At 30.5% G+C, this 113,286-nt stretch carries 136 protein-coding genes, 3 tRNA genes and 2 pseudogenes (1 of these 141 only partly in view); 79 read left to right on the forward strand and 62 right to left on the reverse strand.

Going from position 1 to position 113,286, the window contains the following annotated elements; translation table 11 throughout:
* From HA149_RS06240 to HA149_RS06255, 4 genes are all read left to right on the forward strand, one after another.
* Positions 1-445 (forward strand): hypothetical protein (locus HA149_RS06240; RefSeq protein ID WP_209114067.1); only part of this gene is annotated, 445 nt, incomplete at its 5' end.
* A gap of 56 nt (positions 446-501) precedes the next feature.
* Positions 502-562 (forward strand) — tRNA-Leu (locus tag HA149_RS06245).
* A gap of 360 nt (positions 563-922) precedes the next feature.
* On the forward strand, positions 923-2,716 hold the full coding sequence (locus tag HA149_RS06250) for a tetratricopeptide repeat protein (RefSeq protein ID WP_209114069.1): 1,794 nt from the start codon (positions 923-925) through the stop codon (positions 2,714-2,716).
* Positions 2,717-2,718: 2 nt separating this feature from the next.
* Positions 2,719-3,120 (forward strand): DUF6165 family protein, encoded by a 402-nt coding sequence (locus HA149_RS06255; protein WP_209114071.1) that lies wholly within the window; start codon positions 2,719-2,721, stop codon positions 3,118-3,120.
* A gap of 27 nt (positions 3,121-3,147) precedes the next feature.
* Here the strand turns inward: HA149_RS06255 and HA149_RS06260 are convergent, their stop codons facing one another.
* Positions 3,148-3,948: a sulfotransferase domain-containing protein gene (locus HA149_RS06260; protein WP_209114073.1), complete on the reverse strand. Its 801-nt coding sequence runs from the start codon at positions 3,946-3,948 to the stop codon at positions 3,148-3,150.
* Positions 3,949-4,222: 274 nt separating this feature from the next.
* Between HA149_RS06260 and HA149_RS06265 the strand changes: the two genes are divergently transcribed.
* Positions 4,223-4,477 (forward strand): high light inducible protein, encoded by a 255-nt coding sequence (locus tag HA149_RS06265; RefSeq protein WP_209114076.1) that lies wholly within the window; start codon positions 4,223-4,225, stop codon positions 4,475-4,477.
* Positions 4,478-4,705, forward strand: coding sequence for a hypothetical protein (locus HA149_RS06270; protein WP_209114078.1), 228 nt, complete (start codon positions 4,478-4,480; stop codon positions 4,703-4,705).
* 439 nt (positions 4,706-5,144) lie between these two features.
* Here HA149_RS06270 and rluF read toward each other — a convergent pair whose 3' ends face one another.
* The 3 genes from rluF to HA149_RS06285 all read right to left on the reverse strand — a co-directional run bounded on the left by rluF (position 5,145) and on the right by HA149_RS06285 (position 6,935).
* Positions 5,145-5,867: a 23S rRNA pseudouridine(2604) synthase RluF gene (gene rluF, locus HA149_RS06275; protein WP_209114080.1), complete on the reverse strand. Its 723-nt coding sequence runs from the start codon at positions 5,865-5,867 to the stop codon at positions 5,145-5,147.
* Between the two features lie 151 nt (positions 5,868-6,018).
* Entirely contained in the window at positions 6,019-6,264 is a 246-nt protein-coding gene (locus HA149_RS06280; protein WP_209114083.1) for a DUF1651 domain-containing protein, read from the reverse strand.
* Between the two features lie 32 nt (positions 6,265-6,296).
* Complete coding sequence (locus tag HA149_RS06285) at positions 6,297-6,935, reverse strand: SOS response-associated peptidase (RefSeq protein WP_209114085.1); 639 nt, start codon at positions 6,933-6,935, stop codon at positions 6,297-6,299.
* Between the two features lie 191 nt (positions 6,936-7,126).
* Here HA149_RS06285 and HA149_RS06290 point away from each other — a divergent pair, with 191 nt between their 5' ends.
* The 3 genes from HA149_RS06290 (at position 7,127) to HA149_RS06300 (ending at position 7,884) form a co-directional block, all read left to right on the forward strand.
* Positions 7,127-7,273 carry a hypothetical protein gene (locus HA149_RS06290; protein ID WP_209114087.1) on the forward strand — a complete coding sequence of 49 codons (147 nt, stop codon included), beginning with the start codon at positions 7,127-7,129 and terminating at the stop codon, positions 7,271-7,273.
* A gap of 249 nt (positions 7,274-7,522) precedes the next feature.
* Complete coding sequence (locus HA149_RS06295) at positions 7,523-7,708, forward strand: hypothetical protein (protein WP_209114089.1); 186 nt, start codon at positions 7,523-7,525, stop codon at positions 7,706-7,708.
* An 11-nt stretch (positions 7,709-7,719) separates the two neighbouring features.
* Positions 7,720-7,884 (forward strand): hypothetical protein, encoded by a 165-nt coding sequence (locus HA149_RS06300; RefSeq protein ID WP_209114091.1) that lies wholly within the window; start codon positions 7,720-7,722, stop codon positions 7,882-7,884.
* 89 nt (positions 7,885-7,973) lie between these two features.
* Here HA149_RS06300 and HA149_RS06305 read toward each other — a convergent pair whose 3' ends face one another.
* Both HA149_RS06305 and HA149_RS06310 read right to left on the reverse strand, forming a co-directional pair.
* The gene (locus tag HA149_RS06305) at positions 7,974-8,117 is read right to left on the reverse strand and encodes a chorismate-binding protein (protein WP_245154705.1); all 144 of its coding nucleotides are present in this window, start codon (positions 8,115-8,117) and stop codon (positions 7,974-7,976) included.
* A 60-nt stretch (positions 8,118-8,177) separates the two neighbouring features.
* A complete protein-coding gene (locus HA149_RS06310; RefSeq protein ID WP_209114093.1) occupies positions 8,178-8,489 on the reverse strand; it encodes a DUF3303 domain-containing protein in 312 nt (103 codons plus the stop codon).
* 1,490 nt (positions 8,490-9,979) lie between these two features.
* Between HA149_RS06310 and HA149_RS06320 the strand changes: the two genes are divergently transcribed.
* The 6 genes from HA149_RS06320 to HA149_RS06345 all read left to right on the forward strand — a co-directional run bounded on the left by HA149_RS06320 (position 9,980) and on the right by HA149_RS06345 (position 12,006).
* Entirely contained in the window at positions 9,980-10,123 is a 144-nt protein-coding gene (locus HA149_RS06320; RefSeq protein ID WP_209114095.1) for a hypothetical protein, read from the forward strand.
* A 112-nt stretch (positions 10,124-10,235) separates the two neighbouring features.
* Positions 10,236-10,466, forward strand: a complete 231-nt coding sequence (locus HA149_RS06325) for a hypothetical protein (RefSeq protein WP_209114097.1) — start codon at positions 10,236-10,238, stop codon at positions 10,464-10,466.
* 2 nt (positions 10,467-10,468) lie between these two features.
* Entirely contained in the window at positions 10,469-10,921 is a 453-nt protein-coding gene (locus HA149_RS06330; RefSeq protein ID WP_209114099.1) for a MauE/DoxX family redox-associated membrane protein, read from the forward strand.
* A 61-nt stretch (positions 10,922-10,982) separates the two neighbouring features.
* The gene (locus HA149_RS06335; RefSeq protein ID WP_209114101.1) at positions 10,983-11,501 is read left to right on the forward strand and encodes a DUF411 domain-containing protein; all 519 of its coding nucleotides are present in this window, start codon (positions 10,983-10,985) and stop codon (positions 11,499-11,501) included.
* A 22-nt stretch (positions 11,502-11,523) separates the two neighbouring features.
* On the forward strand, positions 11,524-11,745 hold the full coding sequence (locus tag HA149_RS09545) for a DUF3721 domain-containing protein (RefSeq protein WP_245154706.1): 222 nt from the start codon (positions 11,524-11,526) through the stop codon (positions 11,743-11,745).
* A complete protein-coding gene (locus HA149_RS06345; RefSeq protein ID WP_209114103.1) occupies positions 11,746-12,006 on the forward strand; it encodes a hypothetical protein in 261 nt (86 codons plus the stop codon).
* 29 nt (positions 12,007-12,035) lie between these two features.
* Here HA149_RS06345 and HA149_RS06350 read toward each other — a convergent pair whose 3' ends face one another.
* The 8 genes from HA149_RS06350 to HA149_RS06375 form a co-directional block, all read right to left on the reverse strand.
* Positions 12,036-12,236 (reverse strand): DUF2839 family protein, encoded by a 201-nt coding sequence (locus tag HA149_RS06350; protein WP_209114105.1) that lies wholly within the window; start codon positions 12,234-12,236, stop codon positions 12,036-12,038.
* Between the two features lie 104 nt (positions 12,237-12,340).
* Entirely contained in the window at positions 12,341-12,487 is a 147-nt protein-coding gene (locus tag HA149_RS06355; RefSeq protein WP_187146050.1) for a hypothetical protein, read from the reverse strand.
* A 154-nt stretch (positions 12,488-12,641) separates the two neighbouring features.
* Positions 12,642-12,932 (reverse strand): hypothetical protein, encoded by a 291-nt coding sequence (locus tag HA149_RS06360; protein ID WP_209114107.1) that lies wholly within the window; start codon positions 12,930-12,932, stop codon positions 12,642-12,644.
* A gap of 219 nt (positions 12,933-13,151) precedes the next feature.
* Positions 13,152-13,283: a hypothetical protein gene (locus tag HA149_RS09595; RefSeq protein ID WP_280634147.1), complete on the reverse strand. Its 132-nt coding sequence runs from the start codon at positions 13,281-13,283 to the stop codon at positions 13,152-13,154.
* Positions 13,284-13,473: 190 nt separating this feature from the next.
* Positions 13,474-13,749, reverse strand: a complete 276-nt coding sequence (locus HA149_RS06365) for a hypothetical protein (protein ID WP_209114109.1) — start codon at positions 13,747-13,749, stop codon at positions 13,474-13,476.
* A gap of 366 nt (positions 13,750-14,115) precedes the next feature.
* Positions 14,116-14,250 (reverse strand): hypothetical protein, encoded by a 135-nt coding sequence (locus tag HA149_RS09600; RefSeq protein ID WP_280634149.1) that lies wholly within the window; start codon positions 14,248-14,250, stop codon positions 14,116-14,118.
* A 182-nt stretch (positions 14,251-14,432) separates the two neighbouring features.
* Positions 14,433-14,675, reverse strand: coding sequence for a hypothetical protein (locus HA149_RS06370; RefSeq protein ID WP_432421770.1), 243 nt, complete (start codon positions 14,673-14,675; stop codon positions 14,433-14,435).
* Positions 14,651-14,881, reverse strand: coding sequence for a hypothetical protein (locus HA149_RS06375; protein WP_209114111.1), 231 nt, complete (start codon positions 14,879-14,881; stop codon positions 14,651-14,653). Before HA149_RS06375 ends, HA149_RS06370 begins: the two co-directional genes overlap by 25 nt.
* Positions 14,882-14,962: 81 nt before the next feature.
* Here HA149_RS06375 and HA149_RS06380 point away from each other — a divergent pair, with 81 nt between their 5' ends.
* Positions 14,963-15,160 carry a hypothetical protein gene (locus HA149_RS06380; protein ID WP_209114113.1) on the forward strand — a complete coding sequence of 66 codons (198 nt, stop codon included), beginning with the start codon at positions 14,963-14,965 and terminating at the stop codon, positions 15,158-15,160.
* Positions 15,161-15,400: 240 nt separating this feature from the next.
* Here the strand turns inward: HA149_RS06380 and HA149_RS06385 are convergent, their stop codons facing one another.
* The 4 genes and pseudogenes from HA149_RS06385 to HA149_RS06400 form a co-directional block, all read right to left on the reverse strand.
* Positions 15,401-16,705, reverse strand: a complete 1,305-nt coding sequence (locus HA149_RS06385) for an NRAMP family divalent metal transporter (RefSeq protein ID WP_209114115.1) — start codon at positions 16,703-16,705, stop codon at positions 15,401-15,403.
* Positions 16,706-17,074: 369 nt separating this feature from the next.
* A complete protein-coding gene (locus HA149_RS06390) occupies positions 17,075-17,431 on the reverse strand; it encodes a hypothetical protein (protein ID WP_209114117.1) in 357 nt (118 codons plus the stop codon).
* Positions 17,432-17,509: 78 nt separating this feature from the next.
* Positions 17,510-17,809, reverse strand: coding sequence for a hypothetical protein (locus HA149_RS06395; RefSeq protein WP_209114119.1), 300 nt, complete (start codon positions 17,807-17,809; stop codon positions 17,510-17,512).
* A 15-nt stretch (positions 17,810-17,824) separates the two neighbouring features.
* Positions 17,825-18,106: pseudogene (locus tag HA149_RS06400) on the reverse strand (DUF3764 family protein).
* A gap of 134 nt (positions 18,107-18,240) precedes the next feature.
* Between HA149_RS06400 and HA149_RS06405 the strand changes: the two are divergent.
* Together HA149_RS06405 and HA149_RS06410 are read left to right on the forward strand one after the other, a co-directional pair.
* On the forward strand, positions 18,241-19,584 hold the full coding sequence (locus HA149_RS06405; RefSeq protein ID WP_209114121.1) for a sodium-dependent transporter: 1,344 nt from the start codon (positions 18,241-18,243) through the stop codon (positions 19,582-19,584).
* Between the two features lie 150 nt (positions 19,585-19,734).
* A complete protein-coding gene (locus tag HA149_RS06410; protein WP_209114122.1) occupies positions 19,735-21,438 on the forward strand; it encodes a protein adenylyltransferase SelO family protein in 1,704 nt (567 codons plus the stop codon).
* A 42-nt stretch (positions 21,439-21,480) separates the two neighbouring features.
* Here the strand turns inward: HA149_RS06410 and HA149_RS06415 are convergent, their stop codons facing one another.
* From HA149_RS06415 to HA149_RS06425, 3 genes are all read right to left on the reverse strand, one after another.
* A complete protein-coding gene (locus HA149_RS06415) occupies positions 21,481-21,903 on the reverse strand; it encodes a cupin domain-containing protein (RefSeq protein ID WP_209114125.1) in 423 nt (140 codons plus the stop codon).
* A gap of 53 nt (positions 21,904-21,956) precedes the next feature.
* Positions 21,957-22,118, reverse strand: coding sequence for a hypothetical protein (locus HA149_RS06420; RefSeq protein WP_187151046.1), 162 nt, complete (start codon positions 22,116-22,118; stop codon positions 21,957-21,959).
* A 74-nt stretch (positions 22,119-22,192) separates the two neighbouring features.
* A complete protein-coding gene (locus HA149_RS06425; RefSeq protein ID WP_209114127.1) occupies positions 22,193-22,375 on the reverse strand; it encodes a hypothetical protein in 183 nt (60 codons plus the stop codon).
* 149 nt (positions 22,376-22,524) lie between these two features.
* Between HA149_RS06425 and HA149_RS06430 the strand changes: the two genes are divergently transcribed.
* The 5 genes from HA149_RS06430 (at position 22,525) to HA149_RS06450 (ending at position 24,835) form a co-directional block, all read left to right on the forward strand.
* Complete coding sequence (locus HA149_RS06430) at positions 22,525-22,794, forward strand: DUF1651 domain-containing protein (protein WP_209114129.1); 270 nt, start codon at positions 22,525-22,527, stop codon at positions 22,792-22,794.
* Positions 22,795-23,249: 455 nt separating this feature from the next.
* Positions 23,250-23,387, forward strand: a complete 138-nt coding sequence (locus HA149_RS06435) for a hypothetical protein (RefSeq protein ID WP_209114131.1) — start codon at positions 23,250-23,252, stop codon at positions 23,385-23,387.
* Positions 23,388-23,501: 114 nt separating this feature from the next.
* Complete coding sequence (locus HA149_RS06440) at positions 23,502-23,792, forward strand: hypothetical protein (RefSeq protein ID WP_025893452.1); 291 nt, start codon at positions 23,502-23,504, stop codon at positions 23,790-23,792.
* Positions 23,793-23,804: 12 nt separating this feature from the next.
* Positions 23,805-24,101 carry a heat-labile enterotoxin alpha chain gene (locus tag HA149_RS06445; protein WP_209114133.1) on the forward strand — a complete coding sequence of 99 codons (297 nt, stop codon included), beginning with the start codon at positions 23,805-23,807 and terminating at the stop codon, positions 24,099-24,101.
* A complete protein-coding gene (locus HA149_RS06450; protein WP_209114135.1) occupies positions 24,098-24,835 on the forward strand; it encodes a type 1 glutamine amidotransferase in 738 nt (245 codons plus the stop codon). Before HA149_RS06445 ends, HA149_RS06450 begins: the two co-directional genes overlap by 4 nt.
* 68 nt (positions 24,836-24,903) lie before the next feature.
* Here the strand turns inward: HA149_RS06450 and HA149_RS06455 are convergent, their stop codons facing one another.
* Positions 24,904-25,032, reverse strand: a complete 129-nt coding sequence (locus HA149_RS06455; protein ID WP_011863249.1) for a high light inducible protein — start codon at positions 25,030-25,032, stop codon at positions 24,904-24,906.
* Positions 25,033-25,336: 304 nt separating this feature from the next.
* On the opposite strand from HA149_RS06455, the gene HA149_RS06460 reads away from it, so the two are divergent.
* The 4 genes and pseudogenes from HA149_RS06460 to HA149_RS06475 all read left to right on the forward strand — a co-directional run bounded on the left by HA149_RS06460 (position 25,337) and on the right by HA149_RS06475 (position 26,150).
* The gene (locus tag HA149_RS06460; protein WP_011376777.1) at positions 25,337-25,543 is read left to right on the forward strand and encodes a high light inducible protein; all 207 of its coding nucleotides are present in this window, start codon (positions 25,337-25,339) and stop codon (positions 25,541-25,543) included.
* A complete protein-coding gene (locus tag HA149_RS06465; RefSeq protein WP_209114137.1) occupies positions 25,543-25,803 on the forward strand; it encodes a chlorophyll a/b-binding protein in 261 nt (86 codons plus the stop codon). Before HA149_RS06460 ends, HA149_RS06465 begins: the two co-directional genes overlap by 1 nt.
* Positions 25,804-25,857: 54 nt before the next feature.
* Positions 25,858-25,968 (forward strand): annotated as a pseudogene (locus HA149_RS06470) (high light inducible protein); the annotation flags it as partial.
* A 2-nt stretch (positions 25,969-25,970) separates the two neighbouring features.
* Entirely contained in the window at positions 25,971-26,150 is a 180-nt protein-coding gene (locus HA149_RS06475; protein WP_209115326.1) for a hypothetical protein, read from the forward strand.
* Positions 26,151-26,359: 209 nt separating this feature from the next.
* Here the strand turns inward: HA149_RS06475 and HA149_RS06480 are convergent, their stop codons facing one another.
* Both HA149_RS06480 and HA149_RS06485 read right to left on the reverse strand, forming a co-directional pair.
* The gene (locus HA149_RS06480; protein ID WP_209114141.1) at positions 26,360-26,575 is read right to left on the reverse strand and encodes a hypothetical protein; all 216 of its coding nucleotides are present in this window, start codon (positions 26,573-26,575) and stop codon (positions 26,360-26,362) included.
* A gap of 364 nt (positions 26,576-26,939) precedes the next feature.
* Complete coding sequence (locus HA149_RS06485; protein ID WP_209114143.1) at positions 26,940-27,239, reverse strand: cytochrome B; 300 nt, start codon at positions 27,237-27,239, stop codon at positions 26,940-26,942.
* 144 nt (positions 27,240-27,383) lie between these two features.
* On the opposite strand from HA149_RS06485, the gene HA149_RS06490 reads away from it, so the two are divergent.
* Positions 27,384-27,545, forward strand: a complete 162-nt coding sequence (locus tag HA149_RS06490) for a hypothetical protein (RefSeq protein ID WP_011818736.1) — start codon at positions 27,384-27,386, stop codon at positions 27,543-27,545.
* A gap of 166 nt (positions 27,546-27,711) precedes the next feature.
* Here the strand turns inward: HA149_RS06490 and ychF are convergent, their stop codons facing one another.
* The gene (gene ychF / locus HA149_RS06495) at positions 27,712-28,803 is read right to left on the reverse strand and encodes a redox-regulated ATPase YchF (protein WP_209114145.1); all 1,092 of its coding nucleotides are present in this window, start codon (positions 28,801-28,803) and stop codon (positions 27,712-27,714) included.
* A gap of 143 nt (positions 28,804-28,946) precedes the next feature.
* Between ychF and HA149_RS06500 the strand changes: the two genes are divergently transcribed.
* From HA149_RS06500 to HA149_RS06515, 4 genes are all read left to right on the forward strand, one after another.
* Positions 28,947-30,005: an efflux RND transporter periplasmic adaptor subunit gene (locus tag HA149_RS06500; RefSeq protein ID WP_209114148.1), complete on the forward strand. Its 1,059-nt coding sequence runs from the start codon at positions 28,947-28,949 to the stop codon at positions 30,003-30,005.
* Entirely contained in the window at positions 30,005-32,935 is a 2,931-nt protein-coding gene (gene polA, locus HA149_RS06505) for a DNA polymerase I (RefSeq protein ID WP_209114150.1), read from the forward strand. The genes HA149_RS06500 and polA overlap by 1 nt, the downstream gene beginning before the upstream one ends.
* Before the next feature lie 24 nt (positions 32,936-32,959).
* Positions 32,960-34,429: a cysteine--tRNA ligase gene (gene cysS / locus HA149_RS06510; protein ID WP_209114152.1), complete on the forward strand. Its 1,470-nt coding sequence runs from the start codon at positions 32,960-32,962 to the stop codon at positions 34,427-34,429.
* A gap of 82 nt (positions 34,430-34,511) precedes the next feature.
* Positions 34,512-35,741, forward strand: a complete 1,230-nt coding sequence (locus HA149_RS06515; RefSeq protein WP_209114154.1) for a 1-deoxy-D-xylulose-5-phosphate reductoisomerase — start codon at positions 34,512-34,514, stop codon at positions 35,739-35,741.
* Between the two features lie 85 nt (positions 35,742-35,826).
* Here the strand turns inward: HA149_RS06515 and HA149_RS06520 are convergent, their stop codons facing one another.
* The 4 genes from HA149_RS06520 to HA149_RS06535 all read right to left on the reverse strand — a co-directional run bounded on the left by HA149_RS06520 (position 35,827) and on the right by HA149_RS06535 (position 41,015).
* Complete coding sequence (locus HA149_RS06520) at positions 35,827-36,513, reverse strand: DUF1028 domain-containing protein (protein ID WP_209114157.1); 687 nt, start codon at positions 36,511-36,513, stop codon at positions 35,827-35,829.
* Positions 36,514-37,791 (reverse strand): Zn-dependent hydrolase, encoded by a 1,278-nt coding sequence (locus tag HA149_RS06525; RefSeq protein WP_209114160.1) that lies wholly within the window; start codon positions 37,789-37,791, stop codon positions 36,514-36,516.
* A 94-nt stretch (positions 37,792-37,885) separates the two neighbouring features.
* Positions 37,886-39,898 (reverse strand): asparagine synthase (glutamine-hydrolyzing), encoded by a 2,013-nt coding sequence (gene asnB, locus HA149_RS06530; protein WP_209114162.1) that lies wholly within the window; start codon positions 39,896-39,898, stop codon positions 37,886-37,888.
* A gap of 4 nt (positions 39,899-39,902) precedes the next feature.
* Entirely contained in the window at positions 39,903-41,015 is a 1,113-nt protein-coding gene (locus HA149_RS06535) for an aspartate/ornithine carbamoyltransferase family protein (protein ID WP_245154708.1), read from the reverse strand.
* Positions 41,016-41,275: 260 nt separating this feature from the next.
* Between HA149_RS06535 and HA149_RS06540 the strand changes: the two genes are divergently transcribed.
* Positions 41,276-41,623, forward strand: coding sequence for a (2Fe-2S) ferredoxin domain-containing protein (locus tag HA149_RS06540; RefSeq protein ID WP_209114164.1), 348 nt, complete (start codon positions 41,276-41,278; stop codon positions 41,621-41,623).
* On the opposite strand, the gene HA149_RS06545 is transcribed toward HA149_RS06540, so the two are convergent.
* Genes HA149_RS06545 through HA149_RS06560 form a run of 4 tightly spaced genes read right to left on the reverse strand, consistent with a single transcriptional unit; the run spans position 41,613 to position 45,563 of the window.
* On the reverse strand, positions 41,613-42,698 hold the full coding sequence (locus tag HA149_RS06545; protein ID WP_209114167.1) for an alpha/beta fold hydrolase: 1,086 nt from the start codon (positions 42,696-42,698) through the stop codon (positions 41,613-41,615). The genes HA149_RS06540 and HA149_RS06545 overlap by 11 nt on opposite strands.
* Positions 42,679-44,118: an NAD(P)(+) transhydrogenase (Re/Si-specific) subunit beta gene (locus tag HA149_RS06550; RefSeq protein ID WP_209114169.1), complete on the reverse strand. Its 1,440-nt coding sequence runs from the start codon at positions 44,116-44,118 to the stop codon at positions 42,679-42,681. Before HA149_RS06550 ends, HA149_RS06545 begins: the two co-directional genes overlap by 20 nt.
* Positions 44,119-44,126: 8 nt before the next feature.
* Positions 44,127-44,420 carry an NAD(P) transhydrogenase subunit alpha gene (locus tag HA149_RS06555; RefSeq protein ID WP_209114171.1) on the reverse strand — a complete coding sequence of 98 codons (294 nt, stop codon included), beginning with the start codon at positions 44,418-44,420 and terminating at the stop codon, positions 44,127-44,129.
* A gap of 12 nt (positions 44,421-44,432) precedes the next feature.
* Positions 44,433-45,563: a Re/Si-specific NAD(P)(+) transhydrogenase subunit alpha gene (locus HA149_RS06560; RefSeq protein ID WP_209114173.1), complete on the reverse strand. Its 1,131-nt coding sequence runs from the start codon at positions 45,561-45,563 to the stop codon at positions 44,433-44,435.
* A 127-nt stretch (positions 45,564-45,690) separates the two neighbouring features.
* On the opposite strand from HA149_RS06560, the gene HA149_RS06565 reads away from it, so the two are divergent.
* From HA149_RS06565 to trxB, 3 genes are all read left to right on the forward strand, one after another.
* Positions 45,691-46,269: an EF-1 guanine nucleotide exchange domain-containing protein gene (locus HA149_RS06565; protein WP_209114175.1), complete on the forward strand. Its 579-nt coding sequence runs from the start codon at positions 45,691-45,693 to the stop codon at positions 46,267-46,269.
* Between the two features lie 155 nt (positions 46,270-46,424).
* Positions 46,425-46,649, forward strand: coding sequence for a hypothetical protein (locus HA149_RS06570; protein ID WP_209114177.1), 225 nt, complete (start codon positions 46,425-46,427; stop codon positions 46,647-46,649).
* A 79-nt stretch (positions 46,650-46,728) separates the two neighbouring features.
* Entirely contained in the window at positions 46,729-48,105 is a 1,377-nt protein-coding gene (gene trxB, locus HA149_RS06575; RefSeq protein WP_209114179.1) for a thioredoxin-disulfide reductase, read from the forward strand.
* 9 nt (positions 48,106-48,114) lie between these two features.
* Here trxB and infA read toward each other — a convergent pair whose 3' ends face one another.
* From infA to petM, 4 genes are all read right to left on the reverse strand, one after another.
* Positions 48,115-48,381 (reverse strand): translation initiation factor IF-1, encoded by a 267-nt coding sequence (infA, locus tag HA149_RS06580; protein ID WP_025906690.1) that lies wholly within the window; start codon positions 48,379-48,381, stop codon positions 48,115-48,117.
* 93 nt (positions 48,382-48,474) lie between these two features.
* Positions 48,475-48,687, reverse strand: coding sequence for a hypothetical protein (locus HA149_RS06585; protein ID WP_002807551.1), 213 nt, complete (start codon positions 48,685-48,687; stop codon positions 48,475-48,477).
* A gap of 54 nt (positions 48,688-48,741) precedes the next feature.
* Positions 48,742-49,704: an NAD(P)H-binding protein gene (locus HA149_RS06590; protein ID WP_209114181.1), complete on the reverse strand. Its 963-nt coding sequence runs from the start codon at positions 49,702-49,704 to the stop codon at positions 48,742-48,744.
* A gap of 57 nt (positions 49,705-49,761) precedes the next feature.
* Positions 49,762-49,860 carry a cytochrome b6-f complex subunit PetM gene (gene petM / locus HA149_RS06595; protein WP_011132786.1) on the reverse strand — a complete coding sequence of 33 codons (99 nt, stop codon included), beginning with the start codon at positions 49,858-49,860 and terminating at the stop codon, positions 49,762-49,764.
* A 93-nt stretch (positions 49,861-49,953) separates the two neighbouring features.
* Between petM and HA149_RS06600 the strand changes: the two genes are divergently transcribed.
* Positions 49,954-50,883 (forward strand): alpha/beta fold hydrolase, encoded by a 930-nt coding sequence (locus HA149_RS06600; protein WP_209114183.1) that lies wholly within the window; start codon positions 49,954-49,956, stop codon positions 50,881-50,883.
* 15 nt (positions 50,884-50,898) lie between these two features.
* Positions 50,899-51,423 carry an acetolactate synthase small subunit gene (gene ilvN / locus HA149_RS06605; protein WP_011818754.1) on the forward strand — a complete coding sequence of 175 codons (525 nt, stop codon included), beginning with the start codon at positions 50,899-50,901 and terminating at the stop codon, positions 51,421-51,423.
* Here ilvN and HA149_RS06610 read toward each other — a convergent pair.
* Together HA149_RS06610 and HA149_RS06615 are read right to left on the reverse strand one after the other, a co-directional pair.
* Positions 51,420-52,025, reverse strand: coding sequence for a peptidylprolyl isomerase (locus HA149_RS06610; RefSeq protein WP_209115334.1), 606 nt, complete (start codon positions 52,023-52,025; stop codon positions 51,420-51,422). The two genes, ilvN and HA149_RS06610, sit on opposite strands and share 4 nt — an antisense overlap.
* A gap of 47 nt (positions 52,026-52,072) precedes the next feature.
* Complete coding sequence (locus HA149_RS06615) at positions 52,073-52,630, reverse strand: photosystem I assembly protein Ycf4 (RefSeq protein ID WP_025906695.1); 558 nt, start codon at positions 52,628-52,630, stop codon at positions 52,073-52,075.
* A 181-nt stretch (positions 52,631-52,811) separates the two neighbouring features.
* Here HA149_RS06615 and psbD point away from each other — a divergent pair, with 181 nt between their 5' ends.
* Both psbD and psbC read left to right on the forward strand, forming a co-directional pair.
* Positions 52,812-53,888, forward strand: coding sequence for a photosystem II D2 protein (photosystem q(a) protein) (gene psbD, locus HA149_RS06620; protein ID WP_002807316.1), 1,077 nt, complete (start codon positions 52,812-52,814; stop codon positions 53,886-53,888).
* On the forward strand, positions 53,872-55,254 hold the full coding sequence (gene psbC, locus HA149_RS06625) for a photosystem II reaction center protein CP43 (protein ID WP_011818757.1): 1,383 nt from the start codon (positions 53,872-53,874) through the stop codon (positions 55,252-55,254). Before psbD ends, psbC begins: the two co-directional genes overlap by 17 nt.
* 59 nt (positions 55,255-55,313) lie before the next feature.
* Here psbC and HA149_RS06630 read toward each other — a convergent pair whose 3' ends face one another.
* A complete protein-coding gene (locus HA149_RS06630) occupies positions 55,314-55,925 on the reverse strand; it encodes a nucleoside triphosphate pyrophosphatase (protein WP_209114185.1) in 612 nt (203 codons plus the stop codon).
* A 66-nt stretch (positions 55,926-55,991) separates the two neighbouring features.
* On the opposite strand from HA149_RS06630, the gene HA149_RS06635 reads away from it, so the two are divergent.
* Complete coding sequence (locus HA149_RS06635; protein ID WP_209114187.1) at positions 55,992-57,521, forward strand: cobyric acid synthase; 1,530 nt, start codon at positions 55,992-55,994, stop codon at positions 57,519-57,521.
* Positions 57,518-57,769 (forward strand): 2Fe-2S iron-sulfur cluster-binding protein, encoded by a 252-nt coding sequence (locus HA149_RS06640; RefSeq protein ID WP_209114189.1) that lies wholly within the window; start codon positions 57,518-57,520, stop codon positions 57,767-57,769. The genes HA149_RS06635 and HA149_RS06640 overlap by 4 nt, the downstream gene beginning before the upstream one ends.
* A gap of 554 nt (positions 57,770-58,323) precedes the next feature.
* Here the strand turns inward: HA149_RS06640 and HA149_RS06645 are convergent.
* The 3 genes from HA149_RS06645 to HA149_RS06655 form a co-directional block, all read right to left on the reverse strand.
* A complete protein-coding gene (locus tag HA149_RS06645; RefSeq protein ID WP_209114191.1) occupies positions 58,324-58,518 on the reverse strand; it encodes a hypothetical protein in 195 nt (64 codons plus the stop codon).
* A 263-nt stretch (positions 58,519-58,781) separates the two neighbouring features.
* Entirely contained in the window at positions 58,782-59,351 is a 570-nt protein-coding gene (locus tag HA149_RS06650; protein WP_245154709.1) for a rhomboid family intramembrane serine protease, read from the reverse strand.
* A 118-nt stretch (positions 59,352-59,469) separates the two neighbouring features.
* A complete protein-coding gene (locus tag HA149_RS06655; protein WP_209114193.1) occupies positions 59,470-59,628 on the reverse strand; it encodes a hypothetical protein in 159 nt (52 codons plus the stop codon).
* Between the two features lie 341 nt (positions 59,629-59,969).
* On the opposite strand from HA149_RS06655, the gene HA149_RS06660 reads away from it, so the two are divergent.
* The 5 genes from HA149_RS06660 to HA149_RS06680 all read left to right on the forward strand — a co-directional run bounded on the left by HA149_RS06660 (position 59,970) and on the right by HA149_RS06680 (position 64,127).
* Positions 59,970-60,155: a hypothetical protein gene (locus HA149_RS06660; protein WP_209114195.1), complete on the forward strand. Its 186-nt coding sequence runs from the start codon at positions 59,970-59,972 to the stop codon at positions 60,153-60,155.
* 95 nt (positions 60,156-60,250) lie between these two features.
* Positions 60,251-60,382 (forward strand): hypothetical protein, encoded by a 132-nt coding sequence (locus HA149_RS09605; protein ID WP_280634153.1) that lies wholly within the window; start codon positions 60,251-60,253, stop codon positions 60,380-60,382.
* A 609-nt stretch (positions 60,383-60,991) separates the two neighbouring features.
* Positions 60,992-61,144 carry a hypothetical protein gene (locus HA149_RS06670; protein ID WP_209114197.1) on the forward strand — a complete coding sequence of 51 codons (153 nt, stop codon included), beginning with the start codon at positions 60,992-60,994 and terminating at the stop codon, positions 61,142-61,144.
* 74 nt (positions 61,145-61,218) lie between these two features.
* Positions 61,219-63,510, forward strand: a complete 2,292-nt coding sequence (locus HA149_RS09660) for a tetratricopeptide repeat protein (RefSeq protein ID WP_209114199.1) — start codon at positions 61,219-61,221, stop codon at positions 63,508-63,510.
* Positions 63,507-64,127, forward strand: coding sequence for a hypothetical protein (locus HA149_RS06680; protein ID WP_209114201.1), 621 nt, complete (start codon positions 63,507-63,509; stop codon positions 64,125-64,127). The genes HA149_RS09660 and HA149_RS06680 overlap by 4 nt, the downstream gene beginning before the upstream one ends.
* A gap of 259 nt (positions 64,128-64,386) precedes the next feature.
* On the opposite strand, the gene HA149_RS06685 is transcribed toward HA149_RS06680, so the two are convergent.
* Positions 64,387-64,471: transfer RNA gene (locus HA149_RS06685), tRNA-Ser, on the reverse strand.
* 62 nt (positions 64,472-64,533) lie between these two features.
* The gene (locus HA149_RS06690; RefSeq protein ID WP_209114203.1) at positions 64,534-65,556 is read right to left on the reverse strand and encodes an extracellular solute-binding protein; all 1,023 of its coding nucleotides are present in this window, start codon (positions 65,554-65,556) and stop codon (positions 64,534-64,536) included.
* Between the two features lie 102 nt (positions 65,557-65,658).
* Here HA149_RS06690 and HA149_RS06695 point away from each other — a divergent pair, with 102 nt between their 5' ends.
* Entirely contained in the window at positions 65,659-66,324 is a 666-nt protein-coding gene (locus HA149_RS06695) for a Fe2+-dependent dioxygenase (RefSeq protein ID WP_209114205.1), read from the forward strand.
* Positions 66,325-66,410: 86 nt separating this feature from the next.
* Complete coding sequence (locus tag HA149_RS06700; protein ID WP_209114207.1) at positions 66,411-66,650, forward strand: hypothetical protein; 240 nt, start codon at positions 66,411-66,413, stop codon at positions 66,648-66,650.
* A gap of 88 nt (positions 66,651-66,738) precedes the next feature.
* Here the strand turns inward: HA149_RS06700 and HA149_RS06705 are convergent, their stop codons facing one another.
* From HA149_RS06705 to HA149_RS06725, 5 genes are all read right to left on the reverse strand, one after another.
* A complete protein-coding gene (locus HA149_RS06705; protein WP_209114209.1) occupies positions 66,739-68,064 on the reverse strand; it encodes a carbohydrate porin in 1,326 nt (441 codons plus the stop codon).
* Between the two features lie 126 nt (positions 68,065-68,190).
* Positions 68,191-69,069: a glycine--tRNA ligase subunit alpha gene (glyQ, locus tag HA149_RS06710; RefSeq protein WP_209114212.1), complete on the reverse strand. Its 879-nt coding sequence runs from the start codon at positions 69,067-69,069 to the stop codon at positions 68,191-68,193.
* Positions 69,070-69,225: 156 nt separating this feature from the next.
* Positions 69,226-69,612: a DUF1824 family protein gene (locus HA149_RS06715; RefSeq protein WP_209115337.1), complete on the reverse strand. Its 387-nt coding sequence runs from the start codon at positions 69,610-69,612 to the stop codon at positions 69,226-69,228.
* A gap of 22 nt (positions 69,613-69,634) precedes the next feature.
* Entirely contained in the window at positions 69,635-69,967 is a 333-nt protein-coding gene (locus HA149_RS06720) for a phenylpyruvate tautomerase MIF-related protein (protein WP_209114214.1), read from the reverse strand.
* Between the two features lie 2 nt (positions 69,968-69,969).
* Positions 69,970-70,140: a hypothetical protein gene (locus HA149_RS06725; protein WP_209115409.1), complete on the reverse strand. Its 171-nt coding sequence runs from the start codon at positions 70,138-70,140 to the stop codon at positions 69,970-69,972.
* Between the two features lie 153 nt (positions 70,141-70,293).
* On the opposite strand from HA149_RS06725, the gene HA149_RS06730 reads away from it, so the two are divergent.
* Together HA149_RS06730 and HA149_RS06735 are read left to right on the forward strand one after the other, a co-directional pair.
* Positions 70,294-70,932, forward strand: coding sequence for a methyltransferase domain-containing protein (locus HA149_RS06730; RefSeq protein ID WP_209114216.1), 639 nt, complete (start codon positions 70,294-70,296; stop codon positions 70,930-70,932).
* A 104-nt stretch (positions 70,933-71,036) separates the two neighbouring features.
* The gene (locus tag HA149_RS06735; RefSeq protein ID WP_002807817.1) at positions 71,037-71,282 is read left to right on the forward strand and encodes a hypothetical protein; all 246 of its coding nucleotides are present in this window, start codon (positions 71,037-71,039) and stop codon (positions 71,280-71,282) included.
* A 6-nt stretch (positions 71,283-71,288) separates the two neighbouring features.
* Here the strand turns inward: HA149_RS06735 and HA149_RS06740 are convergent, their stop codons facing one another.
* The 3 genes from HA149_RS06740 to fldA all read right to left on the reverse strand — a co-directional run bounded on the left by HA149_RS06740 (position 71,289) and on the right by fldA (position 73,745).
* Entirely contained in the window at positions 71,289-71,942 is a 654-nt protein-coding gene (locus tag HA149_RS06740) for a DUF3386 domain-containing protein (protein ID WP_209114219.1), read from the reverse strand.
* A 76-nt stretch (positions 71,943-72,018) separates the two neighbouring features.
* Positions 72,019-73,077 carry a chlorophyll a/b binding light-harvesting protein gene (locus HA149_RS06745; protein ID WP_209114221.1) on the reverse strand — a complete coding sequence of 353 codons (1,059 nt, stop codon included), beginning with the start codon at positions 73,075-73,077 and terminating at the stop codon, positions 72,019-72,021.
* A 143-nt stretch (positions 73,078-73,220) separates the two neighbouring features.
* On the reverse strand, positions 73,221-73,745 hold the full coding sequence (gene fldA / locus HA149_RS06750) for a flavodoxin FldA (protein WP_209114223.1): 525 nt from the start codon (positions 73,743-73,745) through the stop codon (positions 73,221-73,223).
* A gap of 141 nt (positions 73,746-73,886) precedes the next feature.
* Between fldA and HA149_RS06755 the strand changes: the two genes are divergently transcribed.
* From HA149_RS06755 to HA149_RS06775, 5 genes are all read left to right on the forward strand, one after another.
* Positions 73,887-74,621, forward strand: a complete 735-nt coding sequence (locus HA149_RS06755; protein ID WP_209114225.1) for an AhpC/TSA family protein — start codon at positions 73,887-73,889, stop codon at positions 74,619-74,621.
* An 18-nt stretch (positions 74,622-74,639) separates the two neighbouring features.
* Positions 74,640-74,903, forward strand: a complete 264-nt coding sequence (locus HA149_RS06760) for a SemiSWEET family sugar transporter (RefSeq protein WP_209114227.1) — start codon at positions 74,640-74,642, stop codon at positions 74,901-74,903.
* Between the two features lie 75 nt (positions 74,904-74,978).
* Positions 74,979-75,203 (forward strand): hypothetical protein, encoded by a 225-nt coding sequence (locus HA149_RS06765; RefSeq protein WP_209114229.1) that lies wholly within the window; start codon positions 74,979-74,981, stop codon positions 75,201-75,203.
* Between the two features lie 205 nt (positions 75,204-75,408).
* Positions 75,409-76,194 (forward strand): AEC family transporter, encoded by a 786-nt coding sequence (locus HA149_RS06770; protein ID WP_209114231.1) that lies wholly within the window; start codon positions 75,409-75,411, stop codon positions 76,192-76,194.
* Positions 76,195-76,288: 94 nt separating this feature from the next.
* On the forward strand, positions 76,289-76,540 hold the full coding sequence (locus HA149_RS06775; RefSeq protein WP_209114233.1) for a CopG family transcriptional regulator: 252 nt from the start codon (positions 76,289-76,291) through the stop codon (positions 76,538-76,540).
* Here the strand turns inward: HA149_RS06775 and HA149_RS06780 are convergent.
* The 3 genes from HA149_RS06780 to HA149_RS06790 are packed head-to-tail and all read right to left on the reverse strand — an operon-like array spanning position 76,537 to position 80,403.
* Complete coding sequence (locus HA149_RS06780; RefSeq protein WP_209114235.1) at positions 76,537-78,342, reverse strand: ArnT family glycosyltransferase; 1,806 nt, start codon at positions 78,340-78,342, stop codon at positions 76,537-76,539. The genes HA149_RS06775 and HA149_RS06780 overlap by 4 nt on opposite strands.
* Positions 78,343-78,359: 17 nt before the next feature.
* Positions 78,360-79,433 carry a glycosyltransferase family 4 protein gene (locus HA149_RS06785; RefSeq protein WP_209114237.1) on the reverse strand — a complete coding sequence of 358 codons (1,074 nt, stop codon included), beginning with the start codon at positions 79,431-79,433 and terminating at the stop codon, positions 78,360-78,362.
* 28 nt (positions 79,434-79,461) lie between these two features.
* Complete coding sequence (locus tag HA149_RS06790; RefSeq protein WP_209114239.1) at positions 79,462-80,403, reverse strand: DMT family transporter; 942 nt, start codon at positions 80,401-80,403, stop codon at positions 79,462-79,464.
* 52 nt (positions 80,404-80,455) lie between these two features.
* On the opposite strand from HA149_RS06790, the gene sppA reads away from it, so the two are divergent.
* From sppA to HA149_RS06850, 12 genes are all read left to right on the forward strand, one after another.
* Positions 80,456-81,265: a signal peptide peptidase SppA gene (sppA, locus tag HA149_RS06795; protein WP_209114241.1), complete on the forward strand. Its 810-nt coding sequence runs from the start codon at positions 80,456-80,458 to the stop codon at positions 81,263-81,265.
* Between the two features lie 6 nt (positions 81,266-81,271).
* Positions 81,272-81,655, forward strand: coding sequence for a chorismate mutase (aroH, locus tag HA149_RS06800; RefSeq protein ID WP_209114243.1), 384 nt, complete (start codon positions 81,272-81,274; stop codon positions 81,653-81,655).
* 70 nt (positions 81,656-81,725) lie between these two features.
* The gene (locus tag HA149_RS06805; RefSeq protein ID WP_209114245.1) at positions 81,726-82,304 is read left to right on the forward strand and encodes a DUF2808 domain-containing protein; all 579 of its coding nucleotides are present in this window, start codon (positions 81,726-81,728) and stop codon (positions 82,302-82,304) included.
* A 30-nt stretch (positions 82,305-82,334) separates the two neighbouring features.
* Positions 82,335-82,472: a 50S ribosomal protein L34 gene (gene rpmH, locus HA149_RS06810; protein WP_002808184.1), complete on the forward strand. Its 138-nt coding sequence runs from the start codon at positions 82,335-82,337 to the stop codon at positions 82,470-82,472.
* Positions 82,473-82,484: 12 nt separating this feature from the next.
* Positions 82,485-82,871 (forward strand): ribonuclease P protein component, encoded by a 387-nt coding sequence (rnpA, locus tag HA149_RS06815; protein WP_209114247.1) that lies wholly within the window; start codon positions 82,485-82,487, stop codon positions 82,869-82,871.
* Complete coding sequence (locus HA149_RS06820) at positions 82,868-83,281, forward strand: PH domain-containing protein (RefSeq protein WP_209114249.1); 414 nt, start codon at positions 82,868-82,870, stop codon at positions 83,279-83,281. The genes rnpA and HA149_RS06820 overlap by 4 nt, the downstream gene beginning before the upstream one ends.
* 72 nt (positions 83,282-83,353) lie before the next feature.
* Positions 83,354-84,496: a membrane protein insertase YidC gene (gene yidC / locus HA149_RS06825; RefSeq protein ID WP_209114251.1), complete on the forward strand. Its 1,143-nt coding sequence runs from the start codon at positions 83,354-83,356 to the stop codon at positions 84,494-84,496.
* A 15-nt stretch (positions 84,497-84,511) separates the two neighbouring features.
* Entirely contained in the window at positions 84,512-85,978 is a 1,467-nt protein-coding gene (locus HA149_RS06830; RefSeq protein ID WP_209114253.1) for an AAA family ATPase, read from the forward strand.
* A 121-nt stretch (positions 85,979-86,099) separates the two neighbouring features.
* Positions 86,100-87,377: a serine--tRNA ligase gene (gene serS, locus HA149_RS06835; protein ID WP_209114256.1), complete on the forward strand. Its 1,278-nt coding sequence runs from the start codon at positions 86,100-86,102 to the stop codon at positions 87,375-87,377.
* 9 nt (positions 87,378-87,386) lie between these two features.
* Positions 87,387-88,466, forward strand: a complete 1,080-nt coding sequence (gene rseP, locus HA149_RS06840) for an RIP metalloprotease RseP (RefSeq protein ID WP_209114258.1) — start codon at positions 87,387-87,389, stop codon at positions 88,464-88,466.
* A 62-nt stretch (positions 88,467-88,528) separates the two neighbouring features.
* The gene (gene rpsN, locus HA149_RS06845; RefSeq protein ID WP_012008067.1) at positions 88,529-88,831 is read left to right on the forward strand and encodes a 30S ribosomal protein S14; all 303 of its coding nucleotides are present in this window, start codon (positions 88,529-88,531) and stop codon (positions 88,829-88,831) included.
* A gap of 170 nt (positions 88,832-89,001) precedes the next feature.
* Complete coding sequence (locus HA149_RS06850) at positions 89,002-91,167, forward strand: polyribonucleotide nucleotidyltransferase (protein WP_209114260.1); 2,166 nt, start codon at positions 89,002-89,004, stop codon at positions 91,165-91,167.
* 3 nt (positions 91,168-91,170) lie between these two features.
* On the opposite strand, the gene HA149_RS06855 is transcribed toward HA149_RS06850, so the two are convergent.
* On the reverse strand, positions 91,171-92,073 hold the full coding sequence (locus tag HA149_RS06855; protein ID WP_209114263.1) for a 3'(2'),5'-bisphosphate nucleotidase CysQ: 903 nt from the start codon (positions 92,071-92,073) through the stop codon (positions 91,171-91,173).
* 3 nt (positions 92,074-92,076) lie between these two features.
* On the opposite strand from HA149_RS06855, the gene rsmI reads away from it, so the two are divergent.
* Entirely contained in the window at positions 92,077-92,937 is an 861-nt protein-coding gene (gene rsmI, locus HA149_RS06860; protein ID WP_209114265.1) for a 16S rRNA (cytidine(1402)-2'-O)-methyltransferase, read from the forward strand.
* A gap of 250 nt (positions 92,938-93,187) precedes the next feature.
* Here the strand turns inward: rsmI and HA149_RS06865 are convergent, their stop codons facing one another.
* On the reverse strand, positions 93,188-93,868 hold the full coding sequence (locus tag HA149_RS06865; RefSeq protein ID WP_209114267.1) for a hypothetical protein: 681 nt from the start codon (positions 93,866-93,868) through the stop codon (positions 93,188-93,190).
* Between the two features lie 609 nt (positions 93,869-94,477).
* Here HA149_RS06865 and HA149_RS06870 point away from each other — a divergent pair.
* Positions 94,478-94,551 (forward strand) — tRNA-Arg (locus tag HA149_RS06870).
* A gap of 24 nt (positions 94,552-94,575) precedes the next feature.
* Here HA149_RS06870 and HA149_RS06875 read toward each other — a convergent pair.
* Positions 94,576-95,733: a hypothetical protein gene (locus HA149_RS06875; RefSeq protein ID WP_209114269.1), complete on the reverse strand. Its 1,158-nt coding sequence runs from the start codon at positions 95,731-95,733 to the stop codon at positions 94,576-94,578.
* 113 nt (positions 95,734-95,846) lie between these two features.
* On the opposite strand from HA149_RS06875, the gene HA149_RS06880 reads away from it, so the two are divergent.
* From HA149_RS06880 to HA149_RS06905, 6 genes are all read left to right on the forward strand, one after another.
* Positions 95,847-97,229, forward strand: coding sequence for a glycosyltransferase (locus HA149_RS06880; RefSeq protein ID WP_209114271.1), 1,383 nt, complete (start codon positions 95,847-95,849; stop codon positions 97,227-97,229).
* Between the two features lie 79 nt (positions 97,230-97,308).
* The gene (locus tag HA149_RS06885) at positions 97,309-99,129 is read left to right on the forward strand and encodes an ATP-binding cassette domain-containing protein (RefSeq protein WP_209114273.1); all 1,821 of its coding nucleotides are present in this window, start codon (positions 97,309-97,311) and stop codon (positions 99,127-99,129) included.
* A gap of 287 nt (positions 99,130-99,416) precedes the next feature.
* Complete coding sequence (locus HA149_RS06890) at positions 99,417-100,472, forward strand: O-antigen ligase family protein (RefSeq protein ID WP_209114275.1); 1,056 nt, start codon at positions 99,417-99,419, stop codon at positions 100,470-100,472.
* A gap of 1 nt (position 100,473) precedes the next feature.
* Positions 100,474-102,864 (forward strand): ArnT family glycosyltransferase, encoded by a 2,391-nt coding sequence (locus HA149_RS06895; RefSeq protein WP_209114277.1) that lies wholly within the window; start codon positions 100,474-100,476, stop codon positions 102,862-102,864.
* Between the two features lie 67 nt (positions 102,865-102,931).
* Entirely contained in the window at positions 102,932-104,095 is a 1,164-nt protein-coding gene (locus tag HA149_RS06900) for a glycosyltransferase (protein WP_209114279.1), read from the forward strand.
* An 86-nt stretch (positions 104,096-104,181) separates the two neighbouring features.
* Complete coding sequence (locus tag HA149_RS06905) at positions 104,182-104,802, forward strand: sugar transferase (protein WP_245154712.1); 621 nt, start codon at positions 104,182-104,184, stop codon at positions 104,800-104,802.
* A 171-nt stretch (positions 104,803-104,973) separates the two neighbouring features.
* Here HA149_RS06905 and HA149_RS06910 read toward each other — a convergent pair whose 3' ends face one another.
* On the reverse strand, positions 104,974-106,428 hold the full coding sequence (locus tag HA149_RS06910) for a mannose-1-phosphate guanylyltransferase/mannose-6-phosphate isomerase (protein WP_209114283.1): 1,455 nt from the start codon (positions 106,426-106,428) through the stop codon (positions 104,974-104,976).
* A 309-nt stretch (positions 106,429-106,737) separates the two neighbouring features.
* Here HA149_RS06910 and HA149_RS06915 point away from each other — a divergent pair, with 309 nt between their 5' ends.
* From HA149_RS06915 to HA149_RS06925, 3 genes are all read left to right on the forward strand, one after another.
* On the forward strand, positions 106,738-107,763 hold the full coding sequence (locus tag HA149_RS06915) for an NAD-dependent epimerase/dehydratase family protein (protein ID WP_209114285.1): 1,026 nt from the start codon (positions 106,738-106,740) through the stop codon (positions 107,761-107,763).
* Between the two features lie 136 nt (positions 107,764-107,899).
* Positions 107,900-108,835, forward strand: coding sequence for a UDP-glucuronic acid decarboxylase family protein (locus HA149_RS06920; protein WP_209115339.1), 936 nt, complete (start codon positions 107,900-107,902; stop codon positions 108,833-108,835).
* On the forward strand, positions 108,825-110,243 hold the full coding sequence (locus HA149_RS06925) for a nucleotide sugar dehydrogenase (protein WP_209114287.1): 1,419 nt from the start codon (positions 108,825-108,827) through the stop codon (positions 110,241-110,243). The genes HA149_RS06920 and HA149_RS06925 overlap by 11 nt, the downstream gene beginning before the upstream one ends.
* 59 nt (positions 110,244-110,302) lie before the next feature.
* On the opposite strand, the gene HA149_RS06930 is transcribed toward HA149_RS06925, so the two are convergent.
* Positions 110,303-110,965: a VTC domain-containing protein gene (locus tag HA149_RS06930; protein WP_209114289.1), complete on the reverse strand. Its 663-nt coding sequence runs from the start codon at positions 110,963-110,965 to the stop codon at positions 110,303-110,305.
* Positions 110,962-113,286: the 3' portion of a CotH kinase family protein gene (locus HA149_RS06935; protein WP_209114291.1), read on the reverse strand. The gene runs 255 nt beyond the window's last position; 2,325 of the gene's 2,580 nt are visible here — the last part of the coding sequence; the start codon falls outside the window, past its right edge; its stop codon occupies positions 110,962-110,964. The genes HA149_RS06930 and HA149_RS06935 overlap by 4 nt, the downstream gene beginning before the upstream one ends.

Genomic DNA, 113,286 nt, shown 5'->3' on the forward strand with positions numbered 1-113,286 from the left:
AAATGAAGTTTGGACTACAAATGCTAATGGTATTCATACCTCTCATACAGGCTGGATTACAGATGCGCAAGCAGTAGCAGAAGGTTATGAAAATACTTTTACCAAAGACTTCAATAATGATGGATTGATTTCTGGGGGTTCTTATTATCAATTACTCGGAGATAATGGAGCTGTAACTCTTAAATATAGAAGTAGTCATAGTGGTTGGAATGATGATACTAGTAATCATTGGAATGTTATCGCAGCTAAAAATAATTCATCATCCTTCCAGGTTTTATTTGACGGCACCGCTAAAAATGAGGGGTTAAATGAAGTTTGGACTACAAATGCTAATGGTATTCATACCTCTCATACAGGCTGGATGACAGATGCGCAAGCAGTAGCAGAAGGTTATGAATCCATATTTAACTTAGATATTAATAATAATGGCTCAATAGGTATTTGATATTTTTATAGAATAATTGGATTTTTGCAGAAAATCAAATTGAAACCCTATTTATGCAGATAGGTTGTAAGGTGTTTTGGGAGCACTAGGACGCAGGTTCAAATCCTGTCGCCCTGACTCAATCAAATCCAAGTCAAGCTAGAGAGTTTTCCAGACTCTCTCTCTTTTTTATTGTCTGCTACTCTCATAAGCCAAAAGATGCTTAATTGCACTATCCGAATAAAGAACTAAAAGTATCCTTAATTAGTGGTTTTAATGCTTAAAGGAAAGCTTTTTTTCATTATTTATTGAAAAGTTTGTATCTTTATTCAAAAGATTCTTTGCTGACGTTTAATTTGATTGATGTTTTAGTAATTTGTAAATCTTCAGAACTCAAACCTTCTTTATAGATAGATGAATTATGAATTTATTATTTAATAAATGTCCTCATTTACTATCATTTAGTTATATCCAAAGTAAATTTCGCAAATATATTAGATGGAGGAAAAAAGTAAAAAAGAGACCCTAGCATTTAAAGCCTTGAAAAAAGGCAACTATCTGGAGGCAGAGAATTTACTTAGAGAAATTGTTTCAAGTGGAACTAATAATTATTCCGTTTATGGAAGTTTGGCAGTTTTAAGTGGAAAAAAAGGAAATATAGAAAAAATGCTCGAATACTTAACGCACTCAACCAAGCTAAACCCAAAATATGCTGAAGGACATTTTAATTTAGGCATTATTTATTTAAAAAAAGGGGATTTTGATAATGCTGTAAATTCCTTTTTAAACACAATAAGAATAAGGCCTGAGGACTCAAATGCTCTAAATATGATTGGAGTAGCTTTTTTTAAAAAAGGAAATATAAAATCATCAATTAGTTATTATTCAAAGGCAATAGAATTAAATCCCCAGAACGACAAAATCTATAGCAACCTTGCAATTGCATATTCAAAGTCAGGTAATCTTGAAGCTGCTTTATCAACTTACTTAAAGGCCTTAAAAATAGATTCAAATAGTTTTTCTACACTTTTTAATTTAGGAAAAATTTATCAACAAAAAGGTGATTTAGAAAAAGCTTTGGAAACTTTCGAAACAATATTAAAGCTCAAAAATGTTAATTCCCTTGATTTGGTGTTCAATGAAATTGGAATTACCCTACAAAAAAAAGAAGATTTTGATTCAGCTATTAAATCTTACTTAAAAGCAATTAAGCTCAATAAAAATTTAATCCAGGCATACAATAATTTGGGTTATGCTCAATTTGAAATTGAGGATTTTGATTCCGCTACCTCCAGTTTTTTAAAGGCAATAAAACTCAATCCCAAAAATGCAATAGCTAGAAAAAATTTAAGTAAAATCTTTTTACTCAACGGAAATTACAAAGAAGGATTTAAAAATTATGAATACAGGTATAAGCATTCAAACATAAGGATCCTTCCACACGCATCTCCTAACATTCCTATTTGGAGTGGGAAGGATTCAGAAAGGCCTGATAAGTTATTAATTGTTTCAGAACAAGGTTTAGGAGATACCCTTCAGTTCATGAGATTTTTACCTTTATTAAGAAAAAAAGATAAAAAGGTTTATTTTTGTGCTCAAGAAAAGCTTCACGGTTTAATCAGAAATTCAAAAATAGACTTGGATCCATTATCGCCAAATAAAGCAAATAAATTTTCAGAAGGTAAATGGATTCCTTTATTATCACTTCCAAAAATACTTAATTTTCGTCCAAACAATCAACTTATAAAAGCTCCATATATCTATTCTGATGATTATTTAATTAATAAATGGAAATTATTATTTTCTAAATATGAAGAAAAAATAATTGGCATTCATTGGCAAGGGAACCCAGAAACTGAGCAAGGAATTCATAAAGGAAGATCTTTATTACTTAACGAATTTTCAACACTAGCTGAAAATAGTAAATGCAAATTTTTATCATTGCAAAAAGGTTATGGAGAGGAACAATTAAAAGATTGCTTATTTAAGGATAAATTTGTTGATTTTCAAAAAGAGGTCAATGAGATCTGGGATTTTGTTGAAACATCATCAATAATTGAAAATTGTGATTTAATTATTACTTCAGACTCTGCAGTTGCTCACTTAGCTGCTGGCATGGGAAAAAAAACATGGCTACTACTTCAGAAAATCCCTGATTGGAGGTGGGGTTTAAAAGGAAGCGATACCTTCTGGTACGAAAACATGGAAATATTTCGCCAAGTTGAAAGAAATAATTGGCGGGAAGTAATGATAAGGGTTTCAATAAGACTAAATAATTTTTTAAATAATTAAATATGAAAAATTACTCTATTAAAAAAAAAATTATTAATGCCCCAATCTCAATTGGAGAGCTCGTAGACAAAATTACCATCCTTGAAATAAAAAAAAATAAATTACAAAACTCTAAATTGGAAAATGTATTGAAAGAACTTTCTTTTTTGAGAAAATTGATGGAAAAACATCAAATAGAAATAACTGAAGATTTATTTGCCCAGCTTAAAGAAATAAACCTAACATTATGGAACATTGAGGACCAAATAAGAATAAAAGAGAAAAACAAAGAATTCGACAATATTTTTATTGAATTAGCCAGATCTGTTTATTTTAAAAATGATAAACGTGCAGAAATAAAAAAAAGAATAAATCGATTATCTAATTCAGAAATTACTGAAGAAAAGTCATATGCAGAGTACTAAATCCTGAAACCTATATGGTTTGCAATCTTAAAACAAATTTAATAAATCGCTTGGTAAATTAGGAAATTTTTTAATTTCTTCTTTAATAAAATTCTTCATTAATATTTTTTCTTCATCACAAATCTCCATTGCTTTTCCGTAAATAAATTTTTCTTTATTTGGTTTTGTTGGTTGCTGGAACATATTGATCTTAAGTTTATGGCATATATATTCAATGGTTTTTTCAAAGTTATTTTTCAATTCCGAATAATTTACTAAAACTATATTCGATGAATTTCTTGCTGCGTTTTTCGCATCAATTATGTGTGATGCCCATCTCTCAAAATAATTCGTATAATTTTCTATTTGATATCTTTGCGACTGTCCTTTTGGATTAGTTTTAATAAGTTCTAAAGGTGAACTTAACTTAGGGCCTTCCAACCAATTCCATCTATGCAAAAACTTCCAATAAGAAATAAAAACCTCGTCAGGATTCCTATAAATGTATATAACCCTTAATAAATTCTTTTTATGGTCTAAAAGACTTAATGGGAAATGGGACTTAATAATACTGTTAACACAGTGAGCACTATATTCATTTTTACTAATATCCTGTAGAGAAAACAGAAATTTATTCATACTTTCCTTTGAAAAAAAATTAACAACAGAACCCAAAGGCATATAGTCAAAGTTTAAGAATGGATTAACGGTGTATTCAGTACATTCTGAAATTGAGTTCATCATGAAATGAGTCCCGCTTCTTTCATGAGAACATACCATTAATGGGATCTTTACTTTCTCAGAACAAGATAATACAAAGCTTGGACCATTGATCTTGTAATTTACCATTTCAAAAAAAATTCTTTTGCTATAAAAGCAATATTTTGACTATATATTCATCATATTTAAACTATTTCATTCCAACTTTAGGCGGAGCTCACAGGAAGTACTTTGATGTATTTAGTGCCTATTCTTAAAGGGAGGGAAATACTTATATATTGTTGATTAGAAGTAGCTATATTTTTTTCCCTTGCAATTGTTTAGCGATTAAATAATAAAATGCTTATTTAACCTATTTGGCCTTTTTATTTTTTAATATATACAATATTGATTTCTAATATTAATGATTAAGTTTAAAGATAACTTTTCAAGCGAAAGTTTTTACCCAGATAGTAATTATTATCTTGACCAAGATAATACTCCTAAAGAGGACTTAATTTCAGAAGATCAAAAATCCAATATGGGTAAAATTTTTGAATGGCCAAATACCTATTGGTTCATTGCTGAAAGAACAAATGGGAGGCTTGCAATGATAGGTTTCATGGCTGTCATCATTAACTACACCTTATTTGGTTGGATAGCTTATCCAATCCTTTAAATGAGTAATTCTAATTTTGACAAAAATGGTGTAGATAAGTCTGGAACACATTGGCTTCAATATGCTGCTTTTGTTGTAACAGCATTTGCTATTTTTTTTGGCTGGGCATTTTTCAATGATGCCAATTTCCATCAATTCTCTGTAAAAATATTCAAGTTCTGGAATTGTAATGGATATAACCCATTAAGTTATTGCATGATGCGTTGGAAAGTAAACTTTTATCCTTAAAAAAGTAGTGGCTACTAGGTCTTATTGTTTGGTTAATTCAAATAGATAAAGGTTAAAAAAGTTTATCTAAAATACAAATCACAAAGATCAATTTTTAAATATATGTTTATTGATTCTGGGAAGGTTACTTTTAGATGGGGCAAAGAACCACCTTTGATAACAACAAAAAAGAATTAAAGAAAGATGCAGCTAGAGAAGAATAGAAAAATTTAATTGCTCAGGCTTGGAGAAGAACTGAGGAAGATTGGAACAAAAAAAAGCAAGGGCTGCTAATCTCTTAATCGGTGGTCAAATAATACTCAATTACTAACTAATGGCGGCGCAAGTATTAAATGTTTCATACTATTTAAGTTATTTCTGCCGAAGTCGAAGAGTATAAATCTTGCATTTTTGCAACCCAATTTACTTTAAATTCCCAATTATTTTTATTGGTTTTTGATTAGTCATATGTTTTTGAGGAGTTTTCGAGTAATTCATTTAATTCCAGGATTTCTTCTTTACTAAGTTCTCTATATTCTCCTGTTGGAACATCTAACTTAATATTCATAATTCTTACACGCTTTAATGATCGTACTCTATACCCTAAAGCCTCACACATTCTTCTAATCTGGCGGTTAAGTCCCTGTGTGAGTATTATTTTAAAATTTCTTGGACCCAATTGTTTTACGAAACAACTTTTAGTTATTGTGTCTAATATTTCAACTCCATTACTCATGCTTTTAATAAAGTCGTTATTAATAGGACGATTAACTTTTACAATATATTCTTTTTCATGATTATTTCTTGCTCTCAGTATTTTATTTACGATATCTCCATCATTAGTTAAAAAAATCAATCCCTCACTGAGCTTATCTAATCTTCCGATGGGGAAAATTCTTTTAGGATATTTAATGAAATCTATGACATTATTGGGTTCTACTTTTCTATCTGTTGTGCAAACAATTCCTACAGGTTTATTAAAAGCTAAGTATATATTTTTTTGTCTCTTTGATTTTTCTATTCTTTGACCTTTAACTTCGACTTGATCACTTTCTTCTACCTTGGTTCCAATTTCTGGAATTTTACCATTAATGGTTACCTTTCCCTCTAGGATTAATCTATCTGCTTCTCTTCTAGAACAATAACCGACTTCACTTAAATATTTATTTATTCTGGTAGACATTTTGGATGTTTCATTTTTATCTGCACTAAATAAAATAATTTACTAATCTCCTCATATTTTAGATCGGCTGTCAATTTTAGTTAATATTCTCATTATTGAATTTCAAATTATTTTCATCAAAAATTTCTACCGCACAGATTTAACTCTCTTTTTAATTCCAATTTTTTTCAATTTTCCTCCATCCTTTAGAAAGTAATCTTTCATAAATTTCTCTAGCTAAATCTATTTCAACAGAAACTGTATTTGTCATTACTGGTGGTATATTTCCTAATCCCCCCACTATTTTTCCAGTATCTATAAACATATACTCAAAAACTCCATCAATACTCTTATCGTTTTTCATAAATCTTTTAACTTCTGACCTATTTGAATTAATCAACCAATAAGATTTAGCCATTAATCTAACCTTGGGATAAGTAAGCGTTCCATTTAAAACAAACTCATTTGAACAGTATCTTTTTTCTTTAGAACATCTACTAGCCACCCATCAGGGGACCAACTCATCATGATTGCAAATAATCCTTTTAATTCATCTGCATCTTTAACTTGCTCTGTCCATTGTTCCTCATATCCATTAGGAACGATAACAGGCATGCGGTGATGTATAGGTTTAATTAAATCATTTGGATCAGTAGTTAAAACGCAGCAACTCTCAAGTTCTGCTCCATCTGGTGAGGTCCACTTACTCCAAATTCCTCCCAACCAAAAAGTCTCATAATTCGCTTTTCGAACGCGATATTTTTTTTCAAAAAAACCGCTCGCAGGTATTAGGCACCTTTTATGTTTCCAACTTCCACTAAATAATTTTTTTTCTTCTACAGTTTCTGATCTTGCATTAAATGGCCTTGGTCTGCCCTTATCAAATGGGTCTCTCGCCCAAGGAGAAATAAAGCCCCAAGTCATAAAAGTAGTTTTAATTCTTCCTTCGTTTTTAATTACAAGAACAGGATCATTAGGTCTTATTAGATTTTGAGTCTCATATTTAGAATCAAGTCCACTTGGATAGTCTTGTTTCATAACCGTTGGCAAATTCTCAAATTTAGTTTTAAGCTCAAATCTTCCGCACATTGATTTTTAAAATATTTTTAAAACTCACTTAAAAAAAACAGCAAATTTACCTTATTTTAGATCTACTTTCAGTTTTCTCAAATAAAAAACAATTTTTTGATCGTAGAAAGTTTTTTATCTAAATAATTAAAAGAAAATATAGATATTGAAAAGCTTCCTCGAATTTAATTTGAATGTTTCACACTTGAATTATGACAGATCCTATTCTTTATTTATCTATGTTATTGGGACTTGGAGGAGTTTATGTATTAATCACTTCCTTCCATGATGATGACGATGGTGATGATGATGGAGAAAAATATATTTATAATCTCGAATACACTAATTTAGTAAAATAGTTTATGTGTTTATAAAGTCACATTATCTACAAAAAGTTAATTTCAAAAACAGGCTCTATTGAAAATTGTTTTATAGAAGTGACAGAAATATTATGCCTCCTCTACTTAATTCAATAAAACATTATATTCATTTTTAAATTTAGTTGTTGGTCCTCTTTCCGTATATGCTTGTGCCTTAAACCGTACATTTTTATAAGTCGGTTGATGAGCATGCCTAGTTAGAACTTAGTAGTAACAGAAATAAATTAAATGCCTTCAACACCGATCAAATCTTGTAATAAATATGTGTTGAGTTACAAAGATTCATCAAATAAGACACATGAAGTTGGCTTCTACGCACTCGATGCATACGATTGCCTAATGCTTGCGAGAGAATTCAACTCTTACGTACATGAGAATCCAGGATCTGTAATCAGAATCCAACAAAAATTTTGAGGGAATTAATTATGAATTTAAAAAGATCACCATTCGCAATTGAAGATAAAAATGCAAGAGATCTTGATAATGCAAAAGATTATCCAACAATTGCAGATTTAATTAGAGAACAGAAAGTTCCACAAGATGACAGAAATACAGTTCACCATCGTAGAGATTTAGACTCACTCGGTTAGTTACGAGAATGTCTATTTACTAATTTATAAAAATTAACGATCATGATAAATGGCATTTGCGATTCATTCACAAGATAATGTTTTCTTCATCAAGTTTTTTTTAGCTCTATAGGCATATATGCATTATCTCTCTTTATTGCATTAATAGCATATCTATACTTTTCAGATTCATCTAACAGGATTTTTATTAAATTGTATTGACTTTCAATTTCTTCAGAAGAAAATTTTCCCATAAAAAATTTCTACTACGCTTTTATTTTAGATCAACAGTCAAACATTCAAAAGATTAACTATTAGCTAGACACTGCTGCGATTTCTTTATGGACGGAAAGAAATTCTTTATCCGTTAGAACTGGTGTAACTTCAATTTCTACGCCAAAATTATCGACCCAGATACTACTCCATTTCCAAATGTTCTGATGGTTTGAAGATTCAACTATTGCCCAACCATTAGCTCCCTCAGGATTTACTACTCGATTAAGAACTTTAAACCCATCAAATTCATCACCTTCGCACCCTCCTTCAACAAAACCTGCAAAAGCTTCAGCCCCTTGCATATGACTTTCTTGATCTGGAAATTGCCAATGTACGATGTAAGTTTGCATAAATAACATTATTTTTTTAATTATTAATTATCGAATTTAAAAATTAAATAAAAAGTCTTTAAACACTAATTTTAAAGGACTTAAGCCTAGAAGGGAAAAATAGCAAAAAAAAAGGACTCTTACGAGCCTAGGTGATGGGGACTCCTATAATGACAAATTAAACAGACACAAACAACCCCATCAATAGGTAATTTTAAATACTTACAAACACCATATGTAGTGCTAAGATTTTAAAAAGGTTGGGTGATGGGGATTATCCTGCTTTTTGATTGGGGCGAAGCTAACGCCCTTTTTTTATGGAAAAATTTACTTTAATCAATAAATCAAGATCGAGGATTAAAGTATTTGAACCTTTTTAAGATAGTTCTAAGAACTCTTCTATGATTAATGCAATTTTAATCTCTTATGATTGTGTTTATAAGCGATCAAGTAAGCCAGTTATGAAAGGCTCTAGGGTAGAATCTATCGAAGAAGCGATAAACTAATAAAAAAGCTATTAGAGTAAGGGTGGAAAAACATATAGATTCAATAGTTTTTAAAAAAATGGTGAATAGGTACTTTACCTAAAATTTGACATTATTAAAAATTAATTACTAGATAGGCTTCAGAATGAAAGATTGAACATAAAAAAAGATATTTATTCAAATATTAAAGATTCAGATGCTTTGCAAAGTTTTTTTGAATGTATAACTTCTTGTAGCATCAATAGTGAGGGAGTAGATTGCAGAACAGCATGTTATTTAAAACATTTAGAACCAAACAATATCAATTACCCTTTAAAATTTTCATAAGCAAAGCTTATTTATAATTGTTAAATTTCATTGATGTTATTTCCACCTCCTCAAGTTATTTTTGGTCTATTGCTTTTATCTATAGCAGTAGTTCTCATCTGGGATATTAGATACAATCCTTTTGGAGAAGACGAAGACGGGATTTAACCTTCAACTAGGAAGCTGATTTGTAGGTGGTGCGTGAAATTGTCGTTTCTTTCTTTTGAGTCTTTTGTAAGCGACTAAAGAGCCTAATAATAACAATGTAATAGCTATTGAGTTAATCATATAAAGTAGTTTTATACATATAAAAACAAATATGTTCTAAATATCAATGATGAAAGTTATTTTTTCAAAAAGAAACTAATCATAGACTCATTTTTAATATTTAGCTTTGACATTAGGTACCCAAAACAACCAAGAGAAAATGCTTATCTAACCAAAAGTAATTTCTATGCAATGAGAATAAATCACTTTTTCTTATTTCTCATTTGATATTGCAGAACAGCTTTTAGGTGTTGTACTTCTTTTTCTAAAGTCTCAATTCTTTTTTCTAATTCTTCATTAGTTGCCATATTTTCATGAGATAAATTCTTTGATATTTATACCATTAAAAAAGTGACTCGTTATTCATGGCAAACGTCAAATAAGTATTAGAGCCTATTGATTGGAATAATTTCTGTAGATAAATTATGCAGAGTATAAATTTAGGGGTAATTTATGAGCGGAGATTATGAGACACTAGAAATCAATCAACCTAAAATTAGATATTTTCAGAAAAAATCCGAAAATAATACAGAATGGTTAGATGAATTAATCAACCAAATTGAAGATATGAAAAATAATATATCCAAATCTGCTTAATGACAGAAAAAGAATTGAAGGAATTTGAAAAATTTGTAAAAGAAAATGGATACAATGAAGAGCTAAAAGATATATATTTAAGGGAAGTTATAGGCAGAAATAAAGTATACGAATGAGATCAAATTTTCTACCAAACATTCGACTAGCTACAAACATTCTTGTAGTTATTGATACTTTTGCTATTGCTTTAAAGATTGCTCCAATCGCAGAGGTATATCAGAAAAAAAATCTATGTATTAAATATTTGAAAAATCAAATAGCTAAAGACGAACTTATAAAAAGACTAAAAATAATTAAACAAGCAAATTTATCTAGTATTTGTGATTCTATCCTCAAAAGTTAAGAATGAAGATCAAGTCATTTACACCTTTAATTGCAGTCTTTGGTACTTCATTTCTGATAACCATTACATTGCTTAAAAGTTTCCAAATTTTTATGGGAATATCAATTTGTCTTTTAGCGATGCTCAAGCTTATGGATATTGAAGCTTTTGGAACAAGTTATAAGAAATATGATTTAATATCTTCTAAATTTGATAGCTGGATATATATTTATCCTTTTTGCGAATTATTAATTGGAATAAGTTTTCTTAATTCTTCTCCACCCTCTTTAATTGTTTTTATTGCCCTAATTTTAGGAATTTCTGGAATGATTTCAGTATTTAAGGCTGTTTATTTGGATAAATTAAAATTAAATTGTGCATGTATCGGTGGATATGCAAAAACTCCTTTGGGAATTATTAGTTTTATTGAAAATCTTTTAATGGCAATTATGAGTGTCTTAATTTTGATTAAATAGCGATTTAAGAAATTTTCATTTATGGTTAATTTAAATATTAAATTTAATCGTCGTAATTAGTATGACACTTAATAAAATATTGATTAAAAGGGGATTTTTAAATTATCTAATTTTTTCTGGAATTCTTTTTGCAAATACTATTAACGTTCATAGGATTAGTGCAAAAACTCAAGAAAATAAAGATATCCCAAAAGTTGTTTCTTACAGATCATCATCATGTGGTTGTTGCAAAAAATGGATCAATCATTTAAGAGATAATGGATTAGAAGTTGTTGATAATATAGTTGAAGATATCTCAGTAATAAAAAACCAATATCAAATTCCCAATAATTTGAGGTCATGTCACTCAGCTCAAATAGCTAACTATACTATTGAAGGACATGTCCCGATTGAATCAATCAACAAACTTTTTAGAGAAAAACCAAATATCAATGGGATAGCTGTACGTGGCATGCCACTTGGCTCTCCAGGCATGGAAATGCATTCTCACGAATCTCACTCTCATGATTATGAGAACTACAAAGTGGTTTCATTTAATAAAACTGGCAAAACAAAAATATTTGATGAAATCTCTCCTTAAAACAAATACTTAATTTGAAATAATGCATATTTTTCTTAGAAATTTTAAATTTTTTATTTTTTTATTTTCCTTATCTCTTAATTTCAATAGTTATTTGCATGCACATTTGAGGGGTACATTTCTTTCTGAAGAGGACGCCGAAAATAGATCTTTAGAACTTGGTTGCGAAGGAATACATAAGAACCAAGATAAATGGATGCCATGCAAAAACGAAAAAGAATTACATATTTATTTGAGAAAATAAATGGGGAAATTAAAAACCGATAAAAGAAAAATTCACAGAAAAATAACGGCACTTTCAGCAATCCCTTTATTAATTACTATTTTATCTGGGACTATTTATAGTATCCTGCAGCCATTAGGAGTAGATGCTTTTTGGTTAATCAAATGGCATACAGGCAATTTTGGCATTATTAATTTGCAACCTTTCTACTCGATATTTCTTGGTGTGGCATCAATAATCTCTATAATATCTGGCCTAGGACTATTACAAAAAAGTACTTAGATAGATTCTAAGTAAGGCCAAAAATCTAATTAATTAATACTATTTGCTCCGCCACTTACTAAGAAAATTATCGCTCCTAGCGCCATTGTTGCCACACCCATATAAGGGTATTTCTTAATCCTTGATTTGGTAATAGGAAGCCATGAAATGTATCTATCAGATTTATTTAATTCAACTTTTTTTTGTCTAGGTGGCAATCCTAATTCCTCTCTTCTTTTAGCTTCGCCCATAATCTTAAATTTATTTATATCTCAATATTAAAAATTATGTTCTGCACCTGCGAGTTAATTTTATTTAAAAAATAGGCCTTTTAATAAGGATAAATTATTTAAGTTTATTTAGCCTTCTTTAAATATAGATTCTTTGTATTTGCCTGATCTGATGTAAATAACAAAATTAATATAGTTCCAACTAGAAATGAAAAAATCATTGTTAAACCAACAACTTCAACCATCTCACTAGGCAGATAATTTAGAAACATAATGAATAGATCTCTTATTTTAAACTTAGCAATTGTATTTTTTATGTAAAGTAAGTATTGTTTCTTAAATTTCGAAATGAGCTGATTGAAACTTGATACTCTTTACTTATCTCTATGTTCAGGATAAATCTTTTCTGAGTCGATAAAAATTTTCTTACTTAGCTATACCTATTTTCTTAAGCAATTTCAGGTAAGGCAAGGCCCAATTACCAAAGGTAAAAGAAATTGTTGTATTTTTTGTATTTGGTAATAATGTTTTAGAACGAATAGAGGCTAATTTAGAGAATTTCTTAATAGTCTCTGCTTCTAGATTATCCATATACAATTTTTTTTGAACACCTCGATCTTTCTTCTGTGGCAAATAATTTTCTATAAACCATAAGACCTGATCTAACTTTGATTTATTGGTTGAGTTATTAAATTTGTTATATTTCTTTTTAAACATCTTTATTTACCTTTTTATTCCTAAATTAAATTTGCCATTTATATATTTTTAAATCAATAGTAAAAGCATCAAAATAATTTTCTTTTAATAATCGAGAATTGGCAAAAGAAATATATTTTATTTCTTGATTAAAAAAAGAGGAATTAATCCCTCTTTTTTTAATCAGTTCCAAATAAGAATTTAAATTTTTTAGTCTTTCAATTTCATTCCTTTTTGTGTTTACCTGATTCTTTCTTCAAAGACGGATCTTCTGTATGGAATTACTTCTCCATTTTTATTTGCCAAAAGTTGGACTTTGTGAAGCCTATTGGCTCTTTTGATTTTTTCTCTTATTTGTAAGAGGTTATTCATGGTCTTGTGCAGTTAATGAGAATCCTGTTCCCTATTCCCATGACTTGTGTCCAGAATTATAAACTTGGATGAAGGGAAATGAACAATAACACCTCCTAAAAAATAACGCGAGAGTAATTTTTACTAATTATTTTCTCAAAAATAAAGAATATATAAATTGAAAAAAAATATTTTAATTTTAAGTACATTATTAGGATAAGAAAATAGTCTGAGAACCATCATTTTTATTCTGAATAACTATTTTTTTATTTGGGAATATATCTGATAATATTTTCTTCAAATTTGAATTATCTGAAGAAATTTCATTTTCCATATTTTTTGAATTAATTTTCCAATTTTCATCTACGAATAGTTCTTTATCATCACTTTTGTTTATCTCAACTGATGTCTTATTTATAATCTTAAGCAACAATTCGGAATCATAATCTTTAAATTCTTCATTGCTCTCTTTGAAATTCTCAATCATTATTTAAAAATCTAATGTTTCTAAATCTTGCATGAGAAATTTCAAGAATACAAGGTATTAATTACCTAAAAATTTCTTTTAAAATAAAAAATTTGGATGAAATTAAAATATTTTTCTTTAAAGAATTTAATTTCAAAATAGTTAAAGAATGATATTTAAAAAGATTAATTAACCATTTACACCATTTATTTACTTGTTAATTTGCAAATAAGAGATTCAGGAAAAATGGCAAGAATAATTAACAAAAGAATTAGACTTTTTAGATGGTTAAACTCAGGCATGATACTACCATTTATCTTTATGGCTGCATCCTCATCTATTATTCTTTATGGTGTTTTATTTATCCTAATAAAATAGATTTCTAATTTAAGCAGCTAAGTTTTCCTCTGATTCAGACTTAATCATTGCAGCTTTTTTTAATAAACTAACTACTTCTTTTCTTCCAACCGCATTATCAGCTTGGTGCATTATTTCAGCATATTTTTTATTTATGTTTTTCATAAATAGTTTTAATTTTAATCCAAAATTACAGCACAATAAGATGGTGTCAATCGTAAATAAGTCTCATATATTATTTATTTGATTTTTTTTGCAGAATAAAAATTTCTGATTTATTGTCCTTAAAGTTTTTTTAATTGATGATCCAAAAGATTCATAAATATCAAAATTAAGAACCATCATAATTAAGCAATATTAAAAGATTTGAAAACATAAAATAAACCTCCAATTAAGATCAATATTGCAGCTCCATAAAAAAGAAAAGGAATAATTGGATATTTATATAATGTAGACCTAACTTTTTGTTGTATGTCTTTTTTATCAAGTTGAGGCAACTTTATATCTTCAGTTTTTTCTCTAGGCGGAATACCTAAATTTTTTCTTCTCTTTGCCTCTCCCATAATTAATCCTGAGGAATTCCCATACATTTTAAATAATTGTTATCAGCTAAATCTAAAATCTGATTCCATTCTTCATGAGATGTTTCCAAATTATTTTTAAAATCTTTTTCAAATTTAAGAATACATCTTTTTTCTATATTTTCTGGTGAATTATAGTTTCTTAAAAAAGTAAAACTCAAATACGATAATGATGAAAAAACTATAATTACTTTAGCAATTCTAAAAATATTCATATCTTAGATGATATTTCCCTATTAATAAATAAGTTACTTTTTGGTTTTATAATTAAATTAATTTATTTAGAACAATTATAAATGATAAATTCGGTAAATTTTAACCATTTGCCTATTCAAGATTTGGTTGTTTCAGGGTTAATAATCTTTATAATGTCGACGATTATTGCCAATATTTATAACCCATTATTAGCAATACTTTATGCATTTGGAAATATACTTACTCTTACTTTTTTGAGTTGGTTATACCAAGAAACCTGGAGTGATCCAAGCAAATAAAAGCAATTAAGAAAAAAAGATTAATATATATATATTTATATTTATTCTACTTTTGTATTTTTAACTTTGAAGAATACTTTAAATTCACAATGTATGTAGCAACAAGAGAAAGTATTAAGAAAAATAATAAGCTCTCTAAAGTAGATTGAGGCATAACCATAATTAGTAGCAAAAATAATACATTTCTAGAAAAACGAATTCTGAAGAAAAATCAACCCTTTAATTATTTTTATTTTCAAATTAATAAATCCCAATCCCAAAGAATGAATTTGCAATAAATAACAAACTAAATAATGTTAAGAAAATTAATCCTATCCAACTTATTGTTTTTAAAAATATTCCATATCTATTTTTAATTGGGACTAATTTGCTATTTATAGTATCCATTGCCATCCATGCAAATAAAGGTGCGGTTAGAAAACTTCCCGTCATTGCAGCAAATACAAAATCTTTTACCCCTATACCTCCAGACCTTGCAATCAGCAAAGCTATTAATGATGCAAATATATGTACAATCATCCACAGTTGAAATCTATTTCGTTCTGCCTTGGAATCCATATGTCCAAAATCAGTTCCTCTCAATAAACCTTGAATAGCAGAAATACTTCTTGGATATGCATCTAGACAAGTAATTGTGGTACTAAACATTGCGGCAAATGCTGCAGGTATAATGATCCATTTAGCCCAATTGCCAATGGATTTAGTGTAAAGGAGTATTAATTTTTGAGCAAAGGAGACTCCACTTCCGGAAAGCATTCCATCGCCGGTACCATACATTGTTATGGCTCCAAGAGTAAGGAAGAAAATAGCAGTAACAACAGTTATTACGTAACCGAGATTAAAATCAAATTCTGCTTCACTAATATTTGGTTTATAATTTGAATCTTTAGCTCGAGAAAACATCCATAAAGAAGGCCAAACACATAACTCTACTGGACAAGGCATCCATCCCATTAGGGGGATCAAAAAAGCTAAATTTGTTAACTTCCATGGGCTGATTTCTGGTTCAAAAAAACTCATATTTAGAGACTCATTTATTGAACCTTTTAATAAAAGCGATAAAACTGCAAATAATGTTAAAAAAGTTAGGCCAGATACTAAAATTTTTGAAATCCTATCAAGGGCTTTATATTTACCAAGAATTAATATCATTCCAGAAACAATTAGGATTCCTATAGACAAATCCATGGCTGGGAAAGCTGAGAAAAAGGGAATATTAGTTAAAAGGACACCAGAGACAAAACTTACAGCCGCTATTGTGAAAGTACCTGTAATTAGACTAACTATTAGAAATAAAGGAAGATATAAAGAATTCTGCTCTTTGAAACCTTCTAATAATGATTTACCAGTAGATGCTGTAAATCTAGTCCCAACTAACAAGAATGGATATTTTAAAAGATTAGTAAGAAGGATTAGGCCAACTAATGAAAATCCAAACCTTGCACCAGCAGTAGTTGATGACAATAAATGAGAACCCCCAATAGCCGCTCCAGCTAGCAAAATTCCTGGACCTAAACTTTTTTGTATTCCTTTTGTTAAATTCATGTCTTTAATCAAATGATTTAATTTAATTTTTGAGCCCTTCTAAACTTATTTTTTAATACTCTTTTTTTAAACGCAAAATGAGATAATGCGTTAAAAATAAACAGAATAATTAGTAATCCTATTCGAACTTTCATAAGATTTTTCCTTCAAATATGCTTTAATCAGATATTTATTTTGTATTCAACCTCTTTTCTCCATAAGATCCTCAAAAACCTATCTAAAACATCTAATTCCTTTTTATCAAAACTTTTTATTTTCTTTTTATTTTGTTTTTGCATAAATTATTACTTAAGCATTTCAACTTTAAACTGAGCTAAAAAAAACACAATAAGCAAAACTTCTTAAAACTCAAGGTAGTTTGGATTGTTTTTAATTTGATATATATTTTTCTGCCCTTCTTAATGCTTTTATTGCGCCTCTATAATCAAGATTTTTTAATTTTTCCTGACTTTTACGTTCCAACATTTGAACTATTTCATTTATCTTTATTTCATTAATTTTCAGTTTATGATCGAATATAAGATCAAATTTTGAGCAATACAAATTAGATAATTCTTTTCTATATTCTTGAATCATTTTTTCATCACAAAATTTAGATTTCAATATTGCATTAGCTTTAATTTTGTCGTCTAAAGCGCCTTTAAAATTTCCTCGTTTAAATTTATTTTCACTTGATCTAGTTAGCTTAATAAGATTTTCCAATATCACTCGCCCAGAATCTTCCATTTTTTTTGCTGACCTAAAACCAATCCTATCAGCATAAAGAAAAAAAAATTCATTTTTAATAATCAAAAAAATAATTATTTAGCCAATAACAAGTCCTTTTTCAAGAAGTAAATCGAAAACCTCCACACTTTTCGTTTTCCCAAATTGTGGGGGCTTATTTAAATCTAATATTTCAGCAAGGCACATTATCCAATAAGTATCTTTTTTTAAATTAAGACCTTCGCAAATATGAGAGGGAGCAGATTTTAAAAATCCAAATTCTGTTGATATATTAATGTTCATGATTTGAGTTTCAAGTTCCAGACTTAAGAGTTCTATTTCTTGCTCAGAAAGGCATGACCCAAGAGAATATGATTCAATTAAAAGTTGGTAATTCATAAAAAGAATTATTTTTTAAGAAATCCAGCGAGTGATTTTTGTCCCCGCGGAAATATGTCCTGAAGCTTCAACTATAGGTTTTGTTTCAGGATTCATAAAAATATCATATAAAACATTTTCTGGTCCTTGAAAAATTACAGTCGCCCTTTGAGGATCATCTAATGATTTACCAATATAAAATGTTTTAACTCCCATTTCTTTAAACATTGTCTTCTGTTTTTTTGTATTCATATGTGATTCATACTCCTCATAGGTATTACTTAGTTAAAAATCTAAAATAGTCGTTTCAGTATTGATAAGAATAATTAAAGTTTTTTAATTCTAAATCTTTATCAAAAAAATTAATCTAAAAAAATTAGTTTTTATTAAGCAAAGTGTTAACTAATTTTTATTTATGAGTTATAAATCAACTATAAAAAACGATTTTAATTTTGGACTCAAAAATTTCTCAGAGAGAAGAATGGACTAGTAAGCTAGGATTCATTCTCGCAGCTGCTGGTAGTGCAGTAGGTCTAGGCAACCTTTGGGGTTTTGCTTACAGAGCATCTCAAGGTGGAGGTGCGGCGTTTGTACTTTTATATATATTAATCGTTTTAATTGTATGTCTTCCGGTATTTGTTGCTGAAATGGCTCTAGGAAGAAACGCAATGTCAAGCACATTGCTTGCTCCTGTTAAGCTGGCTGGTAAGAATTGGTATCCATTAGGAATTCTTTTCTTCATAGCTCCTCTAGGAATAGCATCATATTATTCAGTGATAATGGGATGGACTGCAGATACCTTGTTCCATTCTTTATTTTTTGGATTACCAAAGAATTTAACTGAAGCAGAAACCTTCTTTGGCTCAATTAGTAGTGGCAGCAGTGTCTTGTTGGGCCACCTATTAAGTCTTGTACTTACAGCAATAATAGTTTCATCAGGCATAAAAAAGGGGATAGAAAAGGTTACTAGATATTTCATGCCAATCCTATTCATAATTATTGTGATTCTTGCTATTTGGGCTACTTCACTTTCAGGTGCATGGGAAGGATATAAAACATTTCTACTTAAGTTTGATTTTAATGAATTGAGAAATCCTCAAACAATAAGAAACGCTTTTACACAAGCATTCTTTTCACTAAGCTTAGGGATTGGAATTATGGTTACCTACGCATCCTATTTAAATAAAAAAAGTAATCTTCCAAAACTAAGTGTTGGAGTTGCATCATTAGATACTTTGGTTGGACTAATGGCTGGATTTATAACTTTCCCAATAGTTTTAACATTCGGTTTAAGTGACGCTATTTCTGAATCCACTGTTGGTGCTTTATTTATCTCAATTCCAACAGGTCTAGGTTCATATGGTGCAGCAGGAAGAATTGTAGCTGTTGCATTTTTTGCACTAGCTTATATCGCAGCCATAACTTCATCTGTTTCATTATTGGAGGTTCCAGTTTCCTCATTAATGGATAAATTCGGCTTTAAAAGAGAAAAATCGGTTTGGTTGATAACTCTTTTCCTATTCTTAACAGGTATCCCTTCTGCATTAAATTTAAATATTCTTGGAACAGTTGATTCGATTTTTGGTGGCGTATTACTGATCTTTGGTGGATTCTTGGTTACTTTCTTTATGGGATGGGTAGTCCCTGGAAAATTTAATGAAGAACTTAGTGATTCAAAAGTTGGAATCAAAACGACACGTTATTTGAAATTCATGACAAGATGGGTTGCGCCCCCAATTATTGGTTTTGGACTATTTATTAGTGTTTTTGATTTGCTAAAAGGCTGGGTAAGTTAGATAATATTTTACGGCGGAACCTTTTTTTAAGTAAATATTAAATTTTAAAAGTAACAGCAGAAACCATCCCTGATAAGAAAATATATAAGATATATCTAGATGTTGAATTTAAAGAAATTACAACGCAATCAAAAATAGATTACAAATTTAATGCCAACCAAGTCTAATTCATTAAAAGAAAAGCTTACGGAAAATTTTTCTGAATTTTCTCAATTATCTGACTATTCTTTTATGAATTGTCTTAAAGCAGATCCTCAATCAACAAAAGATGGAAATGATCATAAGCCGCGTTCAGTTTATTCAGGCCATTACGTACCAGTTCTCCCAACTGCTATTCCAGACCCAGAATATATCTCCCATAGCAAGAAACTTTTTAAAGAATTAGGACTAAGCTCAGATCTTACTAGAGACAAGAATTTTTGTCGTTTTTTCTCAGGTGATATTTCTGTTGCTGATTATCCAATGAGTCCTGTTGGTTGGGCAACAGGTTATGCATTATCAATTTACGGTACTGAATATACCCAACAATGTCCCTTTGGCACCGGCAATGGTTATGGCGATGGCAGAGCAATTTCTGTTTTTGAAGGTTTATTCATTGGGAAAAGAATGGAAATGCAACTTAAAGGAGGAGGTCCCACTCCCTACTGTCGTGGAGCAGATGGTAGAGCTGTCTTAAGGTCTAGCGTACGAGAATTTCTAGCACAGGAATTAATGGATGCCTTGGGAATCCCTACCTCAAGATCTTTAACACTTTATGTCTCACGTTCAGAAATAGTTAGAAGACCGTGGTATTCCAAAGGGTCCAAGTATTTTGAACCTGACATCATGATTGATAATCAAGCGGCTATTACAACGAGGGTCGCTCCATCTTTTTTACGAGTTGGACAGCTTGAACTTTTTGCAAGACGAGTTCGCAATAATGCTCATGATGAAGCTCTTAGTGAACTAAAGATGATAGTTCAACATCTTATTGATAGAAACTATAAAGATGAAATTGAAAATGAGATTTCACTTGAAAGTAAGGTAATAAAACTTTCTTGTTTATATAGATCGAGACTTATATCTCTTGTAACTAACTGGATGCGAGTTGGTTATTGCCAGGGTAATTTCAATAGTGATAATTGTGCTGCTGGAGGTTATACCTTGGACTATGGACCCTTTGGATTCTGCGAATTATTTGATCCAAGATTTCAACCATGGACAGGTGGAGGTGAGCATTTTTCATTTTTTAACCAACCTTCTGCTGCGGGAATCAACTTTAAAACATTTTGTTCCTCTCTTAGTCCGTTACTCTCAAAAAGCAAACATGATTTTGAAAAGCTAGAGCAAATCGAAAAAGACTTTTCTGAATTAATGAATAAGGAATTGATGAAAATGTGGGCAAACAAGCTTGGTTTAGAACATTACAACGAAACTCTAATAAATGAATTTTTTAATCTCATGGTCATTTCAAAAGCAGACTATACAATTTTGTTTCGTAAACTCTCTGAAATACCTGATAACTTAGATTCTTTAATAGACAGTTTCTATTTTCCAATTGATGATGAGCTCAATAATAGGTGGGAAGTATGGCTTGAAAACTGGCAATCAGTCTTGAAGAAAGAGGGAAATATTAAAGCAAAATCGACATCAATGAAATCCCTTAATCCAGTCTATACTTGGCGCGAATGGATGGTCGTTCCCGCATATGAAGAAGCTGAAAAAGGAAATTACAAAAAAATAAAAGAGTTACAGGATGTCTTTAGCAATCCATATATAGAACAACCCTCAGAAATAGATCAAAAATATAATCGACTAAAGCCAAGCCAGTATTTTAACTATGGAGGCGTATCTCACTACAGCTGTTCTTCATAAAAGTTTAATCTTCATACTGATAGAACAACTTTGAGAAAAATCTTATTTATTTATGGCCGTAGGCATTCCAACTACTGATACAACTCCCACATGAAGTATGGCCGGCTTCTTTCCAACATTTTTCACATAGTGGGGGCCCCCATTATTACTCTCTATAAATGCATCACCCGCTTTAAAGAAATTAATTTCTTCACCCCTCACATGCTTTAATCTTCCTCTGGTGACATGAATCAACATTGGGGAAGGATGAGTATGAATTGGAGTTTTCAAGCCAACTGGAATTTTTACTTTTAAGAGTCTTAATTCAGGCTTACCCTCGAGATAATTAAAATTTTTACCACTTAGTCCTTTTGAACTTTGAATAATAGTTATAACTTCAACCTTTTCTTCAGCTAGAGAAGGTTGGAGTAAAGCTAAAGTCCCAATAAAAAGGAAGCAAAATGGAATAAATTTTCTTAATTTCATTAGATATTTGAGTTTCACTAATAATAGATAGTTTGCAAAAATAATAAACTAATTTATTTTTTGTATAACTTTTCTAATTGCTTAATTTCCTCTCTTAAATCCTTACCTCTATTATTTAATTTATTATTCTTAATAACTATAGGGATAATCCACCAGGCTTGAAGACCTAAAAAGATAAATACTAGGATCAATAATTCAAAAGTACCAGGCTGCATTTGATAAATAACCCTTCTTTGTTAATAACTTTATTCTAAAAGTTATTAAACATTCATGAGATATTCAAATTTTTCTAGGCTGCCTCTAATTCAATGTTAAGTTCAATTCCCTTTGAAATGATTGCTTTTTTAAATTCAATAAGTTTGGAAATTATTCTTTGCTTCTCAGGATCAGTTTTATGGATATCATCTACAACTTCCTGCATTGCAAGTGTTACTTTTTGTAGTTTGATTTCTAGATCTTCCCTGTAATTCATAAGCTTAAAGAAATTATCTTATTTATTAAAAAACAAAATAATTATTAGTAAATAAGTACTTAACCTTAAAAGGATTGACAGCAAAACAAGGAGGATATAATTTATAGTACAAATGTATTAATCATCAACCAGTCAATTAAAGGTAAAGTATGGAGCCTAAGTACTCATTTGGTAGTAGCACGAGCAAACCTAACGGATGCCTACTAAATCCCGAAGGCAGCAGAATTATCTTTTTCGAAGAATGCAAAAATACTCCTAAACCTAATTTAAAAATTCATACTCATCTTTTCTACACAAATCACCTTGGAGAACCTGGAGGGTACAAATCCTCTGAAAAACTCAACATAGATTCAGCCTGGGAAAAGTGGCACGAACTTCACCAAAAAGGATGGACAGAAGTATCTCATAATTACGGATAAGTGATCCGGCCAAGAAAAAGCCTTTATGTTTTATGAGCTTAAGAGTTTCCTAAAATATGGAATTCGGTGTCAAAATAAATAATCAATATTTATTGACAATTTTATATGAGGAAACTTTAAATTGTCTAAAATCTCATAAGAATAAAAGAATAAAAATTATTATGCAATATTATTTAAATGATAAAAAATTAAATAAGATTGAAAAGCAAAAGGCGGAGAATGATGGTCTGAAAATTTTCAATCCCATTCATGAATAGCTATAAATTAAATCAGGGTTTGATGACAATGTAATCGTAGATACCAACAGCTTTTTTATTAATTGATTATAAATAAAAACACGAGTTAACCCGTTCCAATTTGTTGACTCTGAGGTTTTAACCGTTGATTCCTTATCTACTACTAGTTGTGACTCGCTAGTTGAAAGATTCAAAAACGGTATTTAAATACTCTAAATCATGGAAAAAAAAATCTCAAAGAAATACGCAGATCTTTTAATACAGGCTAACAATACAACTGGCAGAAAAGAAGCTTTGTCATTAATCAAACAAGCAACAAAATTAAAAACCAAACTTGATCAATACGAAATGATGTAGTTTCTTAACTATCTATAGGCGATTCAAGATGAGGTACAAACTAGTTCCTTTTTTTTTTATCTTGCTATACAAATACTAAGAGATGATTTAACTTCTTCTGTTTCAATAAAATTTGTGGAATTAACTGAGCTAATTAAGGATTACGTTGCTACAGAATTATTATCAAGTATTGAAATTGATTTTCTCGAAGGAGAATTATGGGAAACTACTCAACATATCGCAGAAATAAATACAGTTATCAAAGCTCCAAAAAATATATGCAAGAAATTAGGACTAGATGAAAAATCTTGTTGGCAATTATGTTGTGCAGCCGTTCTTGACTCCTCAAGACCATTAAAAAATGGACAAAATAGAGTTGATGATTTTAAAAAATTAATTAATCGATATGAAATTAGCTACATATAAAATAAAGACTCAATGATACGTTTACTTATTGCATCAATTCTTTTTTTTTCCCCATTAGGAGGTTTTGCTGATGAAAAGCAAAGAGAAATTGAGAATGAAGCTATAAATCTTGTTATTAAAAAATATGGAAAAGGCTTAGAAAATAGATTAAAAGGAACGGGAGTAACTCCTAGTTATCGAAGTTGGTATGAAAATGATTGTTTCGTAAGTATTGCAGCAGGTACATACCAAGAAGATACTTGGTCGGCAATGAAGTGGTTTAGCGTTAATGTCTGTTCTGAATCAGCTGAAATAATGGAAAGTGAATGAAGGGAATAAGACGCGTATTAGTTTTGCAGCATTTAGAAATAGAGGGGCCAGGTCTTTTTGAACAATTTGCTAAAGAAAGAGATTTGAAAATCGAAATTATTCGTTTAGATAATAAAAATGCTCTGCCGCAAACAAAAAAAGGCGACTTGATTTTAATTATGGGTGGACCAATGGGAGTTAAAGATATTGGTAGCGAAAGATATCCCTGGCTCAAGTTAGAAAGAGATTTTATAAAAAAAGAATTAGAAAATGAAAGACCTATAATCGGTGTTTGCTTAGGGGCTCAGTTGCTTGCGAGTGCTGCTGGAGGAGATGTAGAAATTCTTAAATATGGATCACCTCCAAAAGCATTACCAGAAATTGGATGGTCTCAAATTTTTATTAATAATTCAAATAAAGACTTTAAAGCACTGTTTGAAGACCCTTTTCATGTACTGCATTGGCATGGAGATAGGATTTTATTACCTAATAAAGCATTACTCATTGCTAGTAGTGCACGTTGTAAGGAACAGTTTTTTAGGATTGGTAATTTTGCTTACGGATTACAATTCCATATCGAGACAACGGGAGGAATGATAAATAAGTGGATTAAAGAAGATAAAGAATTTGTCTTTAAAGGATTAGGCTCAAATGGTCAGGAAATTTTAAAAGAAGAGAATAAAAAATATATTGATAAAACTTTTTTTAAAAGAAAGCTTCTAATAAGTAAATTATTTGAATTATTAGATAATTAAAAAGAGAATACTCATACAGTAAAAAAGGGCTTGATAAAGCCCTGAAAAAAATTTAAAAAGGATTTCTACTAGAAAATTCCTGGAAGAATTTGACCAGTAAAATAATAAGCTCCTACAAGAGCAAACATTCCAAGCATTGCGGCTTTACCATTAAGCTTTTCAGCTTTTTCGGTCATGATTTTTTTTGCGAATTCCATAATAAAGTGAAATATAATATATCTAAAAACTAATTATTAAGATTTCAGAATGATGTAGTTTTTTCTACCAAATTGATATCTTTCTAAGGATTAAAAAAAAAATACTTAATTAACTAATTGAACTCTTAATAGAGCGCCAGCCAATCTGTAAAGCGTAGCAAGCCTAAAAAACAACTATTTAAAAGTTTATGTCACGGTTATGCTACATTTATGTAGTAAATATCTTGAAAATAACTTAATTTCCGCCCAATACTTTACATTTGTTAATAGTAGTGTTACATTAATTAACAATTACATAACTTCAATGGCTAATTCAAACGTTACTACTGAATCAGGCGGCAGACAGAACATGTTCCCAACTGAAACACGTCCTTACATAGATGAGTCTGTTTCATACGATAGCTACCCACAAAATGCAGAAAAAGTTAATGGTCGTTGGGCAATGATTGGCCTTGTTGCATTAGTTGGTGCCTATGTTTCAACTGGACAAATTATTCCTGGCATTTTTTAATGAGTCCACTTTCAGGTTTTTTAGCCGTAATTGTATTCTTTACAGCCACTCTCGTTGCTTATCTAACCAAGCAATTTCAAAATGAAAATTTAAACTATTTATCTTCTAATCAAATGAAAAACACAAACACAAAAGTCAAAACAATCGAAAAAGAAAAAGTTGTTGCTGAAACTCTCAACGGCAGATTCGCAATGCTTGGATTAATTGCCGCTGTTGGAGCATACCTAACAACAGGTCAAATAATTCCTGGTTTCGTTTAAAAACTTACTATTTAACAATTTTACAAATTAGAAGAAATGGAAAATTCAAAACCAACTTATTGGCAATATGCCGAAAGAACTAATGGAAGAATGGCAATGATGGGCTTATTTGCATTAGTTGTAAATTATGGCTTATTCGGCTGGATAATCCCAGGAATTTTTTAAAAATAAACTTAGGCTTACTTTTTCTTAAAGTAAATACTTTGGGAGTTATAACTCTTTCTGAACTTGATTGGATAACCAACCATCAATCCGATTTTTCAAGGCTAGATATGGCTTTAGTTATTAAAATCGGCCGTCTTATGGATTCAGGAGTAGTGGAAATTGATAATAGATTGTCTGTTTAATTTTTTAAAAATTGATCGTCATGAGTGTTTGTCAATAGGGATACTGACAAGCACTTTTTTATGAGAAAAAATAATTATAAAAAAAAGAGATTGTTTCTTAGCTAAAAACAATCTCTCAATCACCTAATTCTTACATGAAAATTTCAAGTAAGCTCACAGATTTTAACTGATTTGTTTTTATAGTAAATACATAAAAATGCTTTTGTTATTTATCTTTTTAAACCACCTCTTTTTATCCATAGGAACCATGTAACCCAAACAGGAGGGAGGAATCTGATTAAAAAAGAAATTTTATATATATAAAATGGAGCATTTTCACTTTGAAATAAATTTATCAAAAAGGAAGATATAGTTACCCAAAGTAAAATTATTAATATATTTGCTCCCAACAAAGCGAACTTATTTTGTTTGAATATTTTTGGCATAAGGTAAATATTTATCTTATTTATTTTAAATAACCTCCGTATATAAATTATAAATCTTCAAAAAAACTTTAAATTTAAAATCCATATCCAAATAAAAAAAATGCTAAATTTCAATCCCTCTCCAAATAATATTCCAAAAGCAATAGGAGGAGAAAATATTAAAAAAAGAATAGAGAATAAACTAAATAAAGCAAATGATCCTCTTAAAAAAAAATTCTTTCTTTTTGTTCTTCTTAGATTTTTTAAGGTATTCCGCTCCCATTCAATAAACCTGTAGAATTTTTCTGATAATAAAAATAAATACTTCATTTAAAATTATTAATTTCTATCGGGCTTTTCCTATTTATAAAATTAATTTTTCCTGTTAGCAATAAACTTTATCCCCTTCTTCAGAAAGATAGTAAATTCTATTTTCTGAACTTACAAAGAAAGTTAATCCCTTATATTGTGATCTTCTAAATTTATCTAATCTAAGTTTGTGTAAATCCCAATTATCTGTACTTATATCAGGATTAAATTCTTGTTCTTTTAAGAAAGGAACATAAGTTGGACTAATTGCTTTTTTTTTGGCTGACTTATTATTTCGTTTTGAATCAACAAATAATAGAAATAAAAGTAGAAAAAAAACAATCAGCAAAAAAAGAATTAGCAATATATTTGTCATTGTCAATTTTTCTAATTTGAAAAAACTTTATTTTGGAGAATCAAGAACTTTTCACAATAAATTTCTTAGTAAGTAAAAAATCCTATTTTTATATTCTTGTATTTTTGAATACTTATCAAGGGTTTACCTAAATCAGATTATAAAATGAGTCGCATTTTTAACATGACTCAAAATTCCATGAATACTCCTTATGCAAAAAGGGTAGCTGAAAAATTTAGAGAGGCTCAAAACTATTTAAAAACTAATGGTTTTAGTAGATCAACTAAACATTTACTGGAAGATATTGAAAATTCTGTTGAAAAATAATGCCAATACCCCCTCACTTACCACAATTACAATATGGCTACGATGATGGCTTTACAACCATTGTTTTTGGGTTAATAGGAAGTTGCTTAGGATGTATCTTAATTTTATTAATTTCATTTTTTGAATTTAAATTCAAAAAGCAAAATAGTAAGCCTTAAGAGACTTACTAAACATTAAATAAGAATTCCATTACATCACCTTCGTTAACAATATATTCCTTACCTTCACTTCTTAAAAGACCTTTAGTTTTTGCATTGGCAATTGAACCTGAATCAATTAAATTTTGATACGAAATAGTCTGAGCTCTTATAAATCCTTTTTCAAAATCAGTATGAATTACTCCTGCTGCCTGTGGCGCAGTCATCCCATCTTTTATTGTCCATGCTTTTGTCTCCTTTTCTCCGGTGGTGAAATAAGTTTTTAATCCCAATAATTTATATGTTGATCTAATTAAGGAACTTAAACCCCCTTCTTTTACTCCTAAACCAATAAGGTAGTCTTTTTTATCTTCTGGTTCTAACTCTATTAATTCAGATTCGACTTGCGCTGATATTTTTATACATTCTGTATTTTTATTGCTTGCAAAACTCTGAACTTTTGATGAGAAATCATTACCTTCAGCTAAATCATTTTCATTCAAATTTGTTGCGTAAATAATTGGTTTTGCAGTAAGGAAGCCAAGTTGCTTAATTATTAAATTTTCTTCTTCACTCAAAGATATTGATCTAACTGAAAGTCCTTTCTGTAGCTCTTCTTCAATTTTTTCTAGTAAGGTGTCTTCTTTTGCTGCCTCTTTACTAGTTCTAACCTGTTTTTTAATTCTTTCTCTTCTTTTTTGGAGTTGAGATAAATCAGCTAAATTCAATTCCAGATTAATTATCTCAATGTCATCTAAGGGATCTACCTTGCCAGAAACATGAATTACATCACTATCTTCAAAGCACCTTACAACATGAACTATTGCATCAACCTCCCTAATATTTGATAAAAATTTATTTCCCAAACCTTCGCCTTTACTAGCTCCTTTTACTAGTCCTGCGATATCTACAAATTCAATTTTTGTTGGGATAATATTTTGGCTAGAACTTAAATTACCTAACTCTTGCAACCTTTGATCTGGGACTGAAACTATGCCTTTATTAGGTTCTATAGTACAAAAGGGGAAATTAGCCGCTTGGGCCTTAGCATTTTCTACAAGTGCATTAAATAGAGTTGATTTTCCAACATTTGGTAATCCAATAATACCTGCTTTTAACATTTGAAAAAACTTATGGAAAAATTATCAAGAAACATCTTCTAGTAATATAGTATTTACTTAACCAATCTTGGATAAGTTAATTATAATCGTCTTGATTATTTATTTAGTTCCTAAATATTCTCTAATTCTGCTTTTAAAAAGAAATGTTTGATTTAATAAAAAAAAATATAAATCTAAGAAGTGGAATTATATTGCTTTCTCTAGCTATATTTTTCGTTTTTATAACCAATTCCTTCAAGAAAAATAAGTCAAAAGATATTTCTGATTTTGTAGTTCAAGTGGAAAAAGGTATCCTCTCAGATTCAATTAATACTAGTGGTGAAGTAAAAGCAATAAGGACAAGCAATATTGGGCCTCGGAAGCAAGGCGTAATAAAAGAAATCAAAGTAGATGAGGGCGATCTTGTAAAAAAAGATCAGGTTTTAGCTTCTCTTGATGATGAAGACTTTATCTATAAAATTGAAGAACTTGAACTAAATGTAGAAAAACAAAAATCTGAATTTTTAAGAAGGGAATATTTATATCAAGAAGGTGCGGTAAGTAAAGAAGACTATGAAAGTTATAAAAATAACTTCAACATTAGTAGCGCCAAACTTAATGATGCAAAAGCTGAAAAAAGTTTCTATATAATTAAAGCTCCTTATGGAGGAAAGATAACTGCAAAATATGCTGAGATAGGATCTTATGTCACACCAAGTACAAACTTAAGTTCAGACCCTAAAACCAAAAACTTTATTTTTGAACTATCAGAGGGCATAGAAATTGTTGCGAAAGTTCCTGAGAGTGACATTGGCAGAATAAAAATAGGTCAAGAAGCCTCAGTAAGAATAGAGGCTTATCCCTCAAAAAAATATAGTGCCATAGTTAAAAAAATAGCTACAAGAGCTGTAAAAGATAATAATGTAACCTCATTCGAAGTAACTTTAAATTTTAAAGATATTTCTGAAGAAATCAAAATTGGAATGACTGCAGATCTTGAATTTAGAGTCGAAGGTAATGAAGAAAAAATCTTAGTGCCAACAGTTTCTATTGTCACAGAAAATGGTGAAAAAGGAATTTTGAAAGTTGATAAAAACAATTCTCCCAAATTTGAAAAAATTGAAATTGGTATTAGTAGTGGCAATAAAACTTCAGTCATTGATGGATTAGAACCTGGAGAGCAAATCTTTATTGATATTCCACCTTGGGCTAAGAAGAGATAATGAGTTTAAAATCTGAGAACTCTAAAAAACCAATTTTACTTTTAGTCGATGGCCACTCACTTGCTTTTAGAAGCTTCTATGCATTTAGCAAAGGGATTGATGGAGGTTTAACCACCAAAGAGGGATTTCCAACAAGTGTCACTTATGGATTTCTAAAAAGTCTTCTGGATAATTGCAAAAATATTAGTCCTGAGGGTGTTTGTATTACGTTTGATACCGAAAAACCAACTTTCAGACATGAATTAGATCCAAATTATAAGGCCAATAGAGATGTAGCACCAGATGTTTTTTTTCAGGATATTGAACAACTAGAAATCATTTTAGAAGAAAGCCTTAACTTACCAATTTTTAAATCTCCAGGATACGAAGCAGATGATCTCCTAGGCACAATTGCAAATGATGCTTCTTCTAAAGGATGGTGCGTGAATATTCTTTCTGGAGATAGGGACTTATTTCAATTAGTAGATGATCAAAAAGATATTTATGTACTTTATATGGGTGGTGGTCCATATGCGAAAAGTGGTAATCCAACTCTTATGAATGAAAATGGAGTAAAAGAAAAATTAGGTGTTGCGCCAGAAAGAGTGGTTGATCTTAAAGCCCTAACTGGTGATAGTTCTGATAATATTCCGGGTATTAAAGGGGTAGGTCCAAAAACTGCAATAAATCTACTAAAAGAGAACGACACTCTTGATGGAATCTATCAGGCTTTGGACAAGATTCAACAGAACAACGATAAGAAATATAAAGGATTCATCAAAGGTTCAGTTATAGAAAAGCTCAGAAACGATAAACATAATGCTTTTCTTTCCAGGGATTTAGCAAAAATAAATACTGAGGTGCCTTTAATTTTAGGTAACGGTTATGAATTAAAAAATATAAATCAAGAACTACTTTCAGAGTCACTGCAAAAACTTGAATTATCTACACTACTTAGACAAATTGATATTTTTAATTCAACTTTCAGCAAAGGTGGTTTTGCCAAAAATAATGTAGCTAAAGAAGAGGAGAAGGCACCAAAAGTCTCAAGTAATAATGAATTAGAAAATAGTGAAAATAAAATCCCTAAAATCAAAGTAATTGTTGTAAATGATTTCGAATTACTTGATAAATTAATTCAAAGATTAGACAAGACCAATCAAATAGTTTCTTTAGATACAGAGACCAATAATTTGAATCCAATCGATGCAGAACTTGTTGGGATAGGGTTATGTCTTGGAGAAGAAAATGATGATTTATTTTATATACCTCTTGGTCATCAAACAAAAAAAGAGACCTCAAATCAATTATTAATTGAAGATGTTTTCTCAAAGCTAAGAAATTGGATAGAAGATCCAAACAAAGAAAAGGCACTCCAAAATTCTAAATTTGATAGGCAAATATTTTTTAATCATGGAATTGATCTTAAAGGCGTAACCTTTGACACTTTGTTAGCAGACTACCTTCTTAATAATCAGGAGAAACATGGGTTAAGTGAAATTAGTTTTAGATTATTTGGATTTAAGCCCCCTTCATTTAAAGAAACAGTTGGGAAGAATAAAGACTTTTCATTTGTTGATATTGATGAAGCAAGTATTTACTGCGGTTATGATGTTTTTCTAACTTTTAAGATTGTAAAAATTTTCAAAGAAAGATTTTCAAAGGAAAAAGATGAATTAATCAAATTGTTCAAAGAAATCGAGCTGCCTTTAGAGCCGGTATTGTCCCAAATGGAAATGAATGGCATAACCATAGACATCCCTTATTTGGATAAACTCTCAAAAGAACTAAAAAGTACCTTAGAAGATATTGAAAATAAAGTTTATGAATTAGCAGAGGAGACTTTTAATCTATCTTCACCAAAACAACTTGGTGAGATCTTGTTTGAAAAATTAAATTTGGATAAGAAAAAATCACGGAAAACAAAAACAGGATGGAGTACAGATGCAGTAGTTCTTGAAAGATTAGTCGACGAACATGAAATAATCCAACATTTAATAAAACACAGAACTCTTAGCAAATTACTTAGCACCTATATTGATGCTCTTCCAAATCTTATTAACAAAAAGACAGGAAGAGTTCATACAAACTTTAATCAAGCTGCTACAGCAACTGGGAGACTAAGTAGTAGCAATCCTAATCTTCAAAATATCCCAGTTAGGACTGAATTTAGTAGGAGAATCAGAAAAGCATTCTTGCCTGAAAAAAATTGGAAACTTTTATCAGCTGATTATTCTCAGATTGAATTAAGAATACTCGCTCACTTAGCGGATGAAGAAATACTAATAAATGCGTTTCATAAAAATGATGACATTCATTCTTTGACTGCAAGATTAATTTTTGAGAAAGAAGAAATATCTTCTGATGAGAGGAGAGTTGGAAAAACAATAAATTTTGGAGTTATCTATGGTATGGGAATAAAAAAGTTTGCACGTTCAACAGGAGTAAGTACTCCAGAAGCAAAAGAATTCCTAATAAAATACAAAGAAAGATATTCAAAAATTTTCAAATTTCTTGAACTCCAAGAAAGGCTTGCCCTATCAAAAGGTTATGTTAAAACAATTTTTGGTCGAAAGAGAGAATTTAAGTTTGATAAAAATGGACTTGGAAGACTAATGGGGAAGGATCCTTATGCAATTGACTTGCAATCTGCAAGAAGGGCAGGCATGGAGGCACAGTCATTGAGAGCTGCAGCTAATGCACCAATTCAGGGTTCAAGTGCAGACATTATCAAAATTGCAATGGTTCAACTAAATAAAAAATTTATAGAAATGAATGTTCCCGCAAAAATGCTTTTACAAGTACATGATGAATTATTGTTTGAAGTTGAACCAGATTCTTTGGAACTTACTACGAAATTAGTGAAGAAGACTATGGAAGATTGTGTAAAATTAAATGTGCCTCTTTTAGTTGATATTGGTATTGGAGATAATTGGATGGAGACAAAATAAACCTTATGAAATACTTAATTTAAGATGATCAAACTTTTTAATACTTTAAGCAAAAGGGTTGAGGTTTTTAAACCTATTGATGATGTAGTAAAAATTTATTGTTGTGGAGTAACTGTTTATGATTTATGTCATCTTGGTCATGCCAGAAGTTATATAGCTTGGGATGTATTGCGAAGATTTTTAATATACAGTGATTACAAAGTGAAGTATGTTCAAAATTTTACAGATATTGATGACAAGATCTTAAAAAGAGCGAAAGAAGAAAGCAGTTCAATGAAGGAAGTATCTGAAAAGAATATTATTGAATTTCATAAAGATATGGATTCTTTAGGGATAATGCGTCCGGATAGTATGCCAAGAGCAACGAATCATATATGCAATATCTGCTCCTTCATTACAATCCTTGAGGACAAAGGTTATGCATACTCTAGGGATGGAGATGTTTATTATTCTGTTTTTAAAAATAAAAATTATGGAAAGCTTAGTAAGCAAAATATACAAGAACAAAATATCAATCAGCAAGGAAGAATGGCTAATGAGGAAAATAGTAAAAAACTAAATCCGCAAGATTTTGCACTATGGAAAAAAGCCAAAGATGATGAACCATTTTTTGATTCGCCATGGGGTAAAGGTAGGCCAGGATGGCACATTGAATGTTCGGCAATGGTTAAAGATGAATTAGGAGATACTATTGATATCCATTTAGGTGGTTCTGATTTGATTTTTCCACATCATGAGAATGAAATCGCTCAATCAGAAGCAGCCAATGGCAAAAAGCTAGCAAACTATTGGTTACACAATGGGATGGTCAATGTAAATGGACAAAAGATGAGTAAATCACTTAAAAATTTTAAAACTATCAGAGAGCTAATTAAGTCAGGCATAAGCCCTATGACTTTGCGATATTTTGTTATGACTGTGAATTATAGAAAACCACTTGATTTTACGGAAGAAGCTTTAAGGAGTGCTTCAGAAGCTTGGAAAAATATTAATGTAGCCCTTTCTTTTATGGACCTTACAAAAGGTGATTTTAGATCTATTGATAAAAATGAATCTCTCGCAGAAGAATATAAAGAGAAAATAAGTTTTGAATTATCTCAAAAAAAGCTTAAATTTTCTGAGGCTCTTGGAAATGACCTTAATACAGCAGGTGCTATTGCAATTATTTACGATTTAGCGAAACCATTAAAAAACTTTTTAAACCAATTTCAAAGGGTTGAAGGTTTTACAATAGACCTAAATGAAAAATTGTTTCTACTTGAGAATTTTAAAACTCTTGAAAAGTTGACTGAGGTACTTGGTCTTAAAAAAGAGGTTTTAGTAAAAGAAAGTAAAATAAAAGAGGAAGAAATATCATCACTTATTAATGAAAGATTGAAAGCAAAAATGGAAAAGAATTATGCGAAGGCGGATGAAATCAGGAGTTTGTTAAAAGAAAAAGGTATTGAACTTATTGATCAATCAAAGGAAATAACAAAATGGATAAGGGTCTAAATTTTAAGAAAAAAACAAATTTGAAATTTTTGTTTTTTAAATACACCTTTAAATGGGAAGATATTAGAAATATCAGAGAAAATTGAAATACATTACTGTGCTCGGTTCTACAGGTTCAATTGGGACTCAAACTCTCGAAATAGCTAGTGAGCAGCCTTATAAGTTTAAAGCCGTAGCTCTTTCGGCAGGAAGAAATATTAATTTATTAACCGAACAAGTTAAAACACATAAACCAGAAGTAGTCGCGATTGAGGATGAAAATCTTATAGAAGATTTAAAAGATAATATTAATAACTTAGATTTGGATAGTCCTCCCTTGGTTTTGAGTGGGAAGGAGGGGATTAACGCAGTTGCAGCATGGGATAAGGCAGATACTGTGGTTACAGGGATAGTAGGCTGTGCTGGCTTAATTCCAACAATGTCAGCAATTAATGCGGGGAAAAATATTGCACTTGCTAACAAAGAAACTTTAATCGCGGCAGGGCCAATTGTTATTCCTGCATTAAAGAAAAATAATAGTAGGCTTTTACCTGCAGATTCAGAACACTCTGCTATCTTTCAATGTTTACAAGGATTACCCAATTATGAAAATGCAGATTTTTCAACAGGAGAGATACCTAAAGGTTTAAAAGCAATACATTTAACAGCTTCTGGTGGTGCTTTCAGAGATTGGGCCGTTGAGGATTTAAAGCATGTCACAGTGGAAGATGCAACTTCACATCCTAATTGGGATATGGGAAAAAAAATAACTGTAGATTCTGCAACTCTTATGAATAAAGGATTAGAAGTTATAGAAGCTCATTATTTATTTGGTACCTCTTACGAAAATATCGAAATAGTTATCCACCCTCAAAGTATTATTCATTCAATGATTGAGATGGAAGATTCTTCAGTATTAGCTCAATTAGGTTGGCCAGATATGAAACTACCTATTTTATATGCGATGAGTTGGCCTGAAAGATTTAAAACAAATTGGAAAAGATTAAACCTAAGTGAAATTGGAAAATTAACTTTTAAAGAGCCAGACGAGTTTAAATATCCATGCATGGGACTAGCCTACGCCGCAGGAAAATCTTCTGGGACTATGCCTGCAGTCTTAAATGCTGCTAATGAAATGGCTGTTGAACAATTCCTTAAAGAAAAAATTTCTTTTCAAGAAATTCCAACATTTATAAGTAAAGCTTGTGAATCACATATGGAGAATTTGAATTTGAGTCCCGAATTGGAGGATATTCTTGAAGTCGACAATTGGGCCAGACTTTTTGTTGAGCAAGAAATTAAAAAAGGAAAAAAATACGTAAGTATTGGATAAAAGTGAATATTAAAAGTCACCTAACTAACCATTTCTTACGACTATTGGATGTTGAACTTATAAGCAAAGTTTTTATCTTTAAACTTTATGCCACTCTGAATTCTCGTTTCATGTTCATTTCAGGCAAGTCATTCATTGAATCTCTCCATTCCTGGGCCCATTCACTTTGACTATGTCTATAAATTCTAATTAGTTCATCTACAGAAGAATCATGATAATCAACTCTAAGGTCTAAAAGGGGAAAGCCTAGTTCTCCGCTTACCTTTAGGGCGCTTGAGGTTGAACGGGGGCTTCGTCTATCTCCACCTATATTTTCTCCTGCATTAAGAGCATCAATTAGTCTTTTCCCTAATTTAATATTTGGATCACTTTGTTTAAAAACATCAGCCATCACCTCAAGAACTTCAATATTCTCTAGAAAATTGCCAGCAACAGAAAAGTTTTCTCCACTTATATGTCCGCTTATCTGAAAACATTCTTGACCTGTCCAGCATGCGCTTCTCCCATACTTATCAATTAAGTGAACCTGTCTTTTATTCCTGCCAAAATCTTCTTTAATTAAATCTTCCAAAACAATTTTTGAATCAGAGCAGCATTGGAGTGACTCAAGACTTCTTAACCCTAAATAAGGATTAGTTTGCCCTTGAGTTGCAACAGCACCAACCTGTGATCTAACGAATGAAACTGTTGAGCCAACAGCTATATGACAAGAAGAAACTGCAACACCAAATCTATTTTTTAAAGGATCAAAACCAATAATTGAAAATGTCATTTATATCATTAGAGGCTTGTCTAAAAAATTCTTATCAATAGAAAATATTGTATTTAATAAAACCTCAATACCATTAGCACATTGATCAAGAGAAGTATATTCCTTATAGGAATGACTCAGACCATTCCTGCTTGGGACAAAGATCATAACCATAGGACAAATCCTTCCTATTTCTTGTGAGTCATGACTTGCTTTGCTTGGTAAGATTCCAGTTTTAAATCCCAACTTTTCAGATTCATGAAATGAAGAGCTCACTAATTTAGGGCATGACTTAGTGGGAATCACTTCAAATTGAGCTTCTATCTGTACTACGCATCCAGTAACTTCTTGAATTTCTGAGCATAGATTCTCAATTCTTAAACTCATTTTCCCAATTACATCTTCATCCAAATCTCTCATATCTATAGTGAATACTGCCTCTCCTGGAATAACATTTGCCGCATTTGGATGTAATTTCAATTTACCAACTGTTGCGACTGCACTTTCAGAAGTAGTTTTAGCAATCTGTTCAATGCCAACAATAATTTTAGAGGCGGCCAAAAGTGCATCATTTCTATTTGACATCGGTGTAGTTCCTGCATGATTTGCCTGGCCTGTAACCTTAACGGTTATTCTTTTTTGACCTACTATTCCATTAACAATTCCGATATCCAAACCACCATCTTCTAGAACCTTTCCCTGTTCAACATGTAATTCAAGAAAAGCGAATATATCTTTTTTACTTCTTGCCGCACTTCTAATCTCAAGCCAATTTCCACCAATCAGAGAAAGATTATCAATTATTGAACAAGAATTACTAGTAATAAAATCTTCTTCGTTTACAGATAAATTACCTGTAAAGCCTTTACAACCAATCATTGTCGATTCTTCATCAGCAAAGACAATTATTTCAAATGGTCTATTTAATTTAATGTCATTTTCCTGAAGGAAAAAAGCAATTTCGATTCCTGCAATTACTCCTAAAGTTCCGTCGTACTTACCTCCCTTTGGAACAGTGTCGAGATGAGATCCAGTAACAATAGGAGGTAAATTATTATCATGACCATCTAATCTTGCAATAATATTTCCTGCAGTATCTATCCTTATTTTTAAACCTAAGTCCTCAAGGGTTTTCATAAAAAAATTTCTTGCATATATATCTTCATCAGAAAACCCTCTTCTTGAAACAGAACCATTCTCAGAAGCTCCGATTGAAGAAAAAGAATTTATCAATTCTTGGATTCTCTCCCTATTTATTACCTGTGGCTCTAGGATATTTAACCCAGCGCTATAGCTCATACTTCTATTACTTAAACCTACTTAAGGTCTCTTATTTTTCAAATAAAACCTGTATTGGTTTACACCTTTTCAGAAATTAATTTAAGGAACGAATTCAAACTTTCCAACCTAAATTATCAGCCATCTTTTGAGCCTTATCTGGGATATCCTCAATTATAAAAATCTTATATAAGATCTGAACGCTTAAAAGATGATTGATTATTGCATCCAATTGTACTTTTTCTGAGGCATCAAGCTCTGAACTAAAAAATTTATTCAGCAAATTATTTACTTCTGTTTCATCCAAGATTCCAAATTCTCTTATCCTCTCTGGACTTAAAAACTCACCCACAATTTCCTGCATAGAACTTAAATTATCTTTATCTGCATGAGAAGGGGGAGCCATAAAAGGAAATTTTTCACGTTTATATAATGATTCAGGCAGTAATCCTGACATGGCTTCTCTTAAAACATACTTCTCGACATTGTCTTTAATCCTTAATTCAGGGGGAACAGCAACAGCAGCTTCAGCTAGGTAATGATCTAAAAATGCAGGTCTGGCTTCCATTGAATTTGACATATCCACTCTATCTCCTCCCCATGTGAGAATTTGGCCCTCAAGCATAGTCTTCATCCAAACGTACTGAGCCTGATCAATTGCGTATCTATCCTCTAACTGTTCAAGATCAAGTTCTCCAAAAATTGCCGCTCCAGGATCATAATCTTCCGTTAACTCTTTATATTTACTTGAGACTAGACTTTTGGCATAAGTTTCACATGCAAGCCAAGGTTGAAGGCAACTTGGCGTAAATCCTAAAAATTCCTTGAAAGATTGATTACTTATCTCTTCATTAGCTAGCATCGCGCCTTTAAAAATATCATTTGAATTTTCTAGATTTTCTTTAAGATTCCTAGATTCTGCATTAGAAATTCCTACCCCATAGGTATACATATCTTTTCTAAAAGCGGGATAGCCACCAAACAATTCATCTGAACCCTCTCCTGTCATAACGACCTTATAATCGAGCTCATTCACTCTTTTACTCATAAGGTATTTTGCAATTGCAAGGGTGTTATAAATAGATCTTTCAGTAAACCATAGAACCTTTTCAAAATTCCCATACAGATCATCCCCATTTATTTTTAAAATCTCATGATCTGCATTTGTGGCGACAGCCATCTCTTTTGCTATCGAAGTTTCATCATATCTTTCATCACTGAAACCAATCGTGAATGCCTTTACTGATTTTTGACTTATTGCAGAAGCCAATCCCAAAATTGAGCAACTATCAATTCCACCGGATAAATAACAGCCGACCGGAACATCAGCAACCATTCTTAATTCGACAGCTCTCAACAATTCTTTTCTAATATTTTCAATAAAATATTCTTCACTTTTTTCTCTTTCATAATTGTTTTTCTTTGGGAAATTTATATCCCAGAACTTTTCCTCTGTTATCTGAAATTGATTATTTAATCTTTTGACCTTAAGAATATATCCAGGCTTAACTTGTTTAACACCTGCAAATGCTGTAGAGCCAGGGACCATAACCTGCATCAACTGATGAACCAGTCCTTCTCCCGTAAATTTTCTTTCAACTGATGGATGGGCAAATAATACTTTTAATTCAGAGCCAAATATTATAGAATCATCGGTCTCAATCCAGTATTGAGGTTTAATCCCAAATCGATCTCTTACAAGATAAAGACAATCCTTTTCTGCATCAAACAATGAAAAGGCAAATTCTCCTCTCAGATAAGATAATGACTCATCAATGCCATATTTCTCATAAAGTCTAAGCAATATTTCCGAATCACTTTTTGAAGAAAAGTTTACGCCCTGAGCAACAAGATCAGCCCTGATTCTTTGAAAGTCATAAAATTCACCGTTATGTGCCATCAAAATATGATTTTTGTCACCTCCAATAAAAGGCTGTCTAGCTCGATTTTCATTTAAATCTATTATTGATAGTCGCGCATGACAGAATCCTACAGAAGCATCATCTGATAATTTATACCCAAAACCGTCCGGTCCACGATGGCTTTGAATAGCAGCCATATTTACAAGAATCTGAGGTTCAACAGATTTATCTTTTGATTTATTAAAAACCCCCCCTATTCCACACATCTAGTTAAATGACATCCATTACTCTTGTTGTTCTATCCATCAGACAGGTAAGTAATGCCATTCTTACAAATACTGCGCCTCTTGACTGAGCAAAATACCAATTTTTTGAGGTCTGATCCAGTGATGTTGACAATTCAGGGCCACGCGCAAGTGGATGCAATATTATTGAATCTTTTTTAAATGGCAACTCACTGTGCAATCTAAATGCACTTCCATGAACCTCATAATTTTCTCCCACCCATGCAATTGCATTTATATAGGTAACGTCCAAGGAAGGTAATACTTTTTGCATATCCGTCTCCAGCTGAATCTTTAGACCAGATTCAATAAGTTGTTCCAGCTGACCTTCATCAAATAGATCGTTCTGATCGATGGATTTGTCATCGTAAATGACAATAATTTTTTTTATGAAATATGAAAACTTGCAGAATAATTTCAGAAGAGATCTGACCGTTCTCATACGTGATGGAACTCCGATGATACCAATGGTTATTTTTTCACTATCATCAATTGATTTGTTAACCAGATGCGGTCTCCATTTAAAAATCGTATAAAGATCAGACATCGCCTGAGTGGGATGTTCATCGATTCCATTACCGGCATTGATTATTGGAATTCTCAATGATTTTGTCATTTCAAAAATCGCCTTATTGTCACTTTCTCTGAGGACAATGCAGTCACCGTAATTATTAAACATATGAGCAATATCCAGATGGGTTTCTCCCTTGGCAATTCCAGTGGAACTTTTATCGGTGATATTTATTGAATCGCCACCCAGCCTGTGCCATGCGCTGTCAAACGATAATCTTGTTCTGGTGCTTGGTTCATAAAAGGCATTTATGAGTATCTTTCCCTTGAGGGGACTGTTATGGGAAATATATCTGTTTGGATTACTTTCAAATTTTGCCGCCAGCCTAAAAAGTTGTAGGAGACAATCATTACTAAAGGGGTCTATAGAAATTACATGCCTGTCCAATAACTGATATAAAAATTCAGCTCTTTCCTTGATTTCAGATAATAAATTCTGAGGATGAGTGGAGCCGTAAATATCAGGTCCGATTCTTGAAAAAGAAAATGATTTTTCCTTATGTAAGGTTTTTACTTTATATGATCCCAAAATATTAAAGTTCAAAAATTGTGCCGATAACTACATTTTTATAAAAAAAAATAAATAAAGACAAGTAATTTCAAAGAAAAATCTCAGAAAATGTCTAATTATTATCAGTTTCTGTATAGAACTAATACAGGAAATATTTAATTCAGCTCATAATTTAACAGCAATACTAGTTGCTTTACCCTTTGAAAAAGAAGTTTTAACGGGTGATTGTATCATGCCCTAGAATTAGCTTAATGGGAGTATGGCAGAGGGATTTAAAAATGACAAAATGGGTAAATAAACACCTTCTGCTATGCGCAACACCCACAAAACAGAAATGCTTTAAAGGAAATGAAGGTCAAAAAACATGGGAATATCTGAAAAAGACTTTAAAAAAATTTGAGAATGATCCCTGTACAAAAAACGTTCATATATTAAGATCAAAAGCTGACTGTTTAAGAATATGTAAGAACGGCCCAATTCTTCTTGTTTGGCCTGATGGTATTTGGTATGAGAAAGTTTCTCCAGAAAAAATTTCAGAAATTTTTACCTCACATATTATTAACGGTAAGCCAATAGAAAAATGGATTTTTAAAAAAACACCATTTTTAAATAGTCCTAGATACTAATAAACCAGTTCTTTACAACTTCGTCTGACCAGCAGCCATTAATCGAATGAAAACCATTATGACCTCCTTTTTCAGTTATAAAAATAGTAAATTTATCAATAAATTTTCCTCTTAAATTCAAAGTTGCATTATATGGAACCCAAGGATCATCTTTGGCATGAATAAAAAGCATTTGAGGTAATTTTTTTATTGAGTTTTGGATTCTAAATATTGGAGAAGCTTTAACATAATAATCTTCTAAAGAATTAAATCCCCAACTAGGAGCTGTAAATTTCTGATCAAATTCCCTTATACTTTTTAAACTTCTAATTTTTTTTCTTAATTTCTCATTATTAAGAATTTTGCCTTCATCATTATATCCCTCCCATAACTGATTTTTTAAGCGGTTAAGTAACCATTTTTGGTATATATAATTTCTAGATTTTTCAATACAGAGACTGCATGATGATAAATCTAAAGGGCTACTCACACAGGCTAGGCCATCTAAAAGTTTTTCTCCTTTGTTTTCATCGTAATCTAAGCAGGAATTTAAAAGAATTGTTCCGCCTAAAGATAATCCAACTCCATAAATTGGAAGATTATTCATCTTAATCAGATCTTTAAACTCTAAATTAATGAATTTTTTAAAATGATTAATTGCTGAAATAACATCACTGGAGCATCTAGCACAATAATTTCCTTTAGCTAAATATCTCGCAGATCCAGATCCTCTTAGATTTAATTTAAGAACTCCAAAACCATTATTTACTAATTTCCTAGAAATTCTTCTTAAACCAAACCGTTTAGTTGAGCCCCCTAAACCATGTGTAACGATTACAAAACCTCTAAGAGAGTTTAAGTTTTCAGGTAATTCTAAAAACCCTAGAAGATAATCACATTCAAATTTTTTAGAAAGAATTTTATGAATCGGAAAGAATATTTTTTTATTTTTTTTTGATTTACCAAAATCAATAACAAAAGTATCTCTCAAAGTTTGTAAGTCACCACCTATCCAAGGTAAGACTTCTCGAAATGGCTTATTTTTTAAGTAATCTGAAAAGCTAGAAGATATACTATTATTTCTCCCCAACTCCAAGATCCTTTAATTCTCCAATCAAATCATTCAGTACCTTTTTTGCATCACCAAAGACCATAGAGGTATTTGGAAGATCAAATAAATCATTTTTTATTCCGGAGTAGCCTGCACTCATGCCTCGTTTAATTACAAATACCGTTCTTGCTTCCTGCACATCAAGAACTGGCATACCATATAAAGGAGAAGAGCTATCATTTTTAGCCTGAGGATTAACCACATCATTTGCTCCTAAAACTAAAACAACATCCGTTGCTGGAAAATCAGGATTTACAACGTCCATCTCTTTAAGTTGTTCATAAGGAACATCTGCTTCTGCTAAAAGTACATTCATATGTCCAGGCATCCTCCCTGCTACAGGATGTATTGCATAAACAACTTCAATACCATTTTGCTCAAGTTTTTTTGTAACTTCCCTTAAAGTATGTTGGGCTTGAGCTACTGCTAAACCATAACCAGGAACAATTATTACCTTGTTAGCTGCCTCTAAAGTCAATGCACATTCTTCAACGCTGCAAGAAGTTATATTTGTATATTCTCCTGAACCAGAAGAGGCTGTACTTTGCGCAGATAAAGATCCTCCAAAAAGAACTGATACCAATGATCTATTCATACCTTTGCACATTACTTGAGTAAGTATTAGACCTGCAGCTCCAACCATTGCGCCTGCTACTATCAAAAGCTGACTATCTACAACGAAACCTGCTGCTGCTGCTGCAATCCCTGAATAGCTATTTAATAAAGATATAACAACTGGCATATCAGCTCCACCAATTGGTAAAGTAACTCCTATACCTAATAAAGAAGAAACTATAACTAAAAGCCAAATAGAACTTGTATTACCGTTTATCAAATCAAAAAAGGCTATCAAGGAAGCAACTGCAAAAACAATATTTACAAAATGTCTAACTTTGCTCTGAGTCCATCCTGGAGTTGACAGCCAACCCTGTAACTTTGCCATTGCCACAATTGAACCTGTGAAAGTTATGGCACCAACAAATATAGAAACAGAGATTGAAACTTCGTTAATCAGTGACTTAAAAAAATCAAGATTTTCTTGGCCACCAGATATAGGAAAAATAGCCACTCCTAAGGCCACTAAAAGTGATGACATTCCTCCACAACCATTGAACAACGCCACTGTCTCAGGCATGGAGGTCATAGGTACTTTTTTTGCAAGTATTGCTCCGAACAAACTACCTATGATCGATCCAATTATTATCCAAACCCAAGACTGAATAGAAATTCCAGAAGAACCCAAATAATAAGAAAGTAATCCTATTACTGATAACGACATTGCAAATGCAGCTAATCTATTGGCATCCCTTGCTGATTTTACTTTTGACAATCCTTTAATTCCCAAAGCCAGTAAAAGTACAGCTAGAAGGTCAATAACGAATTTAATAATTACAGGTAGATTCATGTTAAAAATTACTTCTTATTTGATGGTTTACGACTAAACATCGCGAGCATTCGATCAGTTACAAAGAAACCGCCTACGACGTTGAAAAGAGCAAATCCAAGAGAAACTGAACCAATTATTAAAAGAGGTACGTTACCTTCTGCTTTTACAATTAAAGTTAATGCTGCCAGCATTGTTATTCCTGAAATTGCATTTGCTCCGCTCATTAGAGGTGTGTGAAGAGTAGGAGGAACTTTTCCAATTAACTCGAGACCCAATAAACTGCCAAGTAAAAGAACCCAAAGAAGACTTACAAAAGACATAATTTTAAAACCTCAATTTTCAAAAACTTTATTTTGAAGAACAACTCCTTCATCGCTTAATAAACATCCAGAAATGAGTTCATCCTCTTTATCTAATTTAATTACACCATCTTTTATAAAAGGCGTAATCAAAGATGTTAAGTTCTTAGCATAAAGTGAACTTGCATCATAAGGAACTGATGAGGGTAATTCTCCCGCTCCTATAAGTTTTACCCCATCTTTGATAATAGTTTCATTTGATTTTGTTCCTTCACAATTACCTCCCTGAGAAACTGCCAAATCAATCACTACTGCACCAGGCCGCATTTTTTCGATCATCGGAGAGTCTATTAAAACAGGAGCCTTTTTACCTAAAACTTGCGCGGTACATATAGCAACATCAGCTTCAGATAAATATTTAGTTAAAGTAGCCTTCTGTTTTGAAAGAAATTCAGGAGTTACAGCTTTTGCATAACCTCCTGCCTCTCCTGGTTTTTCGTCAACTTCAGGAAGTTCTATAAACCTTGCTCCAAGAGACTCTACTTGTTCTTTAACAGCAGGTCTTATATCGGATACAAATACTATTGCTCCAAGTCTTTTTGCTGTAGCGACTGCCTGCAATCCTGCAACGCCTCCTCCAAGAACCACTACTTTGGCAGGTTGAACAGTTCCTGCTGCAGTCATAAGCATTGGGAAATATCTATCTAACTCACTTGCAGCTAAAAGAACTGCTTTGTATCCGGCGATATTGGCCTGAGAAGAAAGGACATCAGAAGATTGAGCTCTACTAATCCTCGGAAGCAACTCTAGTGATAAAGCTGAAATCTTATTACTATCAATAATCCTGAGAAGCTGCTTATTACCGTATGGGTTCAGAAGACCAAGAAGAACAGCGCCTTCCTTTAATTTAGTTAAATTCTCCTCAGATGGAGTTTGAACACAAAATATTAAGTCCGCTTCACCCCAAATTTTATGATCTAAGTTATTTATTATTATTCCGCCCGATTCTTCATATGATAAGTCACTAAATCCTGATAATTTTCCAGCTGAACTTTCAATATAAACATCACATCCAAGGCCTTTTAATTTCTTTACCGCTTCTGGTGTAGCTGAAACTCTCCTTTCACCAGAGCTTTTTTCGGAAGGAATAAGTATCTTTGTCAATTTATTGATTTTTTTAACATACTAAATATAAATTGAAGAAAGTCAAAAGTCTTGGATTTTTGTTAAAAATATATTTTCTTTTCTATAAAAAATAGCTATCTAGAATATATAGGTACTAAATAATCCAATGAGTATAAAAGCAATCGAATGTCCTGATGGAGTATGTCACAGTCATCATGGTGGTCATGCTGTTCCCAGACAAGCTATGCAGAAAAATCTAGAAAAGCATGGTAAAGACTGGTGCGAGAAATTAGCAGAGCGAATTTATGAAATGTCAGTTGATACTTATTCGCAGACAGTCATGCCCAGTCTTCACTCGGCAGGTTGGCAAAGAAGACATTTAGATTGGGAATTCAAGCTTGCAGAAAATGATTCTGAACCTGATGAGGCTCTAGTTGAAGGAATTATCAATGCCACAGAAAGCTTCTTAAGAAGTAGTGAGGTGCATCGATTATTTATTCAAGAATTAGTCCAGGGTACATTTGAAGAAGCAAATGACAAAAAAATAATTTCTAAAGCAATAAAATCTATTATTGAAGAAGAAATTGTTACTACGCTAAGAGAAAAGAAAGAAACTCTTTTGAAGAAAATATCTGCAAAATTAGTATCAGAAGAAAAAGTTAGCGAGGAACTTGCAATAAATTCAGCTAAAGAGGGTTTTGAGGAAGTCGAAAGGCTACTTGCAAATCACAGCGAAGCAGTTTAACCTCAATTCTTTATATTTTCTTCATAGTTGGCGCAAAAATCCGCTCAAATATAAATTAAATATTAAATTACTGTTTGAAAGTACAAAGTTGTAACTTATTAGACATTTGATATGTTCTTTGATGTGTTTACCTATATAGAACACCTTAAGTTTCAATGGAAAATTTCATTAGAAAAAGGATCGATATTGCAACCTGTTGGGCTACCAATAGGATTTCTGTAATGGATACTTTAGAAAAATATGAAGATAGTTATGCAATCGCAGAAGAATTTAGAGAGTGGATACTACATATAGGAGAAAAGAATGAAAATTTAAGAGATTCTGTTTTAAACTTCCCAAAGGAATTAAAAGAATTATTAGACCAAAAAGTAAACGACTAAATAATAAATTCATCGTGTAAAATCCGATCTTCATTATTCCGTCTTATTTATTATTATTAATAATGATACTTGTAAATAAATGGAAAATAACGAGAAGACTTCAAACGTAGAAAATGTTGTAATTATAGGTTCCGGGCCTGCGGGTTTTACAGCTGCGATATATGCAGCACGAGCAAATCTACAACCTTTGCTTGTAACCGGATTTAATTCAGGTGGTATTCCTGGTGGACAATTAATGACCACAACATTTGTTGAAAATTATCCAGGTTTCCCCGATGGAGTATTAGGTCCTGAATTGATGGACCTAATGAAGGCCCAAGCAGAAAGATGGGGGACAAATCTATATGAAAGTGATGTTGTCTCAATTAATACTGATTTACATCCATTTGAATTAAAAACTTTAGAAGGGACTATAAAAGCAAACTCAATTATTATTGCGACTGGAGCAAGTGCAAATAGATTAGGCGTAATAAATGAAGATAAATTCTGGAGTAAGGGAATAAGTGCTTGTGCAATTTGTGATGGGGCAACTCCACAATTTAGAGATGAAGAACTAGCTGTTATAGGAGGAGGAGACTCTGCATGTGAAGAAGCAGCATATCTCACAAAGTATGGAAGCAAAGTGCATTTGATTGTTAGATCAGAGAAATTAAGAGCTAGCGCAGCAATGGTAGATAGAGTAAAAGCTAATCCAAAGATAGAAATCCATTGGAATACAAAAGTTGATAAAGCTAATGGGTCTGAATGGCTTGAGAAAATAGAAACTATTCATTCTCAAGAAGGTAAAGGGGAGATCAATATAAAAGGTCTTTTTTATGCAATAGGGCACACCCCAAATACTAATTTCTTAGGCAATAAAATTGATTTAGATAACAAAGGATATATTGCTTGCAAATCAGGAAGGCCAGAAACATCTGTTGAAGGCATTTTTGCGGCAGGTGATGTTGTTGATTCTGAGTGGAGACAAGGAGTTACCGCTGCAGGAACTGGATGCATGGCAGCATTAGCTACAGAAAGGTGGTTAGCAGAGAAAAACTTAGCAAAAACTATAGTCAGAGAAACACCCGAACCAGAAAAAAAACTTAATTCATTAGATTTTAATGAAGAAGAAGTTAATGAAGATACTTTCGATTCAAATTCTGAATGGCAAAAAGGCAGTTATGCATTGAGGAAACTTTATCACGAGAGCAAAAAACCTATCTTAGTAATTTTTAGTTCCCCAAGCTGTGGCCCATGTCATGTTTTGAAACCTCAGTTAAAAAGAGTAATTAAAGAACTTGATGGTGCAGTTCTTGGCGTTGAAATAGATATTGATAAAGATCAAGATATTGCAAAACAAGCTGGTATTAACGGCACACCAACAGTTCAACTTTTTAAAGAAAAATTATTAAAAAAACAATGGCAAGGTGTTAAACAAAGAAGTGAGTTTAAAGAAGCGATAAAAAATATTATCTAAAGTAACTTTTTATTTATTATTTCTCTTGGGATTATTTTTATTAGTAGTAGGTCTAGCACCACCTGCATTCCTCTCTCGATAAGTTATCCTCCCTCTAGAAAGATCATAAGGACTTATCTCAACTAACACTTTATCTCCAGCTAATAATTTAATTCTAAATTTAGTCAATTTACCTGCAGCTCTACATAAACATTGATGTCCTTCAGGTTGTTCTAAGGTAACCAAATAAAATCCATTACCCTGCTCTTTTTCTATTACACCTGAAGTTTCAATCATTAATTAATCTTTTACTAAGTACATCTTATCAGAAAAAGATTGGCCAAAATTGATTTAAAAAAAAATTTGATCCGTAAAAATATGAAATTCAATTCAAATTGAAAATTTAATTTCATTAATTATTTGAAGTTGACCATAGTAAAAATTTGCTTTCGCAATTTTTTCAGAATCTTCTAATTGATCAAAAAAAACAAACCCAAGGCTTTCCCATAATGAAGATCCGCAAACATTATTCAATTCATTTTTTGCTTCTTTTGCAAAATTATCTAGTTTTCGTTCAAGATTTTTAGACTTAGAAACAGACATAATCAAAAATATTAACATAGTACAAATATACTATGTAAGTCTAAAATTGCAATATTAAAAAGGTAATCTCTTTTTTTCTTCAATATTAAGATCTGCTTCCATCTCCCTTAATCTTTTAAGTATTTGTTGGTAGTAATCCTTGATATAACTCTCTAGTGAGGTCATATCTTCTTTTTTAAGTTCCAATATTTCGTAAGTTTTGCTCATGTCAGCATCTAATGTTTCACCACTACTAGTTACTTCAGCAAAAGCCAATCGCTCAGCGACATTAAGAGAATCTTGGAAAAAGGAAACTACTTTTTGAGTGAAATTAATTATGAAAGGGGAAACTCTAAAAATTTTCGCCTTTTTTTCACTAAATTTTTCACATAAAGATATAACTTCATTTGAATCCCATGCTTTGGGACCTACTAATGGCAATGATGTTCTGTGAGTTTTTGGATTATTTATTGCTGCTACAACAACTTTCGCCATATCTTGAGTATTCATATAAGCAATTTTAGTTGGTGTCCCACTCATCCATACTGCTTGACTATCCAAAATTGGGATGGCGAATTGACCAATAACTCCTTGCATAAAAGCTGCGCATTTGAAGATTGTATAGTCCAAAGCCGATTTCTCAAGAAGTTTTTCAGTGCAAAATTTAATATCCATCAAAGGGACATTTCTAAACTTTTCTGTTAAGAGGATAGAAAGGAATATTACCCTTTTTACATTTGTAGATTCACAAGCATTAAATAAGTTGAGTTTTCCATCCCAATCTATTTCATAAATACTTTTAGGATCATCTGGCCTGCTGGTCGCTGCATCAATAACTACTTCAATATCTTGTAATGCATATTCAATATCTGAAGAACTTAATAAATTACCTTTTGTTAGTTCACAACCCCACTCTTGTAGAAAGGAAGCTTTTCTTGGGTTTCTGACAAAGCATCTTACTTCATGTCCATTTTCTATAGCTTGCTTTGCTATTTGTCTACCAAGTGTCCCTGTTGCTCCTACTAAAAGAATCTTCATATTTAAGATTTACTTAACTTTTAGACCATAACTCAAATTGTGATGAATTCGTGAGAATCAATCTCCCTGAAACTTTAATAACAAAGCTCCGCCAACCAATCCTATTGGTATCAGTATCCAAAAAACTGCCGCAATACTAAAAATTTCTTTAGCCATAGTAAAATTTAATGATTAATATAATTTACATTCAATATACATTTATTTGTTAAAAAAGTAGATAATGCAAATATCTTGAAAATTTTCAAATATATGAATAATAATTTCAAAAAAAATATAAACTTTCCTAATTACTGGAATTGGAATGGTTTTAAAGTTTGTTGGAGTGTTACAGGCGAAGATAATGAAATTCCAATTATCTTTCTCCATGGATTTGGCGCTAGTCGAAAACATTGGAGAAACAATTTAGGATATTTTGCGAAAAGGAATTGTGCCTCTTATTCTTTAGATTTAATAGGATTTGGGGATTCAGATCAACCTGGGATTAGACAAATTGGAAAACTAGATAATGAGATTTGGTCTAATCAAGTAAAAGACTTTATTGCACAGGTGATAAGACCAAAGAATTCTGGGAAAGTAATTCTTATTGGCAATTCCCTTGGATCACTAGTTGCTTTAACATGTGCTGTTTCATTAGAGGATCAAATTTCAAAAGTTATTGCATCCCCTCTGCCAGATCAAATTCAAGAAAATAAAAAGTCCATAACAAAAAAATTATCATTTAAAAAATTTCAAGATAGATTCATAAGAATATTTTTTATGTTTTTCCCTTTGGAGATTATTTTATTTTTAATAACCAAATTGGGAGTTATAAAACTGGGACTAAATTCTGCCTATTTCAAAAAAGATAGTATTGATAGCGAATTAATAGATTTGATAACGAAACCAGTTCTAAGGAGAACTTCAGCTAGATCATTAAGAGCAATGTGTATTGGGATGTCTTCAAGAGATGAAAAATTTCAAGCTTCTTACCTTTTGAGAAAACTTAGCGCCTCAAAAAAAGTTCCTTTTTTATTGATTTGGGGAGAAAAAGATAATTTCATACCTTTGTTTGTTGGTAAAAAGATTGCAAATTTCCATAGATGGGTAAAATTAAAAATAGTATCCAATTCAGGGCATTGTATCCATGATGAAGATCCTTCTGTATTCAATAGAATCTCTTATGAATGGATTAGAGATTAAAAAACCTCTTAAAATATGAAACATACATTATCAGTTCTTGTAGAAGACGAATCTGGAGCCTTGAGTAGAATCTCAGGTCTCTTTGCTAGAAGGGGATTCAACATAGATAGCCTCGCAGTAGGACCTGCAGAATCTAAAGGGATTTCAAGGTTAACAATGGTAGTAGAAGGTGACGATGAAACTCTTCAACAAATGACTAAGCAACTTAATAAGTTATTTAATGTTCTTGGAGTTGTAGATTTTACTAATCTCGCAGCTGTTGAGAGGGAATTAATGTTACTAAAAGTTTCATCGAAAGAAGATACCAGGAGTAATATCCTTGATATAGTACAAATTTTCCGTGCAAAAGTTGTTGATGTATCAGATATGGCCTTAACTCTCGAGGTGGTTGGGGATCCTGGGAAGTTAGTTGCTTTAGAGAAATTACTCGAGCCATACGGCATCCTTGAAATTGCAAGAACTGGTAAGGTTGCACTTAAACGCTCTTCAGGAGTTAATACAGAAATGTTGAAAATTAACAAATATTCGCTAGAAATTTAATTATTTATCTGGACTGACTTGATGTAGTCTTCCTTATTGATTTTTTTGAGTATATCTAATCCTTTAATAATCTTTCCAAAAATCGAATATCTTCCATCTAGTTCTGGAATCTTACTAGTTACAAAAAAAAATTCAGTAGATGAAGACTTATTCTTACCCCTCTTAACCATAGCGATTGAACCAATCTCAAAAGTATTAACTAAATTTTCAGTTTCATGAGGATTTTTTACTTGATAGTTATATCTAGGTTTAATTTCTTCTTTGAATTTTATTTCTAAAGGTATTGATGAACTTGTCTTATTCAGGTTTTGTTTTCGTTCAATATAAAGTTTATTTTCTGGATTAACACCACCATGTATAAACCTTATTTGGGGATAATTTATTATTTTATAAAATTTTTGATTTACGTAAATATTATTGTCTATGTTTTTAAGAAAGTTTGATACTGTAACTGGGCTATCTTTACCAAATAATTTAACCTCAAAATCACCTTTTGTAGTTTTAAAATAAACTACTTTATTACTCTTAATACAACTAAATTTCAGTTTTTGGCAATAATAATTAGAATCAATCTTATTTTTATAATCACAAGCTTGCACCAAAAACAAAACCTGTATAAAAGATAATATTTTTAAAAAATATTTTTTTTTTATTTTAGGCCCTCCAAATTAACATCCAAAAATTTAGCCAGACGAGCTCCTTCTTCTTCAACTTGAAGCAGTGGTTTAAGTTCACCTGCCCCGCTTAAAGGTAGAGGTTTTTTTCTACCTTTTAGTACTAAAGCGATTCTTCTTCTAGGATTAAATCCCTCACTTATATCCAACTTAACAGATTTAATTTCATCAAAATTCAATTTAACTTCAATATCTTTGAATAATCCTTTTCTTTTTATTTCTACAGATTTTGATGATTTGTCAAAATAATTGCTTCCTGAACCAAAGTTTATGTAAACCAAATACCATAAGTAAAAATTTAATAAATTGGCTATTACTCCATACGCTCCCATTATTATTCCTTGAGGGATAAACAATAAAGTTGAAGGATTTCCTAAAGGTAATAAATCCCTTCCTGTGTAGCTAGATATAGAGGCCAAAAGAAAACCAATACCTCCTATTGTTAACATACCTCCAATAATATAATTTGAAATTTTTCTTGATCCACCAATTTTTTGTTCGATTTTATCGAAAGACGTGAGGTCTGAATTCATTTTTATCTTTTTTTAGAGCCTAGTTAAGATAATTTAACAAACTAAGGGAGTATTCTTACCTAATTTTTAATAAAAAAGTCAGGAAAGCTTTACAAGGCATTTCAGATATACAAATATTTCCCCACATTACTCTCAATCTTTGTTACAGTCACTGCGTATCCCGAAGCTAAAACGATTTCTCATGACGATCGCAGTTGGTAGCGCCCCGCAAAGAGGATGGTTTGATGTCCTCGATGATTGGTTGAAGCGTGACCGCTTTGTATTTATTGGTTGGTCCGGACTACTTCTACTTCCTTGTGCATATCTTGCTATAGGTGGTTGGTTTGTCGGAACAACATTTGTTACCTCTTGGTACACACACGGAGTTGCAAGCTCATACCTTGAAGGTTGTAACTTTTTAACAGCAGCTGTAAGCACCCCTGGTGATGCCATGGGACACAGTCTTCTATTTTTATGGGGTCCTGAAGCCCAAGGTAGTTTCGTAAGATGGCTACAACTTGGAGGCCTTTGGAACTTCGTCGCATTACATGGAGTATTTGGCCTTATTGGTTTTATGCTTCGTCAGTTTGAAATTGCTGGCCTTGTTGGAATTAGACCATACAACGCACTAGCTTTCTCAGCAGTAATTGCAGTATTTACAAGTATTTTCCTTATTTATCCTTTAGGACAGCATAGTTGGTTCTTCGCACCTTCATTCGGTGTTGCAGCAATCTTCCGTTACATCCTGTTCATTCAAGGTTTTCACAATATCACTTTAAATCCATTCCATATGATGGGAGTTGCTGGAATTCTAGGTGGTGCTCTACTTTGCGCTATTCATGGAGCTACAGTACAAAACACTTTGTATGAAGATACAAGTATCTACACAGATGGTAAGGTTCAAAGTTCAACATTTAGAGCTTTTGACCCAACTCAAGAAGAAGAAACTTATTCAATGATTACAGCTAATAGATTCTGGAGTCAAATCTTCGGTATTGCTTTCTCAAACAAGCGTTTCTTGCATTTCTTGATGCTATTTGTACCTGTTATGGGTATGTGGACATCTTCAATTGGTATTGTCGGCTTAGCACTAAACCTAAGAGCTTATGATTTCGTAAGCCAAGAAATCCGTGCAGCAGAAGATCCAGAATTTGAAACTTTCTATACAAAAAATATACTTTTGAACGAAGGTATGCGAGCATGGATGTCTTCTGTGGATCAACCACACGAAAACTTTGTATTCCCTGAGGAGGTTCTTCCACGTGGAAACGCCCTTTAATAATTTATTAAGAGCTCCAAACCAAAGTATTGAGGAAACTGGTTATGCCTGGTATGTAGGCAACGCTAGATTAATCAATTTATCTGGACGTTTACTAGGAGCTCACATTGCTCACTCTGGACTAATAGTCTTTTGGGCGGGAGCAATGATGCTCTTTGAGGTTAATCATTTTACTTTTGATAAACCAATGTGGGAGCAAGGTTTAATCTGTATGCCACACGTCGCAATGTTTGGTTACGGAATAGGCCCTGGTGGTGAAGTTACCGATATCATGCCTTTCTTTCAGGCAGGTGTGGTTCACTTGATAGCTTCTGCTGTTCTTGGTTTTGGTGGTATTTACCATTCATTAGCAGGTCCAGAAAAACTAGAAGAAGATTTCCCATTTTTCTCTACTGATTGGAGAGACAAAAATCAAATGACTAATATCCTTGGATATCATTTGATTGTTCTAGGTGTAGGTGCATTAGCATGGTCAGTCAACTGGTGTTTTATTGGCGGTGCATATGACACATGGGCACCTGGTGGTGGTGAAGTTAGACTTGTTAACCCAACTTTAGATCCAAGAGTTATTCTTGGTTATTTATTTAGATCTCCATGGGGAGGTGCTGGTTCAATAATCGGTGTTAACTCCATTGAAGATATTGTTGGTGGACATGTTTATGTGGGTATTACTGCAATTATTGGAGGAATATTCCATATCTTTACCAAACCTTTTGGATGGGCAAGAAGAGCATTCATCTGGAACGGTGAAGGACTATTAAGTTATGCTCTTGGTGGAATTTGTGTAGCAAGTTTTATTGCTTCAACATTCATTTGGTTTAACAACACTGCTTACCCTTCTGAATTTTATGGTCCAACAAATGCTGAAGCTTCACAGGCACAAAGCTTTACTTTCCTAGTGAGAGATCAAAGAATTGGAGCTAACGTAGGCTCAACAATGGGACCAACAGGTCTAGGTAAGTATCTCATGAGATCTCCTACTGGTGAAATTATATTTGGTGGTGAAACAATGAGATTTTGGGATTTCAGAGGTCCATGGTTAGAACCTTTAAGAGGGCCTAACGGATTGAGCCTTGAGAAAATTCAAAATGATATTCAGCCTTGGCAGGTAAGAAGAGCTGCTGAATATATGACTCATGCTCCTAACGCTTCTATCAACTCTGTTGGTGGAATTATTACGGAGCCTAATGCTGTTAACTTCGTTAACTTAAGACAATGGTTAGCCGCTGCACAATTCTTCTTAGGATGGTTTACATTCATCGGTCACCTTTGGCATGCTGGGCGTGCTAGAGCAGCCGCTGCTGGTTTCGAAAAAGGAATCGACAGAAAGAGTGAACCAGCTCTAGAAATGCCTGATTTAGACTAACCTCTATATCATCTAAAAAAACCCTATTTTAAGATAGGGTTTTTTTTTGCTCAATTTTATTATCTATATAAATTTTTTCTGAGCCATGGCAAACTTAAACCCATTACATTACTGAAGCAACCCTCTATTTTTTCTATATATTTACCGCCTATACCTTCCAAAGCAAATCCTCCAGCACAAAATAAAGGTTCATTTGTATCTACATAACTCTTGATTTCCCAATCTGCCAACTTAGAAAAATAAACTCTTGAACTTACTGTTTTTTTTATTATTTTAGTGCTTTTGAAATTTTTGGAAGTCGACTCAAAATTTCCAATTATTAAAGTATGGCCAGTATGTAAAAATCCAAATTCCCCTGACATTTTTTTCCATCTAAGAAATGCCTCTTTTTTATTAGATGGTTTTCCAAAAGCTTCTCCTTTAAATTCGAAAATTGAATCACACCCAAGTATTTCCAAAGGACCATAATTAAATTCTTCGGGCAATGATATTTTTTGGATATTTTCAGATAAACTATTTGCCTTTTGAAAAGATAGTTCCAAAGCTAAATTAAATATATTCTTTTCTTGAATAGTAGTTTCATCAAAGTTACTTGATATTTGAATAAATTCAATTTGACAATTTTCAAGTAATTTCTTTCTAGATTGTGAAGCAGAGGCTAGAATTAACACAAATTTTTTATCAAATTATAGTTCAATTCACTTATTAATAAATTTTATAATTAATATAAATTACCAATGGAGTTAGCAGAAAAATTACATGAAATAAAGAAACCAATAATGGTCCTAGGCACTTCCAGTGGAGCAGGTAAATCATTAACAGTTACTGCTATTTGCAGGATTCTTAAAAATATAGGAGAAGAACCAATCCCTTTTAAAGGTCAAAACATGAGTAACAATGCTTGGGTTGACTGTGAAGGTGGAGAGATGGCATATTCACAAGCACTTCAAGCGTTTGCTTGCGGTATTAATCCTTCTGCAGAGATGAATCCCATTTTATTAAAACCACAAGGTAATTCAATAAGTGAGGTGATTCACCTTGGCAAAAGTATAGGAATAACAACCGCCAAAAATTATTACAAAGATTGGTTTATTCCAGGTTGGGAAGTAATTAAAAAAAGTCTAAGTTCTATTTATAAAAAAAGCCCAAATTGCCGTTTAATTATCGAAGGAGCTGGAAGTCCGGTAGAAATGAATTTAATTCATAGAGATCTTACAAATTTAAGAGTTGCTAAGTATTTAAATGCAAATTGCATTTTGGTCACTGATATTGAAAGAGGAGGAGTATTTGCACAAATAATAGGAACTCTTGAATTATTGAAACCAGAAGAGAAAAAACTTATTAAGGGAATTATTATAAATAGATTTAGAGGAGACCTCTCATTATTTGAAGAAGGTAAAAAATGGATAGAAAGTAAAACTAAAATCCCTGTTATTGGAATTATTCCATGGTTGAATGATTCATTCCCCCCAGAAGATTCTTTAGATTTAATAGAAAAAAAATCACGTTTCTCAAATCCTGAGATCAAAGTTGGAATTATAAAATTGCCGTCTATAAGTAATTTTTCAGATTTTGATCCTTTAGAAAATGAAGAATCAATATTAATTGAATGGATTAGAGAATCGCAAAACTTGAATAATTCTGACTTTATTATTCTTCCTGGGAGTAAACAAACTATTAAAGATCAAATATTTCTTGAAAATTCAGGTTTATCTCAGGATATAAGAGAATATTCGAATAGCAATGGCAACATAGTTGGGATCTGTGGAGGTTTACAAATGTTAGGAACAACACTTGAAGATCCCTATTCTAAAGAAGGTCCCAAAATCTATTCTAAACAAAAAACCAAAGGTATTGGATTACTGCCATTAAAAACAACTTTCTTTGAGAAAAAATTAACCCGTCAAATCAGTACCGAATCTTTATGGCCATGCCAATCCAAAATTCGTGGTTTTGAAATTCACAATGGCCAGACGGAATTAGATCATACTCAAAACTCATTAAAGATTAACCCTATCTTCAAAGACTTAAATCTAGGTTGGTACAAAGAAAATAAAAAAGGTGGAACTATTGCAGGAACTTACATACATGGGATCTTTGAAAATGATATTTGGAGAGATCAATATATAAACTTGATAAGGAAGAGAAAAAAATTACCAGCATTAAAGAAAAGAACACGCTCTTATAAAGTTAAGCGAGAATCAATAATTGAAAATCTCGCAAATGAATTTAACAAGCATTTAAATCTCTCATCATTATTAAATTGAAGAACTCAAAAATTAAACTAATTTGGCCAAATAATATTGAAACATATGTTTGTGAAGGAGAAGATTGGTTCTCTAATGCAGAGAAAGCAGGTTTTGAAATTCCATCTGGCTGCCTAACCGGAAGTTGTGGAGCCTGTGAAATAGATGTTAATGGAGAGACCATAAGAGCATGCATAAGCAATATTGAAAGTAAAACAAGATCTCCATTAAAAATTTCTTTAACTACAGACCCTTTTTGGGAAGACTAAATTTTCTATTTAATTAACATAAGAAAATTTAATTAAAGTTCCTAATTTATTATTCCGTTTCTGACTTAGAACTATATGTATTAATAAAAAGAGATTGTGAAATTCAATCTCAAAATCAGTGGATAAATTCAAGAAATATTATCATGTAGCACTTATTTTTGAGTGCTTATGAGAATATTCACCAACACATCCACCAACACCAAAAACTTGCCGATATTGGGCAATATGGGAAAGTAAATAAAATTAGTGAGTTTGCATAAAAAAAAGACCCCTATTTCTAGAGGTCTTTCTTGGTTTTACTAAATCAAGTGTTTCCTTGTTTCCACTTTTTTCGTAAACCACTCCTACACACATATTTAAAATATGCGATATATTTCTTTTCCGTGGTAAGGACGAACGGAATGTTACTTAACTGTCACATGTTTAAGTTGTGTATTGAAGCATATTAGTAATTAAAAAACACCCTAATGTAGAGAGAAGGGTGTTTACTTATCAGAAATTAGTGTGTGAGGAGTTTCAGATTTATATAATTAAATGGCAAAAGTTATTAATTACTAATTCTTTTCCCAAAATAGATAAAGATTTGAAAACTGGTTTGTAGTATCAACTATTGCGGTACTTGTTGAGATTAACTTCCATCCTGCAGAATTACGTTTTTTCATAATTAATTCAATTTCTTTTTCTTGTCTTTGAGTATTTGCATTTCCTGCTGCGAAATAAATATCAAGACCATTCTCTACTTTTCCCATTTTTTAAGGCGATGCTTTATTCAGAATTAATATTACTCAATCTTTCATCGTTACCGGGACAGATTAGATAAGGTAAGTGAAAATGAAACTTATATGGTATTGCCTACTCCCCAAATTGCGATTGGATTACTGCTTATAAGTATTGGAATAGTAGTTACTTTTGATATCAAAATTGATTTATACAAAAGAAAAGAGTAAAAGAAAAAAGTTGGATATCTGGGAAAATAACTATATTAATTTGATTAACTAATAATTAACATTAATTAGATGAAGAATAAAAAACACCCTGCAATAAATCCACTTAAATGACCTAATAAACTTACCCCTGGTAAAAAAGAGAAAATCAAACCTATAAGACATATTGTCTTTGACATTTTTTGAACTTCATAATTGGATTTAAAACCTATTTCTTTACCTAAAAAATAACTCTTTCCATAAAAAGAAGTTAATAGTAAGAATCCAAATAAAGCATAAATTATTCCACTGAATCCTAAAGCAGCATAATTCTGATATACAGAAAAATTCGATAAGATCTTTTCGTAAACCCAAATAATAAAAAAATTCAAAAAAGAACAAATTAAAATAAATTTCAAATAAAAAAATCTGCTTTTAATTCCGAGTCTCATCAAAAAATATCTAGTAATGATTATTCCACCAAGATTACTTAATAAATGATTTAAATCTGCATGGATTAGTATTGATGTGAAAATCCTATGGGGTTGATCACTAATTAATTTTGGTACAAAGTAAAAATATTCTTTATCAAAAACTCTTATTAAATCTGTAAAAAAAAAACTGAGATTAAAATAAACCCAGTTACAAGAAACTGCCAATCATATTTAGATATTGAATTATTAAAAGGCATTGTATTTTTAAATTAAAAAATATCTTCTTAAATAGAAGAAAAGAACCTGATAAAGGTCTTTTTGAATATCTTAACTTATTTTGCCTTTAGTAAACTTTGCAATGAGAACTTGCTGGGTGATCTATGCATTCTTTTTCCCAATAATCTTGTCTTTGATCTTTAGGTAGTTGATAATTAAAATCATGCATTCTCCAAATATCTGAAGTTGCATTTCTAAAAGCAGTGAATGGAGTGGCTAGTCTCATAAAACCTCCTATATCTCTACTCCTTTATTATCCTCCTATTCAATTGAATTTAATAGAGTATTAATACCCGAGTATTAGTGCTTTGTAGTTATCGCGACTATATTTTCCTATCCAGTAGGAGTAAGAGTAATTCAGGATTCAAAAGCTCTTCATCGACTTTGTGTAAAGCGACGTGCATAAGACTCAAAGCGAGCAGACAAATACCCTCTTATTTTTTTTTTTCAATTTTATTAGTGCTTTTTGTTAAAGAATTAAACTTATAAAGTAAATGATAATATTTCTTATTCAAAAAATAATGATTAGAATCACTTTGATAATTTTAAAAAGTATATAGAGAAACTATGAGCACTAAATGGGATGACAAATCTTGGCAGAAAGATTTCTTAAACATGAAGTCACATTCTCCCTCAGATGCAAAACTCTTAATGGGAAGTGTAAAAGGATTAAGGGATGCATGGCGTCTAGGTGTTCTGCATGTGGAATATGAAAAACTGAAAAAAATACATGAGATTCAGCAACAACAATGACAGAAAAAATAAATTGGCAGAAAGAATTACTAGAAAGTTGAAAATTTAATAATAAATTTTCAAAAAATCTTCTAGAGCATGGAGCAAAAAACTTTATGCAAAGAATCTATCTTGGAAATATATATTCCAGATGGAGAAAAATAAGAGGTTTAGATAAAGATGAACCTTTGCAAAACACAGCTCAAATGCAATCGTCATTCGAAAAGTTTGAGAAGAAAATTAAATGAAGATGATACTCATTAAAACCGGAGAGGGTGTTCGTAGAGGTTTTTATAAAAGTCCAGTTGTGATCTTATTTGACTAGTTTAAAATCAAGAATTTTACATAAATCACAGAGAAATCACAGAGACATAATTTGAAAAAACTTTTTTAAATTTAATTTATTCCCAATTTGTTACCTTTTTTATTGGGATTTTTTTTATCCTTTTAAAGTGCCTTTTATATCTTTACCTACTTTTTTTAAACCAAATAAATTTTGTAAAACAATAAATAGGTAGAAAAAAAATTCCTAAATACAATACTTCTAACCATTGAGTATAAAGTACGGAAAGTATTTTTAGTAGTCTGCTCCTTTCAAAATAAATTTGAGGATCAATTCTTGTATTGATTAAAAAAGGGAAAAACCCAAGTACATTTTTAAAAAAAATACTCCAAAGATATAAGAACATAATATTAATTATCAAACGTATAATTTTGCTTTCTGAAAATTTCATTCGATGTATGCAATACCAAAAATCTAATATTAACTACAGAGACCATTTCAAACAAATTATTGTTTAAAAATTAATTTCAAATTAAGATAGATCTAAATAAATTTCAGTAATAATTAAGTCCCAATGAAAACCTTTTTAATATCTGGTCTAGTAGATGATTACAAGATAAAAACAAATATTTTTGCAATTTCTCCTAATCATGCAATTAAGGTTTTTCAACAAAAATATCCAAATGCAATTGATATCTATGTAATTCAGAATTTATTTAAGAAATAAATTTAATCAAATTTTTAAAATATAGACTTCTGATATAAAAGGATTAGAATCTCAAAAAGTTAATTTCCATATAAGTGAATAGAATTGAATTTATAAAATTTATTATTGATAAAAAAAAATTAGATGAAGAAGTTTTTAAAAAATCACTTGAAATTGATAATTATCCCATTGCAAGACAAATATTAAATAGGATTAATGGTAATGGGGATATTGAAATCATTCTCAAGTCTGGAAATATTGTTGAAATAATTTCTTCTAAACAAAATTTTATTGCAAATGAAGTTAACTTCATTAATGATTCATTTTTAAAATCTGAAATAGGTAAATTTTTAAATGACTTAGTTGATTTCAAAATTTCTCAAGGTACATTCTCAGAAAATAATTCAAAAAAAACAAAGCAAAATTTAAAGAGAGAAAATATCCAATCATCCTCTTCTTTAAAGAGTAATGATCCTGCTTATAAATTCATAAAAGCAAAAGAAAAAATACAAAAAGAAAATAAAAAAACTTTCAGGAATAATCAAACTTTAATTAATGAAAAAGCAACAAGTAACATATTAAAAAGTAAAAAAAAAGTCATAAGAAATAATTTTTCTAATAAATTTTCGAAACGCAAAATACTAAAATTTAACTTAATTCTATTGGGAATTATTTTCACAATCGGAATACCTTATATTTATACAAATTTTGAGAATATAAGAACTAAAGGGCAAATCAATGTAAATTCAAAATTAAATGTGCAAGATTATTTAAGATTGGCAGAAAAAAATGCTGGAGAAAAAAATTATAAAGGCGCTATTGATAATTATTCGAAAGTGATCAAAATCGAACCTGAAAATGCAAAAGTATATTATTTGCGCGCATTAATGAAATTTAATCTAAATATGTATGCAGAAGCATTAAAAGATCTAGAAATATATGCAAAATCAAATCCAACTGATGCTTATTTTTATGAGAAAAGAGGAATAACTAAATTTTTCTTAAAAGATTTTCAAGGTGCAATAGAAGATTATGACTTTGCGATAAAAATAAATTCAAATGATCCTTTGCTATATATTGGACGAGCAAAAGTCAAAGAAAATAATCAAAAATTTAAAAATGCAGTTGAGGACTATAGTATTGCTATAAGTATTGAACCCAACAATCCAGAATTCTATGCCGCAAGAGCAGCAGCAAAAATTTCTCTTAATAACTTTAAAGATTCATTAAAAGACTATAAAAAAGCAATAAAATTAAACCCAAGTAATTCTGAATATTGGAATCTTCGAGGTAACTTGTATTTCAAATTTGAGAAATTTAAAAGATCAATTAAAGATTTTTCAAAAGCAATAGAGTTGGAACCTATGAAATCTTTGTATTGGAGAAATCTTGCCAATGCAAAAAATTCTCTAAAAAAATATGATGAATCAATATCTCATTATAGTAAGGCAATTAGTTTAGATGTTAATAATTTAGAACTTTATAATTTAAGAGGATTAGTAAAGATGAGAAAGAAAAACTTTAATGGCGCCATAGAAGACTTTACAAAATCAATTAATTTAAAAAATGGTAATGATTCCAATAAAAAAATTATTGACAATGGATCGATGTATTACAACAGAGGAGTAGCAAGAGGAGAAGTCTACAATTATTCAGGCGCCCTTAATGATTTTACGAACGCAATTAAATTAAATCCCTATTTTCCAGATGCTTTTTATTCTAGAGGTTCTGCAAAATATAATTTACAAAAAGTATCAGATGCCTGTTTAGACTATGAAAAAGCATCTTTACTTGATTTTTCATTAAAGATTCCAAACTATTGCAATAAAATAAACTATAAGAACCCAAGATATGAATCACTTCAACAAGAATTATTCAGACAAGATTTAGAGAAAAAAATTGCTATCAAAACTTATAGAGATAAATGTTATTCAATGTATGAAAGGTCAAGTTATGCTAACGGACAAAAGAATTATTTAATCAATCCTAACGGATCAGTAAATCAAATTTTATGGACATCTTTTGGAAACCCTCCTGATACTTACAGAAAACCTATTTGCAAAATAAGTCCTAATATTATAGGAATATTGAATAAAACAGTTACTACTAGTTGTCCAAAAAAAAATAAATCAAATAGCAGGGTTTATCAAAAAGAGATATTTCTCACAGAAGAAAACTTAATTACTGAAAGACCAGAAGAACTCGGTTTATTTGGAATAAAATTAGGATCGGAGAAGAGAGAAAAATTTCTAGTCAAATATGAAAGATCAAGACCTTGTGATGGTAATTTTAAATGGTCTTCTGTAAATGATAAAACTATAGGGAAAAAAGTTAAAAATGAACTAAGAAGATGGTATGAATATGATTACAGTGAATATTTCCCATGAGAATAATTAAAAATTATTTACTTTTATTATTTCTTTTATTAAGCAATTTTTATCAACTTTCGGTTAAATCTAATAATTTAAAAGAGATCTTCAAACAAGAACAGATCGAAAATAATATTAAAAAGAGGGAACAAAAAATAATTAATGAAAAAGAGCAAGTCAAATGTAAAAATTTACTTGAACAATCGAACTACTATCAAGTTTTAAGACCATATGATAATTCAGGCAAAACTAATAGTGGATATAACTATGAATTCTCAAAAAACTACAGGGTCTATATAAATCCAAACAATAACAAAATTTTGCTAGTTGATATTATGGATAATTCTTCTAATTTGTGCAAAGATTTTGTTTTCACAAAATATAATGGTATAACTCTTGGTTTTTTAAACAAAAGAATTACGACGAAATGTTTTGTCGATAAAAACTCGGATGAAAAATATCAATATATCGTGGAAGTCAATAAAGAAATGATTTATGACTATTACAGTAGAAAAAGAAAGGAATTTTTGGTTAGATATCATAAAAAAGGCAATTGCATTGGGCAATGGTCAAATGTATATTCAACTTTAATAGGTATTGAACCTTATAAGTTTGGAATTTTTTCAGTTAGGTAAATAATTTCTTTTCAATGATGGTGAAAGATTAAATTATTTAAAAAATCCCCTAAGACATCACAGAGACTATTTCTTAAAAATCACAGAGACATCCCTGAGACCATTTATTAAAAAACACAGAGATATCACAGAGACATTTGTGGACTTTATGGTATATTTTTCAAGTCTTAATTTATATTATTACCTTAAACATCTACTTCATACCAGTCATTCTGGACTTTTTGACAATATCTGACGACAACTAATCTGTATTAATAAACGGAGAGGGTGGGATTCGAACCCACGAATAGTTTCCTATTAAACGATTTCGAGTCGTTCGCTTTCGACCACTCAGCCACCTCTCCGCCTTTTTATAAGTATGCACATAATAAACAGAAAATTATGAACTATATAATTATCTTAATTTTTAATTCCACCCTGCATCTCTCATCAATTTAATAGCTAAAGAATTTTTTTCTCCAAGGTCTTCTACCGTGACACTATCAGGTATAAACTCTCCAAAATTCTTTACTATTTCATTCTGATTAACTTCCTTCAAAGGATGTTCAAAAGTTGGAGCAGCTAAACCTTTACTTCCTTCTGGAGATGCTAAGAATTCGAGAAGCTTAATTGCTTCAGCTTTATTTGTTGCGTATTTAGCTACACCACCAGCACTAATATTTACATGGGCAGGATTAGGTGTAATGACTGTTGTTCTTTTCGAATATAAAGCATCTCTTCTTCCATTTATTCCAGCTAGCATTCTTGCGACATAGTAATGATTTACGATACCAATACCACATTTTCTTTTTGAAACTGCTCTTACAATAGATATATCTCCTGGGAAAAAAGGTTGGGAAACATTAGAAATCATTCCGCTTAACCAAGCTTTAGTTTCAGATTCACCTTTATTTACTATCTGATTAGCGACTAAAGATTGATTATATGGACTTTTTCTATTTCTTAAACATACTTTCCCTTGCAAAGAAGGGTCAGCCAAATCAGTGTAATCATTGATCTTGCTAACATCAACAACTTTTGGATTAGCGACCATTACTCTTACTCTTCTTGTTAATGCATACCATTCCTTATTTGGATCTTTTAATCCAACGGGTACATCATTTTCTAGATTAGAAGATTCTATTGGTTGAAGTAATCCAGCTTTGGCTGCATTGGTGATTCTTGCAGCATCTACTAGTAATATTAAATCAGCTTGAGAATTTTTTCCTTCTCTTTTTAACCTTTCGGTTAAGGAGATCCCAGCAGCTTCGATTAGTCGAACTTTTATACCAGTTTCTTCTGCAAATTTTTTATAAATAATTCTATCTGTGTTGTAATGTCTCCCTGAGTAAACTTTGACTTCTTTTTCTGTTGAATTAGCAGGTATATTAATGTTTAGCAAAAATGTACATGTTAATGCTGAGTAAAGTAGTTTTTTTAGATTTTGCACTTTTACAAAATAGTATCTATGGTTACTTTATATATATCTTCATAGCAAGGCCTTACAAAGAGAATTTCTATACATTAATTTGTATCATTTTTTATATCTATTATGAATTATTTAACTCATAAACTATTGAATTCTGAAGAATTAGAAATCCTCAGAAAAAATTTAGAAAAAGAATCACTAGTATGGGAAGATGGCAAGCTAACTGCTGGAAAGCATGCCGCAAAGGAAAAAAATAATTTACAACTTAGAAGAGATTCAGATTTATCAATAAAGTTTTCTGGATTAATTACAAAAAAAATCCTTAGTAATGAACTAATCAAGAGCTTTGCTTTACCTAAAAAAATTCATGGAACAATCTTCTCAAAATCCATTAGAGGGATGAAATATGGGAGTCATATTGATAATGCTTATATGTCGTCTGGAAGAGCAGATTTATCTTTTACAGTTTTTCTTAATTGCAAAAAAAAATATGAAGGCGGAGCTTTATCAATAGAGAGTTTAAACTCAGAAGAAAAATTTAAACTTGATGAAGGAGAGATAATAATTTATCCAAGTACATATTTACATTCAGTAGAAAAAGTTATTGATGGTGAGAGATTAGTATTTATTGGTTGGATTGAAAGCTATGTAAAAAGCATTGAAGAAAGAGAATATTTGTTTGATCTAGATGCTGCTGCAAGATCATTACTTGCTAAATATGGCAGATCAGAAGAAGTTGATCTAATTTATAAATCATATTCAAATTTCTTAAGAAGACTAGGTAATTGAATAAGCAATTTAACAAGCATCATTTTATACATCGAATAGAAAGATTAGCCCAAACTAATTATTATGTATTCAGAAAGATTACCTAAATGAATAAAAAAACTTCCATTGGATTATTCTTAGCAACAACTAGTGCAGTAGCTTTGGCTTCTACTGGAAGCTCAATCTTAAAAGCAGAAGAAAGTGATTTAGGAGGACTTAAAGAATGGAATACAGATATGTCTATAGAAGCTGATTTCATTCTTGATGAACAAGCTCAAAAATTAGCCGATGAAGCAGCAAAAGCAAGTATATGTGTTCCTATTGGAGAGGGAGAAAATTGTTGGTAAACTCTAAACCACTCTAGAATTCTATTTTGCAGATTTTTAAACGAAAAAAGGGGCAGTTAAGTGCCCCTTTTTATTTTAAGTTTAGAATTTAGAATTTAAACTTAGTAGTTACTGCTGCTCCAAAGATATCTTGATCAGTTGAACTTTGGATATCAGTTCCACCGAATACAGCAGGAATCACTGTTATTGAATCATTTGGTTTGAATGAATAACTTACTTCCCATAATAATGGACTTAGGCCTGCATCATCAGCAGCTGCACCATTAGCTGTTTCATCAACCTTTAATGGCTGACCAAAACCTATTCCGATGTAGTCAGAGTCTTGGAACATATCAGGCCAACCTAAACCAACAAAGTAACTACTTGCTTCTTTAACACTGTTACCTGTTTGCCCTTCCAGATTGATAATATCGTAACCAACAGATATTTCAGGCATCGCACTTCCTGATTCCTCTGGCCTCCAGTATGCTCTTGCAGCATAAGCTGTAGCATTAGAGTCTTCCTCAACAGCTACTGCAGCGTCAGTTGCGTAGTAACTAAATGATGACCAATCTTCATGTTGCTGAGATAATGAAAGAGAAACATGATATTGATCTTGTGTATATGCGAGCATTGTATCCCACTTATGCTCATCTTCATTGGTTAATAAACCAGATGAACTTTTTGCTCCTTTTGAAACTAAATTAGTACTAAAAGCGAATCCATTATCCCCAACATATTTAATACCACCTCCAGTAGCAGTACTTGCACCGAATGCACCACTAAGACTACCTAACTTGAAAGCCTTATGAAATCCTGGTCTATAAATTGAAACAGGTGCTGCGTACATATAGTAGTTTTCAATTTTTGGACCAATTGTTGCTGTCCATTTTTCACTACTACCAATTGGCGTTGTATACCAGATTTTATCAACTTTAAGATCGTCAACACCACCTGAATAAGTATCTGTGTGATAGAAAGCAGTCTTTTCGTAGAAAGATCCGCCAGTAACCTTACCATTACCAGTTCTTAAACGAACATAAAGATTGTCGTCACCAGTAAAACTTGTATTTAAGTTCATGGTGTAGGTATACATCGTCTGCAGATTCTCTGTTGCAGATGAATTTACCTTAGTTGCACCATCTATTGCTGTAGCAGCAAAAACAGCACTACCATCAAGTGTAGTTGTATCTGAAAAGCTGCCAGCTTCAAAACCATTTTGTTGAACCTCTAAACCGTCAACACGACCATCAAGATTTGCGATTTCGCCGCTAACTTCGTTCGTAAACGTTTTGCTATTGAATTTTTTTGAAGATTTGCTGCTACGAACGTAGTCATTCATTTCTTCAATATTAATGTCGGATGCTTGTGCAGCAATAGGAGTTAATAAACTAATAGAAGCACTTGCAACCAACATTTGTTGGAAGAGTTTCATTTTACCTCACACTAAAAATACCCATAGAAATGGGTAATTGAATTTTATCCAAGACAACCTTTTTGGGTAGGAATAATAGATTCAACTTCAAGTAACAATTGTTACATAACCTTTAATTTGAGATGATTATTTAAAAGTATTTTTTTTTAAGGGAAAATTCAAACCATTTCTTTCTTCCATCCATGAGGATGCAACTTCTCTTGCTAATTTTCGAATCTTTTCAATATATTGTGCACGATCAGTAACTGAAATTACGCCTCTAGCGTCAAGCAAATTAAAGGTATGACTACATTTCAGAACAAAATCAAGCGCAGGGTAAGTTAATTTCTTTTCTATTAAAGAAATTGCCTCGTCTTGATAAATATCAAATAATTTTCTGAGATTATTTGCATTGGATTCAGTAAAGTTATAAGAGCATTGACTTTTCTCAAATTGAAGCCAAATATCGCTATACTTCAAATTTTTGTTCCAATTTAAATCCCAAATACTTTCCTTATCCTGCAAAAACATAGCAATCCTTTCTAATCCATAAGTGATTTCAATTGGGATTGGATTACAATCTATTCCCCCGCATTGTTGAAAATAAGTAAATTGAGTAACTTCCATTCCGTCTAACCAAACTTCCCAACCTACACCCCATGCTCCGAGTGTTGGGGATTCCCAATTATCCTCCACAAATCTTATGTCATGATTTCTAGGATTAATTCCAAGAGATTCTAGAGATGTCAAATATTTTTCCTGTATTCCTTCCGGTGAAGGTTTAATTATTACTTGATATTGAAAGTAATGTTGCGCCCTATTTGGATTATCGCCAAAACGTCCATCAGTAGGTCTTCTGCATGGCTCTGGATATGCTACACTCCAAGGCTCTGGTCCAATAGCCCTTAAAAAAGTATGCGGATTCATTGTTCCAGCACCCTTTTCGGTATCATATGGCTGCATAATCAAACAACCTTCCTCTGACCAAAAATTATTTAAATTTTGAACTATATCCTGAAAAAACATTTAATTAAAATAGTGGAAGAATTTAGATCAATGCCATTAGACATAATAACAAAGCTTTAAAGTAAAAAATATTTTATAATCGAATTTCTCAAAAATATCATCCGATAAAAAGCTTTCATAAAAATAGATCCTTGATAAAAATAAATAAGAAATTAATTATGTAAAAAAATCTAATGTCAATGGTCCAAAAGTATTAGATTCTTTAGCACTTTCGTCATACTGACATGTTATTAAAATTCCTTCTCCAAGACCATTTTCAGATCTAACAAAAACATTACTAGTTTTTTGATTAGCTTTTAAAAAAACGCCGCCATAAGCATGAAGGGAATCTAGATTTCCAAATTGAATTGAGGAATATTTCATAGAAATTGATTTCAATGCTTCAATGGCTTTATTATCACTTGGTGCCATTATGCCTATTGTTATCCAATCTGCATTAAAAATATTTGCTTCTAGTTCCTCTAAAAGTTTTTTTTTCTGACTATTACTTAATTGAGGAGCAGTTCTAAGGTTATTTAAATCAACTAATTTATTTATATCCATTAGCTTTATATCTAAAAAATTCTTACCCAAAAGTTCTTCCATTCCAAGCCCACAATGAAGCTGGCACATCCTCAAACGAAATATAAATCCTATCTATTGGTATCCCCATTTTCTCACATACAAAATCAGATATTGGCTTTGCCATTTCTGAAGGATTTAGAGAACCTATTGATTTGATCTCTAAAAAGCAAGAAGGCGTCTCATCATCAAAATACATTTGGCAATTCTCATCTATTTTGGCCATAACAAATCTCTTTGATTTATTAGTTAAAGATGAAACAAGAGTTGATATTTCTTCAAGTAATTTTCCTTTATCATTTACTTTTGCTGAAGTCGAAACATTAATATAAGGCATCTCTATGCAGCAAGATAATCTTTCTTAGAATCATTTCCTAGATAAAAAGTTTTATTTTTTAAATTTCTTTTTGATGAGAGATATGCCATATCGTATGAACTTATTCCGTTTTTATATGGATTGAAAAGAACATTTTTAGACCTGTTTTTTTTGCCCCTTTTGAACTCAATCATCATTATTAAATCATTAATTAATAATTTAACTTTTTTTTAGTGAATGTCTAGTTATTTTGAGAATTTTTAATTTATTAAATGAAAATAAATGCCTAATACACAATTAGAATTTCTTTTTACTAGATTTGCTATGTAGATTCTAAATTTGTAGTTTTGGAAGTTTTAAATAATTATCAAAGGAAAAAACTTGATGAGAGTAATGATGAAGAATTTTATTCTGATCCAAAATTTGTTTATCATCTAGATGCAAACTTCAGGCAAAATCTATCAAAGTTGTATGAAAGAGAAATTGATAATTATTCAACCGTACTTGATTTAATGTCCAGTTGGGATAGTTATTTACCTAAAGGGAAACAATATAAAAAAGTAATTGGACATGGTTTAAACAAACAAGAACTTGAAAAAAACAAAATTTTTGAATCTTACTGGATACAAAATTTTAATTTAAGCCAACAAATACCGCTAGACAAAGAAAGTATTGATTATTGCTTGATGGTGGCCGCATGGCAATATTTACAATATCCAGAGAATCTAACCAAAGAAATTGCAAGAATATTGAGCAGAAAGGGTAAGATTATTATTGCTTTTTCAAACAGAGCATTTTGGCATAAAGCACCTAATATCTGGACTTCATCTACTGAAGAAGAGAGGGTGAAATATGTAAGAAAAGTATTAATCTCAAACGGATTTAATGAGCCAAAAATTATCAAAAAGTTTACTGAAACAGCACTTAATATCTTTAATTTTTTTAATAAAGACCCTTTTTATTGTTTAATCGCGACCAAAGAGTAATTTTTTAATTGCATTAAACAACAACTCTATGAAAAAGCTATCAAATATTTTTCGTAGCCGTACTTTTAAATTTTAACTAATATTGGGTAGATAAAATTAATCATATGGGTTCTAAAAGAGAAAAATATCCTGAAAAATGTCCATGGGATCTGGGACCTAATCAGCATTTAGCCAAAGAAGAGAACTGGACTTTAAGATTAGGAGAAGCAAATGTATGCTTTAGCAAAAATAAATTAGATAATAATTATTTTCATGTAATTAGTAATGAAAATGAAGAGCAAATTCTAGCTTTTAGAGCAAGACTCCTATATCAAAAATTACTTGATAAAGGATTTAGACTGGTTGAATAAAAAAAATTAATTTAATAAGCATAGATCCTCAAAAACGAATTTTTGTGTTTCCTCTTCTTCATTTTGATTTAAGTATTTTATTGTCCTCGAATTTAATATCCAATAATCGTCTTTACCCATATTTAGAAATTCATCCTCGTATTCCAATTTTTGCGAATTTGTCTCAAGTGTATCTGGATCAATTTGTTGACTACTGTATTTTTTACTAAGGGAACCAATTCCTGTATCTAAAAATTCTTCAACAAAAATCTCTATTATAGTTCCATGAATTTTTCTGTAGACCATATTAATACGGTTATTTTTAACTCTATATTTATCACCCTGATTCTTACCTGAAACACTCATTTCAATCCCACTTTCAGAATTTTTAAGTAACTTAAAATTATTTTCTGAATGCACTGCTTCAAATTCTCTCTTTACCCTATGTATACACACTTCAAATAACTGAGAGGCAATACTTTTAACAACTTTTTCATCTTCTATTTTTTGAATATTTGGTTTAAAGTCTTTACCTAATACGAAGTCACCTTTGTGAATATTATTATTAGTTAAGAAAATACATTTACCTTGGTAACCATGAAAATCATTCTTCCAGGTGTAACGATTTTCATAAGCCCTTTTGAAAATCTCCTTACAATTAATTTCTTGTAGATTATCCATTAATTTTTTGAATAAGTGAAATAATTCTACAAAAAAAAACCTCCCTATTCGGGGAGAGGTTTTTTATTAGATCAAACTAGTTTTGAGTAATTTTTGTATTTTCAATATTATCAAAAGCTTGACCAATTTTCTTAAAGTCAAATCCCATTGCTCTTAGTGCGTGCCAAAGATGACCTTGTAAGAAAAAGAAACCCAAATAAAAATGAGTATTTGCGAGCCAAGCTCTTGAGCTATATGTTCCTGAACCTAAATCTACTGTGTCAGTAAAATAAGGGGCAAATTCAAATTGAAGCTTTAAGGGTTCTCCATATAGATCAACTGGATATATAGTTGTATTTGAAGCACACCAAAAAGCAGCAACGAAAGCCATATAAGAAACACCAACAACTGAGTATGACAAAATTGCCTCAGCGCCGAGTAATCCTTTTCCTTTAAATTCTGTATATTCTCCAAATTGTTTAGTACAAATATGGAAAACACCTCCAATTATTTCTAGGAAAGCTAGGAAAGCATGTCCCCCCATAACGTCTTCCAGACTATCTATTTTTAAAAAATCAAATTGATGATTCCAGATAGCAGCAATATCCAAATTGTAAATAACTTGTCTTGTAGTTCCTATTGCTGGGTCGTAAATTCCATGAATACGAGCCCATTCAACGAACATGATTGCTCCAAGCCCAAGAAAGATTAGATGATGACCAAGAATAAAAGTTAATTTATCTGGGTCATCCCATTCAAAATCAAATTTTTGTGGCTTACTATTTTCTGGGTAGTCTCCAAGATTACCTGCAAATTTGTTGGAATGTAATAATCCCCCAGCACCCAATACTGCTGAAAAGATTAGATGTAATGTGCAAATTACAACAATTCCATATGGTTCTGTAATAACACCATTTTCAACGCCACCAATTCCAATACCTGCTAGATGAGGCAAAACAATTGCTTTCTGTGCACCCATTGGAATACTGGCGTCGTAACGAGCCAATTCAAATAATCCAAAAGCTCCTGCCCAGAACATCATTAGGCCTGCATGGGCAGCATGAGCAGCTATGAATTTACCTGAACGGCCAACAACACCAGAATTCCCTGCGTACCAGTCATAGGTGACATCAGATTTTCCGTAAGTTTGTAACACTTGATTTAAGTAAACAGCAAATTGAGCATATTGCTTATCAGTATTGTTTTTACATGTTCTTTACAGATTTAATTACTTATGTAAAAAAAACATATTGTGAAAGAACAAATGTTACAAACTAGGGAAGTAATTTCTGAGAAAGCTTACGCCAATGATGGCATTTCACCCTTAAGCTGAGAAGCCCATGTTTCAAGACGCGAATCGGTCAAATCAGATTCACTATCCTCATCAAGAGGTAACCCACAAAAGCTTTCTCCTATAACACTTTTAGACTCATCAAATGTATAAGAAGATTTATCTACATAACCGACCATTTCGGCGCCTGCTTTTGTGAAGTAGCTATGAAGTTCTTCCATTGCATCACAATAGTTTTCTGTATATGTAGAAGAATCTCCTAAACCAAAAATTGCAACTTTTTTTCCTGATAAACTTAGTTCACCAATATCCTCTAAGATTGCATCCCATGCAGTTCCCGATCTCTCTTCATCGGCACCAGTATTCCAAGTAGGTATCCCGCAGATAATTCCATCAAGACCTTCAAATTCTGAAAGATCATCCACATCAGATACATCTTTAGGTGCTTCTGCTGAAGAGATAAAGTTGTGAAGACGATCAGCTACGTCTTCAGTTTTTCCAGTTGTAGTTGCGTAATAAATTCCTACAGTCATAACTTCAAAATGTTTACATTAAAATAATAAAATCTAAAAACGTTAAATTAATTTCTTTAAAAACTTTTTCATGTAAAATTTTATACTAATCAAGGTAAGAAAAATTTTTTGAGAATAATTTATAAAAACATTTAAACCATCGTGACTGACAAATTTCAAAATGATATTAAAAATCTTGTTAAAGAATTCAACTTAAATGGGCAGAAAAAATTCAAATTAATTGTTTTATTTGGTTTATTGGGAGATTTTGATAGCTTTGAATATGCAATAAATTTGAAAAGTTTTATAGACAATAATCAAGATAAAAATTTAGATATTTTTGCAATTGCTATTGGGAACCAAAATGGGAAAGAAAAATTTTGCAAATTTACTGGCTTTCGCAAAGAAAATTTAATAGTTGTTTCTAATAACCAAATTCATAACAATCTTAAAGTTTCAAGAGGATTAAATATAGGTTTAGGAGGTTGGATCAATATGCTTTTGATGCTATCCGGAATAAATTCTTTTAAAACAATTAAAGAAGTTATAAGAGGTTACACTGGCGATCAAAAAGCAAAGCAAATCTATTCAGAATTTGACAAAATTGATATTTTAAAATTTCTAAAATTTTCAGGCAATTCTTTTAAACAGGTTTTCGGAGATGGTTATTTGAGACCATTTGAATTAGCAACATTTAGATTAAACAATATGAATGAAATAATCCAAAATTGGAGTGATTATATTCTTAATGAAGAATACCTTCCTCAAAGAGGAGCTTCCTTCTTATTAAATGATCAAAATCAAGTAGTTTATAAATTTTTTTCAAGTGATGTTCTTGGATATTCATCAAACATGAGAGATCCCTTAGGATTTTTATCTGATTTAATTAAAGAATAGTTCTTAAAAAATATTTTTATGAATGTAGATATATTTGGATATTTTGCAGCGATTTTAACAACAGCGGCATTTCTGCCTCAATTGATAAAAACTTTAAAAACAAAAAAAGCAGATGATGTTTCTTTGACAACATTAATAATGTTTATAATCGGTGTTTTGTCTTGGATTATTTACGGTTATAAAATTTCGTCTACACCAATATTGATTGCAAATTTAATTACACTGATCTTGAATCTATTAATATTAATTTCTAAAATCTATTTTTCAAAAAAATTTAATTAGAAAAAAATTTTTTTAAAGTAATAAATTATAGATTTATTTAAATCTTGATTAAAATATAATAAAAATTTGTTGATTTTGAAAACTTCAAAATGCTGGGTTTGGTTTAAAGGTAGTCTTAATAATGGTGGACATTGGAAAGAAGGATTTACTTGTACTTTTGATGAGAAACCAGGAGTTTTAATTGAAAGTCCTGCTTACGTAACTTGTCGGGTTCCTACTTGGAGAGTTTTGACTAAAGAACCAGAAAATTTATATAAATCTCCTTTAATTCCTGACAAAGCAATCTGGAAAATAATTTAATTCCTAAATGAATTAGAAAAAACTTTTTGACTGCACTACGGCAAGTTAATATTGCATTAATAAATATTTAATTAATACCATCTACTCTCTTTTCATAAATATTATCCCTTTCTTAATCATTGGTTTTATTCTCGGGAAAAAGAAACCCAAGATTTCAAAATATATTGCAAGACCTCTAATAAGATTTGGCATTCCATTAAGTGTAATGGGACTATTATTAAAGGAAGGCATAGATATAAACCTAATTAAAAGTGCATTTTTAGCATTCTCTGTAATTGGATTTTTAATAATTTTAATAAATATAATCCCAATATTTAAAAAGAGGCTTCCAAATTACACATTGCAGCTTGCATGCCTAATAGGTAATACATCATTTCTTGGAATACCAATTGCGCTAGCACTTCTACCCTCAACAACTATAAATTTCACTATTGGATTTGATTTAGGAACAACGCTTTTCGCTTGGATATTTGGACCTTTTTTTCTTCGAGAAAAATCCAACAGTGATAACATCCCCAACATCAAAGGACTATTAAATGCATTGATAAATAGTCCTGCATCAAGAGGGATCATTGGTGTACTTCTTGCATATCTTTTCCAAATAGATGAAATTTTAGGAAATTATCTTTGGATTCCTGCAAGAATAGTTATTGCTTTGGCAATAGTAATTGTGGGAACAAGACTTGGAATAATCACAAATCAAAAAGGAAGAATTTTGGATCTAAATGAAGAAATTAAATTTTCAATTTTATTAAAGTTATTTATTCTTCCTTTTATTATTTTTTTAGTTTGCAAAACTTTAAACTTTAATTTCAATCAATCATCAGCAGTAATTCTTCAGGCAGGAACCCCAACCGCAATATCAACGATATTAATGGCAGAGGCTTATGGTGTAAAACAACAAATCGCTTCAAAAATTCTTTTTACTACAACTTTAATTTCAATAATTACAATTCCTCTATTAAAAATATTTATGAGTTTATTTGTTTAAACAACTTAAATGAAAACTTATTCACAAATACATGATTAATGAATATTGTAAAGTTTATATCCTGATAACTAAATAATGTCTTAAGATTTAGGTTATGAAGTCAGCAAACCCTGAAAATGAATATATCCCTTTAGATCTTAGAATTTCTGTGAGGAAGGATACTCTAAGGCTTATCTCAGAAATGGCTCAAGATATGGGAATAAGTATTAATGAAGTATTTAGTTTTTTAGCAGAAGATTCTGTCATCGATCTCGAATTAATGGAAGATTTGAATAATATTGATATCCCCAGCAAGTGCAGCCTTGATGATCTAAAAAACGCTCTTCTTAAGAAAAGACTTTGTTAAAATTTTTCAACTTTTCTATTTTTCCAGTCAGATTTATAACCACTATTCACTAGCAATTTCGAATACTTATTTAAATCACTTTTTTGAATTCGCCATAAATTATAAATCCCAAATTTGCCCAATTTTTGATGATTAATTTTTGACCATTGCTTTCGGCGAGAAGATAATTCATCTATCACAACCAATAGAGATTTGTATTCATAATCAGGTTGATCCTCATAATTTTCTCTTCTATCATTATTTAGCCTTTCTGAAAGATTAATTAATCCTTCTTCAGTGTTTGGTTCATAAAAAATTATTTGCCTCGAATAATAATGTAATGACGGTTTTCTTATTCCGATCATTGCTAAAGTTTCCCTCCCCTCACGAATATCTAAAATTAATTTTGAGATATTCCTTAAAGGCAATTGTCTAGAAGTATCTGCCAATTTCCTTATTGGGGACATCAAAAAAGATTGCCCAATTAAAAGTAAAATTTGAAGATAAATAAGGATATTTTTGGATTTTAAAGAAAATAAAATTATTGCAAGAAGTGTAAATGAAGAGAAGAATAATTTGGCTTTAAAAATTATCCCAGTGGTTATTAGTTCAGATGCAAGATTAGGCATTTCAGGATCATTTATTGAACTTAACCAATTATTTGAGAAAAAGAATGACATTGAAACACCAAACAAAATTAAAATATTAAAAATCCATAAGTATAGATAACTTTTACTTGAATTTTTTAAGTTTATAAAGCTATTACTAATTAAGATTGCCGCTGCTGGAATTGCTGGCAACCAATAGCTTGGTAGTTTCGTAGCAGAAAGGCTAAAGAAAATTAAAACTGATGCTAACCAACATAGAGAATAGGTATAGAGGGTCTCAGTAACATTGCAACTTTGTTTTGAACTTTTCAAGAAATCATTAAAGGCTTTGAATATCCCGTGATACAAAAAAGGCGTGAATGGTAATGAAGCCAATATCATCATGTAAAGAAAAAACCAGAATGGTTCGGCATGATTATTTACCACTGAGGTATATCTTTGAAAATTATGATAACCAAAAAAATTGTCCCAAAAAGGCTTTCCCTCTTTTATGAGTTCTAATATGTACCATGGAACACTTACAAGTATTGTTATTAAAAAACCTTTATTAGGATTTATCTTACAAAGCAACGTTTTCCAATTCTTCTGACTAAATAAGAAAGATGAAATAGTCAATAATGCCAGAACAAATGCAACAGGTCCTTTAGTTAAGATTGCAAAACCTAAAAATACCCACGCTGAAATACATTGATTATTATTTTCACTTGCCATTCTTCTCCAAAACAAAAGGAGGCTAATCCCCAAGGTTCCAGTAAAAAGGGCATCACTCACGGCAGTTCTACTCCAGATAATTATTAGTGGAGACAAAGCAAAGCTTAATGATGCAACTATTGGAGTTAGGAATTGCCTATCACTCTTCTGTGGCCAACAAAACAAAGTATCTCCAATCATCAACATTAAAAATAATGATCCTAAAGCTGAAGGAAGTCTTGCTGAGAGTGTCCCGAAACTATCCCAAATCTCGTTTTTCGGTAATGAGTAAAAAAAACCCATTAGCCAATATATTAATGGAGGCTTATCAAAGCGGAACATTCCATTGACCTTTGGAGTTATCCAGTCACCAGATTCACTCATCGCCCTTGCCGCAGCCGCAAATAAAGGGGGCGTTTCATCCACCAGTCCTGTACTACCTAAACCCAAAATAAATATAATGATCCCAGAAATTAAAACTATTGTTGAGTTTAAAAGTCTTTTTTTGGAGTTCAGAAGAATCATTTAATATATTAATTTTACTAATAATCGATGATTACCTTATTAAGCCAGTTCACAACCTTACTAGCAAATATATCTGCGGAGGCATTGTTTTCTACCCATTCTCTACATTTCTGACGCTTTATTTTTTCAATAATCTTTACATAGAAAAGCATATTTTTTTTATCATCAGGGTCCGCAAGATAACCTGTTTGCCCATGTCGAATAATTTCACTAGGTCCTCCCCTTTTATAAGCTACAACTGGAACACCACAGGCTAAAGCTTCAACTACTACGTTCCCATATGCCTCATTCCATTTGGGAGTATTTAACAACCCTCTGCATTTACCAAGTTCTTTTTGTAATTGATCAGTCGACAAAAAACCCATCCAATCTATAGCGCCTTGAGGGAATGATTTTTCTATCTTTGACGCATACATCTCATCTTCAATAAGTCCCCAAACTTTTAATTTTTCGCCAAGTTCATTTGCCACATAAACTGCGTCCTCCAAACCTTTTTCCGGAGCTACTCTTCCAACCCATGCTAAGGGCCCCTTCACTGAATCTTGAAAAATATAATTATCTAAATTAAACCCATTCCCAATAATTGTTGGTTTTTTTATGAATGGATAATCATTAGCTTGCATTTTCGAATGAAAAGCAAAATTATTTGGATACTTAGCATATACCTTAGATATCAAATTACTAATTACTAAACTTTCAGAACCCATACTAATAATGTGTGCAATAGGTATCTCTAAATTTAGAGTCATCCAAATTGGCAACCAATCATAAGACATGTTCAACAATACATCTGCATGTTTAGCGATATCTAATCCCTTTTCAAGCATTCCTGCTAAAAGAGAATTGTCTGGGATACACACGGGAGAATTGTAATTTTGATGCTGCCAACTAATTTGATCTTCACCTTCCACAAAATATAATTTTGCTTTTACATTCCTTTCATGTAACTTAGAATTTTTTGGAGCTACAACCTCAACAGAATGGCCTAAAGAAATTAAACCTGAAACTAAAGAATTTAAAGTTAATTCAACTCCACCACCTTTGCCACTCCCTAAAAACCCTATTGGAGTACTAATCAAAACTATCCGCATTATTAGACTTTTTACAAAAAGACACTAATTAAATAGTAGTATCAGAAAATTTATTTTCCCATAAACTCTTTCTCTGGCTAACAAAAAATACCGATATTAGAACAAACACCACTCCTATCCACTGCACAATAGTGAGTCTTTCATCTAACCAAACACCTCCACTGAGAAGGGCAAATACAGGTGTTAAAAATGCAAGAGTGCTAAATCCAGTTATTTCTTTATTATTAGCAAAATAAAAAAACAATCCATACGCTATTGCTCCTCCAAAAATACTTGCAAATGACATGAGTCCCCAATCAAATATTGACCAATCTGGAATTATTGTGAAATTGGATTGTAAGCAGTGCTTAATAATTAAGGGCAAACTCCCTAAAACCATATGCCAACCTGTAACTGCAACTGGATCACTTTTAGTACATGTGAATCTAATTAAAATTGTTCCTAATGCCATAGCGAGAGAAGCTGCAAGCATCCAAAGTTCTCCAAAGTTAAACGCAACATCATTAATAGACTTATCAGCCATCAACCACCAATTTCCTAAAAATTCTTGTGGAACTCCTAAAAATACTATTCCTCCCAAGCCAAAAAGTAGTCCTAACCATCCTATTGGATTAATTAAATTACCAAAAATTGCCCTCGCTAAAATAGCTACCAAAAGCGGTTGAGAATCAATTAAGACAGAACCTAAACCTGCTCCAGTTTTTTCAATCCCATAAGTTAAAAACAACTGAAAAAAGGTGGCATCGACAATCGTAAAAACAAAAAACCACTTCCAATCGCACTTATAAATTTTTAAATCTTTTTTAAACAAATATGTTGTTATTAGAACAAGAATCCCTGCAGGGAGCAATCTTAAAGAGGCCACAAACTCTGGCCCAGCACTTGATACTAGGGGAGTCATAGCTGCCATTGAAGTACCCCAAAGTGCAAAAGGGAGTATCATTAAAAACCAATTTAGGATTGAATTCATTAGGTCTGCTGATAATCTTTTTAAAGTAGTTTTATGAATTTACCTTAAAAGAATGATTTGGCCTTTTAGACGTAAGTCAAAAAAAAGAATGGCTCGTATAGTAATTGATGAGCCTATTACAAGTTCAACAAGAGTTTCAGTCCTCAAAGCTCTTAAACAAATTGAGGATAGAGAATTTCCTGCTTTAATCGTGAGAATTGACTCTCCTGGGGGTACTGTTGGGGATAGCCAAGAAATATACTCTGCTATTAAAAGACTAAAAGATAAAGGATGTAAAGTCATTGCTAGTTTTGGGAACATCTCAGCATCGGGAGGTGTTTACATTGGTGTTGCATCTGACAAAATAGTTGCGAATCCAGGTACAATCACAGGTTCTATTGGTGTGATTATAAGAGGAAATAATTTATCTGAATTATTAGATAAAATCGGCATTAAATTTGAAACTGTTAAAAGCGGTGTATTCAAAGATATACTTTCTCCAGATAAACCTCTAAGTCAGGAAGGTAGAGATCTACTTCAAGGACTGATAGATGAAAGTTATAAACAATTTACTGAAGCTGTTTCTGAAGGAAGGAATTTATCTGTTGAAGAAGTAAGAAAATTTGCTGATGGAAGAATTTTCACTGGTACACAAGCGCTCGAACTTGGTCTTGTTGATAAAGTTGGGGATGAATTTGTTGCAAGAGAACTAGCTGCAGAAATGGTTAATATTGATCCCAAAATTCAGCCCTTAACATTTGGAAAGAAAAAGAAGAAAATACTTGGACTAATTCCTGGAAGTAGAATGATTGAAAAAGTTTTCAATAATGTCTTTTTTGAATTTGACTCATCTAATAAAATACTTTGGTTGTATAAGCCTTGAATCGATATGTCTGAAAAAATGAAAGATGATCTTAAAATTATATTTATTCGTGGAGCTACAACAGCATCTGGCAATTCTGTTAGGGAAATAGAAGTTGCAGTAGTGGAATTGATTGATGAATTAATTGCACGCAACAATCTAATTAAGACGAACATATTATCCATTACATTCACCTCAACAAAAGATTTAGATGCATGTTTTCCAGCTTCAATTGCAAGGAAATTTAATGGACTTGATTCAGTAGCGTTTTTAGACTGCCAACAAATGTATGTATCCAATGATGTTGATTTTTGTATAAGGATAATGGCTCAAGTTTTATTGCCACCCAATAATTCAATAAAGCATCCTTATTTAAGAGGCGCTGCAAAATTAAGGACAGATAGATGTTAACCTTAGTATTACAATTTCCAGCTTTAAATTTAAAAATCACGAACTCAACCTTTAAATTTTTATTTCCTCTATGTTAAAAGACACAAAGAAAAATTTTTTAAATCTTAAAATTTTAAGGTTTTTTATTATTCCTATAATTTTAGTTTCAACTCCTTTTTTTAATAACATTAAAGAGGCTAAGGCAGGGTTAGAATTTCAGTGGAATCAAGACTCTAATTATAGACGATTAAAATGGTTTCAAAAAGAAAATAAAAATAAATTTAGAAATACAATTTATTTTTTTTTAAGGCCAACTGATAGAGGAACTGATCTCTTAAAAATTAATCTAGCAATACCTAAAACCTTTAAATCTACTTTAAAAAATGAAAAAATTAGTTTTTGCAAAGTAAGAATAGGCGGGTTTGAAAATAGAACAAAATGTTTAGATGATATTCCGTCTGATATCGAAATTAATACTGATGAATCAGGCTTACGTTCAATAGATATTTACCCCTATAGTCCAATTCCTTCTAATAAAGACAGTTATGCAATTGTCTTAAAAGTCTTTAATCCTAAAAGAACAGGTTTATATCAATTTCATTCATATGGGCAACCTAAAGGAAAATCATTTTCAAGTTATTTAGGAAGCTGGACTATAGTGATCGATTAAATGATAAATTAAATAAGGATAATTAAACAAATGACTAAAAGAACTTTTGGCGGAACTTCAAGAAAAAGAAAACGTGTATCTGGTTTTAGAGTAAGAATGCGTTCCCATACAGGTAGAAGAGTTATTAAAAGCAGAAGACAAAAAGGTAGAGAAAGAATAGCTGTATAAATTCAAATTTACATGGCCTTACCTAAGGATATGCGTTTAAAAGGTCATAGGACTTTTAATTACATTCATAAAAATTCCACAACATATCATGGAAAATTAATGACATTTAAAGTTGCAAGATCAAATCCAGATATTCTCTTAACCCATAAAATCACAAATACCTCAAACAAATTTAGAGTTGCAATTGCTATTAGTAAAAAAGTTTCAAAAAAAGCCGTAGAAAGAAATAAATTAAGAAGAATTCTGCAAGAGTGGTTATTAACAAACATTCAAAAAATTAATACCCACAATCCATATTGGTTACTTGTTAACCTTAAATTTGGGGATTTCTGCAATGATAAAAGCAGACTTTTGGAGGAATTTCAAAACTTAATGTTCAAATCTCGTCTGATCAAATGATTAACATGAATGAAGAGATCTTTTATGAAGGTGGCCCTGCAAAAAGTGATTTAATTATAAATCTACTTGCAGGTATAACTATTCTGGGATTACCATTTACCTTTGCTGCAATTGTTAGAGCATTGTGGTTGAGATATAAAATTACAAACAAAAGAATTACTATAGATGGTGGATGGTTTGGTAAAAACAAAACACAAGTTTCATTAAGTAACATTGAAGAAATCAGATCCATTCCAAGGGGATTCGGATCTTATGGTGATATGGTTCTTATCCTTAATGACGGATCAAAAGTTGAAATGAAATCATTACCTTTATTCAGAGAAAAGCAAAAATTTATTGAAGAAAATATAAATAAAAGATCACAAATTCCAAATCTCAACGAAGTAGAGGGATTTGCTACTAAATCCTAAATAAATTAATTACAAAAAACTTTTTTTCCTGTAAAATAAAATGTCTAGTAAAATTACACTCTTTTTAATATCGTGATAGGGTTCATTTCTGAAAAACTTCTTATCCCGATTCTAGATTTTTTCTACGGTTTGGTTCCTAGTTATGGTTTAGCGATTGTTGCTTTAACAGTCGTAATAAGAATTGCACTATTCCCTTTAAGCGCTGGTTCTATTAGAAGCGCAAGAAGAATGAAGATTGCCCAACCAGTAATGCAAAAAAAGCAAGCAGAAATAAAATCTAAGTTTTCAGGTGATCCAAAGAAACAGCAAGAAGAACTTGGGAAACTAATGAATGAGTTTGGCAGCCCTCTTGCAGGTTGCCTTCCTTTGATTGTACAAATGCCTGTGTTATTTGCTTTATTTGCAACATTAAGAGGCTCTCCATTTGCTGATGTCCCCTATAACATAAATTTAAAGGTCATTCCACAGGATCAAATTGCAGCAATTGATCCAAAACCTTACAAATCTCCAAGACATTCTATATTCATTACAGAAAAATCACATTTTCCTGTAATAGCAACTATCCCTAATGGAACAAAATTAGGAACAGAAGAATCATTAAAAATAAATTTACAAACAACAAATGGCAATAGCTATGCGGAAGTTTTATCTAAATACGAAAATGGATCTAAATTCCTCCCAACATGGAAGGTTTCTAAAGGCTCCGAAAATCTTACAGTAACCCAAGACGGCACAGTAAAAGCAATTAAACCTGGAGATGCAACCATAGAGGCAAAAATCCCTGGTCTAGCGGCCAAAAGTGGATTTCTTTTTATTAAAGCTCTTGGTCAAGTTGGTTTTTATGTAGATGGGGCAATTAATTGGGATATTGCTGCACTTGTAGGTGCTTTTGGATTAACTCTACTTCTCTCTCAAGTTTTATCTAGTCAGGGTATGCCTGCTAATCCACAGCAATCAACAGCAAACAAAATTACACCAATTATGATTACTGGAATGTTTCTGTTTTTCCCGCTACCAGCAGGAGTTTTACTATATATGGTTGTTGCTAATATATTTCAGGCATTTCAGACTTTTCTGCTTAATAAAGAAGCTCTTCCTGAGAATCTACAGAAAATTTTGGATCAACAATTATTGGCCAAAAATGAAGTGGTAACAACTTCCGCTTCAACTATCTCAGATAAAAGATTACCTTTTGAACCTAACAGTAAAAAATAGTCTGATTTTTAAATAATGAATTCTTGGTGTAGAAATTTAGAATTACTTATAAAATCAAGAACCTCATTAATTTGGATCAGGACTAAAGAAGAAGAAAGATTAGAAAAATTAATTAATTTTTCTTGTGAAAGATTAAATATAAAAAAATTCATTTGCTGGGATTGTGTTAACGGTATAAAAGGACTAATAAATGAAGAAGGTAAATTTTCTAATAATCCTTTAGGAGTTCTTAATTGGCTTAAAGAACAAAGTTCTGAAGTTTCAATAGTTTTATTAGTAAAAGATTTTCATAAATTTTATGATGATCCATCTGTCAATAGAACTATTAAAGAACTAGCTTCAGCTCTTAAGAAAACTAGTCACAATTTAATTATTAGTTCGCATTTATTTCCATCATCTGAAGACCTTGATGAATTAATGACTATTGTAAATTTACCTTTACCTGATCAAAAAGAATTGAAAAATCTAATAAGAAAAATTGCTATTAATACCAATTCAAATCTTGAGGAACAAGACTTAAACGAACTTTCTATAGCTTCAAGTGGACTAACCGAAATAAAAGTAAAGCAAGTTACCGCAAAGGCCCTTGCTCAAAGAGGAAAAATTAGTAGAGAAGATATAAAAGATATTCTTGAAGAGAAAAAACAAGTGATCGCCAGAAGTGAGATTTTAGAATTTTTCGAAGCTAAATCAAGTCAAGATGATATTGGCGGTTTAAATGTTTTAAAATTTTGGCTCAATCAAAGATACAGGGCCTTTTCTAAAGAAGCTAAAGACTATGGATTACCTATTCCCAAGGGAGTCTTACTAGTTGGAGCCCAAGGAACTGGGAAATCACTTACTGCAAAATCAATTTCTAAGAGTTGGTCTATGCCGCTACTTCGGTTAGATGTTGGAAGACTATTTTCTAGCCTTGTTGGTTCAAGTGAGGCAAGAACAAGAGAAGCAATATTGAGAGCTGAGGCCATGTCTCCTTGCATCCTTTGGATCGATGAAATTGATAAGGGATTTGGTGGCGATGCTAGAAGTGATGGAGGGACAAGTCAAAGGGTTTTAGCAAGTTTGCTAACTTGGATGGCTGAAAAAGAATCCGCCGTATTTGTAATTGCTACCGCTAATGCTATAGATAAACTACCTGCTGAATTATTAAGGAAAGGGAGGTTTGATGAGATATTTTTTCTAGATTTACCAAATTCTGAAGAAAGATTAAGTATTCTCGATTTACACTTAAAAAAAAGAAGACCAAATTATAGTTTTCCTCTCTCCACTATCATCGACAGAACAGATGGATTCTCAGGTGCAGAACTTGAACAAGCTGTAATAGAGGGGATGCATATTTCATTCTCTGAAAATAGAGAACTTTTGGAGAAAGATTTAATAAAGGCAGTTTCTGAACTAGTTCCTTTGTCCAGAACAGCTAAAGAGCAAATTAATTTACTAAAAGAATGGTCTGCGACAGGGAGAGCTAGATCTGCATCGTAACCAAAAATTTTATTTAACAATATTACGTAAGTTAGGAATCATTAATTTAGTTAATTTTTAGTCAAAAATCCCTAATAATGAATCTAAATTAACTATTTTAATTAAGGTATTAAAAAAAAGAGTGTTAGATCAAAAATTAATAAGAGAAAATCCAGCTTCAGTTGAAGAAGGTTTATCCCTAAGAGGAAAAGTTTTTAATATTTCCAATATACGCGATTTAGCTGTTAAGAAAAAAGAAATTGATATAGAAATATCTAGTCTCCAATCAGAGAGTAAAAAATTAAGCAAATCAATCGGCGAAGTAATTGGAAAATCACAAAATAATAATTCACAAGAAGTAAACATTTTAAAGAAAAAAGGAAATGAATACAGAACCAAAATTTCTGAATTTGAAGAGAAAAAAAGAATATTAGATAAAAAAATACATAATGAAATTTCTAATTTGCCAAATTTACCTAGCAAAGATGCTCCTATTGGAAAAGATGAAAGTCATAATGTCCAAGTAAAAAGTTGGGGAGAACCCCTTATTACGGAGAATCTAAAATCTCACTGGGAAATAGGCGAAAGTCTTAATCTTTTTGACTCTATAAAATCAACTAAAATATCAAAAAGTCGTTTTATTACACTTATCGGTAATGGTGCGAGGTTAGAGCGGGCATTAATAAATTTCATGCTCGACATGCATATTAAAAATGGTTATTTAGAGTTAATGCCTCCAGCTTTAGTGAATTCAGAAAGTCTTACCGGATCTGGTCAATTGCCTAAATTTTCAAATGAGAGTTTTAAGTGCTCTAATGACGATCTATGGCTTTCTCCGACAGCTGAAGTTCCATTAACTGCTTTTCATAAAAATGAAATCATTGATCCCAAAGAGTTACCTATTAAGTATGTTGCATATAGTCCATGTTTTAGGAGAGAAGCTGGAAGTTATGGTAGGGATACTAGAGGCTTAATAAGACTTCATCAATTTAATAAAGTAGAGTTATATTGGTTTTGCGATCCAAATAAATCTATAGAAGCTCATAAAAGGATAACTTCAGATGCAGAAAGCATTTTAAGGAAGCTCAATCTTCCTTATAGATTAGTTGATATTTGTACTGGAGACCTAGGCTTTTCTTCAAGTAGAACTTTTGATCTTGAAGTCTGGCTACCAAGTAGTAAATGTTACAGAGAAATTTCAAGTTGTAGCAATTGTTTAGACTTTCAAGCTCGAAGATCATCAATAAGAACAAAAATTGATAAAAAAAATATATATCTGCATACCTTAAATGGTAGTGGTCTTGCTATTGGAAGAACTATGGCTGCTATTCTTGAAAATGGTCAACAAAAAGATGGTAGCGTTAAAATCCCAGATGCTCTAGTTCCATATTTTGGATCAAAATTTTTAAAAACTGCTTAATATAAATAAATGAATGTTTTAACCTCAATAACAGTTCTGGGATTTCTCATTTTTTTTCATGAGATGGGTCATTTTCTTGCAGCAATTTTACAAGGTATCTATGTAGATGGATTTTCAATTGGTTTTGGACCATCAATAATTCAGAAAAAATATAAAGATATCACTTATTCTTTCAGGGCCTTTCCTCTTGGAGGCTTTGTATCCTTCCCTGATGAAGAACTAAATGATATTGACCCTAAAGATCCAAATCTTTTAAAAAATAGGCCAATAATTCAAAGAGTTATTGTAATCTCGGCTGGAGTATTCGCTAACTTAATACTTGCTTACACAATCTTAATTTTAAATGTAACTACCATTGGTATTCCATATGATCCAGAACCTGGTATTTTAGTTTTAGCAACTCAACCGGAGAAGTCTGCCTCTCTTGCAGGCTTAGAACCTGGAGATAAAATATTAGAAATTGAAAATAGTACTATAGGTGTTGGAGATCAAGCTGTCACCACTTTAGTAAAAGAGATTCAGAATTCATCAGATGAATCAATTTCAATAAGAATTGAAAGAGATGGGATTATCAAAGATTTAACTTTGATACCAAAGAATGTTGACGGGAAAGGAACAATAGGTGCTCAATTACAACCGAATATAAGGAAAGAGACTAAAAAGACAAAAAACGTCTTCGAACTTTTTAAATATACTAATAATGAGTTTTCATCACTTTTAGTAAAAACAATCCAAGGCTATAAAGGACTAATAACAAATTTTTCATCAACAGCTCAACAATTAAGTGGGCCAGTCAAAATCGTTGAAATTGGAGCTCAACTATCACAACAGGGAGGAACAGGGATACTATTATTTGCAGCTTTAATTTCTATTAATTTAGCAGTTCTCAACTCTTTACCTTTACCACTATTAGATGGAGGACAACTTGTTTTTACTTTAATTGAAGGGTTTAGGGGTAAGCCAGTGCCAGTTAGGGTCCAAATGGTTGTTACTCAATCCAGTTTTTTTCTTTTAGTTGGACTAAGTGTGTTGCTCATTATTAGAGATACAAGTCAATTATTAATTGTACAAAGATTTTTAAACCAATAAATAAATTTTAAAAAATGTTATCCAGGCTGTTAATATAATAAATAGTTTAAAGATTTTATTAAATGGCAAAAAAGTCCATGATTGCGAGAGAGGTCAAACGCAAAAAGCTTGTGAAAAAATATGCTGCAAAAAGGAAATCACTCTTAGATGAATTCAATGCCGCAAAAGATCCAATGGAAAGGTTAGAAATACATAGAAAGATTCAAGGGCTTCCAAGAAACTCTGCTCCAAATAGAGTACGGAATAGATGTTGGGCAACTGGTAAACCTAGAGGAGTTTATAGAGACTTTGGACTTTGCAGAAATCAATTAAGGCAAAGAGCTCACAACGGTGAACTACCTGGGGTAGTTAAATCAAGTTGGTAAGATAAATTTCTGATTTTAATATTATATTTCTTCCAAAAAATGATAATTAAATAAATTAAAGTACAATTCTTGGTCAATTTTAAAATTTTTTATAGCTTATCTAAATAATTTACTCAATATGTCCCTATAAAATGTAAGAATAAATTATGTATAGATTTATAATTTAAAAAGTGGAAGGACAAAATAAGTCGATCACGTTTGACGGACGAGAGATACGACTAACTACAGGACTATATGCTCCTCAAGCAAGTGGATCAGTAATGATTGAATGTGGTGACACTTCTCTATTGGTTACAGCGACAAAAACTGTAAAAAAAGAAACATCAGACTTTCTACCTCTAATATGTGACTATGAGGAAAAACTTTATGCTGCTGGTAGAATTCCAGGTGGCTTTATGAGGAGGGAAGGGCGCCCACCAGAAAGAGCGACTTTAATTTCAAGATTGATTGATAGGCCAATGAGGCCACTTTTCCCCGCATGGATGAGAGACGAGATTCAAATCGTCGCATCTTGCCTTTCTCTAGATGAAAGAGTTCCAGCGGATGTTTTGGCTGTCACTGGGGCTTCAATAGCAACATTACTTGGAGAAATTCCATTTTATGGGCCTATGGCTGCAGTTAGAGTTGGGCTTATTGGAGATGATTTCATCTTAAATCCAAGCTACAGAGAGATAGAGAAAGGAGATTTAGACATCGTTGTCGCAGGATCACCTGACGGTATTGTCATGATTGAGGCAGGTGCTAACCAACTATCAGAACAAGACACTATCGAAGCTATAGATTTTGGTTATGAGGCAGTATCTGAACTAATTAAATCTCAAGAAGATTTACTAAAAGATTTAGGAATAAAAAATATTAAACCCTCGGACCCTGAGGAAGATAAAACATTGTCCTCTTATTTAGAGAAAAATTGTACAAAAGGTATTGAGTTGGTTTTAAAGAAATTTGATCAGTCCAAAGATGCAAGAGATCTTGAACTTGAAAAAATAAAAGTTGAAACTCAAGTTAAAATTGAATCTTTGAAGGAGGACAACCAAATAAAGGTTCTTCTATCAGAAAATGATAAGTTATTAAGTGCTGACTTTAAAAAACTCACCAAGAAATTAATGAGGTCGCAAATCATTAATGATGGGAAAAGAGTTGATGGAAGAGATCTTGACGAAGTTAGAAAAATATCAGCTTCAGCGGGAATTCTTCCAAAAAGGGTCCATGGATCGGCTTTATTTCAAAGAGGTTTAACCCAAGTTTTATCTACAACTACATTGGGGACTCCTAGTGATGCTCAAGAAATGGACGATCTCAATCCAAGCACAGAAAAAACTTATCTCCATCACTATAATTTCCCTCCATATTCAGTAGGAGAAACCAGACCGATGAGAACTCCTGGGAGAAGAGAAATTGGCCATGGAGCATTAGCTGAGAGAGCAATAATCCCTGTGCTCCCTGGGAAAGAAACATTTCCTTATGTGCTTAGGGTAGTAAGCGAAGTTTTAAGTTCTAACGGATCCACTTCAATGGGTTCTGTTTGTGGAAGTACACTTTCATTATTAGATGCAGGGGTTCCCTTAAAAGCACCAGTAGGTGGTACTGCTATGGGTTTAATCAAAGAAGGCAAAGAAGTACGAATTCTCACAGATATTCAAGGAATTGAGGACTTTCTTGGAGACATGGACTTTAAAGTTGCTGGTACTGAAAAGGGAATAACTGCGTTACAAATGGATATGAAAATTACAGGATTACCTGTATCTATTATTTCTGATGCAATTAAAAAAGCTCGTCCAGCAAGATTACATATCTTAGAAAAAATGCAAGAGGCAATAGATAAACCTCAAGAATCCCTTTCTCCTCATGCGCCTCGACTTTTAAGCTTTAGAATTGATCCTGAGCTTATAGGAACAGTTATTGGACCTGGAGGAAGAACTATAAAAGGAATTACTGAAAGAACAAATACAAAAATAGATATAGAAGATGGTGGAATCGTAACTATTGCTTCTCATGATGGAGCTGCTGCAGAAGAAGCTCAAAAGATAATAGAGGGATTAACCCGTAAGGTTCATGAAGGTGAGATCTTCTCTGGAATAGTAACAAGAATAATTCCTATAGGTGCTTTCGTAGAAATATTACCTGGCAAAGAAGGGATGGTTCACATTTCTCAGTTATCGGAAGCAAGGGTTGAGAGAGTCGAAGATGTAGTTAGACAAGGAGATGAGGTGACTGTAAGAGTTAGAGAAATTGATAGCAGAGGAAGAATTAACCTTACATTAAGAGGTGTAGGACAAAATAATGGAATGTCTTATCCAGAACCAACCCCGACTCCTGTTGCTCCACTTAATTAAAAACTAAAGAGGATAAATTCCATTATCCTCAATAATTTTCTTTATTTCTAGACAAATACTCCCGTGAGTATTTCTATTATTTGTTGCGACTATAATACCTCCTTGTTGGAAACTAGTTTGCCCATAAGTTAGTAATTGATTATCTAAATTTGTAATTGCTCCACCAGCTGCTTTCAAAATAGATTCTGGCGCAGCAAAATCCCAATCTTTTGGTGAGCTTTTCCCTGGCAAACTTAGACAAATATAAATATCACTTTCTCCTCTAACTATAGATGCAATTTTGCAGCCAATGCTTCCCATAATTTTGACTTTGCGAAAATTAATTTTTTGAATTAAATTTCTCAAAATTTCATTTCCATGATTTTTACTTGTAACTAAAGTCATTTCTTGAAGATTCTTATTATTTAAAAGATTTGTTTTATATTTTTTACCATCTCTTTTTTCACACCATGTTTTTTTTCCGTCTGTAATCCATAATTGATTTTTATCTGGAATCAAAACAAATCCAATATATGGTTTTTGTTTAAAGTTTAATGCCAGATGCATTGCATAATTGCCTGTCCCTTGGATAAAATCCTTCGTGCCATCAAGAGGGTCAAGAACCCATATCCAATCTGTTTTACTATTGAAAATTTCTGAGGAACTTTTTACATTTTCTTCGCTCAAAATATCCCAGTTAATATTTTTATATTTTTCATTTATTCTTTTAATAATCAACTCATTGACTTGCAAATCAGCCAGAGTAACAGGATCATTTTCATTATTATTTTTGAGTATATTTGTTTTATAATCTGATTTTTCTAACAAATTAGAGTAATAAAGCAAAATATCTGCGGCTTCCCAGCTGAAAAATCTTACATCATCGATAAGATTATTAATATCTACACCAGAAGGTAATTTAATCATTAAATGAATAATACGTACTTATTATCACATAGAAAGGAGGAACCAGAAAACGGCATTTTATATATGGTTGGCACACCAATTGGAAATTTAAATGATCTATCCCAAAGAGCATTAAATATCTTGGCAAACGTTTCTCTAATTGCTTGTGAAGATACAAGACAAACAAAAAAAATAATAAACAAGTTTAATATTTCAAATAGACTTATAAGTTTTAATAAACATAATTCTTCAATTAAAATTCCAAAAATTGTAAAAGATCTCAAAGAAGGAAAATCAATCGCAATTGTAAGTGATGCTGGTATGCCAGGAATTTGCGATCCAGGGGAAGATATTGCTAGGTATGTAAAATCTGAAGGAATAGATGTCATTTGCGTTCCTGGTGCATGTGCTGCTATAACAGCACTTGTTTCAAGTGGCTTACCCTCCTCTAGTTTTATATTTGAAGGATTTCTACCTAAAAAGAAAATAGATAGAGATAAAATTCTTTTGGAAATTAGCAAAAATCAAAAAACGACAATACTTTACGAATCACCTAAGCGGCTGAAAAAATTATTAGGAGAGTTATTTGATTTTTGTGGAGGGGATCGAGAAATTATCGTAGCGAGAGAATTAACTAAGAAATTTGAAGAACATGTTGGGAATAATATTAATGAAGTTATAGAATTCTTTAGAGATAAAGATATTATTGGTGAAATAACAATCGTTTTAGAAGGTATAAGCAAAAAAGATTCTAATTTCGATAAATCAACTATAAAAAAAGAACTCAATGATTTAATAAATGCAGGATTAAGCTTATCAGCAGCTTCTAAATACTTAGCAAAGAAAAATGGGCTAAAAAAAAGCGAAATTTATAATATGATTTAAAATTCGAATAAGTAATTAATTTATATGAGCTTCTTAATTAAAAAATTATTCTTTGCAGCCATATTCAATTCTTGCTTATTCATGCTTTTATTAATTGGTATACAAAATAGTTCAAATAAAAGCAAAGTAGACTTGATAATAGACAAAACTATTGAACTACCTATAAGTTTTATAATGGGATCTAGTTTTATATTAGGTTCTATTTTAGGTAATTTTATTGTTTTAAAAAAAGAATGATGAATAAAATCACTTAGAGAGCTATTAGATTTTTGGGGCAGACAATTCTTGAAATACCCTTTTCAATAAGAACAGGTGCTGCGATTCTAAATACATCAGTATTTGGAACTTTAAGTACCTTTTGCTCTTTATTACAGGATTTTTTAGCGAGTTTTAAATCAAAAAATATTTCTAAAGTTTGTCTTTTCAAATCATCATCGGGTAAGAAATCCCATTCTGGAAAATCCTTTAATAATTTTATCTCTAACTCAATTTTCTTATCCACAATCATATAAACAACATTAGGTAAATCTATATCTGATATGGGGACTGAAGATAATTCTTTTCGAGATGATTTATCTATCTTGTAATCTAGAGGAGCAATTTCAAAAAAAGACTCCTCATTAGTAAAATCTGATTCAACTCTATTTTCCTTAAAAGATTTTAAGTAGTTGCGATTTTCATTGATATGGTTATCAATCTCAGGATCTAAAAAATTACCCTCTTTTTCTTTGTGGATATATGAATTAGCTTTTAAGGATTTATTTTTATTGATTAATTCATTAAATTTTAATTCCCCAAGATTTTTCTTCAAATTTCTTTTTATTGTAACTTTTGTACAATTGAATTGTTTAGATAGGGATTCAATAGATTTACCACATTCAAAACTCTGCAGTATTTCACTTTTTTGTCTTTCCGAAAGTCTTTTAGGCAAAACTAAAAAAATAATTACTTCTTTATTCTAAGAAAATTTTTAACAAATAATAACCAAAGATAAAGTTAGGTTGCAATTACTATAAAGATTATGTCTAACAAGACAAATTTTAAAAGTTTATCCGCAAAAATTTTTTTTACAGTTTTTTAAAATTTATAGAGATTATTTTTTGGATTTAAAAAATATACCATCTTAAATTCTTAAAACTACTTATTTTTCTTATGTAATCAATAATCGCTCATCATTATTTTATAACTAAATTTAATTTATTTTCTAGTTGGGAATACTAATTAAAATAATATAAAAAATTGCAAAATATTTTTTTTCAAAGAATTTTTTTTCTTTTTTTTATTACTTACTATTAAATCTTTAAAAAAGAGTAATTAAGGACTTCAATATAATATCTAAATAAAATCTAAGGTTAATTTATAATTATTCAAAAAAGTTTTTTAATTCTTTTTAAATTAAAGTAATATGTATTAATTTGATTCATTTATTAGTTAGTTATACATGGTTGTTATAAAATATAATTGTTAAAAGTAATGCGGCTATTTTCAAGGATTTTCATTTTCAATCTTTGGTTTATGTAGCAACTATGCAAAAATTTAAGCTTCCTTAGCTCAGCTGGATAGAGCAACTGCCTTCTAAGCAGTGGGTCGCAGGTTCGAATCCTGCAGGAAGCGTATAAACTTAAAATTTTTCAAATCCTATATTAAATCAATCAAAGATTGTATGACTAATAATATTATTTCTTTAAAAATTAATAAAGGATAAAATAATAATATTGCTAATCGCTTTAAAAATAAAACAATAATGAAAGGATTGGCTAAAATCATTAAAACTAAATCTTTTATGAAATAGTTAAAAATTGAAAGTGGATAACTCTTATTAATTGAAATCTTTTTATTTGATTTTTTATAAATTTTTTTATTAAGTATCATTTTTTTTGTTTGAATTAAATTAACCCAATACTGCAGGGTTATTTTTTTAAGATTTTGATGTATAAAAATCTTATTTTTATTTAATAAGTTATTATTTATCTCTTTATATGAATCTACAATTAAAACAGGCATCTCTTCAAACAAGACATCATTTACTGATGTTTTTATAATTGGAACAACTCCAAGTACAAGTGCTTCCCAAGTTCTATGACAATCAAAACCCCTGCCTCTAGGGGAAATAATATATTGAGCATCTCGCATAATTCTCCAGAACTTACTCCTAGAGTAAGGTTTATTAATAAATAGAGAATTTTTAATATTTTTTGATTGTTTATATGCAATTTGTCGTTCTTTATTAAAGTTCCCTTTATTAAGATGAATATCACAAATTAGTCTGAATTTTCTTTTATGAAAATCATCAAATCTTTTTCTAGAAATTAGATTTAGATTTATATCTTGAAAAATAAAGTGTGTCTTTTTCTCTCCCCAAAAGTCCTTTCGGTGAATTGTATGATAATCAACCCCCAAAGGAATAGGTGTTACATAATCCCGAAAATCTACGTCACAATTTTGGCAAAACCAATGATATATTACGCCTTCCCCTTTTAAATTTTGAAGTTCATTAATATTCATGCCCAACGCCTCTAAAGGGGCATTAACAACAGAATCTCCAGTAACTAAAATAATAATTTTTTTCTCCTTAACTAAAATTGGATAGACCTCACGAAACCAACTTTTCAAAGCCGAAGAAATAACATAAACTAAGCTTCCTGAAGATATATTAGAGTAATCATTAAAGTTAATTTGTGTTATGTCTGAAACGAATAGATTAGGATAAAAATCACATTTATGAGCTATTCCATATTTATTTACAAATTTGGTATGAAATTTATGCCCTTTCTTATGTATAAGATTTGAAAACAAGAATATTTGAAATTTAGTACTTTACTCATTTATAATATATCAATATTACTTCTTACCATTTGTTAAAAGATAAAAATTTAATCATAAAAATTACAAACTAAAGTTGATAAGTAATGGAAAAAGATTTTCTAAAAGGTAAGAGAATAGCCATTACAGCTCTTGAACTAGAAAATAAAGAGCATAGAGGGATTGCATCCTTTATAAAATCTTCAATTGCAATATTAAGTAAATATGGAGCTGAAATATATTTAATAACTGGATTTGATTTAGATAAAAATTTCAAAAATAATCTTAACCTAAAAAATGAAAATCTTTTTTTTAGTGAAGTCTATAAGTTTCTTATTAAAGGTAAAGATCACAGAGAACTTTTTAATTCCAGTACAAAATATAAATTCAAGCTCATCTTAGAGTTAAGTAGGAATTTATTTAAATTATTTATAAACAATTATTTTCTTAAATATAAAGTTTACAAAATCAATGAGATTTCTAAAGATAAATGGGATTTAAACAATAGAATTAAATATCTAATTAATGTGAAAGGGTTTATTTCCGTAAAAAATATTTTTCATTTATGTAGACTAAGAAGCATGCGGCTTCTTTGCCAAGATCCTATTTTAAATTTAAATAAGGAGAATATAAACCTAATAATTTCAAGCAGTCCATTATCTTTAAAAACACAAAATAATAAATTAATACAAATAATTCATGATGCACTTCCCATAGAAATTACTAGTCATCCTGAAAATGGGTGGATTTTCCGAAACAGATTGAATGATGCCCAAAGAAATTGCTCATGTCTATATGTTTCTCAAGAAAGCAAAGCAAGTGTAGGAAATCACTTAAAGATAAAAAATATTTATAGAAATAAAAATGACATAATTTATCCTATGCCCTCATTAGAAATAGAACTTCTTGAAGAAGCTTTTAAAATAACTTCTCTAAGAGGAATAGATAAAAGTTTTATTCTTTTTAATTCATCAATTGTTGAGAGAAAAAAGGTTGAGAATGCTGTAAATTATTTTTTAAAATCAAATCTTTCAGATAGAAATTTTTTATTATGCATTGCGGGAAAGATACATCAAAATGATTATTGCTATCAAATAAAGAATTTATGTAAAAATCATAAAAATATTTTACTATTAGATTATGTAAGCGAAGCTGAAAAAGCTTGGCTTTTTCTAAATACTTCTCTTTTAATTTCAACATCCTCTTGCGAAGGATTTGGAATACCAATTTTAGATGCTTTGAGCTTAGATATATCTTCATTAGCCACCTCAATTCCTTCTTATCAAGAAATAAAGAATTTAAACAAGAAAAATAAAATTAATTTAGTTAATCAAAATAAACCAAAAGTTTGGATAGATTATTTAAATAGTCTCTCCGCATTTGATATAAAAAATAATTATGAAAAAAGAAGAAGAATTGAACACTTTAAGATTTTCAAAGAGAGTTTAGAAGAAAATTATTTATTAAAAATCAGAAATTATTTAAATTAAAATTAAATTTTATAAAACACTTTATAAACTGTCTTTTTATATATTTTGATATTAGTTATTATGGCATTATTACATGATGGTGAATAGCAAAACATTTAATTACTTTTTAGAAATATTTTCTTTTTTACCTAAGACTAGAAGAAAAGAATTTTTTGCATTAATACCTGTTGCTCTTATTGCTGGTATTTCGGAGATAATAGTTTTATCGATTTTATCAAGATTATTTAACTTCTTAAGTGGACAGCCAAGAGATGCTTTACCTATTTTGAGTAATCTTTTTGATTTTGATCCAAAATACAAAATTTTAATACTTATATCGAGTTTTATTATTGCTAGTTGGTTCTCATCTTTCATAAAGCTCTATGTTAGAGCCAAGCAATTAAAGCTTAAAGCTACTATTTGGAGAGATCTTTCCGAATTGGCACTTAAAAACTTACTTTCCCAAGAATATGAATTTTTCATAGAGAACAAAAATACTGATCTTTCAGCATCTATTCTTGTAAGTATAAATAGAGTAGCCGAAAATATAGTTCTACCAATATTAAAAACTGTAAGTGGAATGTTTTTGATCATATTGATATCAATAGCAATTTTATTTTTAGCAAAATCTAGTGCACTAATACTTATTATTGGTTTATTGATTGGATTTCTTTTTATCTCATTATCCATAATCCCTTATATTAGATTTGCTACGAAAAAAAGGTTAGAAGTTGAATTGGCATCGAATAATATTATTAATGAATCTCTCAATTCAATAATTGATATAAAATTAACTAATTCTGAAAACTTTTTTTCACAACAATTTAAGAATATTGGCAGAAACTCAGTACCATCAATCTGGAAAGGAGAAACTCTACCAGAGATTCCAAGAGCATTAATAGAACCATTTGGAATAACTCTTATTTTCATAATTGGTATTTTGCCATCATTATTTAATTCAGATATAACTGAAATTGCAAAAGTTATACCATTTTTAGCAACAATAGCAGCTGCATGCCTCAAGCTTACACCTCCTCTTCAAGATACTTTTAAGGGTTATAATGCGATAAGAGGAGGGCTTCCTGATTTAGAAGTTACGCTGAATTTAATTAAAAATAAAAATAAGATTAAAATACTAAAAAGAGATAGTTATCTAGAAGATTTCGCCTACCCAAAGAAAACAATAAAATTAAATAATATTTCTTATATCTATCCCAACTCAAAAACAAATGCAATTAACAATTTATCTTTAAAAATTGATGTAGGATCTAGAATAGCTTTTGTTGGGGGAACCGGTAGTGGTAAAACAACTACTGCCAATTTATTACTTCAACTTTTAAGACCTACAGAAGGTAATTTATTATTAGATGATTTACCCTTAAAGCAAAAGCATGTGAAACAATGGCAGAATAATTGTGCATATGTACAGCAATCTTTTTATTTGCCAAGCTCTAGTATTTTAGAAAATATAGCTTTTGCTAAAGATAAAGAACAAATTAATATTGAGGATGTATGGAAGGCAATAGATTCGGCTAGATTAAAAGAATTAGTTGAAAATCTTCCTGAGGGTTTAAATACTAATATTGGTGATAGTGGAATTAAATTATCTGGAGGACAAAGGCAAAGATTAGCAATTGCTAGGGCTTTCTATAGAAAATCAAGACTACTAATTCTTGATGAAGCGACAAGTTCGCTAGATAACAAAACTGAATCTGAAGTTATGAATTCAATTGATTTAATAAGTAATAACTGTACATTAGTTGTTATTGCGCATAGACTTTCAACTGTTATAAATTCAGATAAAATTTATGAATTTAAAAAAGGTAAGATTATCAATTTTGGTAATTTCGAGCAATTATGTAAAGTATCTGAAAGTTTTCAAGACCTAAATTTTCTTGAGAATAAAATTTTAAATGGATAAAAATTAAAAAAATTTAACCAAAAATTTAAAATAAAATAGTTTAATGATAAATTAAAAAAAAATTAATAATTTAAGTGTTAGTAAAATATTTTCCGAAATTAATTAAAAAAGATTTTTTATTTTTTAAGATTGGATTATTTTTATTACCTTCTGCATTTTCCTTTTCATCAATATTCATTTTAGTTTCACTTTTACTTCAAACTTATAAAAGGAAAAAGTTATTTTTTAAAGATTTTTATAATCAAATGCTTTTTTGTATAGGGAGCCTAATGATATTTAGTTGTATAGTGCAAAATTTATTTTTAGAAGACAAATATAATCTTATAATTGAAAAATATGTTACGTGGATAGGATTATTTAACTGGATCCCTTTTTTCTGGATATTTTGGGCTGCACAAGGTTTATTAGAAACTAAAAAGGATCGTAATGACTTTAGCCTTATTTTAATAATAGGAACAATTCCTGTAATAATATCAGGATTAGGTCAGTACTTTTTTAATTGGACTGGACCTTTTACTATTTTTAATGGGCTTATTATTTGGTATCAGCGACCTATAAATGAAATATCTGGATTGACGGGATTATTTAATCATGCAAATTATGCAGGTACATGGTTAACTTTAATTTTTCCCTTATGCATTGCGCAGATTTATAACTCGAAAAAAAAATTTAAGTTTTCATTCTTATTAATACTAATTTTAGGGATAGGTACTTGTATTTTTCTTACAAATTCTAGGAATGCATGGGGATCATCAATTTTGACAATGCCTTTGCTTTTTGGAACTTCATCATTATGGTGGTTTTTGCCTATTACCTTATTTTTTTCTTCTTTAGTTTTAATTTTAAAAACAAATATTCAAGGAAAATTTCAAGAGAATATAATAAATATTCTTCCAAATAAAGTTTTGCTTGAATTTACAAATGAAGGATTTAACCATTTAAATACAACAAGAATGGAAATTTTGCACTTTGCATCTAAAATCATAATTAGTAACCCTATTTTTGGGACTGGATCAGGTTCCTTCCCTATAATATTTGAATTAGAAACAGGTTTTTGGAAAGGTCACTCTCATAATATATTTACAGAATTAGCTATAAGTTATGGACTACCTAGTACAATTATTTTTATAATTTTTTTGATAATTCTTTTATCTAATTCATTTAAGAATATTTACAATTATCCATTAAAAGATATTAATGACAAAGCTCACTGGGCAGCTGCATCAATTTTTCTTATTTCACAATTAGTTGATGTACAGTATTTTGATGGACGAATAAGTATTGTTTTTTGGTTGCTATTAGCGAGTTTAAAAACAACTATAAACGAAAAGAATTTAATTTAAAATGAATATAAAATTATCAAATCTAAATCTCATAAAAAAAGATACATTTATTCTTATTCTAATAATATTTTTTAGCTTTCTAATAGACAAAATTTATCATGCAAATACATTTTATTTACCTGGCTGGGATCAAGGTTATCATCTTACTAACTTATTTAGCACGTATAACATTTTTGCAAATATAAATTTAAGTTCCTTTGATTGGTGGGATAATCTTTGGAGAATAAGTGATACCTATAGAGGTCCATTTACTTATATAATATCTTCATTTTTTCTTTTAATTTTCGGCAAGAATTATGAAAACAGTTTAATTTCAAATAATATTTTTTCGATTATTACAATATTATGTATCTTTAATATTTCTAGAGAAATTGGAAATAATAAGGCTGGCATATGGGGTGCTCTTATTTTTGCTTTTAATCCTTATATTTTTGATCAACGGGTTGATTACTTAATTGATTTATCACAAGTTTGTTTTATCAATCTGAATTTCTTTATACTTTTTAAATTTATTAAAAATAAAGGAGGATTTTTATTATCATTTCTCTTGGGAACAACATTAGGATTTGTATTTTTAACCAAACCGACTGGATTGCTTTTTTTAGTTTTACCATATATTTGTGCTTTCTTTTATTACTTAAAAAGTTCTAAATTAAAAAAAAATATATTAGTAGATACAGTCATTTTTATAACATCATTTTTAATAACTGTTTGGCCATGGTTGAGTATTAATTGGCTAACAATTCTTACTAGTGTATTTAATTCATGGCAATGGGGAATTAAATACCAAGACGGTCTAGAAGCAAATACCCTAGAAGGAATTATTTTTTATCCTAGAGAGATATTCAATTTAATTGGTACATATATATTGGGTAGTTTTTTTGTTATTGGTTTTGTAAATTATTTTAAAAATTCAAAAGAAGAAAAGTTTTTTATTAGAAGATTCAAAAATTTTTTAAAAAAGTATATTTTCCTTTTGAGCCTTCCAATAAATATATTAATAATATGTACCTTAATGAGTACAAAAGACTTACGTTTTATTTTACCTATTTTACCTTGCTTATGCATATTTTCAGGCTTGTTTATTTCAAATTTGAAGAAATATTTTTGGATTAATTACTATAAAATAATGGTTTTCATAATAATCATATCCACTTCAGTTATACATTTATTTAATCAAATAAATTTATCAAAAGATTTGGCGGGCGATTCAATGAGTTATTGGCCCCACGCTGAAATCATAGAAAAAGTAAATAGCTTTTCACCAAATCTTAAATCTGTTATCGCAGTTTTACCAGATACAAGGGAGTTAAATACTTTTAATCTTTCTGCGGAAGCTAAATTACAAGACAAAAATGTTACCGTCATGCAAATTATGAGTAATGAAAAATCAAATAAAGAAGATCTTTATAGGTTTAATTGGTTTATTTTAAAAGATGGTGATCAAGGTTCCATGGCAAATGATGCTAGAAAAAAATTAGCTCAAATTGTAAAAGAATCAGATTTATTTGAAAATTTTAATTCTTGGTATTTACCAGATGGATCAACAGCAACCCTTTATAAAAGAAAAATAATGAATGAGTCAATAAGATTAATTAGTAATAATTATGCTCTTTCAACTTTAGATTTAGTTTTCAAAGGGAATGGACTTGAAATAAATTTAAAGGGAAACGAGCAAATTTTAAACGATAGCAATTTATTAATAGATGCAAAAAATAATCAAGAAAGTTACGAGATTAATATTTCTTTACCCAAAATCAGCAATAATTCAAAAAGAAATATTGAAATTATCAAAAATATTAATTTAGATAATCAACTGAACTTTCAAGATTCATTTATATTTAAAGGGAAATTATTATCTAAAGATAATCAAATTTCTACTATTTTAATAAATGATGTTATTTATGAAAAAAATAATAATAATTTATTTGAAAAACAATTTGAAATTAATAAGATAAATGAGTTAGAGAAGATGGGCAAATTTTTAAAGTATGGAGAATATGATAAATTATTCAATCTTGTAGGTTTAGTAAATCAGTCAGATCCCAATAAAAAATATCTAAAAGATGGAGAACAGATTTTTAAATATAGATACAAATCAAATAAAAGAAATCTTGATTATTTATACAATATTGCTATTTCTCAAATATTACAAAGAAAATCTACTGAAGCTGCGAATTCATTAAATCAACTAATAAAACTTGATAAAGATAATTCTAATTTATATTTAGCAAAAGCAGTTGTTGATATTTATAACTTTAATCCTAGGCAGGCAGAGCAAAATATTAATTTAGCTAGCAAATTAAATAAAGATAAAAACTTATATCCCACTATTAATACCATTCAAACTATTTCAAACATAATTAATTTTAGAATTAGATCTTTAATTTAAATATAAAATTCAAAGCTCTTTATTTTAAAATGAATTATAGAAAAATTATTTTTATTATCTAAATTCAATGATATCAAACCTTAATGGAAATATAGCATTAATTCACGACTGGTTTTCTGGAGAATTCAAAGGAGGTGCTGAAAAAGTATTTAAAGAAATAGAAGAATTAATAATTAAAAATAATTCATATTATGAGATATTCTGTTTAGTAAATCACCTTAATAAGAATAATAAATTTAATAATGGAAAAATTATTAATACCTCTTTCATACAAAATTTACCATTTAGTAGAAAACATTTTCATAAGTATTTACCTTTTTTCCCTCTTGCAATAGAACAATTTGATCTTAGGGAATATGATCTAATAATTAGTTCTAGCCACGCAGTTGCAAAAGGGGTAATTACGTCTCCTGATCAATTACATATTAGTTATATCCATTCACCAATGAGATACGCCTGGGATCAAATGAACACATATCTTGAAAATTCATCATATAAGAAATTAGGAATAAATAAATTATTAAGAATAATTCTACAAGATTTGAGAAAATGGGATTATTTAAGCAGTGTAAGAATTGATAAATTAATAGCGAACTCTAATTTTACCGCAAAAAGAATAAAAAAATATTGGGGAAGAAGTTCATCAGTTATTCACCCCCCTGTTGATGTAACAAAATTCTCACCAAAAAATTCAAGGGACGATTTTTACTTAAGTGTATCCAGACTAGTACCAAATAAAAGAATTGACTTATTAGTAAAAGCATTTAATCAACTTGATTTACCATTAATAATTGTAGGGAATGGACCAGAGAAAAGAAAACTTATGAAAATTGCTAATGATAATATAATTTTTTTAAATTACCAAGACGATTTTGCCGTAAAAAAACTAATGGAAAAGTGTAGAGCTTTTGTCTATGCTGGAATAGAGGATTTTGGGATAGCGCCTGTTGAAGCAATGGCAGCTGGAGCCCCAATTATAGCTCTTAAAAGAGCAGGAATTTTAGATACAGTAAAATGTATAAGTTCTAAAAGTAAACTTTCAACTGGAATTTTATTTAATGAACAGAGTGATAAGGCTTTGATAGATTGTATTCAATACTTTAATGAAAAGAAAATTTGGTTAGAGTTTTCTAGTCAGGATATTAATTTATGGGCCCAGAATTTTAGTGTTGATAACTTTAAAATTAAATTTGCAAATTTCATAAATAAATCTTTGGAAGATTTTAAATAAATTTATTTATATATTATTAATTAAAAAATAAAAAATTTATATTTGGACAAAATAGCAATTATTATTAAAAAAGTTTTTTGAGGATTTTGAATTACAAAATTTTAAAGAGATTTTTAGATTTTTTATTCTCCTTTTTATTAATAATTATCTTAATCCCACTATTTTTAATTATTGGGATCCTAATTAAAACAAGCTCAAAAGGTTCTATTATTTATATACAAAAAAGGATGGGGAAGAATAATACAACTTTTTCTTGTTACAAATTCCGAACTATGGCCCCGCAATCAAAATATCTTTTAAAAGAAATATTGATTACAAATCCAAATTTGAAAAATGAATTTGAAAAGACAAGAAAATTGACTAATGATCCAAGAATTACTCCCATTGGCAAATTTCTCAGATTTTTAAGTTTAGACGAATTACCCCAAATAATTAATGTATTAAGGGGAGATATGAGTTTTATTGGACCAAGACCAATAGTAAAAAGTGAAATAAAAAAATATGGTAATGATTTCGAAAAAGCATTCTCTGTAAGCCCAGGTATTTCAGGCCTATGGCAGGTTAGTGGAAGAAATAATCTTTCTTATGATAGAAGGGTTGAATTGGATATCTTTTATTCAAAAAATATCAACTTTATCCTAGACATGAAAATTTTTATTAAAACTTTTAAAGTAATTCTATTTCCCTTTGGAAGAGGAGCTTATTAAAATAAAAAATTTATAAATTTAAAATCTAATGATGTTAATACAAAAGATTTCTCAAAATTTAAGAATAGTTTTTATACTTTTAAGAATTTAATAAATAACAAAAAATCTAAAAAAAAACTCAAGGCCTAATTTATGTTGTTAAGGAGACGGGAGTATAAAGATTTTCCTATATTATCTTCCATATTTGTCTTCAAATCTTTTTATATCATCCTCTCCAAGATAACTCCCGCTCTGAATTTCTATTAAAGTCAATTTAAATTTAGTTGGATTTGATAATCTATGTTTAACTCCTAATGGAATATATGCACTTTCATTTGGACCAATTATTTTTTCATTATCTTCTATAAGTATCTTGGCTGTACCATTTACTACAACCCAATGCTCAGATCTATGAAAATGCATTTGAAGAGATAGAGAGGCTCCAGGGTTGACCTCTATTTTCTTGATTTGCCAAGTTTTACCTTCTTCAATGGATAAAAATGATCCCCAGGGTCTATAAACAATTTTATGATTTATTGCTTCATTAAAGCCCTTTTCATTCATTAAAGAAACTATATTTTTTACATTTTGGGAAGATTCTTTATTTGCAACTAAAATTGCATCTTTAGTTTCAACAATTACTATATTTTCTAAACCGATGCTCACTACCAATTTTTCCTCACTTCTTATCAAAGATTCTTTAGTTTCTTTTGCTAAAACTCTTCCTATTAAATAATTGCCATTTTGATCTTTTTTAGACATTTTCCAGAGAGATTCCCAGCTGCCTACATCATCCCAACCACAGTTAAGAGGAATTACAAACGCTTTGTTCGTTTTTTCAAATACGGAAATATCAATTGAAATATTATCGCAATTTCTAAATGCTTCTTCTTCAAGTCTTAAGAAATCAAAGTCCCTTTTACTTTTTTTCAAACATTTTTCACAATTTTTTATTATTTCTGGTGCAAATCTTTTTATCTCATTAAGAATCGAAGTCGCTTTAAATACGAACATTCCACTATTCCAAGTATATTTTTTATCCTCAATAAAACTCTTAGCATTTTTTTTATTTGGTTTCTCTATAAATTTATCAACCTTACTAGCAAAATATTGATTGGGATCAAGCTGGTTTGCAGATCTTATATATCCATATCCAGTAGAAGGATATGTGGGAGGTACTCCAAAGATTATTAAATTATCATTTAAAGCATTTTCAATACTATTTTTAATTGCTAATTGAAAATTATTAATATCTTTAATTTGGTGATCTGACGATAATATTAAGAGTATAGGTTCAATATTTGTTTCTTTAAATATATCTAAAGCTTTTAAAGCAGCAATTGTAATTGCAGGTGTAGTATTTCTTCCAACCGGTTCCAATAATATTTCTAATGGCTCTATGTTTATTTCTTTCATTTGATGACCAACTATAAACCTATGTTCTTCATTACAAATAACTATTGGTCTGCAAATATGTTCTAAATTATCTATTCTTTTGTAGGTTTTTTGGAGCATAGTATATCTATCATCATTTAATAAATTTAGAAATTGTTTAGGAAAACTTTTTCTAGATAATGGCCAAAGTCTTGAACCAGTTCCACCTGCAAGTATTATTGGAACAATTTTGTAAATAGTTTTAGATGTCATTATTTTTAAAAAATATATACTTGAAAATTTTTATTAAATAGCAAATATTCTTTTTTAAGAAGTAATTCAATTAAATTGATAGCACCTTGGAATGCGACCAAGGCAAACTTATTTCTTCTTCTCATTTAAGATTCATATTTTATTTTAACTTTACATTAAAAACAGAATTAACAAAGTTTTCTTTTAAGAATAGATGTATATTTATAGTTTTTTTCTTAAAAGTGCTTTCTGTGTTTAACTTTGTCTTAAATTATAAGATTATAGGTCTATGTAGTAAATTAAAATATATTCAGAGATTAATAATATTCCATGCAAAATATTTTAGTAACAGGGGCAGCAGGTTTTATAGGTTATCAAATTTGCAAAAAACTTCTCCAAACAAATAATCAGTTAATAGGCTTTGATAATCTCAATAATTATTATGATACTTCTTTGAAATATGCCAGATTGGAGAAATTAAAATACTTTTCAAAAAGAAATTATTCAAATTGGAAATTTATTAAAGGAGATTTAACGAAAGAAGAGCAGTTAAATAAATTATTTGATGAATTTAAAATTGATACTGTAATTCATATGGCTGCCCAAGCAGGTGTAAGATATTCAATCAAAAATCCCGCAGCATATCTTAATTCTAATTTAATTGGGTTCGGGAATGTACTTGAAATGTCCAGAAAATATAATATTAAGCATCTAATTTATGCGAGTAGCAGCTCTGTATATGGAGGAAATATAAAATACCCTTATTCTGAGAAAGATGCAGTAAATCATCCAATTAGTCTTTATGCTGCCACGAAAAAATCAAATGAATTAATGGCTCATAGTTATAGTCATTTATATGGTATACCTTGTACGGGATTAAGATTTTTTACAGTTTATGGTCCATGGGGGAGACCAGATATGGCACCTATGATATTCACAAAATCAATCCTAGAAGGTAAACCCATAAAACTTTTTAACTCAGGAAATATGTATAGGGATTTTACTTTTGTGGAAGACATTTCAGGAATTTTTGAGAAACTAGTTGAAAAACCTGCAACAAAAAACACAAGTTTCAACAGGAATTCACCAGACCCTTCAACAAGTTGGTGTCCTCATAGAATATTTAATATAGGTAATAATAAGCCAATTTTGATTTCTCACTTTATACAAATCCTTGAGAAAGAACTTGGGTTAAAAGCAATTATAAATAATTACTCAATTCAGCCAGGAGATATAGAAAAAACAACCGCAGAAATAGGTTTGATAGGTGATTGGGTGGGATATAAACCAAAAACTTCACTTAATGAAGGCATTAAAAAATTTATTTATTGGTATAAAGAGTATTATGGTATTTGAAAATATAAATAATTATTTGAGAAGAGGCTTAATATTAAATTTTTAAATGATTATTATTAAAAGTAACTCAACAATATTTTAAAAATAATTAGTGAATAATATAAAATAAGTCTTATTATTCATTTTATTATTGGCTATTAGAAATTTAGTTACTGGAGGAGCCGGATTTTTAGGTTCACATCTTATTGATAAACTTTTATCTGCAGGGGAAGAAGTAGTAAGTTTAGATAACTACTTTACAGGTAGCAAATCTAATTTAAAGAAGTGGTTCAATAATAACAAGCTAGAAATTATTAGACATGATATTACCCAACCTATCTTATTAGAGGCGGACAGAATTTGGCATCTTGCATGTCCTGCTTCACCTATTCACTATCAAAATAATCCAATTAAAACAGCGAAAACAAGCTTTCTAGGAACTTATAACATGTTAGGACTTGCTAAAAGATTAAATGCAAGATTTTTATTAGCCTCAACTAGCGAAATTTACGGAAATCCACTAGTACACCCTCAGAAAGAAGCTTATTTTGGAAATGTTAATACAATAGGGCCTAGAAGTTGTTACGACGAGGGGAAAAGAATTGCTGAAACATTATGTTTCGATTACAAGAGAATGCATAATTCTGATATTAGAGTTGTGAGAATATTCAATACTTATGGTCCTAGAATGCTACCCAATGATGGCAGAGTTGTAAGCAATTTCATAGTATCTGCTATCTCAGGAAATCCACTTACGATATATGGAGATGGTAGTCAGACAAGAAGTTTTTGTTATGTTGATGATCTTATCAATGGAATGCTGAAGCTTATGAATAGTAATTATGACTTGCCTGTAAATTTAGGTAATCCAGATGAATTTACAGTTAAGGATCTTGCTAAAATCTTAATTAAAAAAGTTAACCCTGATGTTAAACTAATTTATAAAAATTTACCAGAAGATGACCCTTTAAGAAGAAAACCAGATATTTCAATTGCGAAAGAAGTTCTTAATTGGGAACCTTCAATATCACTCTCTGATGGATTAGATAAAACTATTAAATACTTTAAAGATTACTTAAAAAATGAAAAATAAAGCTGATCTTAAAAAAATAACATGTTTGGGGGCTGGATATGTAGGTGGACCAACTATGGCAGTAATGGCTGATAGATGTAATAGTATTGAAATAACAATTGTAGATTTAAATCAATCTAAAGTAGACCTTTGGAATAGTGAAGACTTATCTAATCTCCCTGTATTTGAACCAGGGCTAGCATCAATAATTAAAAAAGTAAGAGGAAAAAATCTTTTTTTCTCAAGTGATATTCAGAAGGCCATTTCTGAAGCAGATATTATTTTTATTTCAGTTAATACTCCAACAAAAACCTCCGGTTATGGAGCTGGATTTGCAAGTGATTTGAAATGGGTGGAATCGAGTGCTAGAACTATTGCTAATTTTGCTACCGGACATACCATAGTTGTAGAAAAAAGTACTGTTCCAGTAAAAACAGCTGAGGTAATAAAGACAATTCTTAATTACAATCAAAATTATGATGCTAAAAAAAGTTTTTCAATTCTATCTAATCCTGAATTCTTAGCAGAGGGCACGGCCATAAATGATTTAGAAAATCCTGATAGAGTTTTAATAGGAGGCAATGATTCTGATGCGATAGAATCTTTATCATTAATATATGAACATTGGGTAAGCAAGGAAAAAATTATTAAAACAAACCTCTGGAGTAGCGAATTATCTAAACTTGCAGCGAACGCATTTCTAGCCCAAAGGATTAGTTCAATAAATGCAATAGGAGCTATTTGTGAATCTACTGGAGCGAATGTCAGAGAAGTAAAATTAGCTATTGGGTCTGATAAAAGGATTGGGGAAAGGTTTCTGAATGCAGGTCCAGGATTTGGTGGAAGTTGTTTCCAAAAAGATCTTTTAAATATGGTTTATTTGAGTAAATATTATGGTCTTAATGAGGTAGCTAATTATTGGGAGCAAGTTCTAATTTTAAATAATTGGCAAAAAAGTAGAATATCCAAACTTGTTGTAGACAAATTGTTTGGTACTTTAAATGGAAAAAAAATTGCTATTCTTGGCTTCGCATTTAAAGCAAATACAAATGATACAAGAGAGTCTTCGGCAATTAAGATAACGAAAGAATTACTTACAGAAGGTGCAGAAATCGTAATACACGATCCTAAAGTAACTAAAGATCAGATTAAAAAAGATTTAGAAAAAAACGAAGGAAAAGATCCTAAACAAAAAGAAAGTAATAGCTTTTGGTGGTTTTCTAAAGACTACGAAGAGATCTTTAAAAATTCAGATGCGATTATTATTCTTACCGAATGGGAAGAGTACAAAACTCTTAATTGGAAATTTTACACAAATCTCATGAGAAAGCCTTCTTGGATATTTGATTCTAGATCTATCGTTAACCCTAAAGAGATGAAAAATCTAGGAATAAAATTATGGAGAATTGGTGATGGCACTTTAGATTAACTATTAGCAATTTGAACTAAAGTATTCTTCATAATAAATATTTTTTAAAAATCAAATTTCTAATATACTTGTTTAATTCCTTCACAATATTTTGAAAACCTTGATAAATTAAGATTATTAGAATTTGTGAGTTTTTCTATAAGTTTTTGATCTGGATTAGTACCACTTTCAAATTTAACTTCCATTATTGATTCATCTGACTCAACAGGATAATTAAAAAAATAACCATCTTTATTTTTCAAAATACTTGAAAACTTTATTTTTTTGTCAAAAGTTATTCTCGTCTGTTTATCTTCAGAAAGGTAATATCTTCTCAAGTAATTAATACCAAGAGTTGGTTGAAAACCATTTTCTATAAAAGATGGAATAATAAATGATAAATTAAGATCTGTGAAAGCAGAAGTATTTAATATTTCTCCAGAGCTAATATTTATAGCATTTTCTAATTTAGAAAAATCTTTCCAACCAATTTCTGAATTTTTATTTTTATATTCAATAATTGCTTTATCAACATCATTGTTATAGTATCTAATTCTTATTTTTCTCCTTTTACATATTCCTTCCTCAGACTGGCGGAAGTGCAGAAAGCTTGGAGTATCATAATATATGCTTGTAATGAATCTATCTTTAAATATCTTTCTAAATCTATTTTCAATAAGAATAAATTCTTTTTCAACTAAAAAAGCTGGGGCAATCCTATATTTTTTTTCAAACCGCTTCATCTAATTGTCTTTGCCCCATATTTATTTCCATAAAGTTCTTTAAAAACTTTATTAGAACTCATTTCACCAATGATTCTTTTCCCATAAATATAAACAAAGGAATCATCAGAAATAAGGCTATTTTTTGTATTAATCGTATTATTAGTTTTATCAATATAAATAGTTGGTGATCCAAGCTCAGGTTTTTTAATATATGAAGCCAATGGGAGTTTAACATTTGAATAATTAAAAGATTTTATTTTAAGTACAGAAGAATCTTTACTAACTACTCCGATCTCACTATTAATTGCATTTATATTATTAATATTTAAATTCGAATCTTCACCAACGCTTAGAACTTTATCTTCAATATTTTTGCCCACAATATTTTCAATATTCGAAACAGAATAAGATAAATCTAAACAATCATTACCAACTTTATTACAATTTATATTTTTAATATCTAATGAGGAAAAATCAGAATCAATTGCATCTGATTTAATATTTTCAGTATATAAATTATTACCTTCTACTGATGAATTTATAAAATTTACACCGTCTTCACTTAAAGAGTTCTTTATTTCAAGATTATCAAATTTAATTTTGGAATTTACAAAATTAATTCCTCCATATAAGATCCTTAGTTCTTGAATTGGGCTTAATAAATTATTTACTTCTAAATTATTTATAAATACATTTGAATTTTCAATTATTAAGGAACCACTTTTAGAATCACAACCTTTTATTATCACTCCTTCATTTGGATTCCCATGAAATTTAATGTAAGAGTCTTTAATAATTAGTTTTGATCCTTTATTAAGACATATATTTGATCCTTCATCAAAGATAATATTCTTTCCAAATAATTCTATATTTTCATTAATGTTATGAAGACCTTTATTAAAGTTAAAATTTTGTTTTAAACTAGTTTTTATTATCGGTTCAAATTTAATTTTCTGATTCATTTCGAGAGATGATGTTAATTCTCCAGAAAAAATAAAACTATTCTTAAATTCATTTAATGAAAATCTTGTATTATCTATATTACAATTTCCAAAAGAAGATAGATCTATAAACTTCTTTGTCCCTTTCTCTAAAATTATAGGTTCAGAGGTTAATCCATTACAATTTAACTTAATTATTTGAGGTAATCTTGATTTTTCATTGACCAAACTCACCAGAAATCTATTTTTATGGGTAGCTATAGAGGGCTTTTGATCACGAGCAATTCTTATTTCTTTTCTTATATTCTTAAGTCTTTTACTAATAGAACCCCATTGCCCAATATGAGGGAATATTCCTTCATTATAAATTCTATCTGATCTTGAAAACTCTCTATAAATAAGTGCTCTTTCAAACCAAAAATTATCCCAAGAAGGCTTAATAACTTCTTTTGTATAAGAATTAGAAGAAAATCTTTCTAAATTTTCAAAATAAATTCTATAAAAATTTGGTTCAATCTTTTTATAATCTCCAAAAAACTTTCTATAAAAATTTGTTTCTGGACATTCCCAAGGGCAGTTTTCATGAAGAGTAATATCAATTAATCTATCTTCTTTAAGATTTAAAGCCCCAGTAAAGTGACCATCAAAGAATATTGGCTCAATTAAACCACTTGAAGGATTTAGAAAATATTTTACACTTTTAGGAATTGTTGCATGATAAAGATTTAAAGCATCCATCAACGCAAAATATTTGCCCCACTTATCCAAATCAAAATATTTTTTTATTATTAAAGGATCATTCTGACTTGCTTTTAATACGGATAAAGTTTCCTTAGCAATTTTTTTCGACGTATTTTCACTCCATTGTTTTGCATCAGAAAGATCAAATATAGCATCCTCGAAAATAACACTATGAGGTTCAAATATTCCAAAAATAGGCCCATATCTTCTTTTCGAAGCTTCAATTAATTCTCTTCCAAAACCCTCTTCAACATGTCTAATTCCAAAATATTCTCCGTTAACGAATAATTTCACAAATTCATGTCTTGGAGAAATAAGATCTTCATTTTTGACTATATTGGAAGCAAACAATTCATAAGTATAATTTCTCAAAATGGGCATTTGTAGGGAAAATTCTTCCATACCCTCATATCTATCTTTTCCTCTAATATCAACTTTAAGACTCATTTTTTTTAAATTCAATCTGTGCAGATTCCTATCACCTTTAGCCCTTAACTTAACTTTATAAGAATTTTTATTATGAATCATTTTACCTCTTGCCCAATTATCCTCAGAACAATTATCTAGTTTTTTGCGCATACACTCTAACTTAGAAATTTCTTCAAAATTAATATCTAAGTCAATTCTTTTTAAATTTTTTTTTACAAAAAATGACCT

Source organism: Prochlorococcus marinus XMU1406, from assembly GCF_017696055.1.
In the GTDB taxonomy this organism is placed as follows: Bacteria; Cyanobacteriota; Cyanobacteriia; order PCC-6307; family Cyanobiaceae; genus Prochlorococcus_A; species Prochlorococcus_A marinus_W.

Coding starts and splice junctions, on each gene's coding strand:
- HA149_RS06370 (WP_432421770.1), bottom strand. CDS start 14,675: ATGTATGGGAATTCCTCAGGATTAATTATGGGAGAGGCAAAGAGAAGA.
- HA149_RS06490 (WP_011818736.1), top strand. CDS start 27,384: ATGAGTCGCATTTTTAACATGACTCAAAATTCCATGAATACTCCTTAT.
- HA149_RS06760 (WP_209114227.1), top strand. CDS start 74,640: ATGAATGTAGATATATTTGGATATTTTGCAGCGATTTTAACAACAGCG.
- HA149_RS06785 (WP_209114237.1), bottom strand. CDS start 79,433: ATGCGGATAGTTTTGATTAGTACTCCAATAGGGTTTTTAGGGAGTGGC.
- HA149_RS06830 (WP_209114253.1), top strand. CDS start 84,512: ATGAATTCTTGGTGTAGAAATTTAGAATTACTTATAAAATCAAGAACC.
- HA149_RS06550 (WP_209114169.1), bottom strand. CDS start 44,118: ATGAATCTACCTGTAATTATTAAATTCGTTATTGACCTTCTAGCTGTA.
- HA149_RS06790 (WP_209114239.1), bottom strand. CDS start 80,403: ATGAATTCAATCCTAAATTGGTTTTTAATGATACTCCCTTTTGCACTT.
- psbD (WP_002807316.1), top strand. CDS start 52,812: ATGACGATCGCAGTTGGTAGCGCCCCGCAAAGAGGATGGTTTGATGTC.
- HA149_RS06385 (WP_209114115.1), bottom strand. CDS start 16,705: ATGAATTTAACAAAAGGAATACAAAAAAGTTTAGGTCCAGGAATTTTG.
- rsmI (WP_209114265.1), top strand. CDS start 92,077: ATGAATAATACGTACTTATTATCACATAGAAAGGAGGAACCAGAAAAC.
- HA149_RS06635 (WP_209114187.1), top strand. CDS start 55,992: ATGGAGTTAGCAGAAAAATTACATGAAATAAAGAAACCAATAATGGTC.
- HA149_RS06260 (WP_209114073.1), bottom strand. CDS start 3,948: ATGGTAAATTACAAGATCAATGGTCCAAGCTTTGTATTATCTTGTTCT.
- HA149_RS06330 (WP_209114099.1), top strand. CDS start 10,469: ATGAAGATCAAGTCATTTACACCTTTAATTGCAGTCTTTGGTACTTCA.
- HA149_RS06570 (WP_209114177.1), top strand. CDS start 46,425: ATGGAAAATTTCATTAGAAAAAGGATCGATATTGCAACCTGTTGGGCT.
- HA149_RS06925 (WP_209114287.1), top strand. CDS start 108,825: ATGAAAAATAAAGCTGATCTTAAAAAAATAACATGTTTGGGGGCTGGA.
- HA149_RS06775 (WP_209114233.1), top strand. CDS start 76,289: ATGAAGTCAGCAAACCCTGAAAATGAATATATCCCTTTAGATCTTAGA.
- HA149_RS06265 (WP_209114076.1), top strand. CDS start 4,223: ATGATTAAGTTTAAAGATAACTTTTCAAGCGAAAGTTTTTACCCAGAT.
- HA149_RS06430 (WP_209114129.1), top strand. CDS start 22,525: ATGGAGCCTAAGTACTCATTTGGTAGTAGCACGAGCAAACCTAACGGA.
- HA149_RS06255 (WP_209114071.1), top strand. CDS start 2,719: ATGAAAAATTACTCTATTAAAAAAAAAATTATTAATGCCCCAATCTCA.
- HA149_RS06780 (WP_209114235.1), bottom strand. CDS start 78,342: ATGATTCTTCTGAACTCCAAAAAAAGACTTTTAAACTCAACAATAGTT.
- rpsN (WP_012008067.1), top strand. CDS start 88,529: ATGGCAAAAAAGTCCATGATTGCGAGAGAGGTCAAACGCAAAAAGCTT.
- HA149_RS06700 (WP_209114207.1), top strand. CDS start 66,411: ATGAATAAAAAAACTTCCATTGGATTATTCTTAGCAACAACTAGTGCA.
- rseP (WP_209114258.1), top strand. CDS start 87,387: ATGAATGTTTTAACCTCAATAACAGTTCTGGGATTTCTCATTTTTTTT.
- HA149_RS06900 (WP_209114279.1), top strand. CDS start 102,932: ATGATATCAAACCTTAATGGAAATATAGCATTAATTCACGACTGGTTT.
- HA149_RS06820 (WP_209114249.1), top strand. CDS start 82,868: ATGATTAACATGAATGAAGAGATCTTTTATGAAGGTGGCCCTGCAAAA.
- HA149_RS06770 (WP_209114231.1), top strand. CDS start 75,409: ATGGGACTATTATTAAAGGAAGGCATAGATATAAACCTAATTAAAAGT.
- HA149_RS06725 (WP_209115409.1), bottom strand. CDS start 70,140: ATGATTGAGTTCAAAAGGGGCAAAAAAAACAGGTCTAAAAATGTTCTT.
- HA149_RS06310 (WP_209114093.1), bottom strand. CDS start 8,489: ATGCAAACTTACATCGTACATTGGCAATTTCCAGATCAAGAAAGTCAT.
- HA149_RS06565 (WP_209114175.1), top strand. CDS start 45,691: ATGAGTATAAAAGCAATCGAATGTCCTGATGGAGTATGTCACAGTCAT.
- polA (WP_209114150.1), top strand. CDS start 30,005: ATGAGTTTAAAATCTGAGAACTCTAAAAAACCAATTTTACTTTTAGTC.
- HA149_RS06460 (WP_011376777.1), top strand. CDS start 25,337: ATGGCTAATTCAAACGTTACTACTGAATCAGGCGGCAGACAGAACATG.
- ychF (WP_209114145.1), bottom strand. CDS start 28,803: ATGTTAAAAGCAGGTATTATTGGATTACCAAATGTTGGAAAATCAACT.
- HA149_RS06290 (WP_209114087.1), top strand. CDS start 7,127: ATGACAGATCCTATTCTTTATTTATCTATGTTATTGGGACTTGGAGGA.
- HA149_RS06735 (WP_002807817.1), top strand. CDS start 71,037: ATGGGTTCTAAAAGAGAAAAATATCCTGAAAAATGTCCATGGGATCTG.
- HA149_RS06600 (WP_209114183.1), top strand. CDS start 49,954: ATGAATAATAATTTCAAAAAAAATATAAACTTTCCTAATTACTGGAAT.
- HA149_RS06280 (WP_209114083.1), bottom strand. CDS start 6,264: ATGGCTAAATCTTATTGGTTGATTAATTCAAATAGGTCAGAAGTTAAA.
- rluF (WP_209114080.1), bottom strand. CDS start 5,867: ATGTCTACCAGAATAAATAAATATTTAAGTGAAGTCGGTTATTGTTCT.
- ilvN (WP_011818754.1), top strand. CDS start 50,899: ATGAAACATACATTATCAGTTCTTGTAGAAGACGAATCTGGAGCCTTG.
- HA149_RS06715 (WP_209115337.1), bottom strand. CDS start 69,612: ATGGATATAAATAAATTAGTTGATTTAAATAACCTTAGAACTGCTCCT.
- rnpA (WP_209114247.1), top strand. CDS start 82,485: ATGGCCTTACCTAAGGATATGCGTTTAAAAGGTCATAGGACTTTTAAT.
- HA149_RS06465 (WP_209114137.1), top strand. CDS start 25,543: ATGAGTCCACTTTCAGGTTTTTTAGCCGTAATTGTATTCTTTACAGCC.
- HA149_RS09600 (WP_280634149.1), bottom strand. CDS start 14,250: ATGAAAAACATAAATAAAAAATATGCTGAAATAATGCACCAAGCTGAT.
- HA149_RS06670 (WP_209114197.1), top strand. CDS start 60,992: ATGAAAACCTTTTTAATATCTGGTCTAGTAGATGATTACAAGATAAAA.
- HA149_RS09595 (WP_280634147.1), bottom strand. CDS start 13,283: ATGAATAACCTCTTACAAATAAGAGAAAAAATCAAAAGAGCCAATAGG.
- HA149_RS06585 (WP_002807551.1), bottom strand. CDS start 48,687: ATGTCTGTTTCTAAGTCTAAAAATCTTGAACGAAAACTAGATAATTTT.
- infA (WP_025906690.1), bottom strand. CDS start 48,381: ATGATTGAAACTTCAGGTGTAATAGAAAAAGAGCAGGGTAATGGATTT.
- HA149_RS09605 (WP_280634153.1), top strand. CDS start 60,251: ATGCAAAGAATCTATCTTGGAAATATATATTCCAGATGGAGAAAAATA.
- HA149_RS06695 (WP_209114205.1), top strand. CDS start 65,659: ATGAATTATTTAACTCATAAACTATTGAATTCTGAAGAATTAGAAATC.
- HA149_RS06720 (WP_209114214.1), bottom strand. CDS start 69,967: ATGCCTTATATTAATGTTTCGACTTCAGCAAAAGTAAATGATAAAGGA.
- HA149_RS06380 (WP_209114113.1), top strand. CDS start 14,963: ATGATAAATTCGGTAAATTTTAACCATTTGCCTATTCAAGATTTGGTT.
- HA149_RS06805 (WP_209114245.1), top strand. CDS start 81,726: ATGTTAAAAGACACAAAGAAAAATTTTTTAAATCTTAAAATTTTAAGG.
- HA149_RS06305 (WP_245154705.1), bottom strand. CDS start 8,117: ATGGGAAAATTTTCTTCTGAAGAAATTGAAAGTCAATACAATTTAATA.
- cysS (WP_209114152.1), top strand. CDS start 32,960: ATGATCAAACTTTTTAATACTTTAAGCAAAAGGGTTGAGGTTTTTAAA.
- HA149_RS06540 (WP_209114164.1), top strand. CDS start 41,276: ATGACAAAATGGGTAAATAAACACCTTCTGCTATGCGCAACACCCACA.
- HA149_RS06880 (WP_209114271.1), top strand. CDS start 95,847: ATGGAAAAAGATTTTCTAAAAGGTAAGAGAATAGCCATTACAGCTCTT.
- HA149_RS06680 (WP_209114201.1), top strand. CDS start 63,507: ATGAGAATAATTAAAAATTATTTACTTTTATTATTTCTTTTATTAAGC.
- HA149_RS06445 (WP_209114133.1), top strand. CDS start 23,805: ATGATACGTTTACTTATTGCATCAATTCTTTTTTTTTCCCCATTAGGA.
- HA149_RS09545 (WP_245154706.1), top strand. CDS start 11,524: ATGCATATTTTTCTTAGAAATTTTAAATTTTTTATTTTTTTATTTTCC.
- HA149_RS06615 (WP_025906695.1), bottom strand. CDS start 52,630: ATGAATTCAGACCTCACGTCTTTCGATAAAATCGAACAAAAAATTGGT.
- HA149_RS06300 (WP_209114091.1), top strand. CDS start 7,720: ATGAATTTAAAAAGATCACCATTCGCAATTGAAGATAAAAATGCAAGA.
- HA149_RS06360 (WP_209114107.1), bottom strand. CDS start 12,932: ATGTTTAAAAAGAAATATAACAAATTTAATAACTCAACCAATAAATCA.
- HA149_RS06350 (WP_209114105.1), bottom strand. CDS start 12,236: ATGGGCGAAGCTAAAAGAAGAGAGGAATTAGGATTGCCACCTAGACAA.
- HA149_RS06525 (WP_209114160.1), bottom strand. CDS start 37,791: ATGAGCTATAGCGCTGGGTTAAATATCCTAGAGCCACAGGTAATAAAT.
- HA149_RS06655 (WP_209114193.1), bottom strand. CDS start 59,628: ATGAGACTAGCCACTCCATTCACTGCTTTTAGAAATGCAACTTCAGAT.
- HA149_RS06395 (WP_209114119.1), bottom strand. CDS start 17,809: ATGAATTACCAACTTTTAATTGAATCATATTCTCTTGGGTCATGCCTT.
- HA149_RS06425 (WP_209114127.1), bottom strand. CDS start 22,375: ATGAATTACAGGGAAGATCTAGAAATCAAACTACAAAAAGTAACACTT.
- HA149_RS06895 (WP_209114277.1), top strand. CDS start 100,474: ATGAATATAAAATTATCAAATCTAAATCTCATAAAAAAAGATACATTT.
- HA149_RS06250 (WP_209114069.1), top strand. CDS start 923: ATGGAGGAAAAAAGTAAAAAAGAGACCCTAGCATTTAAAGCCTTGAAA.
- trxB (WP_209114179.1), top strand. CDS start 46,729: ATGGAAAATAACGAGAAGACTTCAAACGTAGAAAATGTTGTAATTATA.
- HA149_RS06555 (WP_209114171.1), bottom strand. CDS start 44,420: ATGTCTTTTGTAAGTCTTCTTTGGGTTCTTTTACTTGGCAGTTTATTG.
- HA149_RS06390 (WP_209114117.1), bottom strand. CDS start 17,431: ATGGAAGATTCTGGGCGAGTGATATTGGAAAATCTTATTAAGCTAACT.
- HA149_RS06705 (WP_209114209.1), bottom strand. CDS start 68,064: ATGAAACTCTTCCAACAAATGTTGGTTGCAAGTGCTTCTATTAGTTTA.
- HA149_RS06435 (WP_209114131.1), top strand. CDS start 23,250: ATGGAAAAAAAAATCTCAAAGAAATACGCAGATCTTTTAATACAGGCT.
- HA149_RS06420 (WP_187151046.1), bottom strand. CDS start 22,118: ATGCAGCCTGGTACTTTTGAATTATTGATCCTAGTATTTATCTTTTTA.
- HA149_RS06915 (WP_209114285.1), top strand. CDS start 106,738: ATGCAAAATATTTTAGTAACAGGGGCAGCAGGTTTTATAGGTTATCAA.
- HA149_RS06415 (WP_209114125.1), bottom strand. CDS start 21,903: ATGAAATTAAGAAAATTTATTCCATTTTGCTTCCTTTTTATTGGGACT.
- HA149_RS06320 (WP_209114095.1), top strand. CDS start 9,980: ATGAGCGGAGATTATGAGACACTAGAAATCAATCAACCTAAAATTAGA.
- HA149_RS06365 (WP_209114109.1), bottom strand. CDS start 13,749: ATGATTGAGAATTTCAAAGAGAGCAATGAAGAATTTAAAGATTATGAT.
- HA149_RS06740 (WP_209114219.1), bottom strand. CDS start 71,942: ATGGATAATCTACAAGAAATTAATTGTAAGGAGATTTTCAAAAGGGCT.
- HA149_RS06910 (WP_209114283.1), bottom strand. CDS start 106,428: ATGACATCTAAAACTATTTACAAAATTGTTCCAATAATACTTGCAGGT.
- HA149_RS06355 (WP_187146050.1), bottom strand. CDS start 12,487: ATGTTTCTAAATTATCTGCCTAGTGAGATGGTTGAAGTTGTTGGTTTA.
- HA149_RS06295 (WP_209114089.1), top strand. CDS start 7,523: ATGCCTTCAACACCGATCAAATCTTGTAATAAATATGTGTTGAGTTAC.
- HA149_RS06335 (WP_209114101.1), top strand. CDS start 10,983: ATGACACTTAATAAAATATTGATTAAAAGGGGATTTTTAAATTATCTA.
- HA149_RS06660 (WP_209114195.1), top strand. CDS start 59,970: ATGAGCACTAAATGGGATGACAAATCTTGGCAGAAAGATTTCTTAAAC.
- HA149_RS06480 (WP_209114141.1), bottom strand. CDS start 26,575: ATGCCAAAAATATTCAAACAAAATAAGTTCGCTTTGTTGGGAGCAAAT.
- rpmH (WP_002808184.1), top strand. CDS start 82,335: ATGACTAAAAGAACTTTTGGCGGAACTTCAAGAAAAAGAAAACGTGTA.
- HA149_RS06270 (WP_209114078.1), top strand. CDS start 4,478: ATGAGTAATTCTAATTTTGACAAAAATGGTGTAGATAAGTCTGGAACA.
- HA149_RS06500 (WP_209114148.1), top strand. CDS start 28,947: ATGTTTGATTTAATAAAAAAAAATATAAATCTAAGAAGTGGAATTATA.
- petM (WP_011132786.1), bottom strand. CDS start 49,860: ATGGCTAAAGAAATTTTTAGTATTGCGGCAGTTTTTTGGATACTGATA.
- HA149_RS06325 (WP_209114097.1), top strand. CDS start 10,236: ATGAGATCAAATTTTCTACCAAACATTCGACTAGCTACAAACATTCTT.
- aroH (WP_209114243.1), top strand. CDS start 81,272: ATGTCTGAAAAAATGAAAGATGATCTTAAAATTATATTTATTCGTGGA.
- HA149_RS06520 (WP_209114157.1), bottom strand. CDS start 36,513: ATGACATTTTCAATTATTGGTTTTGATCCTTTAAAAAATAGATTTGGT.
- HA149_RS06485 (WP_209114143.1), bottom strand. CDS start 27,239: ATGACAAATATATTGCTAATTCTTTTTTTGCTGATTGTTTTTTTTCTA.
- HA149_RS06645 (WP_209114191.1), bottom strand. CDS start 58,518: ATGGGAAAAGTAGAGAATGGTCTTGATATTTATTTCGCAGCAGGAAAT.
- sppA (WP_209114241.1), top strand. CDS start 80,456: ATGATTTGGCCTTTTAGACGTAAGTCAAAAAAAAGAATGGCTCGTATA.
- HA149_RS06375 (WP_209114111.1), bottom strand. CDS start 14,881: ATGAATATTTTTAGAATTGCTAAAGTAATTATAGTTTTTTCATCATTA.
- asnB (WP_209114162.1), bottom strand. CDS start 39,898: ATGTGTGGAATAGGGGGGGTTTTTAATAAATCAAAAGATAAATCTGTT.
- HA149_RS06285 (WP_209114085.1), bottom strand. CDS start 6,935: ATGTGCGGAAGATTTGAGCTTAAAACTAAATTTGAGAATTTGCCAACG.
- HA149_RS06410 (WP_209114122.1), top strand. CDS start 19,735: ATGCCAACCAAGTCTAATTCATTAAAAGAAAAGCTTACGGAAAATTTT.
- fldA (WP_209114223.1), bottom strand. CDS start 73,745: ATGACTGTAGGAATTTATTACGCAACTACAACTGGAAAAACTGAAGAC.
- glyQ (WP_209114212.1), bottom strand. CDS start 69,069: ATGTTTTTTCAGGATATAGTTCAAAATTTAAATAATTTTTGGTCAGAG.
- HA149_RS06345 (WP_209114103.1), top strand. CDS start 11,746: ATGGGGAAATTAAAAACCGATAAAAGAAAAATTCACAGAAAAATAACG.
- HA149_RS06855 (WP_209114263.1), bottom strand. CDS start 92,073: ATGATTAAATTACCTTCTGGTGTAGATATTAATAATCTTATCGATGAT.
- HA149_RS06455 (WP_011863249.1), bottom strand. CDS start 25,032: ATGGAATTCGCAAAAAAAATCATGACCGAAAAAGCTGAAAAGCTTAAT.
- HA149_RS06450 (WP_209114135.1), top strand. CDS start 24,098: ATGAAGGGAATAAGACGCGTATTAGTTTTGCAGCATTTAGAAATAGAG.
- HA149_RS06930 (WP_209114289.1), bottom strand. CDS start 110,965: ATGAAGCGGTTTGAAAAAAAATATAGGATTGCCCCAGCTTTTTTAGTT.
- HA149_RS06590 (WP_209114181.1), bottom strand. CDS start 49,704: ATGAAGATTCTTTTAGTAGGAGCAACAGGGACACTTGGTAGACAAATA.